The organism is Ktedonobacter sp. SOSP1-52, assembly GCF_016587395.1.
In genome coordinates, this window is record NZ_BNJH01000001.1 from 2,864,220 (window position 1) to 2,977,162 (window position 112,943).

Genomic DNA, 112,943 nt, shown 5'->3' on the forward strand with positions numbered 1-112,943 from the left:
CAGCGGCAACGGCATGTAACGCTGGGGGAAGCCAAACGGGATCTCCAGCACATTCATCACCGCTTGCTTGTGGCATGGATCACTGATCACGCGCTTCAAGGCACTACAAGCGAGCACATTGCTGATCTCTTGGCCGCTTAAGCGGCTTGTTTGGAAATGTGCAAACTTAGTGAATATTTTTCTTTTGAAGCCTTTGGGATCGCGTCTCATTGTGAGCACTTCCTCCTCATATTTTACGGAATCATCTTCGTTCGACAGAGAGAATATTTTGTAGACGTACCACCCAGGTCGGACAATCACTCCATCCGTTCCCATACAAATCCTCCCGTTGCACACGGATCGAGTCCCATCCTATTTGTTAAGTACCCGATGTGAGCGTCACGCACAAGGACCTTCCAGTCGGCACGGGGAACATCCTGAATATGGAGCTTGCCATCAGCAGTCTTGGTGGTGCGGGTGCGCCCATAGACGTAGGCTCCTGCATAGGCTGGATGATGGAGGAGGCGTAGCACATCATGGTGCTCAATCTCTGCCCAGACGAGTTCTCCGCGTGGGTTGTGTTGCAAAAACGCTCAAAAGACCATCATGAGTGAGGATGCTCCCTTTTCTTGATGGCTTAGGCCGCCACCCCAAACAGACGAGCGATAAAGGTGACTTGATTCTTCACTCCTCCCCCAATGTTGCCAATTGGGGGGTATTGTCAACTTAGCCAAAATTGTAGAGCTTACATGTGAAAAATAGCCCCAAAGTGGGGAGAGTTCCCTATCTCTGACCTGGTATTCAGGAGAATCTTGGCGAAAATAGCGCCGGAGTGGTGAAAGCTCATCAACAAAAATTTTTAAGTTGACAATACCCACCTTTCTCCTTCTCCCTTCATCTTCTCAGGACAGAGAACAAACGGAGAGGTGTCACATCTGCCCGTGCTCTCTTGTCTCTTATACGAGCCTCTGAGAGAGGCATTCAAAGGATAAAGAAATACGTGAAATATGCTAAGAATAAAGCACCAGCTTTATTTCAGGAAAGACACTAAAGGAGAAGAATGATGCAAGCACGAATGAGCAACCCCGCAACGCTCCTTCCTGGTGCCCTGCAGGGTATCTAAGCGCTGTTCAAGATGACACAACAGGGCAGCGTGCCGCAGACGGTGCTCGACCTGGTCCACCTGCGCGAGTCAGATCAATGGCTGTAGGATCTCGCGTAGACTACGGCGCACGCAACGCGAAGAAAGCGGGCGAAACAGACGAGCGCCTCTTCGCCGTGGCAGCCTGGCGGGAAGCACCCGGTATTGTCAAGTTACTGTTTGAAGTAGCGAGAAGTAGCGAGAAAACGCTTGCTGAGAGAACAAGAGGAGGTGGGAACTGGAGAAAAGGCCCATTATGCAGCTGATTTTTCGGTGGTAACCTCATTCCAGATCTCAAATCGTTCCTGTAGAAGCGCACGATACTCTGAGGCGTTGAGATGATGCCTTCGGGGTCGGAAATGATCGGAAATGGGGCCAAAGGCCGAGAGGAAGCGCTGAGCGTGACCAGGAGATGTGAAACGTCGCATGGTTCGTTCACGTTGTCTGGTGGGCTGATGCGAATTCTCAGCTCGATTGTTCAGGCCTTTGTGGTGTCGATGCTCGACGCTGGGCAGGATTTCCTTCTGAGCTGCAGCATAGCTGGGCAGCTTGTCAGTGATGATGACGCGAGGCGCGTACTTGAGTCCCTTTAAGAGCTTGCGAAAGAACTTCTTGGCCGCGTGTTTGTTGCGTCGACTCTGTAGCAGAATATCGAGCACGTTGCCATGTTGATCAACCGCACGCCACAGATACTGTCTTTTGCCCTTGATCGTCAAAAACACCTCATCCAGATGCCACGTGTCTCCCGGCTTTGCGCGGCGATGCCTCAGCTCATTGGCATCCATTTGGCCAACGTTGAGGCACCACTGACGGACGGTTTCGAAGGTGAGCACCACTCCACGCTCGGCCATGAGTTCTTCGACATCACGGAAACTGAGCGAAAAACGGAAGTACAACCACACGCAATGACTGATAATCACGGGCGCAAAGCGATACCCTTTGTAGGGTGAAGATGAGACGCTCTTTTTCATGAGGGTATTCTATCATGCTCTTCAGCTTTTGTGGGTAGCTTCATCAACTTGACAATACCCGCGTGTGTGCGCCGAGAGGGAGGAAAGCGCATGATGTGGGGCCTCTTGATCAATGGCATTCATCTGTTCTTGCGCGAGATGCTGGACCCGGACCAGAAGCTCGATATCTCGAAGATCCTGTGCTCGATGGAAGGCCGCAGCCAGCGCATGATAGGCTGTCTCATACCATTGTCCTTCAAAGGTGCGACGATTGATTAAGAGCAGTTGCTCAAAGATCAGATCGCTTTCATCTGTATACGTCATTGGTTGCTTGCTCCCCCATGCTCTGCAATTACCCACGGGATACGCAACGAGCTTGCAGCAAACGAGCAATGAAGGAATGGAAGAGATTGTTGAAAGCAGACAGGGACTCTCGGCCCTCATGACAAGCTCAGAGGAGCAATGACACCTCGCTCAAATCGCCTGTTTGTTCGCCAGTTCCTCCTGTATTACTTGATAGCGAGAAAGGTGGGGACGCCTGCCACGGAAACACGCCGTTGCGGTGGTCCCCACTAGGCATTACAGGCGAGCCGGTCGGACCACCTCCAGCGGTAATGCGAACGCACTTCACGAGGGGGACGTGGTGGTGGGAAAACCTTCTCAGGACACTCAACAAGCGCGATGATCTCGGTGTGTTGACGACGCCAATGGGTCGTCCAGGTGCGGCGAAGCGCTCGACCTGCTACATCCACCCATCGTATTGGTCCGAGAAGGACAGGCGTTTGCTCACACTCAGCCAAGGCAGGTGGGGGCAAGAGGCGACGGACAGCGCTGACCCGTCGAGCACGATTGCCTTTGGCACCTTTCGCCAGGCATTGTTCTCGCAGAGAACAGCGCTGACAGCCGGTCTGATAAGCGAGATAGACGGCACGCTGAGTGAACGCATTTTCTTGGCGCACTTCGCTCAACCACAAGCTTGCTCCCGCTGGACAGCGAAGCTTGCCATCCTCTTGTAACGTAAAGGCATCAGCCCCGAAGCGTCCAGTGGCTCGTCCGAATGCTGCGGCCCACTCCCACGGCCCATACTCCTCAACTGGTTCTTCAATGGTGAGAAGCACAGGAGGTGTCTTTTTCGGAGATGCCCACTCGATCTCGCGTAGCTCAGCTTTTTGCATAGCCTGTCCAAGTAAGAGCCGGAGGTTCCATACCCATTGACACGCAATCTGCCAGAGTTCTTGTCCACACTCGGTGTACGAACACCAGCGGTCGGGATCTTCTTCGACATCTTCATCCGCAAGTACCGCTTCAAAGGCTCCCCGCCCATGATAGAGATCGAGCACATCGCGCGACGAGGAATCCATCGATGGGCAGGGTTGTGATGAAGACCTCATACACCCACTCACCGATGCACTTGCCCACCGACACCCTCTTGCCTGGTGCGGGGGCACGATGCCGAGCCACAATGATGCGGGTTTGAGGTACCCCCTCATCCAATGACAACCAGCCTCCATCAAACAACTCGACCTCCTCATCACTGTTCACTCTGGTCACCCTCGCGGTTGGTAGGTGAGCGAGCACGCGCTGGATCTGAGGGTGCTCCAGGACGCGATACCCTCTCGCTCGTGTCACCAGATGGACGCCTGCTGCAATCAGTTGTGCAATGGCTACTGTATCCCCATATTGCCCGTCGAGGCGAACAAGAGCTACCTGTGCAGTGAGCGCAAAGAGCTCCAGGTAGGTTGTGATGGCCCGAAGCGCTGAAGCGAGCTCTGCTTGATAGTCACCATTGCCCCGGCCTGCAAAGGTGCCGATCCATTGACGAGTATGCATCTGAAGCGCGACGGTGCGTGTGCGGACGACCTCACCTCGTTTTCGTCCGGTGTAGCCTGGCGCGCAGACCGCATCGAGTCGGCGTCGAGGGGGAGGCAAGCTTGGATCACAGGGCAACGCTCGCTGCCGTGCTGCCTGACGTGCCGCATCGACATCAAAGACGATGTAGCGGCGGCTCTGTCGATCCCAAATACCGCCGATCGTCTCCGAGGTCCACCCTTCAGTGAAGCCGTATTGCTCGAAGAGCTGGCGAAACACTTCCAAGCAGGGACGATCGACACTCGCCAGAAAACGGCTGAGCGTGGCACGATGGGGAAGGTTCGCACGCTCAAACAGGGCCATGAAGGCTGACCCAAAGGGAGTGACTCGCTCAAAGAAAGCCGATAACGTTCGTTCTCCACTCATCGCGTACCCGAACAGGAGCGCGAGAAAATCAATTGGTTCATAGCTGCCGAAGCGTCCGCGCACCAATTGGACTTGATGGGCGAAGGCTTCTAGAATCTCTTTCGTTGTGAGGTGCTGGGGCAGGATGACGACTTCGGCGAACCACGCTGGCACCGAGGGACGATCTACGGGAGAGGTTTGGACCTCTATGCTCGGGTTGGGTATCATACTCAGAGAGACCTCCTTGTGAGAGTATGGTTTGTTTCCCTCTCATTAGATGTCTCTTTTCTTTTTATGCTGCTAGCTTGCTGTCAACTCGTTGCGTATCCCGTGGGATTGACCACATATTTGTAGAAGGTGGCACGACTCTTAAAGCCGGTGAGCCGCATAATCTCCTCGACGGTATTGTTGCGGGCTGCGTAGAGTTGCTTGGCCCGCTCTAACTGACCTGGTCGTAACGCACTAATCGCCTTGGGCCTGCCGCCCTTTCTCCCACGCGCACGAGCAGCCTCCAAGCCCGCCTGGGTCCGCTCCTGGATGATGTCACGCTCAAACTCTGCCAGGGCCGCCATCACATGAAACATGAGCTTACCTGTCGGTGTTGAGGTATCAATGTGTTCTTTGAGGCTGCGCAACTCAATGCCTCGTGCCGCGAACAGGTTGACGATCTCGATTAGCTCTTTGAGGCTACGTCCAAGCCGATCAAGCCTCCACACGACCACCACATCTTTAGGGCGGGCCAGATCGAGCATCCTTTGGAGTTCTGGGCGATCAAAGCGCTTGCCTGTCATGGTATCGACAAAGGTACGCTCGCAGTGCTCCTGTTTCATCGCGCCTTCTTGCAGCGCTGTCGTCTGCGTATCGCGAGAAACACGAATGTATCCCAATTTCATACCGATGACCTCCGCTTTCGTTCTTTTGGCTCTCCAGTAGTGTTCTTAGTATGCAACAACTCATGGTATGCAACAACTCATGATGAGTTGCATGTTGTTGGACGTTGAAATCCAGATGGGATTACAGACACCTTTGTCTTTGCCATAAAGGGGTCCCAACATTTTTACCCCATAGGCATTAAGTTAAGAAAAGATGACAACAAAAAGCTCCTTGAAAGATGATGAAGGTTGATCAAAACATCACACATCAAGCAAGGAGCTATCAGATGACCAGTGTATCACAGCTTGAGCGCATATTGAAGCACGTCTTGGAAGAGCGAGCCAATGCATTGGCAAGAGAAACCGGCTTTGTGAAACGAGAGCGTAAGCTTACAGGAGCCGATTTTGCCCAAATTTTGCTCTTTGGGCATTTGCACACTCCCCAAGCAAGTCTGGATCAGTTGACCCAGGCAGCTCAGCTTCGTCAAGTGCAGATCAGCAGTTCGGGTCTGCATCAGCGTTGCACACAAGAGGCGGCAAGATTTTTGCAAGCGGTGCTTTCGGAATTGGTGGAACAGGTCGTGAGCGTGCAAGCGGCCCCTATTGCTCTCTTCAAGTCGTTCAAGCAGGTGATCGTTGAGGACAGTTCGACCATCATTCTGCCAGCCGCACTCAAAGAGCTGTGGCCTGGATGTGGTGGAGGCAGTCAAGAACACAGTGAACGCAGCCAGGCCGCGCTCAAGCTGCATGTGCGTTGGGATGTCAAACACGGGCAACTCATGGGACCACGCTTGTCAGCAGGGCGAGTGCATGAATTGCATGGGCCCCTGAGCCAGGAGCCAGTTCGCCCTGGCAGCGGATATGTCAGAACTGAGAATGTGAGAGGCGATAAAGTTGTGCTTGATACGGCGATCCCGCTCCTTCTCTGTGTTTAGGCTATTACAACGATAGCCTTCAAGGTATCCAATCTCTGACAGAACAAGCGACGTTGGTCTGCGAGGGAAACGTGTTGTTTCATGGTTGTGCGGAAGCGAAAGAACTGACGCATCTCATCGAAGGCACGACAAAAACGCGCTGCTGAAGAGAAGTTTCCGAAGCCTCGCATAGGAGAGTACCGCTGCTTGATGCCCCGGTGATCTTGCTCCAATCGATTGTTCAGAGAGGGATTACAGCGATGCGTGACCGTGCTACCAAAGGTTTCGCGAATGGCACGAGGATAGGAGTCATGCCCATCACTCGTGACGCGCTCAGGCGCATGGCCAACCATCTCGAGTGCTTGCTGAAAAAAGCGCTTGGCGGCCTCCATATTTCGCTTCTCACTCAGCCGCGAATCAACCAGGTTGCCATCTGCATCAATGGCACGATAGAGGGAACACCACTTTCCCCTGACCTTGACGTACGTTTCATCGACATACCAGGACAACCCTGCTTGTCCGCTTCGCTTGGTCCGCAGATGCTCTGTTATCAGTGGTGCGAACCGTGTTTCCCACTCCCGAACCGCTTCATGCGTAAACTCCCAGCCGCGCTCCAGGAACATTTCTGCCAGATCTCGCAAGCTCAACTTCTAGCGGAGTCACCACAGCACAGCGAGGAGAACGACATCGGTGGGATAGTCCAGAAAGTTGAACGGTGTTCCTGTCCGCTCGTTAAAAGCTTGCTTACAATCTGAGCAGCGAAACGTCTGATATCCGAGCGCGGTTTTCTTGGTCTGTTCCCTCGTGGTAGCTGAAGCACAGTGCGGGCAGTTCATGAACTCCTCCTCATTAGGTGCGACTTTATTAGGTGCGACTTTGCCATCAGCATACCTCATCAACTATTCTCAAGCCAAATCTTCGTCTGAATTCTGACGCTTCCAGTGGTTGAGCATCAACGTCAATTGCCGCTGAGTTGTCTGGGCATCGTAGTCGGCGTGCCCTAACAGCAATTCAAACCCTTGCTCATGTGCGGCTTGCTGAAGAGCACGGGCCAGTCCGCTCAAAAAGGGATCTCCTAGATCACGGAGAATTGCTCCCAGGACACCCGTGCGTTGCGTACGCAGAGCAGTAGCAAAGGAATTGGGCTGATAGCTCAGTCGCTGTGCCGCTTCCATGACACGGGGTGTGGTTGCGTGGCTAATCTTGATACCGCCCTAGCGTCCGTTGAGGACACGGGAAACGGTGCCAACAGAGACGTGCGCGGCCTCAGCAATATCAGCGAGGGCCACAGGAGATCGTGAATCCATAGATGGTCCTTTTCTGATTCTGACATATGAGAGGAGGAAAACCTCTGCATCACACTACTCCACTGCGCTTCTCAGGGGGCGGAAGAAGGCACGTATGTCCTCGACCAGCGCCTGGGGCTGCTCCAATGCGGCAAAGTGACCTCCCGCTTTCATCACGGTCCAGCGTTGGATATTGTAGAGGCGCTCGGCAAGGGAACGCGGTGGAAGCGGGAGGTCATCCCGGAAAACAGCCACCCCCGTAGGAACCTCAGCACGCCCAGCAAATATGTCATCATGCTGGTGAGCGGTCTCGTAGTAGAGACGAGTTGAGGAATTGATCGTCTGCGTGACCCAATAAATCGTGATATTGGTGAGCAGTTCATCTTTCGTGAAGACACTCTCAATCTCCCCGTGACAATCGCTCCAGGCACGAAACTTCTCTACCATCCACCCTGCCAGCCCGACTGGCGAATCGTTCAAGCCATAGGCCAACGTCTGTGGGCGTGTTTCATGCAGGTGAGAGTAGCCGGACTCTCCCCACAGCCATTGCGCTTGCCGTTCCAGCCAGCGTTTTTCCTCTTCGTTGGTTGCTTCTTTGCTGAGCACTCCACGCGCTGGCTCCATATTGAGATGAATGCCAACGATTCGAGAGGCCCAGAAGCGACCGAGTGCTCTCGTGATGTGGAGTCCCCAGTCTCCACCCTGGGTAGCAAAGCGCGGATACCCCAGGTCTTGCATTAAAGAGACAAAGATCCCCGCGATCCGTGCCACAGTGACGCCTCCTTCGTTTGTCGGGCCTGAGAAGCCGTAGCCAGGCAGCGAAGGCACGACGACATCGAAAGCATCACTGGGATCTCCACCAAATCTTTCAGGATCGGTCAAAGGGCCAATGATCTTATACATCTCGAAGAAGGAGCCAGGCCAACCGTGCGAGATGATCAGCGGCATGGGGTGTGCTCCTTTCCCTTTGACATGAAGAAAGTGGAGGTGAATACTATCGATCTGGGTGGTAAACTGAGGGAAGGTGTTGAGCACACGTTCCCAGGTTCGCCAATCATAGCACTGCTGCCAATAGGCTACCAATTGCTGTAAATACGCAAGGTTTGTCCCATAGTCCCAACCGGCATCTGGAAGCGAATCCGGCCAGCGTGTCCTGGCTAAGCGCTGCCTGAGATCCATTAGGACTTCTTCAGCCACGTGAATCTGAAAGGGAACAGGGGCCATACGATGCTTCTCCATTCTGTTCGCGTCCATCAACAAGAAAAGTACTATCATTGGGCAATCGATAGACGTATAACGTTTGCATAAAATTACTATACTGCGTAAGCGACATGCGTCAAGGGTGTAAGACGTTCGATCCTCATGACTCCGGCTGTTTCCACCAGTTGTAGCCGGGCTCTCCCGAAGCCTGTGCTCAAACGCCTCAGACGGTATACTCCTTTCAGGATAGATCTTTTCTTGAAAGGAGCAGATAATGCAACAAGAACACTGGTTGGCAGATCGAGCGATGCTCCAACGGCTGCTGCAAGAGCACCCGGAATGGAGCCGACAGGAGCTCGCCCAGCACCTTGGTCGATCCTTGGGTTGGGTCAAGAAGTGGAAAAAGCGTTTCCGTGAAGCTCCTATCGGAGATACGGAGGTGCTGCTTGGCAAACCCTTCGGACGCAAGACGCCATACCCTCAAACTGATCTCGAGGTGGAAAAGCGGATTCTGGCCATTCGTGATGCTCCTCCGGAGAATCTTCAGCGAACTCCAGGGCCACGAGCCATCCTGTACTATTTGCCTCGTGATCCCCAGCTTCAACAGCGAACGGAGACCCTCCCTCGATCCACACGCACCATTTGGAAGATTTTACGGAAGAACGATCGTATTGTGCCGAAAAAATCTCGCAAACGTCACCCCATCGAGCGTCTCGAACCTCTTGAAGAAGTGCAAATGGACTTCAAAAGCGTTTCGAGTGTTCCAGCCGACCCAGCAGGGAAGCAACAACACGTCGTTGAGGTGTTTCATTTCGTCGATGCAGGCACGTCGATCCTGCTCAATGCTCAGGTCAACGCTGATTTTCACGCACAAACCGTGCTCGAAGCCGTCCTCCGCTTTTTGCAGATCTACGGCTGCCCACAGTACATGAGGTTTGATCGTGATCCTCGCTTTGTCGGCGGACCTACGGGACGCGATTTCCCCTCTCCGCTGATCCGTTTTCTCCTCTGTGTCGGCATCCAGCCCACTGTCTGCCCACCTCATCGCCCCGACAAAAATGCGTTTGTCGAACGTCTCAATCGAACCTCTAACCAGGAATGTCTCCAGGTCTTCCTTCCTCAAACACTTGAGGAAGTGCGTGCAGTCACGGAGACCTTTCTCGTTCATTACAACACGGAGCGCCCTCATCAAGGGCTTTCCTGTGGCAATCAGCCGCCTCGTGTGGCTTTTCCTCACCTGCCGAGCTTACCAGATCTTCCTTCCTCAGTTGATCCCGACGCCTGGCTCGCATCCGTTCATGGAGAGCATTTTGTTCGCAAAGTTCGTCAGAATGGCACCGTGCGTATTGCCGAAGGAAGCTATTATGTGGATCTGGACCGGATCGGGCAGTCTGTCGATCTGTGTATTGACGCCCACCAGCAAGTCTTCATTATCCGGCAAGGTCCTCGGCTTCTCAAGCAGGTTCCCATCAAAGGACTGCACAAAGCCGTTTTGCCGTTCGAGCAATTTGCTGCTCTGATGTGTCAACAAGCCCTCTCCGAGCAGCGCCGTCTCCAACAGGCCCGCCAGGCAAGGACCGTTCCCGTACCCTAAATCGAGCAGGTGGTTTGCCCGGCTTGCGCGGCCTCGCCACCATCACATGGATTGGTGGTTTCCTGTGCATGCCCGTTTTCGTGTTTCACCCCACTGATTGGAGCGAACTTGTCCTGCTTTTCAACTCTCCTGCCTCTGTTTCTTCGCCAGCGATTTCCGTCGCTCATCTCATCTTTCTTGCCGTACTCTCTGCTTTCTTCCCGGCTACGGCTGGCGGAAACAGCCGGAGTCATGAGGATCGAACGTCTTACAGGAGTTGTTCCATGCAGTTGCTTCGAGCGTTCGTGAAAACACCAGTTTAGGAAGGGTATTCATCTTCTCGGCAAAGACTGGGTCATCCTTCACACCCTGAGTAGGCCAATACTGCAAAAACAGTTGATACGTCACTCGTCCAAATAAAATGGTATCGATCTGGCTGAATTGCTCGCTGACGTAATTGCTCATTTCGGCATCAAAATAGGGTTCATTCCAGTCAATTTCTCCCTGTGGCCCAACCATAAAACCATCAAGGGTGACGAATGGTGCTGCAATGACTTTTCTCATCAGTTTCCTCCTCGTGTATTTTTGCGCTCTGGCATATTGTGTTCTCAAGCAGGAATACGAGATTCTCTACGAAATCTTCCTTCTTTTTATTCCAACACCTCCTGAAGAACCCGTGAACTTGGATGAAACGAGATCATCTGGAGCGGTTCTGTCCCTGTATTGGTAAACTTATGGGGGGTGTTGGCTGGTGCAACGACAACATTGCCAGCTGCAACTTCTAGCATCGTCTCTCCAATGGTGAAGATTGCCCGACCCTCCTGTAAAACAAAAATCTCTTGATATGGATGCCTATGCAACGTGGAACCTCGACCAGGATGCGTAAACACCCAGAAAAATGATCCTGCGACTCCACCATACTCCTCTCCCTGAAATCGAAATGCCGTTTCATTGATCCGCAAATCTTCTTTTGGAATGATATAATGCACGAGATTATTCCTTCCTTATACAGGACAACATTTGATCTTTTCAAGCAAAAGTATATTATGAGAATGATTCAATTCAAAGAGCCAATTTTCGCGTAAATGATGATGCCATTAAAAAGCAGATAGATAGAAAATGTCGGTACTGGACTGCACCACGTTGACCGGACAGTGAACGAAGTCAACTTCTCCACAATGTTGTAGACTACCTAAGTTTCGCCCAAATTAATGGCAATGTGTGCGGGAGCGAGTAGCTCCCACAAAGGACAGAGAAGCAAATGAGCGCGGCGAGCGTGCTGATTGAGCACAATCTCCATCACTTGAGAAAGGGGATCAAAGCGGAGCAAGCCACTGATATAAAAGACATCGCGCACCATACGCAAAATGCCACAATGAGCTCCTTCTGGAAGAGCCAACCAGCGATGTGCCCAGACCACCACATTGTGTGCCAGTGAGCCAACTAGCGCCAGCATGTGTTGTGCCTCGAAACGCTTTTTGTTGCGTTTGGTCAGCCCCAATCCTTGTTTGTCCCCTTTGAAAGCAGTCTCGATCCCCCCACCACGCTGGTCATAGAAGGTCACGTAGGCCAACAAGACCGCGACAGGATCAGCCGCTTGGATCTTTGCCATCCCAACAGCGTGAGTACGTGCTCGACCTCCAACGAGCACATTAGCACGCCATAAGCGAAGGTGCCGTTCATCCTGCGGCAGCGCACCACCATACGCTGGACCGGACGGACATAGCCCGTGGCAGGCTCGCTCACCCAACCAAAGGAGCGCTCCGGCCAGTTTGGATCCTCAATCCACTCTTCCACTGTCTTGGCCAAGCGGGCGATGCGTTGGCCCGAATATTCTTTGGCCATGATCTCATAGCCCCGAGAAAGCAGCCAATTGAGGTCATCCTCGGTTCCAGCGCCAGCGTCCACGCGGATTGTGGTACGCCGACGTTTGGCTTCGTCCAATTGCAAGGTCGCTTCAGCCACTTCCACCAAGGGCTGCAACGCTTTGTTCAACTGAATGTTCCCTGCAAAAAGCTGATCGACGACAACTTCTTCATAGGAGGTAGCCAGCACACGGCCCAACTGCCGCCCTCGACAGTGATAGAGCCCGGCAAAATAGCCACAGGTGGCAAAAGCCGCTTTCGGTCCACAGGGCATGCCAGTCAGGTCCACATCTAACAGTTGCCACCTTGCTTGATAATTATGGCGAAAGCCCTGACTGTGGGATCGATAGATCTCATTGAGCGCTTGGCGCAGTTGTCCCACATTTTCAGCGGTGCAGGCATCCAAGGTTTCTTGCACCACCGATTGCTCGGCACAGGCAGATCGACCAAAGGCCCTTTGCAGGCCAATGTCTGTTCGCAAGCGGGTATTGATTTCCACCAGCCCATGAGCGCCGGCCAGCAGACTGATCAACGCATCCATAAGCTTGTCGATGGGCGTGTACTTGACCGTTTTCTGCTTGATCTGCACCTGGGTGCGGATCGGGCCGAAGAGATCCAGTTGCTTCAATTTCGCTCCAATGGCGGCCAACGTAGCGCACGCGCTAAAATGATTCGTCGTGGGTGTGATAGACTCGTTCATGGTGATGCTCCTTCTCATGCAAGCTAATAGGCTTCTTTCATGAGATCAGAAACATCACTTTTCTTCTCTCTCTGGCAAGCTCGTCTGTTGTCAGACGACTTCGTTGTTATTTTGGGCGAAACTTAGGTAGACTAAACTGACGACAAGGAGAAGAAAGATGCAGAAACGAGTTCTGTTATTGACCCGGTTTTGTGGTTCTCCGTCATCTTCCGTGCTAGACCTGTGCATAGAAAAAGTGGTTTTGACCATCCACCACATTGCTCACAAAAGGACTGTTGGAGAATGAGAGATATGCTTCTCGTCGCTGCTGGGCGCTATTGTTTTCTCATCGTACACCTCCTGACCAAGATCAGAATATACCCCACGTGGGGCAGAGAGATCGAGAGGCCCTGATCTGCACTCGGCAACATGGGTTCACTTTCCCCAACGATCTCCCTTTGCCCTCAGTGGTCAGTCTCACGAGACAATGGGAAAGAGAAACTGCCTAAGTACTGCATTGAACTCGCTAGGGCGTTCCATATTAGGCATATGCCCAACGCCTTCAAGAATGACGAGCTGTGATCCTGCAATCCCTCGATGCATCACTTCGGCGTCCTGGATGGGCGTAAAGGCATCTTCGCTCCCGACAATCACTAAGGTTGGAACCGCAATCTCGCGCAGCAGTGATGTATAGTCACGACGTTCAGCCCTTCCTCGCAGTGCTGCGGCTGCCCCTTCAGGAGGAGTATGCACAATCATGTCACGAACGCGGCTCGTCACATCCGGCTGTGTTGCGATGGTCTCTTTGGCCAATAATTTGGGCAGCACCTCTTCAGCAAGATCTTGCATGCCAGATTCGAGGATGCGCCTGGCTGTCGCATAGCGTGTGGCTCGAATCTCCTCCGTATCGACCTGCGGTTGGGTGTCTGCCAGCACCAAGGCATGAACTCGTTGGGGAAACTGGCGATAAAACTCAAAGACAATTTGTCCGCCCATCGAGAGACCTCCCAGGATGATCTGATCGATCCCCAGGGCGTCGAGGAGCGCGGCCAGATCACTGGCAAAGTCCTCCATGGTGGTCTTCCCTGGCACCACCGTGGTTTCTCCATAGCCGCGCAGATCCGGCGTAATCACCCGGCAGATTGGCGAGAGCGTTTCTCGTTGATCCCGCCACATTGACCGGTTAAAGGGATGCCCATGGAGAAGTACAAAGGGGATACCACTCCCATACTCGTCGTATCCAATCGAGATTCCGCGCACCGATTTCAAGCTCATAGCAATGGTCCTTTCTGGTTCCTTGTGATGATTTGATCCCGGTGGCGAGCGCGACCGGTGGCAATAGTGATCTGAGCAGCATTTTGATAGAGGAGGCTGACCGCACTGTAGTCTTTCTGGCCATACCCAAGCCCGTGCGCTTGCGTGAAGAGCTGAGCTGAGAGACTCGTGGCAAACGCCGGGACGTCTAGTGCACGCGCCGTGGAAAGCGCGATCTGGAGGTCTTTGAGCATGAGATCAAGCGCGAAGCCGCCTTCGTACTGGTCTTGCAGGATCGTCTGGGGAAGCCACTTCTCCAGGAGATAATTGCTCCCACTTGAGGTCGCAATGGCTTCACGCACCTTCTCCACATCAGCTCCCATCTTCGTTGCCAGGGTCAATACTTCCGCGAGAACTGGCATTAACGTACCAATGATCATATTGTTGGCGACTTTGGCAATTGCTCCATGTCCGAGCGGACCCAGATGGATAATATGGCTTCCCAGAACACGCAAGGTCTCCCAATGGGGTGCCAACACGTCTGCTTCGCCACCAACCATGATGGTCAGATCTCCCGTTGCTGCCCGTGCTGGTCCCCCACTCACGGGAGCATCGAGCACGCGGATACCCAGGTCCTGGAGCCGCTCCCCAATGGATTGCACAGCCGTTGGCGCAATAGTACTCATCACGACAACCGTCAAGGCGTGCTCACGTGTGCTGCGCACTGCCAGTCCCTGCTCGCCGAAGCAGACGTCCTCGACCTGCGGGGCATCTGGCACCAGAATCAGGACGATATCCGAATGTGCCGCGACCTCCGCAGGATTGGATACGCTGTGGGCCCCTTGCCGTTTGAGCTGTTCAATCGGAGCGTAATTGCGATGCGGACAGATCGTGACGGAATAGCCTTCGTGCAAGAGATGGGTTGCTAGGGGGTGGCCAATCGCGCCGACCCCGATGATCCCAACTCGCTGCTTCATACAACATTCTCCTCTCTCAAGAGACAAGCGAGTGCAAGACACCAGCGGTAGAGCAGGTCCACTCCATCCACTTTTGCCTTGTACTCTTCCTTAAGAAAGAGTATAGTATGGATGGATCTCACGGAACAGATCCACTTAGGCAAAAAGTGGTTGGAAATGGACCTGACAACGTTGATGAAAATCCTGGGAGCCTGGTCACAAGCTCCTGGTCCCCTCTATCGTCTCTTGGCCCAGACCTTCCGGCTCGCCATTCTTGAAGGCGATCTTCCCCCAGGGACGCGCCTTCCTGCGGAACGAATGCTGGCCGAGGCTCTGGCCGTCAGTCGCAATACGGTGGTTGCCGCCTACGATGTCTTGCAGCAAGAAGATCTGATTACCCGTCAACATGGCAGTGGAACCTGGGTGCAGGCGCAGCCCCTAGAGAAAACTGAGGCCCATCGTTCCATGTCTAATGGATCGCTGGCGCGCAGTCCGTTGTTTGACATGCTCCTGAGCGAGCCGCACGACGTGATCGATCTCTCTACGGGAGTGCCAGCAGCCTTGGATGGCCTTTCTCTGGAAGCGTTCACCCTCTCCGAACACACGCTTGCCTCCCTGTTAACGACACCTGGGTATGCTCCGCTGGGTCTTCCAGAACTGCGTCAGGCGATTGCGCGGTATTTTGAGCAGGCGGGACTGCCAACTCATGCAGAACAAATCTTAGTGACTTCTGGCGCTCAGCAGGCACTCTCCTTGGCCGCCACCCTCTATGTCCAACGGGGAGATACCGTCCTGGTGGAAAATCCCACCTTCTTTGGCGCGCTCGACACCTTTCGCTCGCTCGGGGCACGGCTCATTCCTCTTCCCGTGGATCAAGAAGGGGTGCGTGTCGATGTTCTTGAGCGAGCAGTAGGAACGTGTTTGCCTCGTCTGCTCTACCTGACCCCCACCTATCACAATCCCACGGGAACGCTGCTATCACCCGCACGTCGCCGTGTAATAGCGTCCCTGGCCAAGGAATTCGCGTTTCCAGTCATCGAAGACAATGCCTTTGCTGATCTCACCCTCACGGGTTCGGCCCCTTTGCCCTTGGCAAGCTTTGCGCCTGGAGAGATGGTGTTGACGCTCGGATCGATGAACAAACTCTTCTGGCAAGGTTTGCGGGTGGGGTGGATTCGTGCGCCAGAGGCGCTGATTACACGGCTTGGGCGCCTGAAAGTCATCGCTGATCTGGGAACAGGGAGCCTGACGCAAGCCGTCGCATTGCAGTTGCTTCAACACGTCGAGGAAGTGAAAGCGAGACGTCATCAGCAATTGCAGGTTCAACTCGCACACGTTACAACTCTCCTCCAAGAATACTTGCCGAGCTGGACATGGACCTCTCCTGCCGGAGGGTTCTTTTTATGGGTCCGTCTGCCCTTTGGCGATGCAAGCGAATTTGCGCAACTCGCCCTGCGCTTTGCCGTCGTGGTGACACCAGGGGCAGTGATGTCTGTGGATGAGTCACACCAGCAGTATCTTCGGCTGCCCTTTTTGTTGACTCCTGATGTTCTGGAAAAAGGCATCCAACGCCTGGCCCAGGTATGGAACGTCTATGGACAACTTGCCAGCGAAAAACATGGTTCTCTCAATGAGATCGTCTGACCGAGAAGACAGGGTTCTGTCAGAACTGAGAACGGAGACGCTCATCAAGGAACGGTGAATGCTGAGATATTACTGTCTCTTGCGAGGAGACTGCCTGTATCGCTTCCTTCAAAGCTGCAAGTCGATCAAGGAAAGCACGGCGCTGCTCTGAGCGTGTGATTGGTTCGCCCATGATGGAGCGAGGACAGAGATAGTTCCGCAATTCGCCAAAAGCACAACAGAAACGGGCTGCTGAGTCGAAGCTTCCAAAGCCACACATGGGATACTACCGTTGTTTGATCCCTCGATGGTCTTGTTCCAGGAGATTATTGAGATATTTCTTGGTCCGATGCTGCACCTGATCGCCCAGTGTTTCACGCACTGCTCGTGGATAGGAGGTATGACCGTCCGTCGTCACCCGTTCCGGCATATGGCCAACCACGGCGAGAGCTTGCTTGAAAAACTGTTGGGCTGCCTCCATACCCCGTTTCTTGCTCAGGCGCGAATCAACAAGGTTGCCATCTGTGTCAATGGCGCGATAGAGAGAACACCATTTCCCCCTCACTTTGACAGAGGTGCGCATCCACGTACCACGACTGCCCTGCTTGTCTGTGTCGTTTGGCCCGTAATTGCTGAGAAAATATGTTGTTTGACAGCAAGAGAAAGCTCTTCCGAAGAAGGATACCATCACAAAGCAGGCTTTGATGGAGTTTCTATGTAATCTTCTCAATGACAGGAGGACGACGGTCCCGCTGTAGAAAGCCAGCTATATGTATGTCACAGACAGATCCAATCCGCAAAATTATCCATATAGATCTTGATGCCTTTTACGCACAGGTAGAGCAGCGCGACAACCCAACACTTCAGGGCAAACCTGTCGTCGTAGGAGGCGATCCGCATGGCCGTGGTGTAGTCGCGACGGCTAGCTATGAAGCGAGAAAGTTTGGCGTATACTCTGCCCAGCCCTGCAGGGTGGCTCTGTGTCTCTGCCCGGATGCCGTCTTCCTGCGGCCCCGCTTTCCTATCTACAGGGAGATTTCCGGCAGAATTCAGACCATCTATAGGCGATGCACTCCCCTGGTCGAGCCTCTCGCACTCGATGAGGCGTATCTCGATGTGACTGTTATCGCACGCAGTAGCTCTGCGACCCAGATCGCGATCGCGCTGAAGAGAGAGATTTTCGAGAAGACTGGGCTCACGGCGTCAGCTGGTATTTCTTACAACAAGTTCTTGGCGAAAGTGCCCAGCGGCCATCATAAGCCGGATGGACGTACCGTGGTCACCCCGAAGCTCGCGGCGAGCTTTATTGATGCCTTACCAATCGGGAAAATCTTTGGCGTCAGCGAAGTTACCGAGGCGAAGCTGAGGGAACTCGGGATAGGCATGGGAAGAGACCTCAAATCACTCAGCCAGGAGCGCTTACGGGAACTTTTTGGGAAGCGGGGAGCTGTACTCTACTCATTTGCCAGGGGAGTGGACGAGAGACGATGCCATAACGAATGTTGTGTACGAGAGAAGAACCAGTGAATCAATGACGCAATCGCCTCAGAGCGAGCGGACGACATGGCCTCGAAAATCTCTCTTGGTTGGATGAACCCATGAGAAAACGCCAATGGCAGCCTTCAGCAGACACAAAAAGGCCCTCTTCTCCCTCCTCGGCAGCAGTAAGCAACCAAGCCGTGATTGGTGCGATCTCCTTGCGTCCTAGCTCACTGTCACCTTGTGGAAACGAATAGCTTGCATCACTGCCCAGACCAGACGCACACAACTGGTTTCGGTGGTAAAGGCGTCAATCTGATCAGTTCTCTGGCGCACATTGCTAAAGAAGCCTTCAATGGCGTTGGTGCTCTGGATATGCCGATGCATCCCAACGGGAAAGTCATAAAAGGTCAAGAGATGCTCCTCATCCTCACACAAACTGCGCACCGCTTGAGGATAACGCTGGGCATATTTGGCTTTGAAGGCGGCAAGATTGGCGAGCGCATCCTCCTTTTTCTCTTGCTTCCAGATTCCCACGAGGTCGGCTTGCACCTGCTCGCGCTCTCGACGAGGAATGGCACTGAGAACGTTGCGTTGCTTGTGGACCAGGCAGCGTTGACGTGGGGTCGCCGTAAAAAGCTCACCAAGCGCCCCCAGGAGCCCTTCATGCCCATCGGTGACAAAGAGGTCCACTTGTGTTGCTCCACAGCTGCGCATGTCTTGCAAGATGCCCAGCCACCCCTCGCGGCTTTCTTCAGCGCAGGCCTGCAAGGCAAGCACCTCCTTGTTGCCCTCCAGGTCGACCCCCAAAATCGTCAAAATGATGCTCGCATCGCACTGGGAGCCATGGCGAATGCTGAAGTGAATGCCGTCGAGGTACACGATGCGATAGTGCGTTTGCAAAGGACGTGTGCGCCAGCTCTCGAATTGTTCACTCAAGCTCTCATTCAAGCGGCTCACACTGCTGGCGCTGGGGGCGACCCCCAGGAGCGTATTGGCGACCTTGCCAATTTTGTGGGTGCTGCTTCCGCTGACAAACATTTCGGTTAAGGCTTCTGCCACCTGAGGCTCGTAGCGGCTGTAGCGCTCGAAGGCCTGCGTATGGAATTGGCCCTCTCGATCTCGCGGGACGTTGAGATCTTCAATGCGACCGCTTGTGGTCACCAGGTCGCGGGTGTAGGAGCCATTGCGATAGCCTCGACGCTGGCTCGTGCTTTCTCCCCACTCTGCACCTAAGAACAGGCTGAGTTCTTCTTGCATGATTTCTTCCATCACCACGCGGGTCGCTCCACGGATGAGCTCGCGTAGATGCTGATGAAAGCTTTCCTGGCTGGGGACATCTGCTGGGGAAATGCTCACCCTTGTCGTTGGTGACTCTGGTGTGTTATGGTGTTTCTTGTGCACAGGCATAGGCTTTTTCTCCTTGTCCTGTCAAAGCAGGACAGTGTAAAAAAACATTCTTCTATGCCTGTTGTATCACCTTTTCTCTCCTTGCTGCGATGGTCTCCCCTTTACACAACATTCGTTATGGCATCCGAGAGACCTGTTGAGGTTGAACGAGAGAGAAAGTCCGTTGGCAAAGAGACGACGTTTGAATGCGATAGAGTAGACCGGGAGAAGCTTTTCCCTGCCCACGCTCTCGCGCTTCTGTTGCGCTTCACGGAAGGACACGAATGTGCTCTTGAAACACAACAACCTCATCTCTCTTGTATTATCGCAGAGTCTCTCACCAAACCTGGGCATGAGCCATGTTTCAGGGCAAAAGCTGCTCACACTTTTCAGATCATTTACCAACAATGGCTGAAAGCGATTGAGCAAAGCACGCGCGAAAAGGACCTAGAGTGTGCGCGCGCGGAGGAGGAATACGAGTATGTTGAGGCGTGGGAGGTAGAGGATGAGGAGGAAGATGGTAGCGAGACTGATTCGCCCCTTGCTGAAGGGCAGCGCCCTGCCTGAGCAATACTCATTCTCCTCGCCAGATATCTATATATTGACTTACTACCATCACGCGCTTTCCATCGGGCGACCAGATAAGGTTTCCATTGGTTCCGCTATTGCCAAACAGGCCACGTCCAGCATACTGTGTTATCGGCTTACCGCTCAAGGCATCCAGCACAAAGAGTGTGCTGCTCGTTGACGAAAAGCCCGCGCCATGTTTGACAGCATCAACGAGTGCTACGCGGCGGCCATCTGGTGACCATACAAGTGAGCCCAACATTCCTTGTAACTTGTATGTGGTTATCCTGTTACCTGTCTCCACGTTATAGATATCAGTTCCTAGCGTGAGGAACCTTCCATCTGGGGACCAGGACATACTTCGCGTCCAGTATAACGATGGTTTGAATGTTTGCAATCTCTTTCCTGTGAGAGCGCTCCAGATTTCACAGCCTGCCTCCGCGCCCTTTTCTAATCCAATAGCAAGCGTTGCGTTATCAGGTGCCCAGGAGATATTAAGTATCTGGACAGCAGCATAAGCATTGTCCGGACGTAGAGTGTTTATTCTTTCACCTGTAGTGGCATTCCAGATCTCTATTGTTTGATAGAATTTCTCTTTGGAAGTATCCTGAGTATTACAGTTGATCGCAAGTGTTTCCTTATCGGGTGCCCAGAAGATATTGAGTACCTGAACAGTAGCGTCTGGATGCCCTGTACCGAGCGTTACAGTTTGGCTGTTCCCTGTAGCGATATCCCAGATCTCTAGCATATTATGATTGGAAGGATGGGACGTCGCTACGTAACGCGAGTTTAATGCCCATCTTTGTGTTAGAGGGAGGGAGGTTCCAGATTCATTTATAGGCGTCATGATGGGTTTCATTACGGGAATGCTACGCACCCGTTGTCCTGTTCCTGCATCCCACACCTGTACCATCTCAACAATGTGACTTGCGTCAGCCAGGATCATATTGTGATCCCACCCAACAAAAGACAGCACATGCTTGCTATCTTCAGACCAGACCACATCCAGTGGGAATATTCCCTGGACAGGATGCTCTATCTTACAGGTTTGCAGCGTCTTTCCTGTCGCTGCATTCCATATCTGTACTGTGCCTCCATCCAGCCAGCCGGATGAAGCAACCCGTGTGCCATCCGGTGACCACGCGGCATCGCTGGTTGTATTGGAATGTCCCGAATAGGTGAGAATATGGGGATCGATAGACATTCTATGCGCTTGAAATGCTGCTATTGCTCCTACTGGCAGCGCCGTAATGGCAGCAATCGTCCAAATAATTGCTCGTCGCGATATTCTCCCTGGTCGTGCCTGCTGCTGGACGGGTGGGGTCGGAGACTGAGTATAGAGAGGGAAGCCACACCGATGGCAGTACTCTCCATTCTGATTATTTTCGGCACCACACCTGCTACAGTGCATTTGAAGTGATGACATGTCTCGTTCTCCTGGTATGATTTGGGATTGTTATTATAAATACGTCAGTACACATTGAAAACTTTCGTCCTGGTACCACCTAATTTAACCTCGTTTTAGTATGAGAAACAGTAAAGGCATCCTGGTTGAATCTCCCATAAAAGCTCTCCCCCAAAATGCATAAGACAATGCCATCTCCTCGCGTGCAACCGGCGCTCAGGCTGGGCGTATGATATACAGGCTTGGGAAAAACACACCGCGAAAACTATATAGCGTATTGGAGGTTTATAATGACCCTAATGCAAGATTACGAAACCTTTTCGGAAAGGGTTAAATGTGGTTCATATGCACACCCATAATAGGCACAGACACGACTGGCCAATTGACGGGCTGAAAGCAGGCCATCGAGTTCGATCACGTTACGCTTGCCATGGACCCACTTTGGTTCAATCGGATTGAGCCAGGGGCTTTGAGTTGGCAGCAGAAACGGCAAAATCCGCACGCCTTCCTGCGATTGCTTGACCATGAGGTTGTGTTCTCGGATCCAGGTACGCACCATCTTGCTCACATGCCAGGAAGCGTTGTCCCAGATAAGGAGCCAATGGCGTTTGCCTTGTGTCGCCAGGTGCTGGCAACACCAGTCCAGAAATTGGATGGTGATATCGCTGACTGGTCGTCCTGTGACAAAACGCAGCCACATCTGCTCTCGAACCGGCTCCTCAGCAGGTCCTTGTTGCCAGAGAACGCCATAGCAAGCCAATGCCTTTGGGTCGGGGTCATTCTTTTGCCAGGACTGCTCGACCAAACGGACGAGATGCTCGTGATCCTGCCAGGCGTGAAGACGTGGAAGCGCAAACCGGCTCCACCACACTTCGTCGAGGAAGCCAATGGCCCAATCAGGCTTGAGGCTTGCGTAGGCAATCAATCGCTGTCGAGCGTTTTTTTTAGCTGATACTTTTGATCGGGGCTGCTCATCCAGTGCTTGGCGCGTTTCCAATTGGTTCCCAAGCGTTTGAGCGCACGGCACACACTCGTGACGCTGGTCGCAGTCGGAATGATCCCTTGCTCGAAGCTGACCTTTGCGACCAGAGGCAAGCTCCACAGGCTGCGGTTGAGTCCAAAGTCGCGAGGGCTGCGATGCAAGAGGTCTTGTAAACGTTCTAACGCTTCGTCGGGAATGCTTGTGCGAAGGTGATGTGGGCGACAGGACTCGCGTTTGAGCACGGCAAGTCCGCGCTCGTTGAAGCCCTTGATCACATTGCGAACGGTCTGGTCGTCGCAGCCGAGTTGTTTGGCAATGACGGTTGCATGCTCGTGACGAGCACTTGCTAAGAGAATCTGGCAGCGACGCAACACAAAGGCTGAGGAAGAGCGTAATCCTGCCTGGATCTCGTTTTGTTCGTTTTCGGTCAGTGATCGGATGAAGATGGGTGCGTTCATACCTATTCATATCGGCTCACTTCCCTACTTTCTTTCGTTTTATTGCACTAAGAATTCAGACAAAATTTGTTGGGCTTGGAAGAGAAACACAGACACATGCAAAAGCAGAAACGGAAGCAGTACACATCGGAATTTAAGGCCGCGATCGTCAAAGAGATCTTAAGAGAAGAAAAAACCGTCAGTCAATTATGGGGTCATCGCATCAGTTTGTGAAAACTGTACGCTAAGCCATCCGCAAGTTAGTAACAAACTGAAAAACGGTACACGAACGTCCCCACTCGTCGGAGAACGCTTGTTGCAGAAAGTTGATACTACGCCGAGTTGTTCACCAGAACAACGAGTATTTTCGTCTCAAACGAGCAGTAGCCTAGCCAGTTTTGACCGAAAACTCCTTACCGTACACATTTCACTTTTAGATGCGCTGACCCCTATATGGAGGAGATTATTAAGTTACGACTTTCCTCTGATGGAACTGGAACTTCACTCACCCTTGGAAAAACGAATTTTCGCTATCTCGATGACGACCCAGAGCGAGCCAGAGATTGGCATTACTTGTTTGATCGTGTGCCTCGTGCTGAGGATGTAGGAAAGCGAGGTGGAAGGCGAAATGGACGGCTTTCGAGTATCCGTGTAGGTACTGCGCTTCAAGAAGTGCTACGCATTGCTGCCAGGATCAATCCGGATGGCTTCTTTCAACAAGAGACGTACAGTAGCATCTGCCGACATCAACGACGAAAGGGGCAATACTGTCACTACTTTGCGACTCAAGAGGGAATCACGATGTGTCCCTGCTGTGGGTCAACGCTCTCTGGGAAGCGCGGTGCGCGGTGTGGTCACATTCTCAAAGAGGACTTCATCTGTGATGGCGAGGCTTCGCCAGGAGACGCATTCTGTCCTAAATATGAGACGCCACTGGCAAAGTTCTTGCCTATTACGACGCATGTCTTTCGTCACAACAGTGTGAGCCGAGCGCATCGCGCTGGGATTCCAGTGGCACAGAATATGCAACTCCATGGTCACAAAACTCTGCCGATGCACCTCCGTTACCTCCATCTCCTGCTGGAAGATACAACGAATGAAGTACGACAAATCTTTGCAGAAAAGCGGCTGCGAGATGTCAGCCAGACGCTTGGGTCCACTTCGGGACAAATCGTTGAAGGTGGTCCCACCCTCATCTGAGCCTCCTGCTCTTCTTTCAAAAAGAAGATTCCCAGATAGCGGTTTTGCGGACCCGCATGGTCGCCATCTTTTTTCTCTCCCGCCGGCGCGCGGAGTCCCTCATTTGAAAGTCGATGCTCACCTTCTCTTTTTCCGTGTGCTTGTGTTCTTATAGTCGTGAAAGAGTGTGATGCCAGGGTGCGTGAAGGCCCTGGCATCTTGGTAAGGAGTTTGGGTATGGCGAATGGAGACCAGAGCAACGAGCAGCAGGTCCAGACGATGATGCGCCAGCAGTGGAAGGCGATCCTGGCCTGCCAGGATGAGAAGAAGGCGTTTCGCCTCACGATTGCGGTGCACCTGAAGGGCTCGGAGATCAAGCCAGAGGAGTGCGTCCCTGAGTGTATTGTTTTCCGACCTCGACTCTTGTGAGAGTACTTAAGATCGTGAAAGCAAGTAATCTGTGAATGTATTGACTGCTCGCTTGCTAAAAGCAAACAAACAGTGTAATTTCGCTTACTTGTTTGCTTCAATCAAGCAAGCAATCAGCAAAAGAGAGCCTGCTCGTTTGCTCGATTCCCTTCCTTTTCGTCATGTATACTCCAGGATAGGTGATCGTTTCCTCTGCCCTCCACTTCTGAGAAAGGCAATGCTATGGAAGTCGAATATGTTGGAAAGCGTGCTCACCTCTTCCACCTGCTACAGCAGCATCCTGAGTGGACCCTCCAACAGTATGCTGATGCGGTCGGCTGCTCTCAGAGCATGGTGTGTATTTGGCGACAGCGGTTTCGAGAGGCCAAAGCCCAGAGAACGCTTGATGCTTCCATCTTCTTTTCCCGCTCTCGTGCTCCTCATCATCACCCGCCTCGCATTGACACCGAGGTCAAAGAGCGGGTGCTTTCGATCCGCCAGTCTCCCCCGGAGCCGTTCCAGCGCACGCCTGGGCCATTGGCCATCCTGTATTATCTGCAACGAGATGCGCGCCTTGCAGACAAAAGCAGTCCGCTTGCCTCGTTCGACACGCACCATCTGGCGTATCCTGGATGCTGCGGGAGCTATTGAGCGCGATCCTCCCCGTCAGCGCTCTCCGCGTCTGCCAAGAGCTCACGCGGGAAGAAGTGCAACTCGACTTTAAAGATGTTTCCACCGTTCCTGCCGATCTGCATGATCCTGATGCCCGCGCGACAGCATGTGATCGAAGCCTGCAATGCGGGTCGACGCAGGCACCTCCATCTTGCTTGACGCACAGGTCCATGAAGACTTCCACGCAGAAACGGCGTTCCAAGCGGTTGTCTCCTTCTTGCGTCGCTATGGGTGTCCCAGCATCTTGACCTTTGGCCGCGATCCCCGTTGGGTGGGCAGTGCAACGGCGCGCGATTTTCCCTCCGCCCTGTGCCAATTTCTCTTGTGTGTCGGCGTACAGCCCAACGTCTTGCCTCCCCGCCATCCAGAACTCAACTGCTATGTGGAGCGCTATCATCGGACCTACAAGGAAGAATGTCTGTTCGTGCATCGTCCTGGGACGCTCGAAGAGGTTCGCAGCCTCACCGAGGCCTTTGAGCATTTCTACAACACCCAGCGCCCTCATCAGGGCACAGTTGTCGCAATCGTCCTCCCAGCCAGGCGCATCCTGTTTTGCCCACCTTACCCGCGCTTCCAGCCGTCGTCGACCCGGATGCCTGGTTGCAAGCAGTCCACGGGCGGACCTACGCGCGACGCGTCAAATCAGACGGCCGCGTGAGCGTTGATGGGGCCGACTATTACATCAAGCAAGCACTGGCTGGGCAGTTAATCACCTTGAATGTCAATGCGGCTTCGCGTTGCTTCGAAGTCCTGCAGCATGAGAGCATCATCACGCAACTTCCTATCAAAGGGCTGCAAGGCCAACGGATGCCACTGGATGACTACATTGCCTTGATGGAAGAGCGTGCCCGTTCAGAGGAACGACAACGCTTGATGAACTTGCGACGGCGATACCTCCAAGCTCGATAATCTGTGTAGTTGCTTGCGGGAGTTGCTTCGTCGAGGGTGATGCTGTCCGCTTTTCTGCTTGCTCGCTTCCTCTCCATCGCTTGCTCGCTTGATTTTCTCCCTCCCTGGTTGACCTTTTCCTCGTTTTTCGCGCTCATGCTCTTGTGCCTATACGTTTGCTTTTTACTTGAATGCTTGTTTTTTGCAATCTCAAGTACTCTTGCGAGAGTCGAGGTCGGAAAACAATACACCTATCGTTCCCGGCTTGCCGGGCACGAGTACACAATTACCCTCTTCTTTCGAGAAGGGGTGGTTGTGTGAGCACCTCCCGTTTGAGCAGGTTGAAGAGTGCCTGAGCATCCTGGGGACGATGCTGGACGACTGGACCTTCCAATCCGAGCCTCTGTGGCTTCCATCGAGGAGTGATGATGGGTTGTGTCTCGCTTTTTTGGAATTGATCAAGGCGTACGAGGGCTACAAGGTGTTTGTGCACCTTGGCCTCAACTATGTCAAGAGCAGTTCGAGCCGATCGCCGATGTATTTTTTGTCCCTGTTTACGCGTAGGCGATGGAGTATCATGTGACTCACAGCATTAAGTGGCCAGTCTGTAAATACCTTTACGTGAACATAACGTTAAACGCCCTTGGGAAGCTTCCTCACCTATGAACTACCAGTGAGTGCATACGTTTAAACGTTGACGAACGTTAGACGCTTTCATATGGACTGGTGGTTTCTATCTCGATCAGCTTGCGGCGGGCACGTACGTAACGTTAAACGTTAATGGTTAAAACGCCTCGGCCAAGATATGCCGTTTTTGGAAATTCCTGCAACAGGTTTTCAGATACAAGCAATTTTGCCAGGATTGTGCTTACTTATTTGCAAGAATGTACTGAAGACGCAACGTTTCATGAATCCCATGTGATTGTGCTTCTTGAGCCAACTGGTCGAATACTTCTGTTTTAAATTGCGCTAAGACTAATGGCTCCATATGCTCCAGCGCATACCTTGGCCCATGCGTCCATCTGGCATTCCACCACTCTTGCGCATCAGCATAGACAAAGTCTGCTTGCTCCTGGAGTATCTCGGTATCAATAAAACCAGCATGGGTGAGATTGCCAGGAAGATCTGAATAATTGCTCCCTTTCCCTCCACCGGCACGCAAAGGGAACTGATAGCGCTGGTGATAGGCTGTGATGCGTTCACCAAACCAGTGCGAAAGCGCATCGAGATCTTGTGCTACCGTCACTCCCATTTTTCCACCTGGACGCAGCACGCGGAAAAATTCAGACAATGCCTGCTCTAGATGAGGAAAAAGGAAAATTGCAAACCCACAGAGAACATAATCAAAGGAAGCGTCAGGAAACATCAAATGTTCAGCGTCCATTGAGAGCATAGTGACATGAGATAAATTCCGTCGCTTGATCTCTGCCGTTGTTTCCTGAACCATTCTTGGCGCCAAGTCGATCCCCACCACCTGCCCGTGGGGTCCCACGGCTTCCACTGCTGGAAAGAGATTGGCACCTCTTCCAGCTCCAACATCCAGCACTCGTGTGCCTTTCGCCATTGCGATCCGTTCTACAAGGCGCTGTCCTGCGTACGCGAAGATGTTGGGTCCAATCTGACCGTAGGTCGAAGCAACGCGATGATACAGATCTGCAATCTGTTCTTTTTGCGTTTGACTGTTGCTCATCGAGAGTTCCTTTCACCTTTGATGTTTTGCCCTGACATGTCGCGCTCTTCAACCTCGTAACAGACCTCTCTGAGAAGCGCTCGTACTTTGGGATCACGCAAAATAGCTGGTTGGGTGAGAAATCGACCAATATGTTTCTGCGTAAGCGCTACTTTCTTAGCCTGAAGAAGCAGCGCAATTTGCCTGATCTCCTCGCGATAGCCTTGCAGCCGTTTTTCTCGAAGCTTTTGACGATACACTATGGAACGCTCAGCAATCGCGTGGCAAGCAACCTGATTGATCTTGTACAAGGTCGTCGGCTGATAACCGAGCCGCTGGCCTACCTCTTGCAATGAGGGAGGAGGCTCTTCTGTACTGGCAGCGGCTGTTTCAAGCAGGTGGCAGATCCGCTCCCTGTTGAACAGGTTAGAAGTGTCTCGGAAACTGTTGAGCGGCCCAGGGGCGCAAAAAACGCAATTGCCGGTTGATAAACGGATCATCCAACGGTTCTGCTAGATCATCTGAGGCCGTTGCGGGAAAGATGCCCAAACTCCAAAAAATGCGCGCCACAAACAGTAACGGTTCGGCTTCCAGGTCAGCAGGAGACAACGGCCTCGTAGCTGTGTATCCTCTGAGATAGGTCCTCCAAAGGGGGGTTCCCTGTTCACGTTTGCGGGCATTCTGTCATTTGACTGAATTATTGGCGGCTTTGCCAGATAATCTGCCGACGGTTTTAGCGCCTGCAAGCAGACAGGCAGTGCCGCATAACTTGGCAGTACATCGATGGAGAAGAAAATCATGCATCGCACCTGTTCTCTCCTAAAGCATTTCTCATCATCGCGCCAAATTACCTGGCAAAGAATTAGGTCGGTCTAGGAGCGGCTTCACCGGGACGATGCGCCATTTTATGTGACAAAGTTGACGCATTTCCTGGCGCTTTCTTTCCTGAAATGCTCCGCATCAAGGATCACAGGAAAGTTGAGCAGAAGCGCCGCCATTTTATGTGGCAGATCTGATTTTGAGGCATTCGTCCTCTCCAGCCTGCTCATGTCGCTTCGACGCCAGGATATCTGGCGCTAAAACGCCAAGAATTAAGTCAAATCACACATTCATCCGAAACGTCGCCAGGTCATATGCTCGCCATCCCAACTGGACTTGGCCCGCTTTCGTAGAGTGCCCAAAGATGAGAGCTGGGCAAGAGGAATTTCGTAAAAACGTAGATGAAATTCATAGAAGGAGATGGTAAGGAGAAATATGTTACGTAACGTAGATCTTTCTTCTATAAAGAAGAAAGATAGCATCTCTCTCTTTGTCAATTTACTCGCTTTACTCTCGTTTACCTCCTTCTTCAAAGATAAGTGGACTGACATATCCTAACACTGAATGAAGCCGCTTTCTATTGTAAAATTGCTCAATGTAGAGAAAATGTCTTGCCGAGCCTCAAGGCGGGTCGTGTAGAACTGACGATCGACGCATTCGGTTTTGAGCGTGGCAAAAAATGACTCGGCGAAGGCGTTATCGTAACAATCACCTTTGCGACTCATACTGGCTAGCATTCCGTACTGCTGCAACTGTAACTGATAGCAGATACTCGCATATTGCGATCTGCGATCTGAATGATGAATAAGACCAGGAACTGACTTGCGCCAGGCTACGGCCATCTGGAGAGCAGCCAGGACGAGTTCGTCATTGCGCTCATGGCTCATGGACCAGCCTACCACGCGGCGCGAATACACATCAAGCACCGTGGCCAGATACAACTATCCTTCTCGCGTGCCGACGTACGTAAAGTCACTGACCCAGACGCTATCTGGTGCCTCAGCGGTAAACTTTCTTTTGAGAAGATTGGGCGCAATGGGAAGCTGATGCTGGCTGTTCGTTGTTTGCACGCGGGAGCGCCAAACGACGGCGCTGATTCCATGTAGGCGCATCAAGCGAGCGACGCGCTTTCTTCCACACTGAATGCCCTTGTCTCGTAAAGCGACATGAATGCGTGGGCTCCCATAGACGGATCGATGATCGTGAAAAACCTGTTCAATCTCGTACAGCAGTTGCTCATTGGCCCTGGCTCGCTGACTTTTTTCACGTTTAAGCCAGGCATAATAACCGCTTTCTGAGACAGAAAAGGCAGCACACATCCGTTTGATCGGATAGTCCTGCTGATGCTCAAAAATGCATTGGTACTTCATCAAGGGTGTTGCGCAAAGATATGCACTGTTTTTTTCTAGGATCGTAAACTCATCATAGAGAGCCGCTCCTCCAGTGCAGCCAAGTAGGCGAGAGGGTCTTTGCGAAAACGAAGCTGTTTGCAACGAGCCTCTTGACGAGCGGAAACCTCGGACCGCAATTGCCGCCAGCGGGCCAAATCGTAGGGAACGAGCTCCTCGTTGCTGAAAAGATGGAGGCGAGTGGCCAATGCTGTGGTCACGCGAACCGGCCCGCGTACCACCAGCCCAGGAATGGCTCCTCGCCGTCCTGTCGCTCGTCGCTCACTGGCTCGCACTTTACCAAACGCCTGCTCCAGATCATTGTTCGTTTTTGGCAGATCCGCGATCTGATAACAGAAGAAGAGATGAGGGGCATAACTGTGAGTCACCTTGAGGAAATGCAAGAGGGCCGAGCGTCCAGTTTCTGCCTGCTCAGCGTGCGTTCGCATCCGTGTAAGAGCGTCCTCAAAGCGTTTGAGGACCTCATCTGCTTTGCACTGCTCCTGGTTGCTCAAGACCGCAGCACTTTCCAAGAGCAGTGCAAAGAGTGGGCGCACCACCGCAAAGAGTTCCTTGGTCGCCTGCAATCCTTTACACAAGAGACGCTTCAATCGTTCAAGCTCTCTGGGAAGCCCCTTTTTTCTTCCACCTGATCAAGTGAGTCAGTGATGGCCTGAAGCCGCTGCTGTAAACGGAGCCCAGAAGCCGACAATGGTGGCAACCCATCGTCGGTCAAACTGGCTCGGACAGCCAGGCAATACTCGTGAATCACCTCCGCTTCTGCATCGGTTCTCACGCGCGACAGTTCGTTCGATGGGACGGACCCCTCGCACCTGCTTTTTCAACTCCTTTTTCGCATGTCGATCCGCTTCGTAGATCTGCTTGCCAGCTTCACGCAAGTAGTGAAAGTGACAGAGTTGGTGAGGAACTTGAGGAAAGACACTGGCGACGGCGCGGCGAATGGAAAGCTGTCCATCTGAGATCACGCCCTGGATCGGGACGCAGAGCAACGCTCTTGCTTCGCTGAGCAGTCCAGCCAGATCGTCTTGCGTGGAACTCAAGAGGGCACGAGCCAGCACGATCTCACCTGAGAGGACTTCCCGGATCACCCAAAGCACCTCGTGGCCCACATCAGGTTGCAATCCATCAATGGCGAGGATCACGCGTCCTTGTGAGGAGAAACGTTCCTGGAGGCGCTGCCGACAGGAGAGATGCAACGTCACCAATTCCTCGTAGCGGTGCATGAGATGTTCCACGGTTTGTTCACACACTCGCATCCCTCGTTCCTGCAAGATCCGTTGCATCTGTGGTGCTGAGCGCTGCTCTCGGTAGCGCAATCGACCGACGTACGCAATCAAGTCCAGGCCACTTTCCCCATGCGGTAAGGCCCATCGGCCCTCCTCCTCTGGTCGATACGGCTGCTTGTAGGATTGGCAGGTTGGATTGGGACAGCGACGAACGACCAGGCGTCATTGGACCAGCCCCTTCATCGTCAAGATCTTGCGATGTGCGTGGTAGGCAACTGGCATCCATGTGCCACATGACCGGCAATGCTCCTCTTGCGGCTCTAAACGAACACGCTCCTCGGCCTGGGGACGGGCGACTCTTCTTCCTCTCATTGTCTGTTTTCTCCTCATTCACCTCTTTCTCTCCAGTTTACTCATCCCTCCAAGGCCTGTTTACGACTCTAGTTTTTTCTAGGATGGCAAGCCTATCTTGACGGGAGGGGGATACTGAGGGAAGAAGAACGGCAGATCAGAAAGGGAGCGGTTCCATGACGGAAGCGGACCACGCCGAGACGTATGAGCAACGAGTTCAGGCGATTCAACAGGCGAACCAACCGATCCTGGATGGGTTTGAGACCTGGTTGAGGCAATCTGGGCTGAGCGAACCAACCATCAAAGAGCATGTCGACAACATGCACTTGTTCTCTCGCTATTTACTCTTGTATGCCTATTCCCTGCGCCGGCTTGATGAAGCAACCGAGGGGAATGTCTATGACTTTTTAGAGGATTGGTTCCCGCGCAAAGCGCTGTGGGCTTCCGTGACGAGCATGAAAGTGTACCTGGCCTCGTTCAAGAAATTCTTCAAGTGGATGGGGGAAAGTGGCCTCGTGTCTCCCGAAATTGTTGAGGATGTGCGCTCAACGCTCAAAGACGACCGCACCTTCTTCCTCAGAAAGGTGTCTGGAAATCCCGTAACCGAGGAGCAAGAAGATGGCTAGACGAGACGCTCGTCCCCCAGCAGAACGAGAAGTGCGCCTCACCCCGAAGCGCCTCCACTGTGTGAACTGCGAACAGCGGCTTTGGGTCGCCTACCACGCCCAGCGCACGCTGATGACCTTTCGAGGGTTGGTCCGCCTCACGTTGGTGGTGCGGCGCTGCCGCAACCAGGCGTGTGACTTGTATCATCTGCCTTATCGCGCAGAAGAAGAAGGAGCTTGGGCGCTGCCCCACGGGGAATTTGGCTTAGATATCATCACGGTGGTCGGTCAGTTGCGCTATGGGGAACATCGCTCGATCCCAGAGATCCATCAGCGCCTGGTCCAGCAGGGAGTACGTATCGGCCAGCGGACCGTCACTGATCTACTCGAACGCTACGAGGAGTTAGTGGCACTGCATCTGGCGGATGAGGAGCGGATCAAGACCCGGCTGAAGCAGCAAGGCCAGGTCCTGCTGGCCATTGATGGGATGCAGCCAGACGTTGGTCACGAAGTGCTTTGGATCATCCGCGATTGTTTGTCCGGCGAAGTGTTGTTGGCCCGGACCTTACTCAGCAGTACGCGAGGAGATCTCGCCACTCTCCTGGATGAGGTCAAGGAAGCCGTGCCTGTGCCTATCAGTGGGGTGATTTCTGATGGGCAGCAGACTATCCGCCAGGCAGTGCAGCGCAGCTTGCCTGAAGTGCCCCATCAACTTTGTCACTATCACTATTTGGATGAAGCGGCAGATCCGATCTTCGAGGCGGACCGGCATGCCAAGACCGAACTGAAAAAACTGGTACGTGGGGTTCGGCCCATTGAGCGCTCGCTGGAGAATGGGGAGGAGGAACAAGCCGACGCGATGCGGAGCTACTGTTTAGCGGTGCGCAGCGCGCTCACTGATGATGGCCGTCCCCCATTATGCGCCTCCGGCCTCAAATTGCATGATCGCCTCACCCAGATCTCCGACTCACTGGCGCGGGTTGAGGCAAAAAGGGGGGTCTTCATCCGGCTTTGGACGAACTCCACCGCCTCCTCACACGCGCTTTGAAGAAAACTGAGGCGGTGTGGCCAGCACTCGAGCAAGCCTATGCGTTGGTCCACCAGGCGGCACATGTGCTGACCAATCACGAAAACGAAAGTGGTCAGGCAGTGCGTGAGCGCTACACAAAGGTACTGGATACCATGCGCGAGCAGCAAGCCTCCTTGGGAACGCTCGGTGAGGCCATTGACACGTTCGTGAAGGTGACCGAGAGCTACTGGCCCGGCTTGTTCCACTGTTATGACGTGGCTGATCTGCCTCGGACCAACAATGAACTGGAACACTGCTTTGGTTCGGTGCGCTACGGGGAACGGCGCGCCTCAGGACGGCGGGGAGCCATTGCTGCGCTGGTGGTGCGCGGGCCGGTACGCGTGCTCACGGCTTTGGCCTTACGACGACAGTGTTTTTTACCACGGGCCTTAGTGTTCTCTGATCCAGAGGCGTGGTACAGTATGCGTGAGCAGCTCACCTTTCGGCACGAAGCACGTCGCAAACAGTTGCGCTTCCGCAAGAATCCCGCTGCCTACCTTGCGGCGTTGGAGGAGATCCTTCTCAAGACAGGCTTGCCATCCTAGGTTTTTTTCGCTGAACGGAAAACTCCACTGGAGCAACTGAGCTTCGAGAACAGCCAGATAAGCAGCAGGATCGCGGCGAAAACGAAACTGTTGTCTGCGAGACTCTTCGCGCAGCTGCAATTGGAGATGTAAGGCTCTCCAGCGCTGATAATCTCTGGGCTGAAGTTCCTCTGCGGAGAAGACCTGTTGTGGGGTGACAACGGCGGCCATCACGCGGACAGACCCCCGAACTACAACCCCCGGAATGGCTCCCCGGCGGCCTGTAGCCTGTCGCTCATGAACCTGCGCGACTCCAAAACAATGCTCCAGCTCATTGTTGGTGCGAGGCAATCCTGGCACATCATAGTAATGGAACAAGCCTACTGCAAAGTTGTCGGTGATAGGACAAAAATGCTCGAAAGCGGCCTCAAGTGGCCCCAAGGTGCTGATTTCGGCGTGCATCTGGGCCAGGAGGGCGAAATATCTTTCACGAACGGACTGACCAGCATCTTGCTCAGGATTGGCCAGGATCTCTTTGGCCTGATGCACAAAGCGATAAGCACGCTCAAGTGGCGGTCAGAGGCTCGCTGTGGCCTGTAATCCTTTGGAAAGGAATTGCTGGAGATGCTTTAGGGATGGCGGCAATCTTTTTTTTCCTGCACGCGGGCTATGAAGTCACTCACCTGGCTGATCCGATCATGCAGTCTCAGACCTGAAGCCTGCAGAGGAGAGCGCCCATCATCGGTCAAGGAGGCTCGAACGGCCAGGCAATACCCTCGGATGGCTTCATTTTCAGGGGTCTGGTGCCCTTCTAAAGCACGCTCAATAGGGCGCACCCCTCGCAGATGCTTTTTCAATTGGGGTTTGGCATGTCGATCGGCTTCGTAGAAGGGATCAATGGTATCTTTGAGAGAGTGAAACTGACAGAGTTGATGCGGGACTCCAGTAAAAACAAAAGCTACGGCACTCCCAATGGTTTCTTCGCCATCAGAGAGCACTCCATGAACGGGGATGTGAAAGGCTTCCACTTGGTGTTTGACCTCGGTGAGCAACGTAGTTAAATCGCCCTGGGTACTACTGAGTAAGGGACGGGCCAGCAGAATCTCTTCGGAAAGACAGTCACGCACGACCCAGAGCACTTCATGACCCACGTCAGGCTGCAAGCCATCCAGGGCCAGGATAACATACCCTTGCTGTTGTAATCGCGCTTTGATGCGCTCCTGATCGGTGATCCGCAAGGTTACTAGTTCTTCATAGCGCTGCATCAAATGGGTCACCGTCCGTTCGGTGATACTGACCCCGCGCGAGAGGAGGGCACGATGCATTTCTGGTCCGCTGCGATGCTCACGAAAGCGCCATTGGCCAACCAAAGCAATCACATCCAAACCAAATTCGCCATGAGGCAAGGCCCACCTTCCCTCTTCCTCTGGCCGATAGGGCCGCTTGTAGGCTGGACAGGAGGGCTGATGACAGCGTCGGACAATCAGTGTCAGGTTCCCCACCCCATCGAGTCGGCTCACTTTCCGAGGGGCATGGTAATCGGCCCACAAGGGCTGGCCGCATTGCTCGCAAGACATTCTCAACGGGATCAGGGTCTTCTGTTGGGTGCCTTCAGGTCGCTTGGTTCTTCCTCGCATGATCCTCCTCCTCTTCGGTTTTCATGCTCGCTTTTCTTTTCAACCTGTAGACGTTCTCAAGCCTAGTTTTCCGTTCAGCCGAAAAAAAAAACGAGCAAGAAAAGCGTGTGATTGTTTTTGTCGATGAATCAGGTTTTTATCTCCTGCCGATGGTTGTAAAGACCTATGCCCCTCGGGGGCGGACTCCAGTATTACGGGCCAAGTTGACCCGTGATCATCTTTCTGCCATAGGGGGTATCACTCAAGAAGGGCGGATCTTCATGCAAATGCAAGAGCGATCCTCTACAGCAGAGGACGTCGTCAGTTTTTTGCAGGTACTGCTCCGCAAGATCCCGGGCAAGCTGCTCGTTATTTGGGATGGCTTGCCCATCCACCGAGCGAAAGTGATCAAAACCTTTCTCTCCAGCCCGATGGGCAAACGAGTTCACCTGGAGCGATTGCCGGGCTATGCCCCTGAACTCAATCCACAGGAACAGGTGTGAAACCTGCTCAAACGCCGTGAACTCAAGAATCTCTGTTGTCAGGATCTCGCGCAACTGAGTCAAGAGCTTGTGCGTGCCAAAGAGCGCCTTCGTCACCGACGCGGCATCCTTCAACGTTGTTTTTCTCATACGCTTGGTGCGGTTTAGTTGTTTCTGACGAGGTCAATAAGGAAAATTGTAGAGATTATAGGCGAGAAAATCAGGGAAAAGTGGTGAAGCCTCCCTGGTTTCAAGGGGCGTTTTCTACAAAATCATCTGCAAGTGGGGCGTGCATGGTGAAAGCGCAACAACAGATTTTTTTAAGTTGACAATACCGAGATTTCCTAACCAGGGGAGCACACAACCTTCTACTTCTGAGAATGCTCAAACCAATCACCAATTAGAGATAGAATCCCTGTAAGTAATCCAAGCACTCGAGCATACCAATGTCTCTCCTACTCAGAGATTGGATGAGCAAAAAGATCCCCTCTATCCGTTTCGATTGAATAATGCGCCAGAAGTGCACGAAGAAACTCAAGATGAGATGGACAGCGAACCCACCTTTGTCTATGGGAATCCTTTTGAGGGCCCTCTTCCAAATGTCTTTGATCATGACTTAGACCTGAAACAAATGCTTTTTACACAAATGAAGCAAGAAGAATCAAAAAGTAGTAAAACGTCAGCTGGAAATAAGAAACTTGCCGAAGATGATAGAGAATGATTCACTTTTAACTTATGGCATTGATTTTTTGTGTGAAGCTGTTGGATGGGGGCGGCGTGATGAAGAGATGACCGTAAGAGGGCTTACCAATGCCGTATTTTATCTCCTGCGCCATGACAAGGTCATTGGTTGTGGACGGGTTATTGGAGATGGAGGACTGTATTTTTATCTTCAAGACATCTTTGTGCTCCCAGCCCTTTTCCCTGAAGGGCTGGGGAAACGACTGACGAGAGCGGTTATGGCTTACCTGGGAAAGCACCAGAAGCGTTCATTGGCTGATGGCGGCCAATAACGTGAGCGCCTTTTATACACTATTCGGTTTTGTGGTGCGCCCATTTGAACGGCCTGGAATGTTTCTTTCTAGGGAAGAGCTGCAGCCACCCACCACCTCACAAAAGTGAGTATATTGCCCTCTCCTCGTAGACGTTAACCCATCTTTGTGGCCACGAGAAGAGAGTGGTGGTAATCGCAGCTAAAAGCTTGCTTTCAAGATCTACAAGATAGACGCCTGTATTTTGGCGAAAGCGAAATTGCACACGGTTTGATAATTGTTCGCTTCTTGTTCATCTCGCAGGTAACTTGACTCTATTTTCTTAAATATGTTAATATATGAATGAAAGTCATTCATATATTAAGGACGTATCTATGAGAGCAGCCAAACCAAAGCACCCATTGAAGTCGAAACGGGATGCCATTCTTAGAGCGGCGCGTGAGCTTTTCGCGCACAAGGGCTACGACGAAACCACCGTTCCAGAAATTGCTCAGGCGGCCGGGGTTGCTGTTGGAACGGTGTATCTCTATTTTCGTAATAAATATGAGATACTTACCAGCGTCTCGATTGACCTTGAAGCAACGCTCGCTCAAGTCTATCAAGACCCATCGTTCCTTCGCTTACCTTTCGAGGAAATACCGTGTGCTATGATTGATGCACTTTTTCAAGTTGGTCGTCAGAAGAAAGAGTATATGGCTCTCCTCCACGCGAATGTGCCCTCTTCTGAGGAGATTGCGCCTCAGCAAAAGCCTGACACCACGCAACAGCTAACCCAATCGATTGAGAAGGTGTTACGCGAGGGTGTTGCTTCGGGACATCTCCCCCCCTGTGATACTGAGATGTATGCGCGATTACTTCATCTTTTGGGGCAAGCTGTGCTACATCAGTGCTTCGCTGTTGAGCATGGAGAGCATGAAGAGCGTTATCGACAAACGATGATTGATATGGTTGAGCGGCTCTTTCGAACTTCTTCCTGGCCCGCGAAAGGAGCGGGGGAAGCAGAAGGCACACTCTCGTAGCCTTCGACTTTTTACGAATTCCTCTGGCAGCGTTCATTTTTCTATTATAGTGAATGAATTTCATTCACAAGAAAGGATGAATCCCTATGCGAAGACGGCCTGACTTCCGTCTTTCTCAATTGCATCAGAGCGTGTCTGATTCGAGGGCATCGACCTCATTGTTTCGTCACATTGGGCGTTTTGCCATTCGCTATCGGTGGGCAATACTTCTTGGGAGTGTGCTCTTTGCACTGATAGCAGGGGTAGGAAGTGGGGGTCTTGCCAGCAGATTGGACAGTGGAGGGTTTGAGGTTCCTGGTTCAGAATCAGTGCTGGCCAATACCATGTTACAAGAACAGTTCCAGGTGGGGGACTATAATATGGTTCTCCTGGTTACAGCCAAGCACGCAACAGTTGATGCACCTCAGATCATACAGGCGGGAAGCGCTTTAACCAGTGAGCTTGCTCAACAAGCCGGGGTAATCAGTGCAACCTCCTACTGGACGGATGAGAAGACCCCAACGCTGCGTAGTCGTGATGGAACCCAGGCGCTCGTCTTAGCGCGGATAGGCGGCAATACCACCCAGGCACGGAATCGAATTGGCGAACTCATACCATTCTTTACCAGAGAGAATGCTGATATGAGTGTGCAAGTAGGGGGAGATGATGCGGTCTTATACCAATCTGGCACACAGAGCCAACAGGATATCACACGTGCTGAACTCTTCAGCTTCCCAATCTTGCTTGTGCTCCTTTTCCTGGTGTTCCGTAGTCCTATTGCTGCCGCATTACCATTGACGGTGGGTGGACTCGCTATTGTAGGAACCCTTTTCGTCCTCAGAGGCATCGTTTCTTTTACCCAGGTTTCAAATTTTTCGATCAATCTCGTCACCTCCCTGGGACTTGGTATTGGGGTGGATTATAGTCTCTTTATTGTCTCGCGATTCCGCGAAGAAATGCGCCAAGGAAGAGAGGTTGACGACGCCATTCTACGCACAGTAGAGACTGCGGGACGAATGATCGCTTTTAGCGCTCTCACCTTTGGCGTGGCACTGTTAGCTCTCTGTATCTCTCCTAATTTCTTTTTACGGTCTTTTATGTATGCAGGCCTCTCAGTTATTGTGGTGGGATCTGTCTGCACACTCCTCACATTGCCTGCCTTGCTCGCTGTTTTGGGGTCCAATATTAACCGTTGGAGCATTGGACAGGCAAGAATGGTCTCCACCGGAGACGGTTTCTGGCATCGAACGGCCCTATTTGTGATGCGGCGTCCAGTTCTGATAAGTATTCTGGTCGTAACCATATTACTTGTTCTTGGTCTCCCTGTTCTACGCATCAACTTTGGCATAGTGGATGATCGCATTCTTCCTTCCAGTGCATCGAGTCGCCAAGTACAAGAACACATGCGATCTCATTTTCTTGCTGATGAACCACACGCTCTTCGTGTGGTGGCAGAAACGGATATATCACTCTCTCATCGGTCGGAGATTGAACACTACGCCCTCGCACTATCACGTCTTCCTGATGTGGTACAGGTAGATGCGCTGACCGGTTCCTATGCTCACGGACAACGGTTAACACTTCCACAAAGAAACGTTTCTGTGTGGGCAACTGAGCACAGGACATGGTTCTCTGTGGTACCAACTCAGGCACGCGTTGATAAAGATGCGTTCAACCTTGTACGCGAAGTGCGAGCGTTGTCTGCTCCCTTTCCTGTCAACGTTGGTGGACACATTGCCGTAGCCTTCGATTTGCAGACATCGGTACTGGGGCAGGCTCCTGTGGTAGGAGGACTCATTATTCTGGCAACACTTGTCATCCTCTTCTTGATGACAGGCAGTATTCTCTTACCTCTAAAAGCAACAGTGCTCAACATTTTGAGTCTTTCCGCAACCTTTGGCGCGCTCGTCTGGATATTCCAGGATGGTCATTTGGCCCAAATGCTTCAATTCACCGCGACGGGTTCTCTTGAAGTGAGAACGGTGATGCTGACATGTTGTATTGCCTTTGGTCTCTCAATGGACTACGAAGTGTTCATCATGGGACGCATAAAAGAGGAGTATGAGAAGACAGGAAATACTATTATATCGGTGGCGACGGGATTAGAACGGAGTGGGCCTCTCGTTACGGCGGCGGCGGCCCTTCTGGCGGTCGTTTTTATTGCCTTAGCAACCTCCGAGATTGTCCTTTTTAAGGCATTAGGATTGGGCCTGGCTGTAGCGATCCTCATGGATGCGACACTCATTCGAGCATTGCTAGTTCCTGCATGTATGCGTGTAATGGGTGAAGTGAACTGGTGGGCACCTGCCTGGCTACGACGTGTGCATCTGAAGATAGCTTTGAGTGAGAGTGAGATTAGAGATGATGGAGCAAGAAGTAGGTTGGAGGAGGAACCACACATTAAGGGTTAAGATCATAGTACATCAAAACTTGAAAAAGGGCGGTAACCAATGATCAAAAGGACAAGAAGTGAATTCGCTTTGTTGTTGACCATCTCGCTTGGAGAAATTGGAGCCTATGCACTACTCTCATCAGAGCTCCCAACCAAACAAAGCGTATGTAAGAAGATCAGAAATAACGTTTCAGGCAAAATCCAGACAGCTTATCATTCCAAAAGAAGATTTGCGGATCAATGAAACAGCGTTCCGATTTCAGGGAGGGGAGTATGGTAGGGTCGCAGGATCATTTTTCTGGGTGTTTACGCATCCCGGTCGAGGTTCCCAGCTCCATCGACATCCCTATCAAGAAATCTTTGTTTTGCAGGAGGGTCTGGCTACCTTTATCATTGGCGAGACGACGCTAGAAGTTACGGCTGGCAATGTTGTCGTTGTACCAGCTAATACTCCTCATAAGTTTACCAATACCGGAACAGAGCCGCTTCAGATGATCTCCTTTCATCCAAGCTCACAGGTTCTTCAGGAGGTGTTGGAATAAACAGAAGGGGTGATATCGTAGAGAATTCTGCATTTCTGCTTAAGTGAACACAGTATCTAAAGCGCAAAAATATACGAGGAGAAGACTGATGAGAAAAGTTATTGCAGCCCCATTTGTCACACTTGATGGTTTTATGGCTGGGCCAAAGGGTGAAATTGACTGGAATGAACCCTATTTTGATGATGAAATGGTTAATTATGTCGGCGAGCAATTCAGACAGATCGATACCATTCTCTTTGGGCGGGTGACATATCAACTATTTTCGCAATATTGGCCTACTCAGGGCGTCAAGGATGATCCGGTCTTCGCCGAGAAGATGAACACTCTCCCCAAACTGGTTTTTTCAAGAACGCTCGAAACGACCGAGTGGAACAACTCTCGACTGGTGAGAGACAACATTGTTGAGGAAATTCAAGCACTGAAACAACAACCTGGCAAGGATATGATCATCGATGGAAGTGCTCGCCTCATTCACTCCTTTACCCACTTGGGCTTGATTGATGAATATCGCCTTCGTGTTCATCCCGTGGTGTTAGGGAGTGGAATACCGCTCTTTCAAGGCCTCAAAGCACAGATGACACTGAAATTAGTTGCTTCGCATTCCTTCCAGTCTGGAGTCGTGATCCTTCATTATCAGCGTGAAGGGTAAGCATGCCAACAAAGCACTGTTCCTTGGAGATGGAGGATTGTATTTTTATCTTCAGGACATCATCGTGCTCCCTGCCTTTCAAGGAAAAGGGCTGGGAAAACGTCTGATGGGGGCGATTATGGCCTACCTAGAGCAACATGCCCTTCCAGGAGCGTTCATTGGGCTGATGGCAGCCAAAGATGCAAGCACCTTTTATACACAATTCGGCTTTGTGGTTCGCCCACCTGAACGTCCTGGCATGTTTCTTTCCAGAGCAGAGCTTCGACCACCTACCACCTGATGGGCGCGACAAGGGGGGGTCGCGCAGATACGCAATCACTTTGTGCTCTCTCTTCTAGAGTAGAAGCCTGAGTTATCGGTTGTCACCATCAATAGAAACACACCACTGGCATGTGAGTTGACGGGTGACCGGGTTCTGGTTCGTTCCGTAGCAGTTCCCCCAGTGTTAGTACGTTGAGACATCGCAGGGGATACGGGAGAAACCGTGAGATGAGTTGGCCGCTTGTCTCCCAGAGATGAACCTCCTTCCGCAACAGAGAAGAAGAGGACAAGCCGATTGCTCATGTTATACATCAATCGTTCCCTCATGGAAGGAAACCGCTATGGGCAAGCGTCTTACCGCTCCCGAGGCCACGCAGATGGTACTGACCCAGATTCCCGACGAGGGGAAGCACACATTGGGCAACCTCGTAAGCGGCCTGGTGGAAATGCGAAATTGGCTTACCAGCGACAAGCCGGCCTGGCTGCTTCAACTGATTCAGGTGGTTAAGCAAGCTAGGAGGCGTCCCAACACGGATGCCAACGTGGTGATTCTGAGGATCTTCAACGAGGACCAGGTAGAGGACAGAAACATGATAGCCTCCACAACGCTGCTGACCCTCGCGCAGAGGGCGTCCTATAGCTTGCCAGCTTACAACGGAGAGGTGGTAAATTGGGTAAAACTTCGATCGATTTTGAAATACCATGGAGAAAATCGGCACGAAATATAGAAATCGATCAGTCATTGCCAACTTCCAATAGTATCCCCTTCTCGTCACAATAACAAGAGACATGATATTTTCTCAAAAGGAAGGATCATCAATGGTCAGCACAGCAACCTACAGTTCTATCATGCTCGGCGACATTCGCATAACCTATCTGCCCGATGGATATATCCTCTTCAATCCAATAGCCTTATTCCCGACAGCCATCGCAACAGACTGGCAGCCCTATCAGCATCTGCTCGATAGCAATGGTCAACTAGTTGGCAGTCTTGGTGCCTATCTGCTCCAGACGCCAGAGCACCCGATAGTAGTTGACAATGGGTTCGGACCCCAATCCTTTGAGAGTGACCACTTCAATGCGTTTGGAGGCGAACTCCTCTCGAATCTTGAGCGTGCGGGACTCAAACCTACCGATATCGACACCGTTTTTTTACCCACATGCACTCGGATCATGTGGGCTGGATCGGGCACAAGGTCAATGGCGAACTGGTCGCGACCTTCCCAAACGCTCGTCACCTCGTACGCAGTGCCGAGTGGCGCCGCTTCGACAATCCAGCGGAGAACAGGGCCAGTGTAGCCGACGCGCTCAATCTGCTGGAGCATCGTATTGAGTTTGTCGAGGAAGGAGAGTATATCGCGCCTGAAGTGAGGATTCTCGCTACTCCAGGTCATACTGCCGGTCATGCATCCCTACTGGTGACAGCAGACGAAGAACGGGTCATCATTCTAGGTGATATCTTCCATAGCGCTCTACAGATTGAGCATCTCGAATGGACCAATACCTTCGACCGTGATCCTGAACAAGCAAAGGCCATGCGCAGGTGGATGCTTCACGAACTCGCACAGCCCTTAACAACAGGAGGAGCTACTCACATCGCCGATTCGGTCTTCATTTCGCTCGGCTAACTCCTAAAAATTCCTGCAAGAAGGGACTGATCTGCTCCTGCACAGCTGATGGATGCGGAGGAGGAACTTGCCCGACCAGGAGAAACAGATGCGCTTTCTCTTCGGCGCTTAGCCGAAGAGCCTGAGCAAGATTGCCGAGAATTGGGCAGAGACGTGAATATCGCGTCCTTGCTCCAGCCAGGTGTACCATGTCACCCCAACGCTGGCGAGTTGAGCCACTTCCTCTCGTCGAAGTCCCACGGTTTTGCGGCGGGTTGTCAGTGGCAATCCTACTTCTGCTGGAACGAGACGGGCTCGGCGCGTGCGCAGAAAATCAGCCAATTCCTAGCGTCGCTCATCGTCTGTCATGATTCTTTCCTTTCCCTGGTACTGACAATCCTAGTATCAAGACACTCTGGTATAGTTTTCACACGTATGACATAGTTGATACTAGCAATAGAAGTGTGATTACTAGCATGTACGAAAAGGAGTGACCATGTCAACCCAGCCGCTACCCCTTTTAACAAAATCATCTTCCTCTCGTACTGAACGTGAGCGGCAGGACAAGCCTAACTCGCAGTCCCTTGTCTGGTGGGCAGCAGCATCGCTTGCCGTCATTGTCGGCTTTTCGCGCATTTCTTATGGCCTCTTGCTTCCCTCCATTCGAGCGAATTTAGGTGGAGCCTACAATGCGTATGGTATGGTGAGCATGGCCAATTTTGCGGGATATTTGCTGGGAACACTGGTAGTTCCCTTGCTCCTTACGCGCTTGCACAAGCAGATCATGCTCAATAGTGCGGCGCTTCTGCTTATGAATGGTGCCATGGTCGGTTCAGCGCTGAGCCTTAACCTCGTACAATTGAGCATGTGGCGCTTTCTGGTTGGTTTCTTTTCTGCTATCGCTCTTGTACTGACCCTCTCACTCACGCTCGAACGCGTGGAAGCCGAGAAGCGAGGACGAGCATCAGGCATCGTCTGGATGGGAGCCTCATTGGGGGTAAGCCTTTCTGGACTTGTCGCACCTGCTATTTTGAACAGTGGCTCACCTCTCGCGTGGCGCTGGGTCTGGATCGTCATGGGCGCAAGTGGTGGGGCCGCCGTCATTGGGCTGCATCGCGTGCTGCGCATTCACAATGATCAAGCGCCTCCTTCTGGTGAAGACCGCATCAACAAGCAGAAAGCCCATGCAGAGCATGCTGTGGTGTCTCTCCTCATCGAGTTACTTCAACCGCCTGGTTTTCTGTTTGCAACGCTCTCCTATGTTGGCTATGGCTTTGGCTATATTATCTATCTGACCTTTTTTGTCTCACTGGTCGTTGAGCAAGGACTTCCTTCTGTGCTGGTTGGTCTCATCTGGGCAGCAATGGGGATCGCGGGAGCGGTGAGCGGGGTAGTGTGGGGATGGGCCATTGACCGATTGCCGACAGGATTCACACTCTCGCTGGCACTGGTATTGGGAGCACTGGGAGCACTCTCTGTTCTTACCCATCACCTCCTGTTGGAGGCCATTGGAGCAGCTTTGTTCGGTCTGTCTGTTTTTCTTGGACCACCGCTCATCGTCACTTTTTTACTCCGACGGGTTATTCCAGCGGAGCGCTTTCCGTCCAGCTACAGCCTGCTCAACACACTTTTTGGCATAGGTCAGATCCTTGGCCCACTTGTCGGAGGATTCATCGTAGAACAGCGGGGACTGGTCACTGGAACAGCCTTTACTGCGGTAGTCCTTTGGGGAGCAGCGCTTCTTGCGCTCAGTTATGGCATGATGCAGCATCTGGGGTATAAGCAGAATGCTACCGTATAATGCGGCCCATCTTGTCAGTTCCTCAAGAATGCTGGTAAGCTTGCATCTGCCCTCGGGAGGTATGCGAACACTCAAAAAAAGACCACAAACAATAATTTGAATATAGAAGGAGAAAAGAAAGAATGAGAGCACTTATTTGCAAAGCTTATGGAGATCCATCGCAACTGGTCTACACAGAGGTGCCATCTCCTACCCTACAAGCAGAGGAGGTACGTATCGCTGTTCATGCGATTGGTCTCAATTATGCAGATGGGATTCAAGTATCTGGACGATCTCAACTGCCTCTTCCTTTCAGTCCTGGCTTTGAATGCAGCGGGACCGTAATCGAGTGCGGGTCCGAAGTGCAAGCGCTTCAACCAGGCGACCGGGTGCTTGCCATCATGACCTCTGGCGCTTACGCGGAGGAAGTGGTCGTTCCAGCAGCCCACGTTGCGCTCCTACCGTCCAATATGGATATGCCCGCTGCAGCGGCCTTTCCGGTGGCCTATGTAACAGCCCATCTCGCGCTTGTCCACCGTGGACAGCTCAAACCGGGAGAGGTGCTCGTAGTGAGCGGAGCCACTGGAAGCGTAGGAAGCGCAGCGCTGGAGATTGCCACCCGATGGGGAGCAACCGTAGTTGCGGTGACCGGAAGGCCAGAACACCTTCCAGCAAAACTTGCCGCCGTATTCAACCCGCGTCAGGATGATCTTGCCAAGCGTTTGCTTGAGCAAACCTCAGGGCGGGGAGTAGATCTCGTCTTTGATACGATAGGAGGGGGGTTCTTTGATCCCGCATGGGCTGCCCTGGCCTGGGAGGGACGATACCTTACAGTAGGCTTTGCCAGCGGCCAGATTCCCCAACTCGGTCTTCGCCAAGCGCTCGGGAAGAATGGTGCGGTGATCGGTTTTGAGCTGGGAGGATATCTAACACGCCGCCATGCCCTTGTGCCTGAGGCGCTGAGAACGCTGCTTTCCTGGTATGAGGGAGGAGTATTGACTCCACGCGCGCTGCAGGCCGCTCCGCTGTCAGATGGGGGGGGAATGCTCCAGCGTCTCGTCAATCATCAGATCCAGGAGAAAATCGTGCTTATAGCCAGGGAATAGCTGAGGGAAGGCCACCTCTCCATCTGGAGGAGGATTGGAAAAGTTGAGAGCATCCAACATGTCAAAGATTGCGCATATTGGGGCTCTCATCATCGTTACAATAGAAAGGGCGAAAGCAGAACATTTCAACGAAGAAAACGTATTTTGCCAGACTGACCACCAGCGGCACCCCGTGGGATCATATCACCTTCCTCGTGCTCTCCAGGCGTTTTGATAGTGGGATTTTCGCTCTCGATGCAGCAAACGCTTGGTTGTAATCTTCCCTTTTGTGGTCCGAGAAAAACGTTTCCTATATCCATTGCCTTTTGCAAAATAGTTCGCTAGAAGCTCCCCTTTTTAGTCTACTGATGCCTGTAAATGAATGACATAAAGAATGGATAGGGCATGAAAAGCGGCTTCTATAGATGTGAGAGATCCTGCATACGTTGTTCACCGCATAGTCTCGCGCAATTGTGCGAAGGATACATGCTGCAATACAAATACCACAAATATGGCTATATTTGATCGGGTTACCGAGAAAATAGAGTGCCTGGAAAGAGGTCAAGGAGCGCGTAGAAATGGCATGCGTCATATGACAGAAATTGGTTCTTTTAACACGTCCATGAACATGGTATGCTTCCGAGAGAAGGAAAAGAAGCACGTTAGCAGGACAAGCAGAGGAGGCGAGAATGAGTTACACTCTTCTCCACAAGGATGAACTTTCGTGGTACGGAACCCCCAATGAGTTCCAGGGCCACCAGCATGGAGATACCAACCTTTCCTTTATCTGGGTCGAATTACCGCCAGGGGATGGTCCACGTCTGCATAAGCACCCCTATGAAGAGGTTTTTGTGGTACAGGAAGGCCATGCAACCTTTACGGTTGGCTCAGGCATACTTGAGGTGAAGGCAGGGAACATCGTGATTGTGCCAGCAGGGGTGCCGCATAAGTTTCTCAATTCTGGTGAGGGGCTGCTCCGACAGATCGATATCCACGCGAGTCCAAAGTTCATCACAGAGTGGCTTGAGGACTGAAGCCGTTCACATTGGTACACCCTAAAGATCAGTCAGCCTAAAACATCACCGTAACTAGTCCAGTGCAAAATTAACAGTTACAGTTGACTTTTCACTGGACTAGCGAATTTTGCAGCGGGCTGGGGAGAAAAAGCGTGGCTTTTCTCTGTAAATGCGAAAAAAATGATCACTTTTTTCATAACGACCTGGGGAGAAGTGAGGAGGAGGGGAAAAGAGGCAGGAAGAGCATAAGGAGGGGAAGGAGTATGGTGAGGCGGGAGGAGGAGTGTTCAAAAAGCGAGGAAAGAAATAGTCCAGATACACACGGAATTGACTGTGCCTGTCTCCTTGTGTAGTTCTTTGATCGGTATGCGAGATGAACAGGTAAACAAAAAGTAAGGTGGGAGCAAGGTGATGGTTGTGAGCGACCAGGCGTTATTGGAGCATGGAGCTACTTCATCAAGATCCTTCTACAAAATATTTATTGATGTAGAATGATCTATCAATTCGCAAGTAGCAAGTGGCTTGAATCACCAAGAGTGAAACGCCATGCGCGATGCTCGCGCACCACTCCCAATGAAAAAGCGTCTACTGTTGGATGGCCCTCCTGCAGAGAGGACGAGCAACAGTACAGCCTTGAGCGTGTTTTTGAAACTGTACCCAGGTGTTTGGACGAACCACTCCCTGTTGCCTCATTCCTCTTCTTAGGAATGGATGTGAGAGCACGAAGAAGACACTGAGCACAAGCAGACACCCCGTGGGAGGCAGCCACATCGAAGTGTCATCTCAAGAGAAAGGAGCCAAGTATGCAAGTCATGTATCAACGGTGTGCAGGTATTGATGTCCATTAGCGCTTTCTCGTGGTCTGCCTCAGTATTGTGGAGGCTGGGCAGCGACGCAAGGAGATCCGTAGTTTCCGGCATGAGACAGCGGATCTGCTCGCCTTACGAGAGTGGCTCATGCAAACAGGGTGTACCCACGTGGGGATGGAAAGCACAGGGGTCTATACGCCTCCCCCAATGTTGCCAATTGGAGGAGGCACCGTCAGAAGAGGGTGCAGGAGACACGGACTCACACGGAAAACGACGCGGATCTGCTGCTCATCGACCTCAACGCGTTTGACCAGGGCACGAATGATCTCCCGGCGCGTCTGAAAATCCGCGTTTTGTAGCCCATCTTTGACTTTTGCGGCAAACGTTTCCAGGCTTCCCACAATCGCACGCACCTCCTCTTCCACTTCGGCTTCTTCTTTGAGACATTGGAGTTGCTCTTCAATGCGCTGTATTCTTTCACGTAGGTGTCTCACTCTCGGTTCAAATTCCCGTTTGTCAATCAACTCATCAGCATAGCTATCGATGAGACGGGCCATCCCCCGGCGAAGCTTGCCTATCTGAACCTCCAGACCTTCCTGCTCATTGGGCTTCTGTTGAGGCTGCAGACGCTGTCGATACTCCTGCTCCAGCCGCTCAGGGTTTTCAAGGAGTCGGCAGACCTCTTGCCAGGGTATTGTCAACTTAGCAATAGAACTGAACAATATGCTAGAATGGCTGTATGAAAACAAACAGCCTTGCTCCCGCTTACAAAGGTTACCGCTTCCCGCCCGAAATTATCAGTCACGCTGTGTGGGTGTATTTCCGTTTCTCGCTCAGTTTTCGTGATGTCGAAGAGCTTTTGGCGCAACGCGGGATCGTTGTGAGCTATGAAACAGTCCGGCAATGGTGTTTGACGTTTGGGCAGACCTACGCGAATGCACTGCGTCGTCGTCGCCCTCGCTGTGGCGACAAGTGGCATATGGACGAAGTTTTCCTCACCATCAGGGGCAAGAAGCATTACCTCTGGCGAGCGGTTGATCAGGAGGGCAACGTCCTGGATATCCTCGTGCAGAGCCGACGCAACAAGCATGCGGCCAAGAAGTTTTTTCGCAAGTTACTCAAAGGACTCCAATATGTCCCACGGGTGATTATCACGGACAAGCTGGCTAGCTACGCTGCCGCAAAGAGGGACATCATGCCCAGCGTTGAGCACCGCCAACATAAGGGCTTAAACAATCGAGCGGAACGTTCCCACCAGCCGACGCGGCAACGTGAACGAACCCTGAGGCGCTTCAAATCCCCTAGCCAAGCCCAACGGTTTCTCTCTGCGTTTGGGCCGATCCTGGATCACTTTCGACCCAAACGGCATCTCCTCACCGCCAGAGATTACCGTGCCCTCATGCAGGATCGTTTCCTTGCATGGAACGAGGTGACTGGCGGGAAAGTTGCCGCCTAACGCCACATCATCCTCTCCCATCCTCCGCTTCCTTCTTCCTCTTCTCCATTTCTCTCAAAAAGCTCTTCAACTTCTTCTTCAAGTTGACAATACCCTTACAAAAGTGTCGCTTTTAGCCCAGATGGACAATTTATTGCGACAGGGAATTTTGAAGCAGGAGAGGTCTGGCTCTGGCTCGTCTCAAATGGTCAGCTTATACAGGAAATGGAACCCTCTGCTGGAAGAGTACAGGGACTTGCGTTTAGTCCAGATGGGCGACTCCTAGTGTGTGGTGAGATGGGCGGAGCGCCCAGTGATAAGGAAATGCGTGTATGGGATATGCAGACGAAAGAAGCGACGGACAGCTTTTTGAGGAAGGATTGGCATCCGGCCTTTAGCCCGGATGGAACGCTGCTTGCAGCAGGAGACCTCAATTTCATTAGTATCTGGGATGTTGCAACAAGAAAAAGTATACGTTTTATGCCAGCGCATAAGGGACGTTTCTCTCGCCTTATTTTTAGCCCGAGTGGACGAGTGCTTGTCTCCATCGGCGATCGAAAACGGACGATTCGCTGGTGGGATGTAGAGACTGGACGGGAAATCTATCGCTTGAGTTAATCCAGGAGTTGACACACTGATACGATAGTTATCTTAAACAATGGTTATTCTTACAGTGTTCATCACGAAGAGATTTTTACTTTGCATCTCGTTCTTCCACGATATTTGAGTAGAAAATGAAGATGTGGTATTCGTGAAGGGAACAAGCATGAACCTGGGTGCATCCGATGCCATAACGAATATTGTGTACTGGAAAAGAGTCAGTGAACCAATGACGCAATCGCCTCAGAGCGAGCAGGCGACATGGCCCCGAAAACCCCTCTTGGTTGGATGAACCCATGAGAAAGCGCCAATAGCAGCCTTGCGCACACACAAAAAGACCCTCTTCTCCCTGCTCGGCAGCAACAAGCAACCGAGTCGTGATTGGTTTGATATCCTTGCGCCCTAGCTCACCGTCACCTTGTGGAAACGAATATCTTGCATCACTGCCCAGACCAGGCGCACACAACTGGTTTCGGTGGTAAAGGCGTCAATCTGATCGGTTCTCTGGCGCACATTGCTAAAGAAGCCTTCAATGGCGTTGGTGCTCTGGATATGCCGGTGCATCCCAACGGGAAAGTCATAAAAGGTAAGTAAGTGCTCCTCGTCCTCACACAAACTGCGCACCGCTTGGGGATAGCGCTCAGCATATTTGGCTTTGAAGGCGACAAGATTGGCCAGAGCATCCTCCTTCTTCTCCGGCTTCCAGATCCCCACCAGATCGGCTTGCACCAGCTCGCGCTCTCGACGAGGAATGGCACTGAGAACGTTGCGTTGCTTATGGACCAGGCAGCGTTGACGTGGGGTCGCGGTAAAGAGCTCGCTAAGCGCTCCCAGCAGCCCTTCATGCCCATCGGTGGCAAAGAGGTCGATTTGAATCGCTCCACGGCTGCGCATGTCTTGTAAGATGCTTAGCCAGCCTTCGCGGCTTTCTTCAGCGCAGGCCTGTAAGGCAAGCATCTCCTTGTTGCCCTCCAGGTCGACCCCCAAAATGGTCAACAGGATACTTGAATCACACCCAGAGCCATGGCGGATGCCGAAGTGAATGCCATCGAGGTACACAATGCGATAGTGGGTTTGCAAAGGACGGATGCGCCAGCTCTCGAATTGTTCACTCAAGCTCTCATTCAAGCGGCTCACACTGCTGGCGCTGGGGCGACCCCCAGGAGCGTATTGGCGACCTTGCCAATTTTGTGGGTGCTGCTTCCGCTGACAAACATTTCGGTTAAGGCTTCTGCCACCTGAGGCTCGTAGCGGCTGTAGCGCTCGAAGGCCTGCGTATGGAATTGGCCCTCTCGATCTCGCGGGACGTTGAGATCTTCAATGCGACCGCTTGTGGTCACCAGGTCGCGGGTGTAGGAGCCATTGCGATAGCCTCGACGCTGGCTCGTGCTTTCTCCCCACTCTGCACCTAAGAACAGGCTGAGTTCTTCTTGCATGATTTCTTCCATCACCACGCGGGTCGCTCCACGGATGAGCTCGCGTAGATGCTGATGAAAGCTTTCCTGGCTGAGGACATCTGCTGGGGAAATGCTCACCCTTGTCGTTGGTGACTCTGGTGTGTTATGGTGTTTCTTGTGCACAGGCATAGGCTTTTTCTCCTTGTCCTGTCAAAGCAGGACAGTGTAAAAAAACATTCTTCTATGCCTGTTGTATCACCTTTTCTCTCCTTGCTGCGATGGTCTCCCCTTTACACAACATTCGTTATGGCATCGGTGCATCCTTCAAAACCTTACTTATGCTCGACCAATGGGATCGCTTCTCGTTCTCAGAGTGTGAAGCGATTGCTCGTGACCTGGATAGCGCTTTGCCCGCCTCGTTCCGGTTCCATAAAATAGAAGCCTGCTCACTTGGAGATCAGAGGCATCATATCGCCGTTTTCGAGTGGGCTGGTCTTCCCGATAGCTACCATAAAGGCTTTTTCGCCCTTACTCCTGGAGGTACGGCCACGCTGGGATATGATCGGGAGCAGTCTTTTGTGCCAGATCAGCAGCAACAAGCAAGTTGGGAGAACGAGACGCAAAAGACTGGAATGCTTCCTGGGGCTCTGGATGCCTTCCTGGATCAAACCATGACGCCTTTGCGGCATGTCCATATCGAGCCTTTTCTTTTGGAGACACAGGCCACTCCTCTGGCTGCACCTCCTGTCTATGACGAGACATTAGGGCCCAGGGGAGGTTGGCGAAAATCGGTAACTCCTCTCACTGCACAGAAAACCCTTGAACGTATTTCACGAGAAGGGTTTCGTTTCCCGACCTCTGACGAATGGGAATACGCTTGTGCGGCTGGCTCGCGCTCGCTCTTTCGCTGGGGGAATACAACCCCACCTTTTTCTATCCCCTCTCTTGGGCGTCAGAAAGCTGCCGGATGGGATCTGCATCTGCGGGAGAACGCCTTTTGCTTGCTCATTGCCTGTTATCCTTATCACTGGGAGTTTTGTGCTGAGCCAGGAGTGATGCGCGGAGGCGATGGAGGCAGCGCGTTGCATGCAGGAGCAGGAACGTTTGCCGCCTGGCTGACGCTTGCTTCAGCGTTTCATAGTCGCTGGGAGCACGAGGTTTGCTATGGGGTTTATCTCAGGAGGGCTCTTTCCCTCGTTTGAATCAACAGGCAGTGTACCAGTGGAGGTTAATATGTCCTACATGGATAATGGCCAGGATATTGCGGACTTAATCGACGCTTTAAACAATCGTACATGGAAAACGCGTCGCCAGGCATCTGATATCCTCATTCAGCGTGGAAGTTCTGCGGTTCTGCCGCTTATGGCCGCGATCCGGCAGAATGCCTTTACATTTTTTTCTTTGCAGGAGGCGGTGCGAACCCTGGCAGGAATTGGAGATGAGCGGGCAATTGATCTACTTATTGAATTGCTCACGAATTGGAATGTTCATGCTGTTCAAGAGGCTATCAAGGGTCTTGGGCGCATGCGCAATCCACGGGCAATCCAACCACTCATCAATGTGTTTCGCCAGGACTGGGATGATCCGGAAACGTACACAGCGTGGCAAAATGCTACAACAGCTTTAGCGAGTATCGGGGAGCCAGCCTTCGAACCACTTTTGCTCGCTCTGAAAGATGAGGATAGTAATGTGCGGCAGGAGGTCGTTGATACCCTAGGAAAATTACGAGATCCGCGAGCACTTGATCCTCTCGTACAAGCTCTCCAGGACGAACAGGATGCGGTACGAACCTTTGCTGCCGATGCCTTGGCAACACTCGGTGACAAACGTGCCATTGAACCATTGATTGCTTTGCTTTCAGATGAGCATTGGCTTGTCCGGGTACGAGCGCTCTTTGCCTTAAGAAAGCTTGGTGAACTATCTATATTTGATTACGTTGTCAGTGCCCTTGACGATCACGATCCCAAAGTGCGCGAAGCGGCTATCTTTGCGTTGGGAAACTTGCCAGATGCTCGCGTACAAGATATCCTCCTTGGAACCCTCAAAGATTCTGATAGCTGTGTGCGATGCACTTCTATCCGTATTCTGGGCAAGGTCGGTGACGAGCGAGCTTTACCAACTTTGCGCTGGATTCAACAAAATGATACGAATTTTGACACCAAAGGGAACAAAATGAGCGTCGAAGCAGCACATGCTCTTAAACGTATCCAAGAACGTCAGCAGAATAGGTAGTACAGGAGTGTCTACATTTAAATGTTGGGCTATGTTTGTTGCTGAGAGAGATTGTATTCTTCTCAGCAAGCATCAATTGCTGAGATATAATTTAAGCTAGGCTTACAATGATGTTTTGCATTTTTAGGAGGGAGAATCTGCTTGATATGCCGTCAATAACCTCATTACATTTAGACACAACTGGCTGGAATGCTTTAAGCCAGTCTGCTCAACAGATGATATGGCAACATGATGCGACAGGCGATGTGCTGAGCATCGAATTCTTTAACCATCCTACGAAGCTGCCTTTTGCTATGAACGATGTAGAAGCTATAAAGGCCCATCATGAGCAATATTCAGTAAGACCTGATGAAGGAGCGATCGTTTCAATAGACCTGGTCTCACTTCATGGTCCGGAGGCTGTGCGTATGATTATCAAGGCTCGTAATCCTCGCATTGCTGGGCTTCCTCCTCATGGTATGACCTATCTGGGTTCGTTGATGATCCCGCTTGCAGGCTTCAGTTACGTTGTAAAAGTACAATGCTGTGAGCGGGGAACGACGGGATTGCGGGAAGCTGGAGTGGCCCTCATACTGAATCCAAAATCTTCGAAACCTACTGGAGAAGTAAAAGTTGTCAAATCTCTTGAGGAGATGTTTGCTGCCAGGAGCCAGAGGCCTATTGTGCGGACCCCAGCGGACGACGAGCGCTATGATACCATGTTCCCACAACACCCCCTCTCAAGAGTGCGGACGTATCTTAACCATGTTGAGCAGACCATCAAGATCGATTCTGACGTACAAACAGCCAGGCGGGTTGAGGCAAGCCTTTCTTAATTGATGCAAAAGGAGATTTTATCTGAACGAACAAGTGATACGGGAAGCAGCTATTGCTGAAATACTTCATCCAACACTCACACTTACCCAACAATTGTTGGCTGTGAATAAGGTTGTGTTCAACGAGCAGGTGCCGTGTGTGGAGGACGTGATCTTGAGTGGAGACAAGAGGGCTGAAGTCTATTTCCCTATTGAAGGAGAACGCTACTATTTTGTCGTGTATCTTGATTTAGAGCCACGAATATCTGTGAGATGGGTGGGGACCTCTCCAGGTAACCGTGTCTATTTCTATGCGGAATCGGAAGAGCGCCAAGTAGACGAGTTGGTTGCAATGCTCGGTCTTGAACCGACCAGGACATGGGAAAAGGGTAGACGTAACGGGGTCGAAGTTCGGCCCTCCCTTAAGGAAACAGGAGATGTGGAAGACAAATTACGTACCATTATCAGCGTATTATTGCCCTATACAGCAAACATCCATGCCCTGTCTGCGCTAGGCGATGTGGGGATAAACATAGCCTATTGGGGATACCAGGAGCAAATGGGAGGAATACATTTGGACACAGATATCATCCAGGGATTAGCTGCCTTGAATCTCTCGGTAGATGTAGATTTGTACGCAGATGGCCCTGATCTAGAGGGATGCTAACCATATGCCGCATCACACTCATGACATTGCTGTCTCTCTCAATCGTTGGCGAGTGTTCTTGCTTCTAAGTGCAATAGTATTGATGGGTTTAATTATTTTAGGCTTAGATGCGTTCGTTACTTGGGCTTTCTGGAACCAGTATCATATTGACACTGGCGCGTATGTGGCTGCAATAATACTTTTCATTGGCACACTATTCTTTGTATGGGCTATAGCCCTCATGGTCCAGAGGCTACGCCAACAATGCCCGGTGATCATTATCAATTCCCAGGGCCTCTATGTAGATTTTCCGCTACGCTTCACCCTTGTGCCACGTTTCAAGCAGAGCTTTCTGCCCTGGGAAGAGATAGAATGGATCTCTTCTTTTCAAAGCGGAATGCATACCTGGCTAACGCTAAGCCTTAAAGATCCTGAACGTTACTGGTCACACTATGGCAAAGGGAAATATCGTAAATGGCGCCGGGATTCTATCACTGGAGCACACATCAACATTGTGTAGTTTTCACTTTCTTTGTCTGCTAGACAAATTCTCCAACAAATTGAAGAAAACTATCGCCCAGAACTACTTCAGTCTAACGTAAAGGTCATACATTGATCTGCTTTTAATCGAGCGTGAGTTGGGAAAGTGTCTTTATCTTTCGTCAGCAGAATAGATAGTAGGAAAAGACCGTGAAAATATTACCCCTAGAGGCCAGCGATCAGGAGATCTTAGACGCCGTACGAGAATGGGTGGGCTTGCTCATAGAAGAGCGTTATACAGATGCCTACGAGTTTTTGTATCATGAAGACAGTCTTCAAGGCTGGACCCCAGAGTTCATTGCTACAGTGATTCAGAACTATGGTTCTCTCGACCCTGATTTGAGCGGTGAGGTATTTACAGTCACGTCGTTAGACCAAGCAAAGGTAGATCCCCCGAGGTCTATGCCACTGCGCCAGGATGTGCATCGGTATCGAGATGCCGATTCTGACAGCTTTCGATGGGACCCCGAAGGAGAGGACGATGATGTAGGGGGAGATGTCCACTTTGGTCTTCCACTGAATGGGCATGCGAGCGACCTTACCGCTATCCTTGATTTTTGTGTTGTGAAGAACCACATCGTTTTTCAACTGCGTGATATTCGTGTGATGTAAATCAAACGGAGCAGCAAGGTTCATAAAGCATGAAGGACGCGCTGCCGCAACAGAGCAAACCCAGCTCTGCCGTAGCCCATGCGTTTGATAAGCTTCAGTTTACTCACGTGTTTTCCCATTCGCGCAGTCCCTGGATTTGTTGGTCAAAGTACTCGTCATTCATCCAACCGATGCCCCAATCAGCTGAACATCCGCGTTCCCCATAGGTGAGCAGTGTTGTCCTCGCTCATCGAGCGGGTGTTTGCCAGCGCCAGAGGAGAGAGCCGCCAGGCAGGGCATGGGGACATCCAGAATCCGTGGAACGCGCGCGGTCTCCCGCAAGTGTCTGCAGACCGGTCACAGGCGGTGCCATGTATGTGTTGGCCCAAACCGCCTTGTCTCTCATGTTGCTAGTGCTGTTGAGAAGAGGTGCTGGCTCGCACCCGATTCACGACGTCGCGAAGAGCGTCAATGACAACCTGTGGTTGATCAAGCTGGATGCGCATGACCACTGTGTTCGATGACACGAAGAGAGCCGTGCGGGGAAAGGTGAGCCAGCTCAGCCTGGAGGCGCGAGCCAGCAGTGCTTCATGGTGGCGTTGGGCCAGACTCCTCCGTGCCGCAGCCAGAACAATGAGTGGAATGGGTGGAAAAGCGGTTGCCGATCGAATCTGTGCTTCACTCTGTTCGAGAGCTTGCGCTTCACCGAAGATCCAGTCATATGCTTGGGAGCGTAGCCCAATGGCTCTTGCCATGGGTTGAACAGCAGCTGGTAATGCGTCGATCACGCCATTGGATTTCCCTTGTAGACGGAAGAGACCCAGGCGTGCGAGGAATGGACGCAAACGGAACTGGTGGCAGCCTCTCGAAGAGCGCAGACTTCTTCGCGAGATGGCATTCTCCTTGCTGTCTCTCTATGATCTGTCGCTCCTCCTGCCTAGAGAACCGGTCGAGTAATGGGGACATGGAAAAACAAGTCAAACAGGGTCAAATGGAGGGATGGTTGAGTATGAGTTGTTGTCCCATGGGTTGTTGCAAGAGCGCACCTCACGACCCATTGTGCGGGAGCAACAGTCCTTTCGCAATGGCTTTGGCCACGGCTGCTGCACGCGAATCGACCTCTAGTTTGGTGTAAATACCAGACAGGTAGGACTTTACCGTGCGCTCCGCTATGCCGAGATGAGCAGCGATCTCTTTGCTGCGCTCTCCTCGTGCGATCGCTTGCAGCACCTCCTGTTCTCGTTCGGTGAGGATAATTGAGGGAACGCCTCTCCTGGAAGGCGTGTCAGGGGCTGGCTGAACCTGGAAGGTTTGGGCGAGCAAGCGCGACAACACATCCGGTTGCAGGAGCGTTTCTCCACGGGCGGCGGTGCGAATCGCATCCAACAGCATTTCCCGGCTGATATCCTTGAGTAGATACCCGCACGCACCGGCTTGAAGACCTCTCAGCATCAACGAGTCCTCGTGATAGGTCGTGAGGATCACCAGGGCGATCTGCGGCCAATGGGCGTGGATTTGCTCAATGGCCTGCAACCCATCCAGTCCCGGCATACGCAGATCCATCAAAATCACGTCTGGCTGGATCTCCCCGGCGAGGCGCACTGCTGCGGTGCCGTCAGAGGCATCGCCCACCAGTTCGATCTCCGGGTCGGTTTCCAGGATGAAGCGCAATCCTTCGCGCACGATCAGGTGATCATCGGCAATGATGACGCGGATATGTTTTTTCTCCTGGTTCATGCGACCCTTTCCACTGACAGAAGGAAACGCAGGGTTGTCCCCTCTCCTGGTGCCGTCTGCACCACCAACTGACCGCCAAACAAACGAGCGCGCTCGCGCAGACCGAGCAGCCCATAGTGACCAGGCTTCGAAAGGGATTCGGGATCAAAGCCGATCCCATTGTCTCGCACCTCGATGGTCAACTTCTGCTCGTGCTCGGTCACGCAGACCCAGACCTGGCTCGCCTGAGCGTGTCGGGCGATGTTCAGCAGTCCTTCGGCGACGCTGCGTCGAATTGACTCCCCCAGCGCCAATGGTATGGAAGAAAAAGGCGCAAAGTGTGTGGTACAGAGAATGCCGGTTGCTTCGGTGAAGCGCAGTGTCTCCTCTTCGAGCGCCTGTCGTAGGTCGGTGGAAGGCATACCCGCAGTGCGCAGGTCGTCAATGGCGGAGCGCGCAGTGGCCAGCGTGGTTCGCGCGCGTCCCATCGCCTGGGTGACAATCTCCAGCGCCCGCTCCTCGTGCTTGGCTACCAGATGGGCTTTGACGGCCTCCAGTTGGAGAAGCAGGCCAGCAAGCCCCTGGGCCAGCGTGTCGTGCAGTTCGCGGGCCATACGCTGCCGTTCCGTAGTCCTGGTGAGCTCTTCGATGCGGGTCGCGTCCTCGGCCAGTTGCCGATGCGCCTGTTCTAGTTCGTGCAGGAGCCTCTGCGTCTGCGCGCGCACGCGCGTCTGCTGGAGTGCATAACCGATTACGAGGATAAAGACAGGCAGGGCATACGCCAATGCTATAGAGAACGGGACAGAGCGGGACGCAAGGAATGGGACGACTTTTCCTCCAAAAGTCCGATTGAGGTTCATGCTGAAGAGGAGCAAGCAGGCGAACCCTTCTAGCAGGATCATGCGGATCGAGAGAACCTGGCTGGCTATTTCTCCGACCAGGGTGAGATAGAGGAAGAATGTCACCGTGAAATTATACGCTACGGCACTGATGAGGATGATCAGCAGCGTCTGAATGGCCAGGTAGCACCCGCGCCACCAGACAGAATCGGTTGCGCGAGAACGGTTGATTCCATACAGGCTCCAGTGCAGCAGCATCAGGAGCGTGAACAGCAAAAACCTACCGGGGACGGTTTGTTCGCTCAAAATTCCTTCCCCAAAGACTCCCCATACATAGATCAGGCCGATCCACAGCAGCAAGAGCCACCGAAAGGGACGCAGGTTCCGCAGATGTGCGTGGAGGTGGTGGAGTAATTGCATAGAAATAGGTGAGCCTTTCTTCTCTGCCATACGTGTGTCAGTACGTGGGTCGGTGCGGTGACATTCCTTCTCCGTTGGAGGGAGTCAAACCGTCCTGCCGGTTTCGCCCAACCAGTATAGCATGTCGGGTGATGGGACGAAAGCGTCCAAACGGACCGTGTCCGAACGTACGAGGGGAAACGTCCCGAATGGACGAAGACAGCTCCCCTGCCTCTCCTCTACACTGGAACGGAGCCTGGTCACCAGAACAACCGGAGCAGGCACTCTGCCAGAGACGCGGAACTGCATGGAGATTGATCCTTTGCTCGTGGGCATCGGCATCATCCTGATATTACTGATCACCAGGCCGTGGAGACTGTCAAAGCATGCAGAGCGGTTCCACCGTGGCATGTCGCGCTTTGTTGGCTCAACCTTTGTTCTGCGTGGCAGTGAACGAAGCCTTCCCGGCTGTTCCTACCAGACGCTCGCTCCTGGTCAGCGTGCCGTTGCCTGAACTAGATCTGGGTTCGACCAGTCCTCGCTTTTCATGGGAACGATCTTGCTGAGCGGTTTCTCTCTGGTCTTTTGGGTCGAAACAGCCCAGACCTGGCTCGTTCGCAAGCTGTTTTGTCTCATTCTCACATCTCTATGGAGGTCGTATGACGTTTGATCGTTTGCGCTATGAACTGCGCTTGCTCGGCAAGCCGGTTTTTCTCACCCCTCTTCTGGTGGTGATTGGCTTCGCCCTGTTCCTGACGCTGGTCAATCGCAATGTGGACAAGGTGGCCCAGTCGATGGGCGCCAGCCTGGAGGTGTTGCTGCCAATGGCTGCGGGCGTGGTGGTAGCAACCATCGCAACGTATGACCGGGCGCTTGAATTGCACTTGACGATGCCACGCTCCTACCACCGCACCGCAACCATGCGTTTTCTGTTCATCTTGCTCTGGAGCGCCCTGGTCTCGCTTCTGACCAGTTATCTGCTCTACGTTTTCAACTTCTGGCGTCTGCCCACACAGATCGCCCAGTGGAGCCAGCCCTGGCAATTTTTGACCTGGCAGATGACGTGGCTCTCTTCAACGCTCTGGCTGGTCGCTCTCGGCCTGGTGCTCTCGCTGCTGCTCCGCAGCCGCTCGGCCAGCGGGACACTGCTCTGCGTTGTCTCCGTTGCCGAACTGATCTTCCATCAGGCGATGGATCAGGACCCCTTGTATCATCCAGTCTACCTGTTTCCACTGACCTTCTCACCTGATGCCAGTTACTGGCTCACGAATCGTCTGGAACTGCTTGGCACGGCGGCAGTCCTGCTCATGCTGGCCTGGTTCCTTTTGCGCCAGCCAGAACGGTTGCTCTCGCAGGCATCGGGCGAGGAATAAGTGGAGAAGAGATAACGAGAGAAATGAAAGGAACATACATATCTATGAACTCATTCAAAATCATGTGGGGAGCACTGCATTATGAATTTCTAATGCAGATCCGCCGGCCTACGCTCTGGCTGGTCTTTCTTGGTTTCGCGCTTTTTCTGACCAATCGATCGAACATGGGGGATCTCACTGCTGAGCATCTGCCACCGCTGCAACTGGCAGCTCTCCTGGCACTGCTGACGAACTGGCTGACCCCGGTGGGCGTCGGCACCTTTCTGGCCAACCGCCTGCCACGTGACCGGCGAACCAGGGTGGAAGAGCTCTTGAACACGCTGCCCAGCACAGTACGCATGCGTGTGCTCAGCAAGTATCTGGGAGCGACGTTTGCCACGCTTACCCCCGCTTTCCTGCTGTATCTGCTGATCCTGGGCGTTGCGGTCTGGCAGACTGGCACCTTCCTGCTGATTCCCCTGGGCCTGCTCTGTTATGTCGTGATTGTTCTGCCTGGCATGTTCTGTGTCGCAGCCTTCTCACTCGCCTGTCCCGCGGTGATCTGGGTCCCGCTCTACCAGTTCTTGTTCTTTGGCTACTGGTACTGGGGCAATTTGTTGAGCCCATCCTTCGGCCTGCCCACGTTGAACGGGACGGTCCTGACCCCCATCGGCAGCATGATCGGCATGAGCTTCTTTGGCATCTCATCCTATCGTGGAGTTGTTGGACCATACCCTGCCATAAACGGTGTGGTCAGTATCATGGCGCTGCTCGGCCTCGCTATTCTGGTTCTCGTGGCGCTTTCCCAGTTTCTCACCTGGAAACAGGCCCGGATGTAAGACAAACTTCTTGTCAAGGTTCTTGATCCGTTTTCAAAAGGAGTGAAAAGCGATGCAAATCACGATCAGTCATCTCAATAAAGTCTATCGCGGCGATGTTCAGGCCCTGACCGATGTGAATCTGGTGTTCCACAATGGAATGTTTGGCCTGTTGGGGCCCAACGGTGCGGGCAAAACGACATTGATGCGCATTCTGGCTGGTATTCTGCGCCCGACGAACGGAACCATCCAGGTGGAAGAACACAACGCCAAGTCCGAACGCGGGCGCACGGCGATCAAGCGTCTTCTGGGCTATCTGCCCCAGGACCTGGGGGTCTACCCGGATCTGAGCGCGCGCGAACTTCTCGATTATGTCGGCATCCTCAAGGGCCTCGATGAGCGCAAGACGCGAAAGCGCCGCGTTGATGAACTCCTGGAACTCGTCTCGCTTTCCGACGTCGCTCATCGCAAGCTCAAGACCTTTTCCGGTGGCATGAAGCGGCGCGTGGGCATCGCCCAGGCTCTGCTCAATGATCCCAAACTGCTGATCGTCGATGAGCCGACGGTGGGCCTTGATCCAGAGGAGCGTATTCGCTTTCGCAATCTGCTCTCGGACCTGGGAGGGGACCGCATCGTGCTGCTTTCCACGCACATCATCGAGGATATTGCCCAGACCTGTCCCTTTCTGGCGATTATGAACAAGGGCCACATCACCTTCCAGGGGAGCACCATCGAGCTGGCCAATGCAGCGCGTGGCAAGGTCTGGATGGTCACGACCGGCGGCCCCCAACCAGAGGGAGACGTCATGGTGGTGTCTACCATGAATATGGGGGCGACTGTGCAGTACCGCGTGGTTGGCGAACTGGCTCACCCGGGGAACGCGGCCCCCGTCGAACCGAGCCTGGAGGATAGCTATGTCTGGCTGATGCGCGAGAAGCGCACTCCGGCTCTGGCAGAAGCGCGGTGGTAGCTGCGGGAGGGCCAGGGGACGTGGGAACAGCACTCAGCGTGCGCGCTGTTCCCACGCCTCCTGGGGCTCCCACGAAAGGAGAAGAATCATGGAACCGTCTATTGGCAGTTACACGTTGAGCAATCTCCACGCTGACGAGTCTCTCTTTACGGGACTACGGAGATTGCGCCTGGCACTCGGCTGGACCATGCTGCTGGCTACGATGGTGGGCCTCTTTGCGGTAATCTGGGATATCCAGTGGCATATCACGGTCGGGCGCGATCGAACGCTGACCATGCCACACCTGTTTATTCTGGGAAGCATCACCGTCACGGGCCTCACGGCTCTGGCAGCTGTCCTAATAGAAACGGTATGGGCACGCCGCAGCAGATCGGTGGCGCAGCAGGGCACTCCCTTTGCCAGGGTGTTTTCCAGTTCGCTGGGCGCGTACCTTGTTGGCTATGGAGCGCTTGCTGCCGCGATCGCTTTTCCCCTGGATCAGTACTGGCATACGCTCTACGGGGTCGATGTCGACATCTGGGCGCCTTTCCATCTCATGGTGCTGGGAGGAATGAGTGTGGCTTGTCTGGGAGTCATCTATCTGTTAGCCGAAAGCGCTCAGATGGCCGCCGAGCTGCGAGCACAAGGAGCCGAGCGCCTGGGATACATTGGGGTAATTGTGGCGTGCGCGACGCTTCTGGGAAACCTTTCCTTTCTCCTGCCAGATGCTCTCAAAATGGGGTATCTTGCTCTGGGCAACGTGATCTTTACCGTGTATCCGCTGATGCTCGGCGCGTTTGCGCTGTTTGTGATGATGCTGGTCATCCGGGTCCTTCCCTGGCGGGCAGCGGCCACGAGCATGACGGTCGTCTACCTCCTTTTGGGGCTGGTAAACTTCCTGCTTATCCCACCGCTGATGGCCCTTAATCTGCATCTTGAACAACAGCATTTGCTTCGCTTCGCGTCTACTGTTCCTTCGATAGCGGTCGAATGGCAGTATGGATTACTCATCCCGGCGGTGCTCCTGGATATCATCGTCTGGGTCGCGCAGCGCGCAAAGTGGCCACCCAGAAGGACACACGGTGTGACGTTCGTGGTCGCGTCAATCGGCGTAAGCCTGGCAGCTCTGCTCTATCCGCTCTTTCTGGTCACTGCACGTGAGTTGCCACATTCTAACGTCGCGCTGGTTGTGGTGATTTCATTGCTGCTGGGCTTGTTGGGAATATGGGCAGGATACTTGTTGGGAGCAGGCATTGGTGAGTCGATGTGGAGGAAGCAGTCATGAAAACAGGGAGGATAGGGCAGCAGCTCTTGCTTGCGTTGGGGGTGTTCGCGCTGATCTTCTTGCTGGCCGAGATTGGCGCTTCTGTGGCTGCGACTCGGCATGGAAACACTCCTGCGCGCGTCGAGCACATTACGACCGGCCCGTATCGCTTCGCGGTCAGCCTTTACGACGATCCGGCCCGCGCAGGTTTTGCGCTGCCTTTCGTAATTGCGCCACAGGGACCCGTGCATGGAACCTTTCGCTACCAGGTGTCTTCTGTTCCTGTCGGGACGTTTATGCCGGAGGGGAAAGTTCAGATGGACGGAGATCGTGTCGCTACCATTGTTAACGATAGCGTCAGCCCCGATCCGCAGGTGCCGGGAGGGGTCCAGGGAGCCGCTGAGATCACAGTGCAGGGGGCGTGGAAGCTCCACGTAGTCGTCGATGGACCGGATGGCCAGCAAGCATTCGATGTTGCCATCACGGCAACGACCCTGCCACCCATACCAATTTGGCTGGGCTGGCTCATTGGTTTTATTCCGGTGTATGGGATCGGTGTCTTTCTGCTGATACAGATGAGACGCAAGAGCCAAAGCGTGCAGATGTCTGCTTGACCGGCTCGATCACAGAGGAAGAAGAGGAGCCGTTGAACCGGTTCTGTGTGCGGTGGCTCTCTCGGGTGCTGCTGCCCGCTCGTGGAGACGCCAGTTGTGGACGAGCGTTTCCACGAGAGAAAGGCAAGCGACAGAACACTCAGGTCGTCCATTGGAGAAGAAGAAAGCAGAAATCTATGCAATCACATCTCTTCGCAAAGGGGTTCTCTGTGAGAACCTGACGTATATCGCTGGCACCTCTCGAGGGATCGGTGTGCTGGTGTCTCAAAAGACTTCATTTCCCTGGTGGCTTAAACCGGCCAACCACTTGATCATCCTACTTAATCGCCTGGGGGTGTCCATCGGCACCATGCATATTCTCTCCATTCCTGGTTGCAAGACCAGCAAAATGCGCAGCACGCCGGTATCAATCCTGCTAGTGAACGGCCAGCAGTACATCCTGGCTGATATGGAAACCGGATGGGTGAAAAACGCACGTTCTGCCAGCTGGGGCTTGCTCTCCTACGGACGCAAGACAGAGCGAGTGGCGCTGGTAGAACTGCCAGTTGAGAAACGCCCGCTCATCCTATTCAGGAAGCAGCGTGAATACTCGACCGGTTCTCTAGGGAGCTATATGCTTCCAGATAGAGGGTGCGGAGGTGTGATACACTGAGAGGAAGCAAAGTGAGAATGCGAAGAAAGGGAAAATATGCTACCGATACGACGAGCAATCAGCGACGATATTGACCAACTGGTCCGGCTTCGTCTCCTTCTTTTTGAGGAAGCCGGAGAAGCAGTCCAGCAAACACAGGAAGAAGCCCTGAGAGAAGCAACACGAGTCTACCTCACGAAGTCTTTGCCTCAAGAAACGTTTCTCGCTTGGGTAGCAGAGAGTGATCGCCAAATCGTTGCCACCAGTGGGTTGGTGGTGTTTGAAAGGCCGCCTGCTCCTGGGAATCTCTCAGGTGAGGAAGCTTATGTCTTGAATATGTATACGCTGCCTCAATGGCGAGGTCAGGGGCTCGCAACTGCATTGCTGCAGGAGATTCTTCGTTTTACGAAACAAACATCCATCAGGCGGCTTTGGCTTCATGCCACGGAAAGTGGCAGGCCCATTTACGAAAAAGCAGGATTTATGACCACCTCTGATGAGATGGAGTTGGCCTGGTAGTCGAGTTCAACAGAAAGAAAGAAGAAATGGCTGCCCCCATCATCCTCCCCTCGTTGGAGGAACCGACCCTGGCCGAACTACGCCGTCGCTATGAAGAAACAACGGATGCGGAAACACGCACCCGCTATCAGATGTTGTTCCTCTCTTTGCGAGGTCAAACGTCCGGTCAGATAGCCCAAACCGTCCTGCGTAGCCAGGATACCGTCGTCCGTGTGCTCAAGCGCTTTTTGACTGGTGGATTGGATGCCGTTCCAAAGCGTACCGCCCCTGGTCGAGAGCGGCGGATCACCGTCGCCTGGGAAGCTGAACTGCTGAGAGTCATTGAGGGAGATCCTCATGAGGTTGGTGTGGAAACCGCGAACTGGACCACCGAGCGGCTGGCTGAATACCTGGGTCAACAAACGAGCATTCACGTCACCGAAGAGACCGTGCGCGTGTACTTACACACCCACGACTACGTCTGCAAACGCTCGACCTGGACGCTGAGGCGCAAGGCGGAAGAGAAAGCCGATTACGTGGGAAACGCCTGCGGGTAGAGGTTCTGTTAGCCGGGACGAGCGTACCTGAACCTCTACCCGTTCGTGATCTGGTTGAGGCTGACCTGTGGGATCAGCTTCCCGCCAACTTGGAAGATCTGCTCAAGCTCTTGCCACATGCTGACCTCTATCTCCAAGATGAGATGCAGGTGGCGTTTCACCCAACTCTGACACGCGTCTGGTCTCCCAAAGGACGACGCGGCCAACGCCTGGTCGAGGCACCTGGAGATAACCGGAAGGTGTACGGCTTTGGTCTGCTGGACTGGCGTGATGGCTGGTTTGATGGCCGTGTTGCTGCTGGACGCACCGCTGATGTCTTTTGCCAACAAATACGTGCCGCTGTCGCTCGTTCTCAACAGCGAGGACGCGTGGCCATCGTCATTGCAGACAATCTCAAGACCCATACCTCAGCTGGTTCCCTGCTCGTACGCAGCATGCTGATTGAACTCAAAGAGCATCTCCGTCTGGTTTATACCCCTGCCTATGATCCTGACGCCAATCGTATTGAATGGCTTTGGCGCGTCTCGCGGCGGGTGGTCTCGCATAATCATCATCGCAGCACGTTCGACCTTCTGCTCGCCGACCTGGAAACGCATTTTTAGACGCTGGCTCGCACTCCTGCCGAGGTCCTTCGCCATATCGGCAGCCCGTTTGCGCCTACCAAGGAGGCTCCTTTGCCACTTACCCATACCGCATGATCAACTTGGAAGCATATAGGCAATAACCACGAATCGCTTCCGCTTCTTCGTCCTGCTGTTGTTCGACCGCGCGCTCAATCGGGCGGACTCCACGCAGATGCTTTTTCAGTTCCTTTTTTGCGTGCTTGTCAGCTTCATACACTGGCTTGGCCGCCTCACGCAGGTAATGGAAGAGGCACAACTGGTGGGGAATCCCCGGCAGTGCGCTCGCTACCGCATTCCGCAGCGAGCGCTGCCCATCAGTGATCACTCCTTTGATCGGAACCGAAAGCTCTCGGCACAGGCTCGCTGCTTCCTTCAACAGTGGCACCAAGTCCTTCTCTGTGGCGCTCAACAAACTGCATGCCACCAAGATTTCACCCGAACAGCAGTCGCGCAGTACCCACAAGACCTCGTGGCCCACATCTGGTTGTAACCCATCAAGCGCCAGGATGACCTGTCCCTGCTCTTTGAGCCGTTCTCGTAAACGAGCCGTTTCCCCCAGATGGAGTGCCACCAATTCCTCGTAGCGCTGGAGCAAGTGAGTGACAGTCCGTTCGGAGATCGACACCCCTCGATCATGAAGCGATTGATGGATTTCAGGAATGCTGCGGTGAGCGGCGTAGCGCAGAGTGCCAACCAGAGCAATCACATCCAGACCGAACTCGCCGTGGGGTAAGGCCCATTTTCCCTCCTCTTCTGGCCGATAGGGCCGATGAAACCACGCGCACACTGGATTGTGACACCGGCGAACACGCAGGGTGAGCCGACAATTCCCCTGCAACGTGGTAATGGTTCGCTGGGTACGGTATGCCACCGATATCGGATGGCCACAACTGCCGCAATGAGTACACACGCAGGTCAGCACCTGCTCCGTTGTCGCAGGAGCGCGATATTCTTTTCTTGCCATCAAATCGCTCCTTTCCTCTCTATTGGAAAGGCAAGATGGTCTTTCCTCTCCTTCATGACGAGCCTCTCGAGTATGAATGTACTCAAGGGCCTACTCCAGCAGGGGAAAAGGTCAGATCCCCACTCACACAACTCAACGACGTCCTGTCCCTGTCGGGGTTGGGACATATCTCAGCGTCAGGGGGCGAATGCGCAAGGCCACCGGGGCACCCGCCGCTGCTTGTCGGAGGGTCATACCAAGCCGCGTAAAAAAATCCTGGTATTTTCCTACCCAGGCAGGGAGCTGATCGGAGGGAGGATCGTCCGGACTCACAAACGCTTCGCCTGTGATGACAATGATATCCTTCCCGCTTCCATCAAAATGGAGAGCCACCCTTGGGTTCCGTCGGATATGTGCCAGGCGGTCACGTTCCCCCTCTGGCGCGCTGTAGATGAGGAGTGTTGATTGCACTTCATCCCAGACAAACGCAACAGGGAGAGGTTGCGGAGTCCCTTGCTCATCAACTGTGGTGAGCCAGATCAGAGGTTCATCATGGAGTTGGCGAGCAATACTTTCACCCGCTGGCGAGGCTCTATCGGGGAGCTGAAAAGGCTCATAAAATTGATGAACGATCGGGGAATGAGATGACATATGTTTTTCTCCTTTTTCGGCGTTGCGTGAAGGGAACGTCTCTTTCTTAAAGCAAATTTCCCCTGCGTTAAGGATAGCATGCTTTCCTGCTTAAAGCAAGAGTTTCTTGCTTTAACAGGGCAGGAGTGCTATACTAGCCCTATGGACAGACATGATCCACGCACTGCTTCTGCTCGCTCCAACACCTCTGCTGGTCTACGCCGCCGATCTGGAGGCCGCAGTGCTCGTGTTCGGGCAGCAGTCGTTGCAGCGACCATCCAGCTCTTGCAGGAAAAGGGCTATGAAGCACTCAGCTTTGCTACGATTGCTCAATGCGCTGGTGTGCATGAAACCTCACTCTATCGACGGTGGAAAACGAAAGAACAGTTGATCGTTGATGCTATCTCCAGCGAGACAGCCAAAAATATTCCTGTTCCTAACACAGGAGCACTTCGTTCTGATCTGATCCAGTTCTTGCAGCATCTCCGGATCTTTCTTCAATCCTCCGTTGGACAAGCCATTGTTCAGACGGCAATCGTTGCAGAGCACGTGCCTTCGCTTCACTCCTTCCACAGGGAGTATTGGCGTCAGCGGCACGCGCTCCTTCAACCCTTGTTTGAGCGGGCTATTGCACGGAGAGAGTTGTCTCCACAAACAGATGTGCAATTGCTTTTTGAAATGCTTATCGGTGCCTTCTATGTCCGCGCTTTTGGGCTCAGAGAATCGCTTGATGAAACACTGCCCGAACGGATCGTGGATCTGATGCTCTCTGGAGTGGGCATTGGGAATCCAACAGAGTAATTGACATCCAACAAATGTCCTCTCTTCTCTTTACTCCACTCACTGGGCCTTTTCTGCTCTCGCTTTCAGGAATGCTGAGTATTCAATGAGGAGTCATGGAAGGTACCAGAGGGAACGAACTAAATTGTCTAGAACCTCAGAGCAAGTATGGGCGTGTGTCTCTGGAAGAAAAGCTCAGCAAGGAAAGATTACCGTCGTAGTTTTTTTGTTTCTTTTCCTGTTGCTGTTCCTGTGACATGACCAGGGTCCTTTCTCTCTATTTAGACTAGAGCATTGCAAGCATCGTTTCCATCCGCATGCCGCGTGATCCTTTAAGGAGTACGAGATCGCCGGGTCGTACCTCATGCTTGAGGAGATCGGCGGCGGCACGTTTGGCGGCTTCTAATTCCGCACTGTTGTTCACGTCAGCGCTAAAATAGTAGGCGTTCTTTTCTGGCATACCCGAGGCGATAGCGCCCTCAACGTAGAAACGGGCCTGATCACCGATGGCGATGAGATAGTCCACACGACCAGCCAGAGAGGAGCCGCACGTGGAGTGTTCGGCGCGTGCGTAGGTACCTAGCTGGAAGATATCGCCCAGAATGGCCCAGCGCTTCCCATTGGGAGCCTGGCTTGTATTGTGCATAGCGCTGGTGTTGGCGATAATCGACTGACGATTGGCGTTAAAGCTATCATCGATGAGGATACTGTTGTTGGGGCCGGGCTTGATTTCGCAGCGTCCTGGTGTGGGTGAGAGATCTTCCAGGGCCGAGGCAATATCGTCCAGTGACATCTCTGCCGCGCAGCCAGTTGCTGCCGCAGCGAGGGCGATGGTGACACCGTGTTCGCCAGGAAGACGAAGCTGAACGGGCCGCTGTTGATCGTGATAGTGCAGCGTGAAACTGTGCCCGAAGAGGGTATCACCGCCGATATTGCTGGCACGTACCGTAGCACCTTCACCTGTGCCATAGTAGAGAATGCGCGCTTGCGTTTTCGCTGCCATAGCGCGAACACGTTCATCGTCATAGTTGAGAATAGCGAAACCGTCAGGGGGGAGAACCTGCACCAGTTCGCTTTTGCCGATGGCGACGCGTTCCTGGGTGCCAAAGTATTCAAGGTGAGCGGCGCCGACAGTGGTAATGATAGACCAGTGGGGGCTGGCGATGGAATTGCAGAGCCAAGTTAGCTCGCCGACCCGTTGAGCGCCCATCTCCAGCACGGCGTAGCGGTATTGTGGCTCCAGGCGCAGGAGCGTGATGGGATAGCCAAGCTCGTGGTTATATGATGCATAGGTTTTAAGGGTGGGGGCTTTATGGCTGAGCACAGCGGCCACCGCATCTTTTGTGCTTGTTTTACCATTGCTTCCGGTAATACCTATGCGGACGGTGTCTTTCTGACGTTGAGTGCGTGCGCGTGCTGTGGCGTGAAGGGCAGTAAGAACGTCGGGGACGATGATCTGTAGGAAGTTGGGAGGCACGTCGTTAGTTGGTGTGCTGCAAAGAGCGGCCAGCGCGCCTGCACGAGCAGCAGCAGGAATGAAGTGGTGGCCGTCGCTGTTTGTTCCTTTGCGAGCAATAAAGAGGTCGCCGGGCGTGATCAGGCGGCTGTCATGATGGGCCGAGCGGAAGACCAGAGCGGGATCGGGCGTTGTGCTACTCTGGATATGGATCTGATCGGTGTTGCTTTGTAGTATGTCGTTGAGAGTGAACATGTAGAAGTAATATCCTTTCCATCTCTCCTGGTTTGAGATGTAAATTTGCTTGTTGCGTGGGAGAGAATGTGCACATTGCGTGGGATTTCCCGCGCGACGGTGCATCGTGAAAGAGACTGAACCTCCCACGGAATGAGCGAAAATCCTCCCATATAATGAGTGGCCCCATGTGAAGTGGGTCAAGACTGCCTGATGGAGCAAGAGGGACAGGGACTCATGCTAGTTTGAGTGTAAACAATTGTTGAGCCTTGATATTTGTGTATCCAATGTGTTTGTAGAATTTATGAGCTTCTTTTCGCTCATCTCCTGATCGGAGTCTTATTTCGTGATAATCGTTTTCTCTCGCCCATTCCTCGGATTTTTTCATCAATTGTAAACCAATTCCCTGTCTTCTAAAGGTTTTATCGACAACCAGGCCACCAATTTCGGCGTATTCAGCATAGAGTAAATGTTTCCCAAAAATGTGGACCCATCCGGCGAGATGATTCTCTGGAATTTCGTACACAAAAATAGCCGCATTTTTGTCACATATGAAGCGATCAACGCGTGACTTGATTTGCTCCATTGCTGTTGAATAACCGAGTTGGGCTGAAAGCCTTGCGATTTCTTCCGCGTCAGTTTTCTTTGCCGTTCTCATCATTATCTGTGGCCCTCCCTTTCATCGTCTTTTCCGTTCAATGCAAACGACACCATCCGGTCGATCACTTCGGCAAATAGCAACCCTGCGCCCGCCATCATTCGCGGATAACGGCTGTATGAAGTCATACCGGGAAAAGTATTCACCTCGTTAAGCACTACTTTTCCATCTTCCGTCAGAAACGTATCCACCCGCGCAAGTCCCCTGCATCCCAGGGCGCGATATATGGCCTTTGCTGTCTCCTGAACGAGCGCGCGCGCCTCTGCCGAAATGTCAGCGGGAACGATAAATGTTGCGTTTTCGGAACCGCTTTCAGGATTACTCTCCTGATGGATTCTGAAAAAACCATGAGATAGACTAACTCGATCCAGCTCGCCTGTAATCAAATCATCCGTATCGTTCCCTAATATCGCACATCCCACCTCGCTGCCGACGACAGCCTCTTCGATCAGCACCTTCGAGTCATACTCTCTTGCGGTTTCCACCGCACTCAGCAATTCTTCTTTTCGAGATACTTTAGTGACACCGTAAGATGAACCCGAACGGGCCGGCTTTACAAAGACGGGGTAAGGAAGCTGGTCGGCGTCAATATCCTCGTCCGCCGTGACAGTCCAGAAATTCGGCGTAGCAATTCCCGCGCTTCTAACAACGGTATAAGTAAGGGATTTGTCTATACACAGAGCAGAACTCTGGATATCGCAGCCTACATAGGGGATGCCGGAAAGCTCCAACAAACCCTGCATCGCACCATCCTCGCCGAGTTTGCCGTGCAGGACGGGAAGCACTATATCCAAACTGATCGTTTTGTATTGCCCCTGTTCCAGAACAAGCAATCCGTGTACGCTTCTGTCCGGTGATAACATAGCCGGACGGCAAGTGTTGTTTTCCCAATTTGCGCCAGGGCCGTCACAAAGCTTCCAGGCACCGCTCTTTGTAATCCCGATATAGAACGGTTCATACTTTTCGATATTGAGGTGTTTTGCGACCTCTTGCGCAGATTTAACGGAGATGGGATGTTCTTCGGAACAGCCTCCGAATAGAATTGCGACTTTCAACCTCTCCATGCTATTTTCTCCTCTCTCAATGACCATTTTGGTGCTGGGTGGTGTCCCCAGGCATGATGGTCTCCTTTCAAATTTCAGGCAATTGATAAGAGTATTTTCAACAGTATCTCTCAGGGCGTGGTCTGTGTAATAGGCGGTGTGCGGAGTAATAAGCACATTCGGTAATTTTTGTAACCGCAACAACAGTTTGCTTTCAATGGGTTTGTTTCTGTGGTCAGCGTAGAATATTCCTTCCTCTCCTTCGAGGACATCCAACGCCGCACCGCCTAATCTGCCGCTTTCCAACGCTGGAATAAGAGCCTGGGTATCAAGCAGTGAACCGCGTCCAGTGTTGATAATGAATGCGCCATGCTTCATCTGCTCGATACGTTGACGATTCAAGAGATGGTCTGTATCTGCGTTAAGCGGTGTATGGAGTGTTACAATATCGCTCTGCTGTAACAATTCATCAAGAGGGACGTAATTGGCAGAGGTTTTGGGACGATGGTCATAGGCTACTATATGGCAGCCAAAGCCCCGCAGCCGGCCCATAACTGCTGCGCCAATGCGTCCTGTTCCAATGACCCCAATGGTCATGTCGCGTAATTCTTTCCCGCGTACGTCATTCAATCTGAAATCGTGAATATCTGCACGGCTGAGAGTGGATTTTGCATTTCGCACCGCCATCAGCATCAGCATGAGCGTGTAATCAGCCACGCTATCGGGCGAATACACGACATTTTCAACAGAGATGCCAACGCTCTGCGCAAAATCTACGTCAATATGGTTACATCCAGTACTTCTTGTGGAGATATATGCTACGCCAACCTGGCTAAGCGCACGAAGAATGGAATTTGTGATTTGAGTTTTATGACTGACGCTGATGCATCGATTCCCAAATGCCAGTTCAATAGTGGCTTCAGATACCGGTGCCGCTGTGATAGTTGCCATAACGCCAAAGCGAGGCGCCATCTCTCGGAACAAAACGGCCTCGTCCGGCCCGCATCCATAAATTGTAATTCCCATTTTTGCCATGATTTCTGCACCCTGTTTAAAGCTTTTTTATTAATCTTTGCAACGGCAAGCGTAGCTGCAAGTTGTGAAAATGATATGAAATTTGTATGAGGCATCCCGAATTTTTCCTGAGCAGGAAAAATTCGGGATGCCTCATACAAATTTCATATCATTTTCACATTTAAACGGCATCCTGGTGGATAGAAGGAGCATACGTTTCATGGTGACAGTCAAAAATGGAATATATCCAGAAATTCCTCTCGACGCCGGTCAGGTTCAAGGATGGAAAGATATTCCTCTCAGAGAGGACGACAGCCTCGATCCATTAATCCCATTAGGGCCATTATCGCAGGAGGCTGAAATTTTAATGACGTCCTCTCTCTATTTTGGTGAACATAGTAACTCACCTTATGCAGAGCATAGCAATAAATTAGAGGGTAGCCTGCTGACGCTTTTTGCCCGTCAGTCGGTCGTTCATCGTTTATTAGTCGCGGAGCAACTCTTGCCAGCTGGTCATCATCTGCTGGTATTCGATGCTTACAGGCCGTATCAGGTGCAGAAATCGCTTCATGATTTCTATAAGCAAAAACTCAGAGAAAAATATCCAGATATGGACAACGAGACACTGGAGTCTGAAACCCAAAACTATGTTTCGCTTCCATCGATGGATCTGACTCGACCTTCTCCACACAATACAGGCGGATCGGTAGATGTAGCGATTGTAAAACTTGATCAGGCGCATGAAGAGGAGTTGCTTCAAATCCGTTCCCACCTTACCGATGTTCATCTACATATCGCAAAGCGGGTTGGCATGGAAATGCGGCTATCAGCAATTATGAGACGCCATGCCAGAATGCTCGATTTTGGTACTGCATTCGATCATGGGGGTGAAAAGTCCGCTCTGGCATATTATGAGTCATATTATAAGTCTAAAACTGCCGCTGGGGAGACCCTGACAGATAATGATATGCTGGCCTGCAACAATCGTCGATTACTCTTCGGGATTATGACGCAGGCTGGCTTCCAACCCTACTTTGCAGAATGGTGGCACTTCAACGCACCCGAGTCTCAAGCGGGAGCAGCTACTGCCGGACTCGATTACGCAACCTTTGGGGCTGTGGGTCTTGATGAAAGCAATAGAGCACATGAAAATACACGTCTTCAAATTCGTCAGGAGGCGCTGAGGCTGCACAGAGAAGGAGACCGGGCTGTTGCGCGGACAGCCCGACAAGCTGGAATTCTGGCAGCCATTCGCGAAACAGGCGATCCAGAACTGGTGAAAGATTGGCCCGCAGAGATTATCGCACCGCCAGAATAATAGTTCTATCGTCCTTACTTACTAGCAACATGTCGACCGGACGCCCTTATGAATAGATCTATCCTTAGAAAATAAAAGATGAGAGGTTGTAGCTTCAAAAATGGAATGGAATACGTTAGTTGGCACATTGCCTGATGTGTCCTTATGTGATAGATATTGTTTTCCCGGAAAAATCCCTTATTCCGCACAATTTGCCAGTCCTGAAATTATTCATTCGTATGGTCATGAGCATTTTGATGCAAGACAAGATCCACGTTGGCGTGAGTTTGGAGCTGAAGACATTGAAGAGTATTGTTTTTGGTGTTCTCGGTCTTGCGCAATTGCTTGCTTAAAAATGTGTATTGAAACCCTGGCGAGGCCGAAACAACCTCCAAGCATGTTCGAGCTTATTCAGCAAGGTCTGGCTGCTGGCGGATACATCATTCGTCATGAACAGGACAAGTTAGTCGAGTTCGGATGGATCTATCAACCATTAGTAAACGTAGGACAATCCTATGGCCTCAAGGGACAAGTTTATAAGACGCTCTCTATTGAGCATCTCTGTTCTTTGCTGCTGACAGGAGCGCTCATTATTGCTTCCGTGAGCGACGAGATTGGTAAACGCAATGACACTCCTATTACCCATAAAGGGGGACATATGGTCCTTGTGCATGGGTTTGAATGGTCACATCAGGGGTGTCAAACACTTCTGCTTCACAATCCATCTGGAAGATTTCCAGAGCTACAGGAAAATGCCGTGATTCCCTACGGCAGACTTGCGGCTGCCTTCGCCGGGAGGGGATTTGCATTCTGGCCGACAGGCGAGCAAAACGAATGAAGTTCGATATCTCCTCGCTGTTGACAAACAGTGGTATCGTTTCATATCATTTTCACAACTTGCAGCTACGCTTATCATTGTAAAGATTACTAAGTTGGGACACGAGACATATGGAAGTTTTGGTTATTGAAGACGAGGCACCGATTCGTGAGTTTGAAGTGACGTACCTGCGTGATGCTGGATACGGAACAATCGAGGCGGCAGATGGTCAAACTGCGGTCGAACTGTTTGTGGAACATAAACCCGATCTCGCAATCATTGATATTAACCTGCCAAAAATGAGCGGGCTCGATGTCTGTAAAGCTATCCGAACTACCTCCACTATGCCAATCCTTATAGTCACCGCCCGCGATAGTGATGAAGACGAGGTCAAAGGACTCTCCATGGGCGCCGACGATTACATCAGAAAGCCATTCAACCCAAACGTCTTAGTTGCACGCGTGCAAGCGCTCTTGCGCAGACACGATAGGACAAGGCGACGACACTTTAAGGGTCTGGTTATCGATCCTGAAACCATGTCGGTTATGAAGGATGGCAAATCTATCACGCTCACCACAACGCGATTCAACCTCTTGTTGGCGCTTGCTTCCCATCCTCGCGCGGTACTTTCAAGGGCGCAACTTGTCAACCAAATTTATAGCGACCCTTCAAGTCATTTTGTCTATGACCGCACTATTGATGCCCACATAAAAGCACTGCGCCAGTCGATTGAGACAGATCCGAAAAATCCGCAGTTTATAGAAACAGTATTCGGTAGTGGCTATCGCTTCATCGGAGAACCAGAGAAATGATAAGTCCAGGTTTCTACTTCTTCCCTTTAGATTTCTATTTCTTCCCTTTATATATCTTTACTATCGCTGCAATCGTAGCTGTAATCGTCATGGCGATCCTCAGAATCTTTAAAAGGAGCCCATATAACCGGTTAAGCACTCGTATTGCTGCACTTATACTTGCATCAGGGCCAATTACACTCATTTTAATCCCTGTTTCAAACGAACTTATGCGTAGGGCACAATTGAATGCTTTTACTACAAAAGGGCCCTTTGCTGCGATTGCTATATATGTGCTGATTGCACTCGGCACCCCCCTGGTGCTTGGTTCGCTTGCGGCGCGTTTCGTACGGCGACCGTTGCGCCAGTTTAACGAGGCTATAGCCTCCCTGAAACAAAACAATTATAAAGTCCAGCTACAGTCAATGGGCATTCGTGAATTTGACGAAGTCTTTATGAAGTTCAACGATCTCATACATCGATTACGGCACGAGGAAAAGCTCCGCAAAGACCTGGTTTCAGATACCTCGCACGAGCTGAATACGCCACTGACAACGATGATCGGGCAACTCACTGCTATGCAAGAAGGCAAATATCCTCTGACGGAGGAACGAGTAGCCATCCTAAAGGAACAAGCTGAGCGGCTTGCTGAACTGGTACAACAGCTGGATGCTTATACGAAAGCCCGCATGCCCGTGACTTCCGAGCCCGAAGATATACACCTGAGACAGTTCTGCGAGGAGCTCATGAATCACTTTAGCCTCGATCTCAAGCAAAAAGGAATAACTGCGAAGCTGCATATCGCAGAGGACTCTATAATCCATGCAAACCGTGGCGCACTTCAACAGATTCTTACGAATCTCATGCAAAATACTTTGTGTTATTCACAAGCGTCAGAAGTCACCATTGAAGCCACTGCACACAAACTTCTGTTTTCAGACAACGGGAAGGGTGTCTCCTCAGAAAGCCTGCCCTACCTGTTCGAGCGCTTTTACAGAGTAGATACATCTCGCAGCAGAGCAACAGGCGGTCTTGGACTCGGCTTAGCAATTGTAAGAGAATTAGCCGAGAGCCAGGGTTGGGCTATAACCGCCGTAGCAGGTCACCCTGGCTTAATGTTCGTTCTAAAAATCAATGCATAGTGCTCTTTTTTCGTAGACAATAGCATAGACGGGATGTAAAACCAGCTTCTATGTAAATCAGCGAAATAGATGAGGCAGGAATTGAGGGGAAAAATGAGGGGGAGAAGGATGTTTAATATATGAGAAGAAGAAGAGAATAAAAAAGGGAGGAACAGGAAAGAATTCCTCACAGAGGGTGTGAAAAAGAGGATCAGAGAAAGTGCGTGCCTAGGGGCAATTGGATGTTTTGTTTGCATGGGTTTCCTGCTCTTTCTTCCACTCGTCCATCCCAGTCTAAACCCTCTACAAAAGCGAAACAATTACATGCGTCGCGCAAAAAGAGCATGGGAGGGGGTGTTCTCGCGCAGGGAGAGGGAAAGGAGCAAAAAAAGAGAGACCATTTGGGTCTCTCAAAAAAGCTTACCTATCAAGTCTACCTGAAGAGCAGAGAAAAGTCAAGTTGTTTGTAGAGTCGGGGTGCGGTTCATTTTTTTGCAAACTCAGCGATTGGGGCGAAGAGGAAGGGGAAATGATAAGATAAAAAAAACAGGAAGAAGCCAGCAAGGAGGTTGCCGATGGAAAAATCCTCACTCGCCGAAGTCTGGAGACTGCTCAGCGAGAGCGTCTTTGAAGAAATGGAAGCGTGGCGCAAAGAGCACCCAACAGCGACATTCCAAGAGATCGAAGACGAGCTGGATGCTCGGCTCTCAGGCATGCGGGCCCAGATGTTAGCTGACCTAGCTCAACAGAGTCCCAAACGGGATTGGAGTGGACAAGAAGCAGAGAAGCGTCCCCATTGCCCGCAGTGTGGAGCGGACTTACAGGCGCGAGGTAAACACGAGCGAAGATTGGCAACGCAAGGGGGCCAAGAGGTCAAACTCAGCCGACGGTATGGAACGTGCCCGCAGTGTGGAAGCGGGCTTTTTCCCCCTGGATGAAGAACTGAATCTGCCCTCGAGTGGACTGACGCCTCATGCCCACCAGGGATTGGTCTTGTTGGGAAGCATGGTGCCATATGCCTGCGCAGCCACACACCTGGAAACCCTTTTGAAAGTCCAGGTCAGTAAGAGCACGGTGCGCCGACTCACTGAACAGGCAGGAGCATGCTTGCAACAGTGGCAGGATCAATACGCTTGCCCAGGGCAAGGGAGTGAGCAGCCCAAACAGGCAGCGCCGCGGCAGGCGATGGCAACAGATGGGGTGTTGATCCCCGTTTTGCCAAACGAGTGGGCGGAGGTCAAAATGGTCACAATTGGCGAGGTATGCCAAACGAAGTCAGGTGAGCCGCATTGCGAGAAGCTGAGTTATTTTGCCCGCCTGGCCGATGCCGAAACCTTTGGAGATCTGGCGTCCTTCGAGATCCAGCGGCGACGAGTCGATCAAGCCAGAGAGGTAGCCGCCATCAACGATGGAGCAGAATGGATTCAGGGATTTGTGCAAGGCCATCGTGCCGATGCAGTGCGTATTCTGGATTTTGCGCATGCCGCTCAATACATCAGTGAGATCGCAACCCTGGCCCAAAACGCCGGAGTGCCATTGCGGCCGACATGGGTGAGCGAGCAGTGGCATAAGCTCAAGGAGGATGGACCGACAAGCGTACTCAAGGAAGTGCGGCGACTGAGCGCATCAACTCCAGGTGACGAGATGCTCGAGAAGGTGGCCTATCTGCACAAACGGGAAGGGCAGATGCAGTATCAGCAGTATCGGGCAGGTGGCTGGCCTATTGGATCAGGGATTGCGGAAAGCGGCAACAAACTGGTGGTGCAAGCTCGCCTCAAAGGAGCAGGGATGCATTGGGCACGTCCTCAGGTGAATGCGATGTTGGCCCTGTGAACCACCTTGTGCAGTAACCGATGGACCCAGGACTGGCATGTGGTCAGGGCGAGTTGGCACACCAGCCGCCTCCAACGTTTTCGCGCACGCAGTCAAGCGGCTTTGGCCAAAGCCTCTCTTCGCTTGCAGCAAACTTTCTGGCGCTTGCCTTTGCCTCTTATCCTGGCGTGTTTCCCCTCCCCTCCCCCAACCTCAATGGCTCCCAAAGGACGGACCGAGGGACAGAGGCGTTGGGGACGGCAGACCTTTTCCCAGCGAGCTATCCAAGATGGACGCTCTGCAAAAAAATGAACCGCACCCGTAGAGTCGGGGTGCGCCACAACTTTTTGCAAAGAGTGAGCACCCGAACGTAAGAAGAATACAACCAGGCGGATCCTCGCCCACAATTTTCTGAACTTTGCAAAAAAGTGTGGGGCACCCGTGATGACGTGATGACGGGGTGTGGCTCAACTTTTTGCAAACCGCTTTGGACGGCAGGCAGGTCCACGTTTCCAGGGATGGTGAGCAGAAGGTCGAGAGGGCCCAGGGATCATCGCAGGAGGATCAGGAGGAAGAAGAGGGGCCAAGGCAGGCGTGGAAGCAGGAACAACAGAGAGGCATTGAGGAGACGTGGGTACAAGCGTGCGTCGTTGAGCTGTGCGTTGACGACGCAGATGCCTGCGTTCTTGCCGACGTTGAGCGCTTCCCATCTGCCAGGTCATCCAGACGACAGGTGCCGTGCTGAGTGGCAGACGGAGCTACGATGTGGGCCGGAAACCGGGACTACCACCAGAGTATCGGAAGGTCTTCGGAAGAGCCTGGATCGGGCCTGTGTTCGTCCTGACGCATCACGCACCTGACGACGAAGAAGATGAGACGATCACGCTCCTCTCGGATGACATTCGATCCGCAGTTGCGACAGGCTTGCGAGCCGCAGAGGGGAAGAATCTGCTGATCATCGGTGCCAGCCTTGCCCGTCAGTGTCTCGAGGCAGGACTGATTGACGAGATCCTCGTACATGTAGCGCCCATCTTGCTCGGTGATGGTGTCCCCTTCTTTGCCCGAAAGGCGGGCGAACAGGTTGCCTGAGAGACGATAGCCGTCTCACAAGCAGAGCAACTGACCACCCTTCGTTTCCGCGTGAGAAAGGCATGAACAGACGCAGCAGATGGGGGATAAACGCACCTCTCCAGCCAAGGGCACGCTCGCCATAGAGAGTCAGTTCCAAAACCTGGCATCGCAAAATGGCTCCGTACTTTCCATATAAAATGGCCCTTGTAGGAAGACCACTATCCTTCTATAATTTTGCCAGGTAAAGCACTTCGGAGCCACATGCAGGTACGTATCCATTCAGAAGCTCCCCTTTAGCTCAAGACTTCTCGGCGTCTGCGGCATTTCGTTGGGTCATGTGTCGGTCCTGCTGCAGAGATCAGCCTGGAAATGTGCTGGAAGAATAGGAAGAACAAGGAGACATGTAAGCGATGAAAGCTATCCGTCTGTATGCTCAGCGTGGACCCGATCAATGTGTGTTCGAAGATGCACCGCAACCTCAGCCAGGAGTGGGAGAAGTCCTGATTCGTGTCCATGCGACAAGTGTGATGTGGCAGGAACCGACCTGGTCGGAAACCTGGAAAACACCGGCTGGTACCGAACGTCAGCATCCCATACCAGGTCATGATGTTTCTGGTGAGGTCGTTGAAGTGGGACCCGACGTCACCGGTGTGGCTGTAGGAGAAGCCGTCTATGCGCTCACCGAATTTTGGCGGGATGGCGCGGCTGCGGAGTACACTGTCGCACGCGCGACTGATGTGGCGCCCAAGCCACGAACCCTTGAGCACATCCAGGCAGCCGGAGTCCCCCTGGTTGGACTGACAGCCTGGCAAGCGCTTTTTGAACACGCAGGGCTTACCAGTGGGCACTCGCTTCTCATTCATGGTGCCGCTGGTGGCGTGGGAAGCATGGCAGTTCAAATGGCAAAGTGGGCTGGTGCCACGGTGATCGCGACAGCCTCTGCACGCCATCATGCATTCCTACGCACGTTGGGAGCCGATGAGATCATTGATTATACCACCACGCGTTTCGAGGAGGTGGTGCGTGATGTTGATATAGTGCTTGATACCATAGGCGGTGAGACAGTAGCTCGCTCCTGGTGCGTTGTAAAGAAGGGCGGATTGCTCCTGAGTGTGTTTAGCCCCCCATCCCAAGAGCAGGCTGCCGCCTTTGGTGTGCGTGCGTTCTTTTTTGTCGTCAAGCCCAATCGAGAACAGCTCATACACCTCGGGAACCTGATAGATACAGGCCAGCTCCGGCCAACCACCGAGCGGGTCTTCCCGCTCTCAGAGGCATCCCAGGCGTTTGAGCAGGCCCTGCAAGGGCACACGCGCGGAAAAATCATTTTGCGCATAGAGGACGAGGAAGGGAGGAGATGACCATGATGCTTATGACAGGCACAATGAGTGCTGTGAGGAATGCCGTCCTGAAAGAACTCTTGGCACGGAAGATCCCAGTGCGTGCCTTCGTGCGTAAACCATCTGTTGCTGAAAAGCTGGAGGCGCAGGGCGTAGAAACATTTTTAGGAGATATGACAGAGCGAGAAAGTGTCCAGAAAGCGCTTCAGGGAATCGAGCGCGTCTCTCTTATTCCCCCGTCACTGCGCATCTCTTGGCGATCGAGCAGCTATGGGCTGAGGAAGCCAGAAAAGCTGGTGTACACTACCTCGTCAAACGGGAATACGTGCCACTGTGATGGCCGACATCATCGGATAACCACGGTGTAGTGCTTTTCGTCAGCCCAGTCGATGCCTGCGTACCACATGGGCAGGTTCCTCCTCGAGCAACATGTCGCCTTTCGGACCCGACAGTTCCTATGAGCAAGCATACCCTTGCTCAAGCCCTCTCGTAAGCCCTCTCGACAGAAGGGCTTGAAAGTCGTTTCATGTAGAAGGGGGTTCCGCGTCTTCTCACATTTCTCAATGCTGTTTCGAGAGATGAGAGCAGGTACGCATCTTCGCCACCAGGGATGGGGACACGTGAAAGGGAGATTGACCACACCATGTCGAATACCAAGCCGACCAAGCGTCTCACGCCTGCGTCGAGTGAGACGCTCCTCACGCTTCTTGAGACGCTTCCTGGGGCCTTGTTTGTCGTCGATGATGCCGCAAAGATTGTGTATGCCAATGCCAGCGCGCAGACCCTGCTCGGTGCCACACGAGAGGAAGTATGTGGCAAGCCATTGTGGCGCTGCGCTCCCCAGCTGGTGAGCACAGCACTCTACCAGGCCGTCCAGAAGACCACCCAGACCCGAGTGCCAAGCGAAGTGGCGTATCGTTCTCCCGTGACCCAGACCTGGCTGCACGTGCAACTCGCTCCGACGGTTGGGGGGCTTCTGCTGCAGTTTCACCAGGGGAGAGCAGCAAGAACAGCAGCCCAACGAGAGGCGCCGGTTCCCCAAGGCGAGCGTCTCTCCATCGATGACCTGAATGGCTTGCATACCAGGATCGGGGTCTTGACCCCCGAGGGGATTGTGTTGGAGATCAATGAGGTCCCGTTAGACGATGCGCACATCCGACGTGAGGAGGTGATTGGCAAACCGCTCGCCGAAGCCCGGTGGTGGTCCTGTTCTCCTCCCAGTCAAGCGCAGCTCCGCGCCGCCATCGCGCGAGCCAGCAGGGGAGAAACCGTGCGTTTCGAGACGGTGGTTCACCCCAGGGAAGGGATGGACCTTCACCTTGAGGCAACGATCATTCCCCGCAGGGACGTGGACCACCACGTCGAGTATCTCGTCTATGTCGGGACCGACATCACTGAGCGCAAGCGCGCCGAAGCGGAAATCCATGCCCTCATCGATGCCATCCCCCAGCTGGTCTGGATCATGCGACCCGACGGCTATCAGGACTCGTTTAATCAACGCGCGCGCGACTATACCGGCCTGAGTAACGAAGAGGCTCAGGGGGAGGGATGGATGCAGTGTCTGCATCCTGAAGACCGGCAACGTGTCCGCTCCGCGTGGCAGCACGCCGTCCAGACCGGCGGGGGGTATGAAACAGAAATGCGCCTGCGCCAGGGCACGACCGGGGAATATCGCTGGTTCTTAAGCCGCGCCCTGCCGGTGCGCGATGAAGTAGGCCAGACCCTGAAATGGTTTGGGACTGCTACCGACATTGACGAGCAGAAACAGGCTGAACAGAGAATCAAAGCCAGTGAGCAGAACTGGCGCGTGCTGGCTGAAACACTGCCGCAACTGGTGTGGACAACGCAGCCCGATGGCCGTGTTGACTACTGTAATCAGCGCTACTGTGACCTGACGCAGGCCGATTTCGAGCAGATACGGGACTATGGATGGCGTCAATTCCTGCATCCCGAAGATGCCGAGCACACGCTTGCGCTTCGGCAGCAATCCCTTGCCACCGGTGAACTCTTTGAGAACGAATGTCGTATCAGAGATGGACGAACTGGAGCGTATCGCTGGTTTTTAGCCCGCGCGCTGCCGATGCGCGATGCAACCGGTCAGATCCTCAAATGGTTTGGCACCTGCACCGACATTGAGGAGCAGAAACGGGCGGAGCAGCAGCTCAAAGAAAGCCGGGAAAGCTTGCGTGTGCTGACCGAAACGGTGCCGCAACTGGTGTGGGTGAGACGACCCGACGGCCTGCTTGAGTATGTGAACCAGCGCTACCGTGACTACACCGGGTTGCTGCTTGAGCAGATACAAAGCGACCCATGGGCGTATCTCCAGTTCTTCCATCCTGATGATCGTGAAAGCCACCGAGCGCACTTGCAGCATGCCCTGGACACGGGAGCCATGTATGAGCACGAACAGCGTCTCAGAAATGGCCAGAGCGGGGAGTATCGCTGGTTCTTAGCCCGCGCCATGCCGGTGCGTGATGACGCAGGCCAGATCGTCAAGTGGTTTGGCACTGCCACCGACATCGACGAGCAGAAACGGACGGAGGAAGCTTTACGCCAGAGTCAGGAGCGCGCGAGGGTCCTGATGAACTCCAGCATTATCGGAATCAATATCATCGAAGGGGAGCAGATTGTAGACGCCAATGACACCTATCTGCGCATGACCGGCTATACCCGCGAAGACCTGCGTGCCGGGCGCATGAACTGGATGCACATGACGCCCCCAGACGACCTGGCTCGTACCTTAGAGGCCCATCAGGAACTTGCCACGCAGCAGTCTATGACGCCTTATGAGAAAGAGTACGTGTGTCAAGGTGGCAGCCGTCTTCCTGTGCTTGTGGGGGCCGTCGTCTTAGAGCATCACCCGTTCCAAGCAATCGCCTTTGTGCTGGATAATTCGGCCCGCAAGGAACTGGAACAACGCAAAGATGATTTTATCAGCATGGCCAGCCATGAACTCAGGAATCCGCTTGCCGCCTTAAAGATGCAGACCCAACTGGTGCGAAAACGATTGGAAAGGCAATCCCAGCACGAGGCTGCCACAGCGCTTTCCCGGGTGGAGGGACCTGTCAAGCAGCTTGAACGCCTGGTTGAAGAGTTACTGGATGTCTCCAAGATCCAGGCAGGTCGGTTGGAGTACGTCCGGGAGACGGTTGATCTTGACGCGTTGCTTCACGAGGTGGCCGAGACCATGCAGCAGATACATACGACGCATACCATTGTGGTGCGAGGTGCCGCCCCACGCTCACTGGTCGGGGACAAAGACCGGCTGGGACAGATCTTCACCAACCTGATCAGCAATGCCATCAAGTATTCTCCCGGCGCAGAGACGGTCGAGATGGACCTGAGTACCTCCGAAGAGACGGTCACGGTCCGTGTCTGTGATCATGGCCTGGGTATCCCACGAGAGCAGCGCGACAAGATTTTTGAGCGCTTCTATCGGGCCACTGGTCCCAGGCAGAAAGCGATCCCCGGCCTGGGCATGGGACTCTACATTGTGCAGGAGATCGTCAAACGCCATGGGGGAACCATTACCGTGGACAGTGAAGTCGGAAAAGGATCGACCTTTACGGTGACCCTTCCCAGGAAGAGAGATGCCTGAGCGATACGAACGGGGAACATCCGCCCCAGGACGATATTGGTCTTGAGATGGTACGTCGCGACTGGACGACCTACCATGACCAGATCCGGTGGATCTTGGAGAACATGCTGATCTGATGGTCCATCGGCTTCGCGGCGGTGTTCGTGCGGGAGGAGTGTGCTGCAGCCAGGAGGGAACAGATCGGTGTACTGGCCCTCGTGTCCAGGAAGGAACAGCGCGAAGAGCCACATAGTCGACTCTTCGCGCGTTTTCTTGTTTTCGCGACTGGAAGCCGTGTTTAGTGGGGGCGCTGGCCGTAGGCGGCGTAGAAGACGGAGGCTGGGTGTCGTTCCTCCCATTCTTGATGCTGGAGGAGGATGTTTTTCTCGTATGCTTCGGGCGAGATGCCTAGCTGTGAGGTGATGAGTGGCTTCATAGCCTGATAGGCTGAATTGATGTTGGCGGCCATCATGGAGCCTACGCGCCCACCCCATTGGCCCATGGGAACGGTGACGCTGCGCGTGACAACGTTTTGTAGGCCCGCATTCTTGAGATACGTACCAAGGTGAGGCACCTGAGAGGAATCGATGCCACGGCGTTTGCTCACCTCGATGATCCACTGGCCCATGCGTTGGGTGGCAGGACCCGCGTTGCGTGCCTGGATCTCGGACTCCACAAGTTCAATCCAGCCGCCGGGACGCGCCACACGCACCAGTTCAAGGAGTTCACTTGGCCATGCGTGCGCTGGAATGGCCAGGAAAAGTAGGCGCTGATGCACAAAATCAAAGCTGCGATCGCGGAAAGGAAGCCCTTTTAAGACATCGGCCTCGACGAAGCGATAGTTTGGTTGCTTAAAACTCTTCTCCGTTGTCTGTTCTACCAGGTCACAGCCTATTACAAAGGTATTGTCAACTTACTGCTCGAAGAGGACCATATTGCTCAAACAAAGCTTCTTGAGAAGGAAAAGAACAGAGATGGCTGGGGAAATGACCTGGTTATGCGATGTTCTTTCCATTGGTAACCCCGTTCCAGACCTCAAATCGCTCTTGCATGAGGGCTCGATACGCTGAGGCTTTGAGGCGATGTCGCCGTGGCCGAAAATGATCAGAGATGGGACCAAAGGCGGAGAGAAACCGCTGCGCATGACCAGGGGATTTGAAACGACGCATGGTCCGTTCACGCTGCCTCGTCGGTTGATGTGAGTTTTCCGCTCGATTGTTGAGGCCTTTGTGCTGGCGATGCTCGACGCTAGGCATCGTCTCTTTCTTCGCTACTGCATAACTCGCTAGTTTGTCGGTGATGATGACACGTGGAACGTACTCGAGGCCCTTGAGCAGCTTGCGAAAAAACTTTTTCGCTGCTTTTTTGTTGCGCCTGCTTTGCACGAGAATATCAAGCACGTTGCCATCTTGATCGACAGCTCTCCACAGATATGATCGTTTCCCATTGATGGTCAGAAACACCTCATCCAAGTGCCATTTGTCTCCAGGTCGAGCACGTCGCCGTTTGAGCTCATGAGCATAAGCTTGACCAAATTTCATGCACCACTGTCTGATGGTTTCATACGATAGAAGCACCCCACGTTCTCCCATGAGTTCCTCGATATCGCGGAAACTGAGAGAAAACCGGAAATAGAGCCAGACACAATGGCTGATAATGATGGGCGGAAAACGGTATCCTTTGTATGGAGAAACGGGGCTGTTCTTTTTCATGAGAACATTCTATCATACCGTTCAGCCTGTTTGTGACTACTCTAATCAACTTGACAATACCTACTTGATTGGCGATGACTCGACGATTGGCAAACCGAAAGGCGTGAAGATGCAAGGCCTGGGGCGACATCACGACAGCAAGCAGAACCAGCGGGTCAAGGGCCATTCCCTGGTGCAAGGTCTCTATGTCTTGCTTGGACAGCATTTTCCGCTTGAGCCCCGGCTCTACCGTCAGCAGGCGACCTGTATGCAAGAAGGGGTCCCTTTCCAGAGCAAGATTGCCCTCATGATTGAGATCATCAGGCAGTTTGAGCCGCCGCAGGACACGCTCACCCATGTGTTGCTCGACAGTTGGTACAGCGCCAAAGCTATCTGGAAAGCGGCACGAGATCGTGGCTTTTTGATCACCACGGCCTTGCGCAGCAATCGCTCGGTGCGCATCCCGGATGCGGCCTCGCCACAAGGCTGGAGCTGGCAACGACTTTCCGTCTATGTCGAAAGCCTACCAGATGCGGCCTTTGTGCCCTGTGCCTGGCCACGCAACCCCGAGCATCAGGTGTGGGTACATGTGCTGAGCAGTTCGGTGAAAAGCTTGTATCGCTGTCAACTGATCATCATTCGTCAGCACCTCGATGATCCAGTGAGCCGGGCTCGCTTCTGGGCTTCAAGCGATCTGCAGGCCGATGTGGAGCAGCTGCTCACCCATATCTCTGGTCGCTGGGACATCGAGGTCTTCTTTGAAGACGTCAAAGAACTGCTGGGCATTGATCACTATCAACTGATGAGTGCCCAGGGGCTGCAGCGCTATTGGAGCTTGTGCTGGATCGCCTTCTCCTTTCTGGAGGAGCATCGCGGCTGGTTGCAGACCCAATGGCAACGGCATGTAACGCTGGGGGAAGCCAAACGGAATCTCCAGCACATTCATCACCGTTTGCTTGTGGCATGGATCACTGATCACGCGCTTCAAGGCACCACAAGCGAGCAAATTGCTGATCTCTTGACCGCTTAAGCGGCTTGTTTTGAAATGTGCAAACTTAGTATGAGATATTTCCCCAGACAGAAAACTATGAGTTCCGCATGTCTGATTCTGGTTACGGATGTCATCGATGTCGTAAACCCATTCGGAGTGCTACTCTGCCTACTGCTTGCCCACACTGTCGTTCGAACACGTGGAATACGTATACGCTGCTCTATTGCTGTGAATGTCATGCCCTCTTTGAATACTATTGGCACCTGTTAGAGGAACCTCATCCGTATGATCGATTTCCCCACTGCCCCGCCTGCAAGAGCGAGCGCTGGTGTCCCGCAGAAAATGAGCGTTTGAAGGGTCTTCCACCAAAGGAGGAAATGCAGGCTCAAGCAGAAACCAAACGACAAAAGGAGGCCGAAGCATTTACCAGGCTCATGGAGCTTCGCAAGCAGCAGCAATTGAAGAAATTGGGATTGAGGCAGCCTTCTCCCCAGGTAGAAGAGAAGGGGGCTGCCATACCAGAAGCTGAAGTCTATTACACATCCGCAGAGAGAAAAACCCCCTGGCTCGATAAAGGAGCCAGACCTGTTGAGCTTCCAGGTATTCAGCCTCACCACTCGACGCCAGTACACGAGCCTCAGACCTCGACGTCTCAACGGCCAATGCCAGCATTGCAGCAGCCGACTGCAGCACCTCGAAGAGGAGGGATCTTTTCGGTTCTCAGGAACTGGTTCAGACCTCGACGCCCATGATGGTCGGTCGATGCTATACTCATCATCATCCCACTGCACGATGAGGACAAACAGCTTTCGGGGCATGCAACTGGGCTCGCCTTCTCTGGCGAGCCCAGTTGCATGCCGTAGCAGGACTCACCCTCGTTCGTACTGCTGTTTGGTTGTGCTTTGGTAGCACTGTTTGCACACCTGTATGCTCATGATTTTTCTGGTCACAATCCGCGAGATCTCCCTCTTCCCTACCGATCTTTTCTTCACCGGAGCAGAGTTTATTAAACTGTACAATGGGGAAGAGAGGCTGCATTTTCTGAGTAGCATTTTTCACGACCAAGGAAAATTTGTCAACTTTTTCAGCAGCCAAAAACAAATGATTCTGCCTCAGCCTCTTCTGGAGTACTTACAACGGGTGCAATTAAAATTTGCCCCATATCCTCGCCATTTTCTACCTCTGACGCATATCTCCCCGTTCTGGCAAACTTATGGATCAAACGACAGTAATTGCTCTGTAATGAGTGGAGCAAACCGCATTTCCCACTCCCGAACTGCCTCGTAGCTGAACGTTATCCCTCTTTCAAGAAACATCTCGGCGAGATCTCCCAGGCTCAATTTATACCGGAGCCGCCACAAAACAACCGGGAGAATGATATCAGTGGGATATTCCAGAAAGTTGAAAGGTATAGTTGCTCATTGAAGATGTGTTTGCAAGCTGAACAGCGGAACATGCGATAGCCGAGCGCGGTCTTCTGGCTTTGTTCTTTGGTCATAGATGAGGCGCAATGTGGACAGTTCATAAAACACTCCTTCTCAGTTGAGTTGTTGTCCTCAGCATACCTTGCAAACGATCTCTACGATAAGCTTTTCTCTGAATTCTGACAGAACCTGCAATGACATCACACAGCGGAAACATCGAGTTTCACCTCCCTTCCCTTTCAGTCTACTCCACAAAGTCTCGTTGTAATACTAGCCCTTCTGAACGGTTTCTCAGACATACGAGAGCAGGCTCTGAAGATCCGTTCACAAACCTTGGGAGAAAATCTCTTACTGAAAGTTGACCTCAACGAGATGCATTTCTCCTGTTAGCTGGCTCAGAGTTCGGTAATAACTGATGTAGATTGTCCGACCTCCATTTTTGGCGAGTTCTGGGTGCTCGATGCCTGCGTAATCCGTGCCGCCCTGAGATGGCGGAAGACCTGCGAAGGCGACAAAAGGGCGACTCCAGGGCCCGATAATACTTGGAGCCGTTTGCATCACGACGTTGTTGGTGAGTCCCTGGCTATAGACCACAAGAAACTGCTTCAGGTAAGGATTATAGGAGACGGTCATGGCACCGGGGATATCTGTGAAGAGCGGTGCGGCCTGATTTACATCCGATGTCCAGCTACTCCCGTTCCAGAAGGTATAGGCGCTCCGGTTGGTTGCCAGTGCCAGTGGCGCGCGCGCGGCCACGTATGGACCGTTACTCGTATCCATATTGTGTGGACGCCCAAAGACATAAACGGTATTGTTGTAGATCATCGCATTCACGAAATCAGGTTCAGGATAGGTAAAGAGCAGGCCAGATTCACGTGTAGCCACTGTCTTGCCCGCCTGGACATGGGCGAGGGCGATGCCAATGAATTGATAGTTGAGGAAACCTGGTTGTACCTTGAGTTTATAAGAGTAAACTAGCCCGCCTCCCTGATAATTAATCACACTGCCAGGCCAGATAGCTATTCTGTCGTCTGGTTTGCCCGTCGAGTCATTATACACTTGCTCATCGGCAGTGAATGGCACAAATGGATAAGGGGCTCCCTTTGCATCTAACGGTTCATGCACGGCGAGAGGATTCGTGGGAGCCGCCAGAGCAGCAGAACTCGAACGGACATGTGAGTCACCAGCGACTAATGTGTCATTGAATGTCCAGAGCAGTTGTCCTCCAATCAGAGCAGTTGCGCCGCCGTCTCGTGCCGCTACGCTCTTGGGATGATCAACCGTGCCAAGATCCTTTGTGGAGGCAACTTTGATGGTTCTGGGCGTTTTGGTGAGGGCAAGTACATGTGTTCCCTTTGAGGTCCAATATACGAGGGCGCCAATTGGTGCCACACCTGCAAGCGACGCGAGTCCTTTGAGGACAATACGACGATTCATCATGATATTCACACCTTTCACGTTGATTTGAAAGATCAAAGTGGGCGTATCAAAGAACAATCCCATCAACACAGAAGCTTACCAGGAAATGGAATCTCCTCCCAGGACAGAAACGGGCCACTTTCAGGCCAATTTACTCCAAAAACTTTTAAATCTACTTGAAACACTTATTTCTATTTTATGTGATTTTTTCTCGCCTCCCTTCTCGGTCTGTTTAGCCGGTATTGTCAAATTAAGCAAAATTGTAGAGATTATATAGGAGAAACATGCCTTAAAGTGGGGATGACGCCCTAATTCGGACAGTGTTTTCTAAAGAATCTTGGGGAAAGTAGCATCGAAGTGGTGAAAGTTCATCAACAAAAATTCTTAAGTTGACAATACCCATTTCAAACATCTGCTATCAATGCTACCAATGATTACAAACGAAAACACCTGGTGAAGATATTCAGCTTATCTGGGGAATTATTAATGAATGAGTTAGCTGCCTTAAGCCCCAACAGTGCCTGTCTTAACTTCTCCGGCTCGCTCATAATTGGCGAAAATCCCACCATTTGGCGTAACCAAACTGTCTGTTAATGTAAAGGCTGCAGGAAGAGTGCCCTCACGAAACAAACGCTTGCCGTTGCCGAGCGTGACGGGGAACGTCTTCAACCACAGCTCATCAACCAGATCATGTTTGAGTAGTGTCTGGATCAGGTTGCCGCTGCCGTGAACTTGGATAGCAGAGCCTTCTGAATTCTTGAGCTTTTTGATGTCATCGACGCTTTTCAGAAAAACTGAGTTTTTCCAATCTGATTTGTCCATGGTATTACTCATAGCATATTTTGTGACGTCATTGATGCTGGTCTTGACCCAGAAAAGTGGGGAAAGTAAACTTCAAGAAGAGAACCTACAAAGAAAAGGAGAAAGATCATGCGAAAACCGCAACGGAAATTCACCAAGGAATTTAAGGGAGAAGCGGTGAAACTCGTCCAATCTCGCCAGAAACCCTTGGCACAAATCGCACGAGACCTGGACATTTCCGACAGTGCACTGCATCATTGGTGTAAGCAGTTTTCCCAGCATGGAGAGCAAGCCTTTCCTGGCAGTGGCCACCAGACCCCGAAGGCGGAAGAACTCCGCCAGTTGAAACGGGAAAACGACCTCCTTCGTCAGGAGCGTGATATATTAAAAAAAGCACTAGGCATCTTTTCGCGCCCCCAACTCTGAAGTTTCAGTTCATTGCAGTGCACCAACACACCTACGCGATCACGCTGCTCTGCAAGGCACTTGACGTCTCAGAGAGCGGCTATTATGCGTGGAAAACCCGAGAGGTTTCCCAGCATTGCCGAGAAGATGCCAGGCTCGCCGCCGACATTCAACAGATTTTCCTGGAGCATCGGCGGGTCTATGGCAGCCCACGGATTCATGCTGTCCTCAAAGCGCGAGGAGTGCAAACCTCCCGCAAGCGGGTTCAGCGGTTGATGCGGCAGCTAGGGATGAGCGCACACAGCAAGCGCAAGTGCAAGCCCACCACCAAGAGTGATCCTAAGGGGCGTTTTGCTCCCAATCTTCTCAACCGGGAATTCAAAGTGGAACTGCCTAATACGCGCTGGGTCACCGATACTAAGGCGGTTGCTACAGCCGAGGGCTGGCTTTACGTGGCCGCGATTGTGGATCTCTTCTCACGTCGGGTCGTGGGGTGGGCGATGGATGCCGTCGAAAATGGCGCTCTGGTGGAGCTCGCGTTGCGCATGGCGGTAGCTAGACGCCAGCCGGAGGTGGGACTGCTCCATCATTCAGATAGGGGAAGCGAGTTTACGTGTGAGCGCTATCTAACTGCCTTGCGTGAGCTGGGGATTGAGGTCAGTATGAGTCGCACGGCCAATTGTTGGGACAACGCGCCCATGGAGTCCTTCTTTGCGACCCTCGCCAAAGAGTGTACCAATCGCGTGCGTTTCCAGACCCGGCAACAGGCCCGCTCAGCCATTTTTGAGTACCTGGAATGCTTCTACAATCCCATCCGTTTGCACTCGACACTCCAGTATGTCAGCCCACTTGCTTTCGAGCAAGCACATCAGTCGAAGAGGAGTTGATCTCCACGTTTTAAGAGTCCATTTTTCTGGGCCAATTCCAGGCAGAACAGACGACGTTGGTCGGCAAGAGAAACGTGCTGTTTCATGGTTGTCCGAAACCGGAAGAATTGGCGTCTCTCGTCAAATGCCCTGCAGAAGCGTGATGCCGACGCGAAGCTTCCAAAGCCACGCATGGGAGAGTACCGCTGTTTGATGCCCCGATGATCTTGTTCCAGGCGGTTATTCAGGTAGGGGTTACAGCGATGGAGAACCTCACAGCCAAGCGTCTCATGGATCGCTCATGGATAGGAGTCATGCCCGTCGGTTGTCACGCGCTCTGGCACATGACCAACTGTCTCAAGCGCCTGCTTGAAAAATCGTTTGGCGGCATCCATACCCCGTTTCTCGCTCAGCATGGAGTCAACGAGATTGCCATCTCGATCGATGGCGCGAGAGAGGGAACACCACTTTCCATGCACTTTGACGTAGGTTTCGTCGATGTACCACGATGTTCCCGCTTGCCCGCGTCTCCTCACACGGAGCTGATCCACCAACACTGGTGCAAAACGAGCTTCCCCATCGCGAACCGCCTCATGGGTACACACCAAACCACGTTCGAGAAATAGCTCAGCGACATCACGCAAACGCAGCTTCTACCGCAGCCTCCAGAGGACAACGAGCAGAATGATCTCGGTGGGATATTCCCAAAAGTTACAAGGAGTGCCGCTACGCTCGTTGAAGATGCGTCGGCAGGCCGAACAGCGAAATGTTGGGTATCCGAGGGCGGTTTTCTTCTGCTGTTCCTTTGTGGCAGAAGAGAGACAGTAAGAACAGTTCACGGCTCACTCCTCCTGAAGAGGTGCTGGGGGATCGCTAGTATACCACAGGAGAGGTCTCTCCATCAGGACTTGTTCTCAGTTCTGACGCATCCCAGTCGTTAGCTCCCATTCTGGAATGGTCTCCTTTTTACTGAATTCGCCGCATGAGCAGCGCTTGATACGGTTTTCCTGGGAGCGGCACCGTTGAGCCACGTACGATTGGTACCTCTAGCGGCGCGACCATCATTTCCCAGGTATCGATGACCTCACCTCTATACGCTTCGCCCTCTGGCAGGTTGACTATGAGCTCAGCCGGTTGGTGATTCCCAAAGTAGGCGAGATAGTAGCTATGGGCTTGACCTGCGCAAGGGAAACCGTCTGGTGAGGAGACCACATAATCGAGCGGATCAAGGCCGGTGGTTGGACTCTCAGCGAGTACGCGGCGGAGGAATGCAAGACGCGGCACGCTCTGGCCGTGAAGGACGCCACCCTTTGCCCACCAGAGGATATTCTGAGGGTGCAGGAACGTCTCACCGTGTCCGACATAGCCGCCACTGGCTGTCCCTGCCCAGAAGCGCAGGACCATTTCCTGGGCTGAGATATTTCCCCAGTGGTGCGCAATATTGCCTTCATAGCAGCATTCATCGAAGACCACTGGCTTCTTGTATTGCTCACGCCAGGTCCGCGCCTGGATAGGATCTGGCCGCTGAATGCTGAGGTGCGTTACCCAGGGCTTTGAGTGGTCGTAAAACGCGAAGCAGTTATGGATCGAGCGCAGATGCTGGTAGGGATCACATTCCTGCACGATGCGGAAAACGCGATCCCAATCCTCCAACGTTTTACTTTTCATAATATCGTATTCGTTCGCCATCGACCACCAGACATTACGATAGGCCGCCAGACGCGCTACCACATAGCGCACGTAGCGATCATCGGTCTTGGCATCCATCCTGGCGAAACCCCAGCGGTCGTAGGGGTGGAACAAAATAATATCGGCCTCGATCCCCAGTTCCAGCAGGTCTGCAACCCGGCGCTCAAAGTGCTGGAAGAATACTGGGTTGAAGCGGTTGAAGTCGAACGACCAGCCTTCGGGTATGTGGCCCTTCCACATTTGCTCGAGATCCCATGTACTGGAACCACGAGACAGACAAGGAAATGGATAAAGTTCTGGCTCATTCTCATTAAATTGGAAATGCTTGGGGAAGACGCACATGCGCAGCTTGTTGAATGGCGCATTGCGGAGTGTCGCCAGCGTCTGCTCCTCAAGCCCGTTGCCTTGATGTGCCCAGGCATAACAAGTCGTGCCAATCTGCTTGTAGGGTGTCCCATCGGCATAGGCAAAGTGGTAGGTATCGCATACCCGCACCGGTCCATGATTGCCAGTTGAGGGGGCAACACAGGTAAATGTCCCTCAACACCGTTCAGTGCATCAAGATTACTCCGTGTCCTGTAATGCCAACTTCCCTGTGTGTCTGGCATAAAGCGAATACGATAGACCCCATCGCCATCGTAAAAGCCGTCCACTTCGCACACACGGTGTTTGTACGTGAACTGAGCCGTGAGCTCTCCATCCAGGTATGGATTACCCTCGGCGCTCCCCTGCAACGCGAGCTCGAATATGTTCCACTGTTCAACATTCTTGGGAGGACTCATCACTGTCATTGTTATCACTCCTCTGGTAAGTTCACTTCTGTCTGGCTCTCTTGACTGCGTTCATTGAGGTCCGCAAGCGCCTTCTCGATGGCGGCAGAGATCTCCCCTGTGTTCGGCAGCATAGAAAGGATCGCTCGCAGGGGAAGGGCGCTGTAGCCTTGTGATGCACCCTGCATCTGCACCCCGGCCTGCGGAATGAAGCGCGAGAGCGTGGCGGTGACGATTGCTCCGGCCTGCGGGTCGTCCAAAAACGCACTGAGGGGGTGATCGAGGGTCAGCTTCGGACGGGTGTCAGCGAGAGTGTACGCGTAAACCCACCGGTGTGTTCCGGATCCGACTTCCAGTGATGCCTCGTCGCTACCGGGGAGCGTGACGACCGCCGTTGTGTTTGGCGGCACGACCACCTCAAGACTCATCTGCCGATTGGCGATCCGCCAGGCTACTGAGGCGAGTCCATAGGGGGTCTGGTGGCGCACCGTTGCGCGGGAGAGTCCACCGCCGGGACGTGGCGCGATGGAAATACGCCGATACCCTGGAGAAGCCGATGCCAACCCACCCAGGACGCGATGCAGCCAGTCACCGATGGCACCCAGGGCGTAGTGATTGAACGAGGTCATCTCGCCGGGGTTGATCGTGCCATCAGGCAACAGGCTGTCCCAGCGTTCCCAAATGGTGGTGGCACCCATGGTCACAGGATAAAGCCAGGAAGGACATTCGCGCTGGAGCAGCAGACGGTATGCGGCGTCATACGCTCCCACACTGCACAGCGCATCGCAAATCAATGGCGTCCCCACGAAGCCAGTGCTGATGTGGTAGCCGCTGTCACGCACCAGCCCTACCAACTGCTTGCCCGCTGACGCCCGCTGTTTTTCCTCGGAAAGCAACCCGAACGCAAGCGCCAGCGTATAGGCGGTGGGGGTGTCCGAGACTATGCGCCCGTTGGCGGTCACATACTCCGCGACGAAGGCACGGCGCACTTCGTTTGCCAGTTCGCTGTAATGTCGGGCCTCGTCTTGCCTGCCTAACACTCCTGCTGCCCGGCTGAGCAGTTCAGCTGAGTAAGCGAAGGAGGCGGTGGCGATGAGATACTTGTCGGTGGGTGCCGCCTCTGGTCGATCTGGGGGGGCCGTCGGGTCCAGCCAGTCACCAAACTGGAAGCCGGTGTTCCACAGTCTGCCTGGACCTGCTCGCTCGGCCATCACATCGACCCAGGAACGCATACTCTCGAACTGCCGGGCCAGGATGCCGGTGTCGCCAAAGCGCTGGTAGAGCACCCAGGGAACGATCACTGCCGCATCGCTCCAGACCGCCGCCCCGCCCGCAGAGCCGCCCGCATCATGGTGGAGGATATCTGGCACGACGAAAGGGACCACGCCGTCCACGTCCCGCTGGTCGGCAGCCAGATCAGCCAGCCACGACTGGAGGAAGCCAGCACAATGGTAAAGGAACGTGGCGGTAGGTGCAAAGACCTGGAGGTCACCAGTCCAGCCAAGACGCTCATCGCGCTGTGGGCAGTCGGTCGGGATATCAAGGAAGTTGCCGCGCATGCTCCAGAGCACGTTTTCGTGCAGTTGGTTGAGCAGCGGCTCGGAGCACTCGAACCAACCGGTACGCTCCATATCAGAATGGCACACGATGGCGCACAGATCCTCAGTGCATAGTTCACCAGGCCAGCCCTCCACTTCAGCATAACGGAAGCCGTGGAAGGTAAAACGCGGTTCCCAAGTCTCCACGCCCTCGCCGCACAGAGTATAACGGTCGGTGGCCTTGGCCAGACGCAATGGACGCGTACCGAGCTCGCCGTGTTCCAGCACTTCGGCATGGCGCAGCGTGATGGTTGTCCCAGCTCTTCCCTGCACGCGGATACGTAGGCGACCAACAAGATTTTGGCCGAAATCTACCAGTGTGCGCCCCGATGGCGAAAGAAAGATGGCGACCGGAGGACGTTCCTCGATGCGGCGCACGGGGGGGCCGTCTGGCGCGTAGAGGGTGGCTTTGTCCCACGCCACCACGGTTACTCCCGCCCAGTCGCTGGCATCATAACCAGCCTGGGACCAGCCTGGGCGAGCGAGGCGAGCATCGTAGGTCTCACCGTCATAGAGGCTGCTGGACAGGATCGACCCACGGGCGGCATGCCAGCTTTTATCCGTCTCCACTCGCTCCATCGAGCCATCGGCATACCTCAGTTCGAGCTGGGCGAGCAAGGCCACATGCTCACCGTAGATATTGCGCCGACCGCCACTATAGCCCAGGCGGCCACGGAACCAGCCGTCGCCGAGGGTGGCGCCGATAGCATTTGCACCCTCGCGCACCAGTTCCGTCACATCGAAGGTCTGGTAGCGCAGCCGATGGTGGTAGCTCGTCCAACCAGGGGCTAGCACGTGGTCGCCTACTGGCACCCCGTTCATCTCAGCTTCGTAGACCCCAAGGGCGGTAATGTAGAGCCGGGCTGAGGCCAAGCCGGGCCGAACCGTAAACGCGCGACGTAGGAGCGGTGCTGGCTGGTCGATACTGGGATCTTCGTCCCAGGCTGGCCGGATGCACTGCGCAGACCAGTCCTCAGCCTGGAGCAGTCCGGCCTCGACAAGTGCTGGCTCGCTCCAGTCTGAGACACATCCGTCGTTGCCCCAGACGCGCACCTGTACTGCGAGGCGCTGGCGAGAGGTCAAGGGCGCACATGGCCAGGGAACCAGCACCGATTGTTCGGAGGCAATGGGGCCGGTTCTTGTGCGTGGCTCCCCACCTGGTTCGGATACTTCGATCTCGTAGGCCGTTTGCCGCCATGCTTCGGCCTCCGTTTGTACCATCCACGAGAGCCGTGGCTGCGATGCGCCAATGCCGAGCGCATCGCGGCGATGCTCGAAGGAGATTCTGGAAACGGTCGTCATCGTTGATGTCCTGGTTGTGGTCATGATGCGCGCCCTCTCTTTTGCATAGCGTTCGCCACAGGGAAATGGCCTGGATACATACCTCTTCTCCTTTACTGCGCCAGCAGGCTGATCCTGGCTTCGGGGAGGCCATCCACACACGCGGTCAGGATGATCTCACCTGGCTGGCCGTTACTGCGCACGACTGCCAGCAGGTGTCCCTGGTACGCCTGACGGTGGTTACCGACATACAGCTCTTCTGAGATTGGATTGCCTGTGCCCACCGCCAGGAGCGAGCCAGCACCGTCCACTTCCACGCTCACTTCTGGCTCACCATATGTCACCAGTACGCCGTCTTTATCCTGGACCGCAATATCGACGTAGCAGATGCTGCCGGTGGCTGCCGCGATTACTTCCTGATCGGCGGTGAGGCAAAGCGCTGCTGGTGCCGAAGCGGTCACCAACATGAACCGCTCAGTCTCCTTCCCATCTTTGTACCCAATCGCCTCCACCGTTCCCGGATGGTACGCAACCTCAAAACTGGCCGTATTTTGGACGGTGGCCCCGGCGGGCTTACGGCCCATTGTCTTATCGTTGATGAGCAATTCCACTTCGTCGTCGCTGGAGTAGACATCCACTCTGGTGCGCTTGCCTTCCTGGCCGGGAAGCTCCAACTCACGATCACCGGTTCCCAGCCCCACGGACCGAACTGAATCGTTTTCCCCACGTGCTGGGGAGCGAGCACTGCGATGTAGGGAACGGTCCGTACCCCCCACAGGATATCACGATAATACGACTGCGGGCGCTTGACGCCGCAGATGTCGAAGTCGCCGCAGTTTGCCAGGTGATAGGGGTACGGCGCTTCAAGCCCCGTTAACGACTGGTCAATCGCTACCTGCCCGATCCCAGACTCGCCCAGATAGTCGACGGCCACCCACACAAAGTCGCCGATCACATGCGGAGAGCGCACCGTTGCCTCCCAAACAGCGAACGCCTGGTGGGGAAATGACTCTGTTCCGCAGATCACCCGGGATGGGAAGCGCTGCTGGTCATAGTCGTAGCGATGCGGCATGTAATTATAACCAACCACATCCAGGGGCGCGGCGAATGCCTCGGTCAGTGGCCCCCAGCGATCGGTATCGGATGTTGGGGCCGGAGGATTCACGATGAGAGCATACGCCTGTTCCGGTCCCTGCGTCGTTGCCTGCATCATAATCTCGGCAAAGAGAATGGGAAGTGCCTGGAGCACTGGTCGCGTGGGGTCGAGCATCCGCACAAAGTCACTTTGGCGCTGACTCCAGGCAGCACTATCTGATTCGCGCGTCGATTCGCCGATCTCATTGCCAATCGACCACATGATCACCGAGGGGTGGTTGCGGTCGCGCTGAACCATGGCCTCGGTATCGCGCTGCCACCACTGCTCGAAGTACAGGTGATAATCGTTCGTGGTCTTGCCGATTCGCCACATGTCGAAGGACTCATCAATCACGAGCATCCCCAGCCGATCGCACGCATCTAGCAGGGCGGGTGCCGGCGGATTATGCGCGGAGCGGAGCGCGTTGAAGCCCGCAGCCTTCATCAATGCAACTTTGCGCTCCTCGGCATGGTCATAGCTGGCAGCACCTAAGGGACCGTGATCGTGATGCACACAACCGCCTTTCAGCTTCAGCGGCACGCCGTTCAGGCGGAAACCGTCGATGGGATCAACCGTGAGCGAGCGAATCCCAAAAGTGGTGGTCGCACGGTCGATCACAGTGCCGTCAAGCACGACCTCACTGCTGAGGGAATACAGGTGAGGCGTCTCTACCGACCAGAGCTGAGCATCAGTGATGGCCAACTGCTGGTGCGCAGTCGCCATGTCGTTGGCTCGGGTCGCCACAGCGATCTCCCCCTGTGCGACGATCTCCCCAACAGGATCTGTTATTGTAGAGCGTAGGACAGCCATTGCGGATGCCCCAGTCGTGTTCGTGATCGCTGTCTCGACCGCAACGATTGAGCGTGTGGAATCGACCTGGGGTGTGGTGACAAATACGCCCCAGGCGGGAATATGGAGCGCGCCTCCCTGGAGCAGCCAGACGTGGCGGTAAATACCGGTGCCAGTGTACCAGCGCGAATTGGGCTGAGCACTGTTATTCACAGTGACCAGAAGTTCGTTCTCTGTCGCATCATGCAGATAGGGAGTCAGATCGACGAGGAAACTGGTGTATCCATACGGATGCAGCACCAGGAGATGTCCGTTCAGTGTGACCTCGGTGTACCCCATCACGCCCTCGAACTCCAATTGGATGCATTGCCCCTGCCAATCAGGAGGAGTGAGAAAGCGCTTGCGGTAAGTCAGGACACCATTCCAGGCGTAAGCGCCACCAGCCCTCGACGGATGGTCGGCTTTACGGGGTCGCTCAATCGAGGCATCGTGGGGGAGGGTGACAGGCTGCGTGGGAGTGAGCAGCATCCCGAAAACGGTGCCACCTTCGGCGTACTCCCATCCATCATTGAATAGGATGCGGATCATAAGGGACTCCTTCCAGAGGTGCTATCCGAATAACTCGTGAGCAACACCTTTTCATTGTCCGAACAATTCTCTAGAGGGCCGGCTGTGCCGTGCCCTCTCGCACATAGGAACAGGCCAGGGCTTTTTAGCGGACACGCTTGACTGGCAAGATGACAACAGCCGAGATAATGACCAGCACAGCGGCAATTGTCCAGATCATGCCATAGCTGCCGGTGAGTGCAACCACCTGGGCGGCAAGAAGCGGGCCAAGGATCTGACCAAAGTTCGTCGCCAGGTTCGCTATACCCAGATCACGGCCTGAGGCATCCTTATCCGGTAGGATATCGACAAAGAGGGCCTGATCGATAGGCAGGTAGATACCGAAGGCGATTCCAGCGAGGACGGCTTCAACAAAGAGGGCTGGAAGCGTTGCTGAAATCAGCGGGGCAATGAAAGCAACTGCCATCAGCACCGATGAGGTGATGACAAAGGGCTTGCGGCGGCCAAGCTTGTCCGAGAGCCGACCAGCGATGACCAGGGCCAGAACCATTGCTGGCAAGCTCGCAATCGAGAGGAGCGGCACCATCTGAGTTGCCTGCGCAGCGCTCAGCGCGGGGTGAATGTAGCTTTGTAGCATGAAAAAGTTGAGCGTGGAGGAGGTGCTATAGCCGAACAGGAGCAAGATGCGAGCAATCCACACCCAGCGGAAGTCGCTGTCTCGTAATGGCACCAGAAAGCCACGGAAGAAGTCGCCCCAACGGTGGGGAGGCACACGCAGGTCTGTCGAGGGCGGTTCCTTTGCCACCCAGACAAAGCCGACAATCGAGAAGATCAACACACCGCCGAGGAGAAAGTAGCTGTCCAACTTCAGGCTGGCGAAGAGGATGCTAATGATAATCGCTCCGATAGTGCCGCCAAGAACGTTGCCTAGAGCACTCAGGCTAGAGACAGTCCCTCGATTGGACTCCGCGACGCGATCTGCGACGGTAAAAGTGAGTGGACCCGACATCAGGTTCAGGAATGCCTGCGCCAGGGTCCAGAGCAGCGCGATGAACGCAACAGTGGGAGCGTATCTCACCGAGACCATGAAGAGCGCACCGACGATCCCACCGAAAAGAATCCACGGAGTCCGGCGACCAAAACGCGAGCGGGTGCGGTCCGACAGGATACCCACAATGGGCTGCACGAACATCGTGCAGAAAACTCCGAGAGAGGAGATCAGGGAAAGCGCCTGGGCACGACTGGCGTCAAACTGACCGAGCAGATTCAGCAGGTGTTGCTGTGCGGCAGTGGCGGTTGCGGTTCCACTGGCGACGGCTGTGCGCAAGTCCTCCAGTGCGGTGAGGTTCACGTGAGCATCCGCCCCAGTGAAAAAGCGTGCGAACTCAATAGCCTGGATCTGGTTCGGCACCAAAATAGAGGGCACAACACTCCACCCAAAGGTCATCCCCAGGGAAGCAATGAGATACCAGAAGGCGTAGCGCTTAAATGGTCGCCCGCTTAAATACATGGTGCCGGTATCGTTTGGTAGCGGCTCGGCAATCTCCGTTGGAGCCTGGGACGCTGCTTGGAGGGTGAAATCGCCCTCAATGGGCTCTTGCATCATTGCTTGACTCCTTGTCAGGTCTGCTGACCTGCGCAATCATGCGCAGCTCGCGCTTCATTGTTCCACGAGCTGACGCGGCTGGCGTTCATTTCCTGTTTCGTCTCTCTCGCATCGTCACATGGCAACGCTGAGGGAGGTTTCCTGCTTTTTTAGTTGAGAAGTGCTGTGGGAGGCTCACTGGTGCTCTCCTGCACCAGGAACTCAGCATGCAATTCGGCTGTTGATGCACTCCCCACCCAGACGTCGAAGGTGGATGGGTCGAGCACATACGCTCCTTCCGCTGAACTCCAGTAGCGCCGTGCTGATGCCGGAATCTCGAAGGGGAGCGTGCGGGTCTCCCCCGGTTCGAGGCGGATTCGCTCAAACGCCTTGAGTTCGCGCACAGGCCGGGCAGCACGTCCATATCGCTGGTGTAAGTAAAGCTGGGCGACCTCCTCGACCGGGCGCGACGAAATGTTGCGTACCTCGACGTTCACCTTGAGCGTATCGTCCAGGTCGATCAACGTCGAATGCAAGGTAAGATTGCTGTATGCAACCTCGCCGTAGGTCAGGCCAAAGCCGAAAGGATACAGTGGAGTGCTCTCCTCATCCCAGTAACGCATGGAGCTTGTTTGTGGCTGGTGCGAGCGCAGGTGTGAATAGATCAGCGGAACCTGCCCGACGCTACGCGGCCAGCTAAACGGCAGCTTGCCACCAGGGGTTGCATCTCCGAACAGCAGCCTTGCTATGGCGAGGCCGCCTTCGGTGCCCGGATGCCACGCGGCCAGAATTGCTGCTGCTTGCTTGGCCGCACAACGCAAATCAAGCGGGCGCCCACTCAGCAGCACCAGAATGACCGGCGTCCCTGTGGCCGCCACCGCCTCCAGCAGTTCCAGTTGGCGACCGGGCAGGTCAAGGGTCGAGCGAGATGCGCCTTCACCATTCATATCGGGGGCCTCGCCCAGCACAAGCACCGCGATGTCGGATGAACTGGCAAGCTCAACGGCTCGCTCGAACTCGGCTTGCTCGTCGAATGGTGCGCTCTGTGGCGCGGTGTCTGCGGATTGCTGTTCCAACGCAGCGAAAGGGGAAGGGATCCGTCGCTTCGGTGTAGGCACTCCGGGCGCGTACTCGACCCGCATGTCTGCACCAGCCACGCGCCGCATGCCCTCCAGAACGGTAACAGTAGTCTCCAGATCATGAGCGAAGACCCACGGACCCAACGTGGCTGGCTTGTCATCGGCTAACGGCCCGATCACCGCAATGGAGCGCACGACTGAACGATCAAAGGGTAAGACACCGCCTTCGTTGTGCAACAGTACTGCCGATCGTTCCGCCGCAATACGAGCGATTTCGCGGTGTCCAGGGGAATTCAGCGTGCTTTTGGCCCGTTCTTCGTCGACATAGGGATGCTCAAAGAGACCCAGGCGAAGCTTCAGCAACAGCACACGCTTGACTGCCTCGTCGAGGAGGTGCTCGTCCACCGAACCTGCGCGAACTGCGTCCGGGAGGGTTGCAAACGCGCCTGCCCCAAGCTTCAGGGTGAAGTCTTCTGCGGAACGGACGCCGAAAGACATCTCCATATCTAGGCCAGCGCAGATTGCTCGCGTCGCCGCATCGTGGTCGTCACGGGCAAACCGGTGCGTGATAAGATCCAGCACAGCGTTGGCATCACTCACGAGAAATCCGTCGAAGCCAAGTTCACCGCGTAGTACCTCGGTGATCAGCTGACGGTCGGCGGCACCAGGTACGCCGTTGATGCCAACATACGAGGTCATGATGTTGCCTGCGCCAGCCTCGACCGCAGCAGCGAAGGGTGGCAAGTAGACATTGCGCAGCTCGCTCTCCGAGAGGTTTACCTCATCATAATCGCGCCCACCAAGCGCAGCGCCGTACCCGATGAAGTGCTTCGGGCCAGCAATAATTCGGTCGGGAGAGCCGAGAGCCTCGCCCTGGAAGCCGCGTACTTGCGCTGCGGCCATACAAGCGCCGAGATAGGGATCTTCCCCAGCTCCTTCGACGATACGACCCCAACGCGGGTCACGGGCAATGTCGACCATCGGCGCGAACGCCCAGTGAATACCCACTGCTCGTGCCTCGCGTGCCGCGATCGTCTGAACCTGTTCGGCCAACTGCGGGTCCCAGGAGGCAGCCAGAGCTAGCGGAACGGGGAAGATCGTCCGCAGGCCGTGAATGACGTCGAAGCCGAAGAGAAGTGGGATGCCGAGGCGACTCTCCTCAACGGCGATATGTTGCAGGCGGTTCGTCTCACCCGGATTGGAAACGAACAAAAGACTGCCTGCACGGCCAGCACGGATTTCGCTATCAAGGAACTCGGTCTGCGCCGCCATTTCGGGCGGCTCAGTCACCCCACTCAGATAGAAATACTGACTAAGCTGTCCAGCCTTCTCTTCCAGGGTCATGGCTGCGAGCAGGGTATCAACGCGCTGTTGTAGTGTCTCCTTAGTAGTCACGTTCTTTTCCTCCAAATGCTGCTATCACTTGCATAGCTTTCTGCTGGGAAACGGCATGAGCCGCTCGCAACAGGCGGCGAGATGTACGATGCGGCTCTGATCAGACAAGCACTTCACTGTTCCTTCATCCAAGTTACACGTGTAACCATCTCGTGATGAGATCACCGCTTTTCAATACCGTCAAGAAAGGGAGTCTGATTCCAGGATCGGATCATTTGGGTTACACGTGTAAGCATCGTCCAAAAAAAAAAGAGAACGCTGTTCTTTCTCTGGAAAGATGAACGAAGTTTGCTATGGTCTTGACTGCTTACGCGCGTTAGTGCTAGTATATGGAGAGAAAAGGCTCTTGTCAAGGGTGGTGCGTTCCTCTTTCTCCAAAGAGGATTTTCCCTCCCTTTCCTCCGAGCGAGACGCTGTCGCCCAATTGACATTGTAGGGAAGAAGAGCAAGGTTCCTCAGCAGAATGGGTGACATTGCCTTCTGGAAATAGCGTGGACAGCCGTTCTCCATGGTAATATTTCCATCGAGCATTGGCCGTCACCATGCTCTTAACGACAGATGGTGCCAAGACAGGAAAAAGTGATGAGCAGGATTATTGAAGAAGATAGCGCTCCACGCAGGAGCGTGAGTAAGCTGGGCCATCGCAAACAGCGTCCGCCAACCAGCGCTGACGTTGCCAGGCTGGCAGGCGTCTCGCGCGCTACCGTCTCCTTTGTGCTCAACGATGCGCCTGATAGCCGCATCACCGAGGAGACCCGTGCACGAGTCCTCGCCGCAGCGGAAACACTGGGCTATGTTCCCAATGCGGTGGCCAGCACACTGGCTGCCGGGCGCAGTCAGCTGGTGCTCATCCCTTTTTATCACCTGCCATATAGCCAGATACAAAGCATCGCTTATGATCACATAGCCGAACGTCTCACCGAACTGGGTTACACCGTTTTGTTTCACAAAGATCGCCTGGTCCACAGCAAAGAAGCGGCAAAACACTGGGCTTCGTTGCGTCCAGTCGCCGTGATTGCTGAGCCGCATCAACTCACCGATCAAGCGGTAGAGATCTTGCACAAAGCAGGAATCTCCGCTCTTGTACCGGAGAACATGATAGCGCCAGAATCAGATGTACAAGCGACGCTGGAAGAGGCGGGAGTGACGGCGGCGGAGCATCTGATCGCCTCAGGCCATCAACGACTTGGGGTGGTTGTGCCCCGAGATCCGCTGCTCTTGCCAGTTGGGCTTGCTCGCCTCGAAGGGGCCTGCAAGATTGGACAGATCCATGGAGTAACAGTAGAGCGCATCGATCTGGCGTTGGATGAGCGAGACGCCTTTGTCCTTGCCCAAAGATGGTGGCGAAGCTCGCATCCCAGCGGTGTCTTTGCGTACAATGATGAGTATGCAATGCTATTAATGCGTGCCCTGCAGGATCTCGGGATGGGAATACCGGGCGATATCGCAGTGGTGGGCTGCGACAACTTACCACTTTGCAACTTCCTGCGTCCACGATTGACATCGATCTGGCCGCAGCCGGAAGAAACGGGCCGTGTCATAGCGGACCGCATTCATGATGTCATCATGGGCCGCAATCTGTCACCAGCCAGTCAATCGCTCCAGCGATTGAAGCTCATCATTAGGGAATCCAGCTAAATCGGAAGCCTGATCCGGCGGTAGCCGCAAGGGTTGTGTTGCAAAAATGAAGTCAGGCCTTTATGCTTGAGGTTATTCTGCCAAGAGAGGAACTTCCTTCATGGACAATACGCCCCCGTTCAAATGGCGCCACTTCCAAGCGAGCATCATTCTGCTGTGTGTCCGTTGGTACTTGCGCTACTCGCTGAGTTCTCGCGACCTGGAAGAACTGATGCGGGAACGGGGACTGCAGGTGGACCATACGGCCATCTACCGTTGGGTGCAGCACGATGCTCCAGAACTCGAGAAGCGTTGCCGACCTCATCTCAAAGCCGCCAATGACTCCTGAAGAGTGGATGCGCACCTCCGTCAAGATCAAAGGAACATGGATGTCTGTCTCTCTACCGGGCGATCGATTCCGAGGGGAACACGCTGGAGTTTCTCTTGAGCCCGACACGCGATGCCGAGGCGGCCACACGTTTCTTCTTGAAAACGCTGCATTCCACCGCTGATTCAGCTCCTCAAGTTCATCCGGTTGAGGAACAGGCAAGTGAGCCTATGGTTGTGGGCAACCCCGCTCCCGCAGCCCTTCGGGGTGATCAACGTCGATAAGAACGCAGCCTATCCCAAGGCCATTGCAGAACTCAAAGCCATCGGGGCACTTTCCGCCTCTGTCGAACTGAGGCAGGTCAACTATCTGGTAGTGTTGCAAAAAAATTAAAGCTCTGCAAATTGAAGTACACATAAACATACCTCACTAGTAAAAGATACAAAACGTGCGCCCTTTCTCTAGAATAATGATTCTTGTGCTGTAATTACTGGCTCCATTTTCTCCGCTCAAAATTTTTTGCAACACTACCATAGCCAATACCAGCTTCTCGTCAAGATCAGGATAGGTCCACTGAAACACCTCATACGCAATCACCTGAGTATACGCCAATGATTGCTGCTGGAGGTGAAGTTCGTTTCGCAATCCCTCGATGCGACGTTCCTCCAGCTGCAACCGATACGCTTCCTCCTCCAGCGTTGCAACGCCAGAGGCAGGCGTGCTCGTCACGCTCTCGAGAGTCTCAGCATCCGCCTCTCTTCTGCTCTGGTCATCAAACCTGGCAGACACTGGCGAAGACCTCTGCCTCTGGCGTGTGGCGAAAAGCCTCCGATGATTGAGCCTGTGCTGATCGGCTAGAGGGAGAAACGTCACATCTGCTCCCTGTTGTCAGATTCGGTATATTGGTGCCGCTGCTTGAGAAAAGCGATATTGATGCGAGCACGGTTCTCACGAAACCATGCTTCCTGTGTATCGGCTCTCAGCAGAAACTGCCTCATGAGATCGGAAGGGATGGTACATAGGCTCCAGACCGCCTCATAGGCACTATCGAGGTAGAGCAGGCTTTCATGATCTTGGGGATCATCAAGCACGCAAGGATCATAAAGAATGCCTGACGAGGGATCATCAGAGTGGTAGCCATAGACATTGATGATATGCCCATTTTCTTCGCGACGAAAGACATATGCCATCTGCCCATTTCCCAAGTACCCACACACATGCATCCCCTGCTGAAGAGAGGGAATGAGTTCAACAAGCCTCTTCATGTCGTTGTCTTTCTCTGCCATCGGTTCACTCCAGAAGGTGATCACCAGGAACATCGAGGCCATAATCAACACTATAGTAGTGTCCGTCCGCAGGGGAATAGTCAGCACGCACATAGAGCCCCAGTGGAGCATAATCAGACGGCGCCTTTGCTTGATTGAACCAGGCCTCAAGCGCAAGAGGCAAATCGCCTATCTGTTCGCTGAGCCATGCTACAAATGCCAGAGCTTTTTCCGGCGTTACTGTATACAAGCGTTCATCGGGTAAGGCAAGATGTATCCAGATGTGATTCTCTCCAGTCATGGTGTTCATACGCTTTGTTTCCTCGCATGTGTTCAGATAACGTTTCGTACACATCTATGCAGATCTGTTATGCTCAGGCCATCTCACTCACGTGGCGTTCTCACACGACAGCCACCTGATACATCCCCTACAAAGAGTATACGAGCAAACGGTCTGGCTCGCAAACAAAGCGTAAGGGGCGACATGGCAGATCCGGAACAACTTGCAGGGCTCAAGCGTCGTGTGCTCGAATGGAATACATCGTGGTCTCCTGACGCCTCTATCGACTTGCGTGAGGCTTGCCTTTTTGCAGACTCGCTGAGGGGAGTCATTCTCTGTCGAGCCGATCTCAGGTGGGCGAATCTGTAGGGTGCCGATCTCAATGGAGCCGATCTCCAAGACGCAGATCTGACGAACGCTGATCTGCGGGGAGCACATCACCATCATGGAAGATCAACACATCACCAACGCCACCGGACAAACCATCGCCGACTTCCAATTGCGGGACTTCATCGGCTGCAAAAGCTACTCCACCACCTGGATGACAACTTTGCCACGCATATGACCACTCAAACAATGCTCATATGCCTGACGCGTTTGAGCTAATGGATAGACGCTATTCACAATAGGTTTCATATGACCTTCATCAACGAACTCGGCAATGCGTGCTAGTTGCTCATGGTTAGGACGAACAATAAACCACTTCGCATCCCGTTCATATTGCTTCGCCCACTCAAAGATCCTATTCTCCTGCTCGCTAGCAATACCAACTAGGATACCGCCTTTTTTCAGGATCTTAAATGACCGTTTCTGTGTCTCGTCACCAATGGTATCCAACACAAAATCAACATTGTTGACAACATCTTCAAAACGCATCGTTGTGTAATCAATAAGCTGATCTGCACCAAGTGCACGCAAAAAGGCTGTGTTGCAAAAAAAGAAAGCTGATCGGCTATAGTTGAGAAAAAGAACGAAAGAGAGCCCACCATGACAGAGCAACAACCCTTCAAATGGCGTCACTTCGAGGCTGAAATCATCCTTGTCTGTGTGAGATGGTATTTGCGGTACACCCTCAGTTACCGCGACCTCGAAGAACTCATGCGAGAACGAGGACTCTGCGTCGATCACACCACCATTTACCGTTGGGTGCAACGCTATGCTCCTGAGCTTGAGAAGCGCTGTCGGTCTCATCTCAAAAGGATGACCGACTCGTGGCGCGTCGATGAGACCTACGTAAAAGTCAAAGGGGAGTGGATGTATCTCTACCGCGCAGTCGATAGCCAGGGAAACACCCTGGAGTTCCTGTTGAGTGCTACCCGCGATGTCCAGGCAGCCAAACGTTTTTTCGCAAAAGCGCTCCATGCTTCCCACACCGTGACTCCGCGTGTCATTACGGTCGATAAAAACGCAGCCTATCCCAAAGCCCTCAAGGAAATGAAAGCAGCAGGGAAGCTTGCCGCTTCGTGTGAACTCCGAGAGAGCAAGTATCTCAACAACGTGGTCGAACAAGACCACCGCTTCATCAAACGGCTGGTGAAACCGGGATTGGGCTTCTTTTCGTTTCAAACAGCATGGAACACATTACAGGGCTATGAGAGTATGCACATGATTCGTAAGGGACAGATTCACGGGATAAAAAAAGGAAACCTCATTGGACAGATTTCCTTCATTGCCAGCCTGTTTAGACTCATCGCCTAAGCACGACAAGAAACGAGACGGCACACCCATCGTCTTCCCTCGTGAATCTTTGCAACACAGCCGTTTTTCGTAGGTATAGTCTTTCCGCACAACTTGTCCTGGTTTAGCTGGCTCAGATGGGTATTTCTCCTTGACGAGATTCTTGCCCATCTCATCCATGCAGATCCGGGGAATCGCTGGATCGTAGGGCTGACAATACACCTCCAGCACATCTTCCATGTGATAGACAAAGTTCCCGTCCACTTCCTTGGGAAAACACCACGATTTTTTGAGCCACGGCTTGAGTTCGTTTTTTTGAGTGTCTTTCTGACCGTTTCTGGACTGATATGTGTAAATTTGGGAATTCCCAAATTTACACCTACACACAAGCACCTAGCGCCTGCATATCTAGGAAACCGCTCCCCATTCAGGGCATCAGCACAAAATAGTGTCAATAACCCGGCTTTCAAGGGAATTTTGCGCCCACTCTCCTGGGCCTTCCTCGTTTAGATTTCTCGTGTGGATCCTTCCTGTTCTTTTGTTCAGGGAGTATCTCTTCTTTTGTCCAGTGACGATACGCATGCTCTCGCCTATACTCTGGTCACAAGCCCTCGGTTGCTTCATCCAGCAAAGGACAGAGCCTTCTCTGTTGGAGTCTCTTGGCTCCAAATGAAAAGAAGTGGGGGCTTCTCACCCAAACATGTCATGCAAGGAGAAAACGATGTCTCATAACGGAAAAACGATATTGGTTCTGGGAGCGACTGGACGGCAGGGAGGCGCTACTGTACGCCAGTTACTTACTCGTGGTTGGAACGTGAGAGCGCTCGTGCGTCATACTGATACTCGCAGCGCACGAGATCTTCAGTTGCAAGGAGTTGAATTGGTACAAGGAGATCTTGACCAGCCAGCTTCATTACGCAACGCACTGGAGAGCGTCTATGGCGTTTTTAGTGTTCAGACCTCTTTCAGCGAGGGGGGCCTTGAGGCAGAAGTGCGTTGGGGGAAAGCGATCGCTGATGCGGCGCTCGCAGCAGGGATCTCGCACTTCGTCTACTCCTCGGTTGGTGCTGCCGAACGCAACAGTGGGATCGGGCATTTCGAGAGTAAGTGGCAGATTGAACAGCATATTCGTACATTGGGTCTGCCTGCAACCATTCTCCGTCCCACCTTTTTTATGAGCAATCTGACCTTTCCTATTGTGACCCAGTCTGAGGGATCAATGCTTATCCGTTTTGGCGTGCGTGCGGACGCTGTGATCCAGATGATTACTGTTGAGGATATCGGCGCGTTTGCAGCCTTGGCCTTTGAACATCCAGATCTCTATCTGGGCAAAGAACTCGAACTCGCCGGAGACGAACTCACGTTCGCTCAGGCCGCAGCAACCATTGAGCGCTTCACCGGGATCCCCACCCGTTTTGAGGAATTGCCATCGGGAGGTGAACCGATGTTTGAGTGGTTCAACACCCATGTCCATCAAGCCAACATTTCCGAACTTCGTCGGATGCATCCCTCATTAATGACACTGGAGACTTGGTTATCTCAGTCGAACTGGCAACCACCACAGCATAAGGAATGAGCGTATGAACGCTACAATAATTCCATTCGTTCCGAGAGTGAAGAGAGAGGTCTATTGGAACAGGCGAGTCTTGCCGATATGCATTTTTCAGAAGAGAGAGAACAGCTCAAATTGAAGTCTCTTCCCTTAAATCTTTCCAACCAAATCTTGACCGCTTTAGCCAAGATTTGGTTGGAAACAGTGGAATGAAGCGATTGATTGTAGAGGAAGAGGAAGGCGCGGGAGAGTGGGTACAAAAACTCCCTCTATCTTTGCAGTTTTGGGGGGAGGGCAGAGTATGTAGCCTTCAAACTGTAAAGATAGAGAGAGGAGCCAAGCTTCACTATTGGATTGAGGAAGTGTTATGATTCCTCACCTGTTCTGCTTTGAATGGAGCCTTGGAGCATCATTATTTTTGGCATCAGGCCGTGGCGTTCGTAGAAACGCAGGGCATCCTTGTTAGAAGCTATAACATTCACCATGATCTCAGTGATCTCTGCCTGCTGTAGTTCTTCATACACCGCATGCATGAGAGCGGAACCGATGCCCGAGGAGCGGGCATCGGGAAGTACAGAGAGCGTTTCGAGCTTGGCAACCTGATCTGGGGTTTGCCAGGTATCAGAACCTCCATGTACGGCAACCAGCGCATAGCCAACTGCCCGTTCTGCCTGCTCCGCAATCAAAACAAAAGAGCCAGGCTGGTTGAGCATTCTTTGATAGAGCAAACGACGCCGCGCCCAGGACTCTTCTGGGGAACGCACAGGTCCAAGTTGAGGGGCCACTGTGGCGTGATGCGTATGCAAAGATTTCCAGAGAGGTTCAAGATCAGCAATCCTTTCGGAGCCAGCGCGCAGAATGTGGAGTTCATCCAAACTTGATGGCATACATGCAAGTCTCCCTTTTCAATTGAAGTATTGAGAACTTCCTCTTTTGGGTACCTTCTCTTTGCACCTTTCTCAGAGGAAGGTTGCAGGCGGGCAAACGCTATGGTACAAAAGGAAAAACTCAACTATCTTTTGCCCAGAGAGGGTCCGCCATGCCTTTACCCATTATATGTGCCTATGAGTGGTTGCAGCAATACCTGATGAGTTATCGTGACCTGTTTTCCAAACCGCAGTACAAGTACTTTGTGATCGTCTTGCTGGGGTTTATTCAATGTCAGCAGGCCCGTACCCTCTCTGGATTGCAACGCACTGTCGCCAGTGGAGGTAGCCTCAGTTGCCTCAGTCGCTTCTTCGCACTGGCTCCGTGGGATACGGAAACGCTGATGGCTCGCTGGCAAGAGCGGTTTCGCACACAGCTGGCTCCACTGGTGCAAGCGGAACTCACGCGTCAACAGCAAATGCAGCCCAAACGTCGTGGGCGTCCCAAAGTACCCGTTGTGACAGGATACCTGATCGGAGACGACTCGACGATGCAGAAAGACAAGGGCCGCAAGATGGAAGGCATCGGCACACATCACTCCACGACCCATGAGAGATGGGTGCGCGGACATAGCCTGGTGCAAGGACTGTATGTCCTCTTACAATGGCGCTGCCCGCTGCCACCACGTCTCTATCGACAGCAAGCCGTCTGCGAACGAGAGCAGGTTCCGTTTCAGAGCAAAATCGACCTGATGATCGAACTGATCCAAGGCTTTGAACCGGCGACCGGAACGCTCACCCATGTCTTGTTAGATAGCTGGTACAGTGCCAAGGCGATCTGGAAAGCCGCTCGTGAACGCGGCTTTCTCATCACCACGGGCCTCAAGTGCAATCGCAGCCTGCGCATCGAGGATGAGAGCCAGCCTGCCGGATGGAGGTGGCAACGGCTCAACGAGTACGTGGCCTCAATCTCGGCCGAGGAGT

At 53.2% G+C, this 112,943-nt stretch carries 110 protein-coding genes and 18 pseudogenes (2 of these 128 cut by a window edge); 67 read left to right on the plus strand and 61 right to left on the minus strand.

Features of this window, described 5'->3' with window-relative positions:
• On the plus strand, nucleotides 1-141 hold the 3' portion of the coding sequence (locus JMJ16_RS13730; RefSeq protein ID WP_201382060.1) for a transposase. Its footprint begins 1,161 nt before the window's first position; the window shows 141 of its 1,302 coding nt (coding positions 1,162-1,302); its start codon lies off the left edge, out of view; it ends in the stop codon at nucleotides 139-141.
• Between the two features lie 155 nt (nucleotides 142-296).
• Here JMJ16_RS13730 and JMJ16_RS13735 read toward each other — a convergent pair whose 3' ends face one another.
• From JMJ16_RS13735 to JMJ16_RS13760, 6 genes are all read right to left on the minus strand, one after another.
• A complete protein-coding gene (locus JMJ16_RS13735; protein WP_201382062.1) occupies nucleotides 297-566 on the minus strand; it encodes a recombinase family protein in 270 nt (89 codons plus the stop codon).
• 808 nt (nucleotides 567-1,374) lie between these two features.
• Nucleotides 1,375-2,091, minus strand: coding sequence for an IS6 family transposase (locus tag JMJ16_RS13740; protein WP_201382064.1), 717 nt, complete (start codon nucleotides 2,089-2,091; stop codon nucleotides 1,375-1,377).
• Between the two features lie 21 nt (nucleotides 2,092-2,112).
• Nucleotides 2,113-2,394, minus strand: coding sequence for a hypothetical protein (locus JMJ16_RS13745; protein WP_201382066.1), 282 nt, complete (start codon nucleotides 2,392-2,394; stop codon nucleotides 2,113-2,115).
• 248 nt (nucleotides 2,395-2,642) lie between these two features.
• Nucleotides 2,643-3,461 (minus strand): hypothetical protein, encoded by an 819-nt coding sequence (locus JMJ16_RS13750; RefSeq protein WP_236601469.1) that lies wholly within the window; start codon nucleotides 3,459-3,461, stop codon nucleotides 2,643-2,645.
• The gene (locus tag JMJ16_RS13755) at nucleotides 3,376-4,512 is read right to left on the minus strand and encodes a hypothetical protein (RefSeq protein ID WP_236601470.1); all 1,137 of its coding nucleotides are present in this window, start codon (nucleotides 4,510-4,512) and stop codon (nucleotides 3,376-3,378) included. Before JMJ16_RS13755 ends, JMJ16_RS13750 begins: the two co-directional genes overlap by 86 nt.
• 83 nt (nucleotides 4,513-4,595) lie before the next feature.
• A complete protein-coding gene (locus tag JMJ16_RS13760; RefSeq protein ID WP_201382070.1) occupies nucleotides 4,596-5,177 on the minus strand; it encodes a recombinase family protein in 582 nt (193 codons plus the stop codon).
• Nucleotides 5,178-5,443: 266 nt separating this feature from the next.
• Between JMJ16_RS13760 and JMJ16_RS13765 the strand changes: the two genes are divergently transcribed.
• Entirely contained in the window at nucleotides 5,444-6,091 is a 648-nt protein-coding gene (locus tag JMJ16_RS13765; protein ID WP_201382072.1) for a hypothetical protein, read from the plus strand.
• Here JMJ16_RS13765 and JMJ16_RS13770 read toward each other — a convergent pair.
• The 4 genes and pseudogenes from JMJ16_RS13770 to JMJ16_RS13785 form a co-directional block, all read right to left on the minus strand.
• Nucleotides 6,088-6,906: pseudogene (locus JMJ16_RS13770) on the minus strand (IS6 family transposase). The gene JMJ16_RS13765 and the pseudogene JMJ16_RS13770 overlap by 4 nt on opposite strands.
• A 69-nt stretch (nucleotides 6,907-6,975) precedes the next feature.
• Entirely contained in the window at nucleotides 6,976-7,245 is a 270-nt protein-coding gene (locus JMJ16_RS13775) for a LacI family DNA-binding transcriptional regulator (protein WP_201382074.1), read from the minus strand.
• Between the two features lie 39 nt (nucleotides 7,246-7,284).
• Nucleotides 7,285-7,377 (minus strand): LacI family DNA-binding transcriptional regulator, encoded by a 93-nt coding sequence (locus JMJ16_RS13780; RefSeq protein WP_201382076.1) that lies wholly within the window; start codon nucleotides 7,375-7,377, stop codon nucleotides 7,285-7,287.
• Between the two features lie 54 nt (nucleotides 7,378-7,431).
• On the minus strand, nucleotides 7,432-8,580 hold the full coding sequence (locus JMJ16_RS13785) for an epoxide hydrolase family protein (protein ID WP_201382078.1): 1,149 nt from the start codon (nucleotides 8,578-8,580) through the stop codon (nucleotides 7,432-7,434).
• Between the two features lie 250 nt (nucleotides 8,581-8,830).
• Between JMJ16_RS13785 and JMJ16_RS13790 the strand changes: the two genes are divergently transcribed.
• On the plus strand, nucleotides 8,831-10,150 hold the full coding sequence (locus JMJ16_RS13790) for an integrase core domain-containing protein (RefSeq protein ID WP_201382080.1): 1,320 nt from the start codon (nucleotides 8,831-8,833) through the stop codon (nucleotides 10,148-10,150).
• On the opposite strand, the gene JMJ16_RS54220 is transcribed toward JMJ16_RS13790, so the two are convergent.
• The 7 genes from JMJ16_RS54220 to JMJ16_RS13815 all read right to left on the minus strand — a co-directional run bounded on the left by JMJ16_RS54220 (nucleotide 10,147) and on the right by JMJ16_RS13815 (nucleotide 14,904).
• Nucleotides 10,147-10,317, minus strand: coding sequence for a hypothetical protein (locus JMJ16_RS54220; RefSeq protein WP_236601471.1), 171 nt, complete (start codon nucleotides 10,315-10,317; stop codon nucleotides 10,147-10,149). The genes JMJ16_RS13790 and JMJ16_RS54220 overlap by 4 nt on opposite strands.
• A 37-nt stretch (nucleotides 10,318-10,354) precedes the next feature.
• Nucleotides 10,355-10,693 (minus strand): dihydrofolate reductase family protein, encoded by a 339-nt coding sequence (locus JMJ16_RS13795; RefSeq protein WP_201382082.1) that lies wholly within the window; start codon nucleotides 10,691-10,693, stop codon nucleotides 10,355-10,357.
• 86 nt (nucleotides 10,694-10,779) lie between these two features.
• Entirely contained in the window at nucleotides 10,780-11,118 is a 339-nt protein-coding gene (locus JMJ16_RS13800) for a cupin domain-containing protein (RefSeq protein WP_201382084.1), read from the minus strand.
• A 203-nt stretch (nucleotides 11,119-11,321) separates the two neighbouring features.
• Nucleotides 11,322-11,741 (minus strand): hypothetical protein, encoded by a 420-nt coding sequence (locus JMJ16_RS54225; protein ID WP_236601472.1) that lies wholly within the window; start codon nucleotides 11,739-11,741, stop codon nucleotides 11,322-11,324.
• Nucleotides 11,690-12,694, minus strand: coding sequence for a transposase (locus tag JMJ16_RS13805; RefSeq protein WP_236601473.1), 1,005 nt, complete (start codon nucleotides 12,692-12,694; stop codon nucleotides 11,690-11,692). The genes JMJ16_RS54225 and JMJ16_RS13805 overlap by 52 nt, the downstream gene beginning before the upstream one ends.
• A gap of 456 nt (nucleotides 12,695-13,150) precedes the next feature.
• Complete coding sequence (locus JMJ16_RS13810) at nucleotides 13,151-13,948, minus strand: alpha/beta fold hydrolase (RefSeq protein WP_201382086.1); 798 nt, start codon at nucleotides 13,946-13,948, stop codon at nucleotides 13,151-13,153.
• On the minus strand, nucleotides 13,945-14,904 hold the full coding sequence (locus JMJ16_RS13815; RefSeq protein ID WP_201382088.1) for an NAD(P)-dependent oxidoreductase: 960 nt from the start codon (nucleotides 14,902-14,904) through the stop codon (nucleotides 13,945-13,947). Before JMJ16_RS13815 ends, JMJ16_RS13810 begins: the two co-directional genes overlap by 4 nt.
• Before the next feature lie 111 nt (nucleotides 14,905-15,015).
• On the opposite strand from JMJ16_RS13815, the gene JMJ16_RS13820 reads away from it, so the two are divergent.
• Nucleotides 15,016-16,527: a PLP-dependent aminotransferase family protein gene (locus JMJ16_RS13820; RefSeq protein WP_201382090.1), complete on the plus strand. Its 1,512-nt coding sequence runs from the start codon at nucleotides 15,016-15,018 to the stop codon at nucleotides 16,525-16,527.
• A gap of 19 nt (nucleotides 16,528-16,546) precedes the next feature.
• Here JMJ16_RS13820 and JMJ16_RS13825 read toward each other — a convergent pair.
• Nucleotides 16,547-17,150 (minus strand): annotated as a pseudogene (locus JMJ16_RS13825) (IS6 family transposase); the annotation flags it as partial.
• Nucleotides 17,151-17,280: 130 nt separating this feature from the next.
• Between JMJ16_RS13825 and dinB the strand changes: the two are divergent.
• Nucleotides 17,281-18,033: a DNA polymerase IV gene (gene dinB / locus JMJ16_RS13830; protein ID WP_201382097.1), complete on the plus strand. Its 753-nt coding sequence runs from the start codon at nucleotides 17,281-17,283 to the stop codon at nucleotides 18,031-18,033.
• Between the two features lie 177 nt (nucleotides 18,034-18,210).
• Here dinB and JMJ16_RS13835 read toward each other — a convergent pair whose 3' ends face one another.
• The 4 genes from JMJ16_RS13835 to JMJ16_RS13850 form a co-directional block, all read right to left on the minus strand.
• Nucleotides 18,211-19,395 (minus strand): IS256 family transposase, encoded by a 1,185-nt coding sequence (locus JMJ16_RS13835; RefSeq protein ID WP_201382099.1) that lies wholly within the window; start codon nucleotides 19,393-19,395, stop codon nucleotides 18,211-18,213.
• A 553-nt stretch (nucleotides 19,396-19,948) separates the two neighbouring features.
• Nucleotides 19,949-21,367, minus strand: a complete 1,419-nt coding sequence (locus tag JMJ16_RS13840) for a PD40 domain-containing protein (RefSeq protein WP_201382101.1) — start codon at nucleotides 21,365-21,367, stop codon at nucleotides 19,949-19,951.
• A 286-nt stretch (nucleotides 21,368-21,653) separates the two neighbouring features.
• Nucleotides 21,654-22,268, minus strand: a complete 615-nt coding sequence (locus JMJ16_RS13845; RefSeq protein WP_201382872.1) for a transposase — start codon at nucleotides 22,266-22,268, stop codon at nucleotides 21,654-21,656.
• Nucleotides 22,268-22,786, minus strand: coding sequence for a helix-turn-helix domain-containing protein (locus JMJ16_RS13850; protein ID WP_201382103.1), 519 nt, complete (start codon nucleotides 22,784-22,786; stop codon nucleotides 22,268-22,270). Before JMJ16_RS13850 ends, JMJ16_RS13845 begins: the two co-directional genes overlap by 1 nt.
• A 432-nt stretch (nucleotides 22,787-23,218) precedes the next feature.
• Here JMJ16_RS13850 and JMJ16_RS13855 point away from each other — a divergent pair, with 432 nt between their 5' ends.
• The 5 genes from JMJ16_RS13855 to JMJ16_RS54235 all read left to right on the plus strand — a co-directional run bounded on the left by JMJ16_RS13855 (nucleotide 23,219) and on the right by JMJ16_RS54235 (nucleotide 25,933).
• Nucleotides 23,219-23,965: a hypothetical protein gene (locus JMJ16_RS13855; RefSeq protein WP_201382104.1), complete on the plus strand. Its 747-nt coding sequence runs from the start codon at nucleotides 23,219-23,221 to the stop codon at nucleotides 23,963-23,965.
• A 216-nt stretch (nucleotides 23,966-24,181) separates the two neighbouring features.
• Nucleotides 24,182-24,373: a hypothetical protein gene (locus tag JMJ16_RS13860; protein WP_201382105.1), complete on the plus strand. Its 192-nt coding sequence runs from the start codon at nucleotides 24,182-24,184 to the stop codon at nucleotides 24,371-24,373.
• 222 nt (nucleotides 24,374-24,595) lie between these two features.
• Complete coding sequence (locus tag JMJ16_RS13865; RefSeq protein ID WP_201382106.1) at nucleotides 24,596-25,003, plus strand: helix-turn-helix domain-containing protein; 408 nt, start codon at nucleotides 24,596-24,598, stop codon at nucleotides 25,001-25,003.
• Between the two features lie 145 nt (nucleotides 25,004-25,148).
• The gene (locus JMJ16_RS54230) at nucleotides 25,149-25,682 is read left to right on the plus strand and encodes a transposase (protein ID WP_236601475.1); all 534 of its coding nucleotides are present in this window, start codon (nucleotides 25,149-25,151) and stop codon (nucleotides 25,680-25,682) included.
• Nucleotides 25,679-25,933: a hypothetical protein gene (locus JMJ16_RS54235; protein WP_236601476.1), complete on the plus strand. Its 255-nt coding sequence runs from the start codon at nucleotides 25,679-25,681 to the stop codon at nucleotides 25,931-25,933. The genes JMJ16_RS54230 and JMJ16_RS54235 overlap by 4 nt, the downstream gene beginning before the upstream one ends.
• A gap of 265 nt (nucleotides 25,934-26,198) precedes the next feature.
• Here the strand turns inward: JMJ16_RS54235 and JMJ16_RS13875 are convergent, their stop codons facing one another.
• Both JMJ16_RS13875 and JMJ16_RS13880 read right to left on the minus strand, forming a co-directional pair.
• Nucleotides 26,199-26,405: a hypothetical protein gene (locus JMJ16_RS13875; protein WP_201382107.1), complete on the minus strand. Its 207-nt coding sequence runs from the start codon at nucleotides 26,403-26,405 to the stop codon at nucleotides 26,199-26,201.
• A gap of 375 nt (nucleotides 26,406-26,780) precedes the next feature.
• Complete coding sequence (locus JMJ16_RS13880) at nucleotides 26,781-27,602, minus strand: methyltransferase domain-containing protein (protein ID WP_201382108.1); 822 nt, start codon at nucleotides 27,600-27,602, stop codon at nucleotides 26,781-26,783.
• A gap of 131 nt (nucleotides 27,603-27,733) precedes the next feature.
• Here JMJ16_RS13880 and JMJ16_RS13885 point away from each other — a divergent pair, with 131 nt between their 5' ends.
• Nucleotides 27,734-27,937 (plus strand): hypothetical protein, encoded by a 204-nt coding sequence (locus JMJ16_RS13885; protein WP_201382109.1) that lies wholly within the window; start codon nucleotides 27,734-27,736, stop codon nucleotides 27,935-27,937.
• 1,017 nt (nucleotides 27,938-28,954) lie between these two features.
• Here JMJ16_RS13885 and JMJ16_RS13890 read toward each other — a convergent pair.
• The 4 genes and pseudogenes from JMJ16_RS13890 to JMJ16_RS54240 all read right to left on the minus strand — a co-directional run bounded on the left by JMJ16_RS13890 (nucleotide 28,955) and on the right by JMJ16_RS54240 (nucleotide 31,407).
• Nucleotides 28,955-29,341 (minus strand): DDE-type integrase/transposase/recombinase, encoded by a 387-nt coding sequence (locus JMJ16_RS13890; RefSeq protein ID WP_201382110.1) that lies wholly within the window; start codon nucleotides 29,339-29,341, stop codon nucleotides 28,955-28,957.
• Entirely contained in the window at nucleotides 29,342-29,770 is a 429-nt protein-coding gene (locus JMJ16_RS13895; RefSeq protein WP_236601477.1) for an IS3 family transposase, read from the minus strand.
• A gap of 35 nt (nucleotides 29,771-29,805) precedes the next feature.
• Nucleotides 29,806-31,254 (minus strand): annotated as a pseudogene (locus JMJ16_RS13900) (ISNCY family transposase).
• A 3-nt stretch (nucleotides 31,255-31,257) separates the two neighbouring features.
• Complete coding sequence (locus JMJ16_RS54240) at nucleotides 31,258-31,407, minus strand: hypothetical protein (protein ID WP_236601478.1); 150 nt, start codon at nucleotides 31,405-31,407, stop codon at nucleotides 31,258-31,260.
• A 155-nt stretch (nucleotides 31,408-31,562) separates the two neighbouring features.
• Here JMJ16_RS54240 and JMJ16_RS13905 point away from each other — a divergent pair, with 155 nt between their 5' ends.
• Nucleotides 31,563-32,012: a site-specific integrase gene (locus tag JMJ16_RS13905; protein WP_201377971.1), complete on the plus strand. Its 450-nt coding sequence runs from the start codon at nucleotides 31,563-31,565 to the stop codon at nucleotides 32,010-32,012.
• 112 nt (nucleotides 32,013-32,124) lie between these two features.
• Nucleotides 32,125-33,605, plus strand: a protein-coding gene (locus JMJ16_RS13910) for an ISNCY family transposase (protein ID WP_201382693.1) whose coding sequence is annotated in 2 segments (ribosomal slippage) — nucleotides 32,125-32,976 and nucleotides 32,979-33,605 — 1,479 coding nt in all. Because the reading frame shifts where the segments join, the coding sequence is not laid out codon by codon here.
• A gap of 15 nt (nucleotides 33,606-33,620) precedes the next feature.
• Here JMJ16_RS13910 and JMJ16_RS13915 read toward each other — a convergent pair.
• Nucleotides 33,621-35,161, minus strand: a pseudogene (locus JMJ16_RS13915) (ISNCY family transposase); the annotation flags it as partial.
• A 209-nt stretch (nucleotides 35,162-35,370) separates the two neighbouring features.
• Here JMJ16_RS13915 and JMJ16_RS54245 point away from each other — a divergent pair.
• The 10 genes from JMJ16_RS54245 (at nucleotide 35,371) to JMJ16_RS13965 (ending at nucleotide 43,144) form a co-directional block, all read left to right on the plus strand.
• Nucleotides 35,371-35,703, plus strand: coding sequence for a transposase (locus JMJ16_RS54245; RefSeq protein ID WP_236601573.1), 333 nt, complete (start codon nucleotides 35,371-35,373; stop codon nucleotides 35,701-35,703).
• A gap of 445 nt (nucleotides 35,704-36,148) precedes the next feature.
• Nucleotides 36,149-36,403 (plus strand): hypothetical protein, encoded by a 255-nt coding sequence (locus JMJ16_RS13925; RefSeq protein ID WP_201382112.1) that lies wholly within the window; start codon nucleotides 36,149-36,151, stop codon nucleotides 36,401-36,403.
• A complete protein-coding gene (locus tag JMJ16_RS13930) occupies nucleotides 36,390-36,695 on the plus strand; it encodes a GNAT family N-acetyltransferase (RefSeq protein WP_201382113.1) in 306 nt (101 codons plus the stop codon). The genes JMJ16_RS13925 and JMJ16_RS13930 overlap by 14 nt, the downstream gene beginning before the upstream one ends.
• A gap of 353 nt (nucleotides 36,696-37,048) precedes the next feature.
• Nucleotides 37,049-37,693, plus strand: a complete 645-nt coding sequence (locus tag JMJ16_RS13935; protein ID WP_201382114.1) for a TetR/AcrR family transcriptional regulator — start codon at nucleotides 37,049-37,051, stop codon at nucleotides 37,691-37,693.
• Between the two features lie 86 nt (nucleotides 37,694-37,779).
• Nucleotides 37,780-40,083: an MMPL family transporter gene (locus JMJ16_RS13940; protein WP_201382115.1), complete on the plus strand. Its 2,304-nt coding sequence runs from the start codon at nucleotides 37,780-37,782 to the stop codon at nucleotides 40,081-40,083.
• 106 nt (nucleotides 40,084-40,189) lie between these two features.
• Nucleotides 40,190-40,606: a cupin domain-containing protein gene (locus tag JMJ16_RS55995; RefSeq protein WP_201382116.1), complete on the plus strand. Its 417-nt coding sequence runs from the start codon at nucleotides 40,190-40,192 to the stop codon at nucleotides 40,604-40,606.
• Between the two features lie 88 nt (nucleotides 40,607-40,694).
• On the plus strand, nucleotides 40,695-41,255 hold the full coding sequence (locus tag JMJ16_RS13950) for a dihydrofolate reductase family protein (protein ID WP_201382117.1): 561 nt from the start codon (nucleotides 40,695-40,697) through the stop codon (nucleotides 41,253-41,255).
• Nucleotides 41,256-41,292: 37 nt separating this feature from the next.
• The gene (locus JMJ16_RS13955; protein WP_201382118.1) at nucleotides 41,293-41,535 is read left to right on the plus strand and encodes a GNAT family N-acetyltransferase; all 243 of its coding nucleotides are present in this window, start codon (nucleotides 41,293-41,295) and stop codon (nucleotides 41,533-41,535) included.
• Nucleotides 41,536-41,857: 322 nt separating this feature from the next.
• On the plus strand, nucleotides 41,858-42,244 hold the full coding sequence (locus JMJ16_RS13960) for a hypothetical protein (RefSeq protein ID WP_201382119.1): 387 nt from the start codon (nucleotides 41,858-41,860) through the stop codon (nucleotides 42,242-42,244).
• A gap of 432 nt (nucleotides 42,245-42,676) precedes the next feature.
• On the plus strand, nucleotides 42,677-43,144 hold the full coding sequence (locus tag JMJ16_RS13965) for an MBL fold metallo-hydrolase (RefSeq protein ID WP_201382120.1): 468 nt from the start codon (nucleotides 42,677-42,679) through the stop codon (nucleotides 43,142-43,144).
• 67 nt (nucleotides 43,145-43,211) lie between these two features.
• Here JMJ16_RS13965 and JMJ16_RS13970 read toward each other — a convergent pair.
• Nucleotides 43,212-43,465 (minus strand): annotated as a pseudogene (locus JMJ16_RS13970) (helix-turn-helix domain-containing protein); the annotation flags it as partial.
• 154 nt (nucleotides 43,466-43,619) lie between these two features.
• Here JMJ16_RS13970 and JMJ16_RS13975 point away from each other — a divergent pair.
• From JMJ16_RS13975 to JMJ16_RS13985, 3 genes are all read left to right on the plus strand, one after another.
• Nucleotides 43,620-44,924, plus strand: a complete 1,305-nt coding sequence (locus tag JMJ16_RS13975; protein WP_201382121.1) for a YbfB/YjiJ family MFS transporter — start codon at nucleotides 43,620-43,622, stop codon at nucleotides 44,922-44,924.
• 122 nt (nucleotides 44,925-45,046) lie between these two features.
• Nucleotides 45,047-46,009, plus strand: coding sequence for an NADPH:quinone oxidoreductase family protein (locus tag JMJ16_RS13980; RefSeq protein WP_201382122.1), 963 nt, complete (start codon nucleotides 45,047-45,049; stop codon nucleotides 46,007-46,009).
• Nucleotides 46,010-46,677: 668 nt separating this feature from the next.
• Nucleotides 46,678-47,022 (plus strand): cupin domain-containing protein, encoded by a 345-nt coding sequence (locus tag JMJ16_RS13985; protein WP_201382123.1) that lies wholly within the window; start codon nucleotides 46,678-46,680, stop codon nucleotides 47,020-47,022.
• 982 nt (nucleotides 47,023-48,004) lie between these two features.
• Here JMJ16_RS13985 and JMJ16_RS13990 read toward each other — a convergent pair.
• Complete coding sequence (locus JMJ16_RS13990) at nucleotides 48,005-48,535, minus strand: hypothetical protein (RefSeq protein ID WP_201382124.1); 531 nt, start codon at nucleotides 48,533-48,535, stop codon at nucleotides 48,005-48,007.
• Nucleotides 48,536-48,552: 17 nt separating this feature from the next.
• Here JMJ16_RS13990 and JMJ16_RS13995 point away from each other — a divergent pair, with 17 nt between their 5' ends.
• The 3 genes and pseudogenes from JMJ16_RS13995 to JMJ16_RS14000 all read left to right on the plus strand — a co-directional run bounded on the left by JMJ16_RS13995 (nucleotide 48,553) and on the right by JMJ16_RS14000 (nucleotide 49,866).
• Nucleotides 48,553-49,269, plus strand: coding sequence for an IS6 family transposase (locus tag JMJ16_RS13995; RefSeq protein ID WP_201382126.1), 717 nt, complete (start codon nucleotides 48,553-48,555; stop codon nucleotides 49,267-49,269).
• A gap of 204 nt (nucleotides 49,270-49,473) precedes the next feature.
• Nucleotides 49,474-49,575: pseudogene (locus JMJ16_RS57010) on the plus strand (hypothetical protein); the annotation flags it as partial.
• Nucleotides 49,576-49,587: 12 nt separating this feature from the next.
• The gene (locus JMJ16_RS14000; protein WP_236601480.1) at nucleotides 49,588-49,866 is read left to right on the plus strand and encodes a WD40 repeat domain-containing protein; all 279 of its coding nucleotides are present in this window, start codon (nucleotides 49,588-49,590) and stop codon (nucleotides 49,864-49,866) included.
• Between the two features lie 384 nt (nucleotides 49,867-50,250).
• Here the strand turns inward: JMJ16_RS14000 and JMJ16_RS14005 are convergent, their stop codons facing one another.
• Entirely contained in the window at nucleotides 50,251-50,964 is a 714-nt protein-coding gene (locus JMJ16_RS14005; RefSeq protein ID WP_255553188.1) for an IS256 family transposase, read from the minus strand.
• Nucleotides 50,965-50,981: 17 nt separating this feature from the next.
• On the minus strand, nucleotides 50,982-51,434 hold the full coding sequence (locus tag JMJ16_RS56000) for a transposase (protein ID WP_255553189.1): 453 nt from the start codon (nucleotides 51,432-51,434) through the stop codon (nucleotides 50,982-50,984).
• Nucleotides 51,435-51,583: 149 nt separating this feature from the next.
• On the opposite strand from JMJ16_RS56000, the gene JMJ16_RS14010 reads away from it, so the two are divergent.
• From JMJ16_RS14010 to JMJ16_RS14035, 6 genes are all read left to right on the plus strand, one after another.
• Nucleotides 51,584-52,447, plus strand: coding sequence for an SUMF1/EgtB/PvdO family nonheme iron enzyme (locus tag JMJ16_RS14010; protein WP_201382135.1), 864 nt, complete (start codon nucleotides 51,584-51,586; stop codon nucleotides 52,445-52,447).
• 31 nt (nucleotides 52,448-52,478) lie between these two features.
• Nucleotides 52,479-53,477 (plus strand): HEAT repeat domain-containing protein, encoded by a 999-nt coding sequence (locus tag JMJ16_RS14015; RefSeq protein WP_201382137.1) that lies wholly within the window; start codon nucleotides 52,479-52,481, stop codon nucleotides 53,475-53,477.
• Between the two features lie 107 nt (nucleotides 53,478-53,584).
• Nucleotides 53,585-54,292, plus strand: a complete 708-nt coding sequence (locus tag JMJ16_RS14020; protein ID WP_201382139.1) for a hypothetical protein — start codon at nucleotides 53,585-53,587, stop codon at nucleotides 54,290-54,292.
• A gap of 34 nt (nucleotides 54,293-54,326) precedes the next feature.
• A complete protein-coding gene (locus tag JMJ16_RS14025; protein ID WP_201382141.1) occupies nucleotides 54,327-54,938 on the plus strand; it encodes a DUF4279 domain-containing protein in 612 nt (203 codons plus the stop codon).
• A 4-nt stretch (nucleotides 54,939-54,942) separates the two neighbouring features.
• Nucleotides 54,943-55,437, plus strand: a complete 495-nt coding sequence (locus JMJ16_RS14030) for a hypothetical protein (RefSeq protein WP_201382143.1) — start codon at nucleotides 54,943-54,945, stop codon at nucleotides 55,435-55,437.
• Nucleotides 55,438-55,607: 170 nt separating this feature from the next.
• Nucleotides 55,608-56,069, plus strand: coding sequence for a hypothetical protein (locus JMJ16_RS14035; protein WP_201382145.1), 462 nt, complete (start codon nucleotides 55,608-55,610; stop codon nucleotides 56,067-56,069).
• 389 nt (nucleotides 56,070-56,458) lie between these two features.
• Here JMJ16_RS14035 and JMJ16_RS14040 read toward each other — a convergent pair whose 3' ends face one another.
• The 3 genes from JMJ16_RS14040 to JMJ16_RS14050 all read right to left on the minus strand — a co-directional run bounded on the left by JMJ16_RS14040 (nucleotide 56,459) and on the right by JMJ16_RS14050 (nucleotide 59,023).
• On the minus strand, nucleotides 56,459-56,893 hold the full coding sequence (locus JMJ16_RS14040) for a hypothetical protein (protein WP_201382147.1): 435 nt from the start codon (nucleotides 56,891-56,893) through the stop codon (nucleotides 56,459-56,461).
• A 202-nt stretch (nucleotides 56,894-57,095) separates the two neighbouring features.
• Nucleotides 57,096-57,785, minus strand: a complete 690-nt coding sequence (locus JMJ16_RS14045; protein WP_201382149.1) for a response regulator transcription factor — start codon at nucleotides 57,783-57,785, stop codon at nucleotides 57,096-57,098.
• Entirely contained in the window at nucleotides 57,782-59,023 is a 1,242-nt protein-coding gene (locus tag JMJ16_RS14050) for a sensor histidine kinase (protein WP_201382151.1), read from the minus strand. The genes JMJ16_RS14045 and JMJ16_RS14050 overlap by 4 nt, the downstream gene beginning before the upstream one ends.
• A gap of 157 nt (nucleotides 59,024-59,180) precedes the next feature.
• Here JMJ16_RS14050 and JMJ16_RS14055 point away from each other — a divergent pair, with 157 nt between their 5' ends.
• From JMJ16_RS14055 to JMJ16_RS14100, 10 genes are all read left to right on the plus strand, one after another.
• On the plus strand, nucleotides 59,181-59,516 hold the full coding sequence (locus JMJ16_RS14055) for a hypothetical protein (RefSeq protein ID WP_201382153.1): 336 nt from the start codon (nucleotides 59,181-59,183) through the stop codon (nucleotides 59,514-59,516).
• Between the two features lie 145 nt (nucleotides 59,517-59,661).
• Entirely contained in the window at nucleotides 59,662-60,375 is a 714-nt protein-coding gene (locus JMJ16_RS14060; RefSeq protein ID WP_201382155.1) for a hypothetical protein, read from the plus strand.
• Between the two features lie 44 nt (nucleotides 60,376-60,419).
• Complete coding sequence (locus JMJ16_RS14065; RefSeq protein ID WP_201382157.1) at nucleotides 60,420-61,193, plus strand: hypothetical protein; 774 nt, start codon at nucleotides 60,420-60,422, stop codon at nucleotides 61,191-61,193.
• 52 nt (nucleotides 61,194-61,245) lie between these two features.
• Nucleotides 61,246-62,142 (plus strand): ABC transporter ATP-binding protein, encoded by an 897-nt coding sequence (locus JMJ16_RS14070; RefSeq protein ID WP_201382160.1) that lies wholly within the window; start codon nucleotides 61,246-61,248, stop codon nucleotides 62,140-62,142.
• 88 nt (nucleotides 62,143-62,230) lie between these two features.
• Complete coding sequence (locus JMJ16_RS14075) at nucleotides 62,231-63,406, plus strand: hypothetical protein (RefSeq protein ID WP_201382161.1); 1,176 nt, start codon at nucleotides 62,231-62,233, stop codon at nucleotides 63,404-63,406.
• A complete protein-coding gene (locus tag JMJ16_RS14080) occupies nucleotides 63,403-63,999 on the plus strand; it encodes a hypothetical protein (RefSeq protein ID WP_201382162.1) in 597 nt (198 codons plus the stop codon). Before JMJ16_RS14075 ends, JMJ16_RS14080 begins: the two co-directional genes overlap by 4 nt.
• Nucleotides 64,000-64,258: 259 nt before the next feature.
• Nucleotides 64,259-64,651, plus strand: a complete 393-nt coding sequence (locus JMJ16_RS14085) for a hypothetical protein (protein WP_201382163.1) — start codon at nucleotides 64,259-64,261, stop codon at nucleotides 64,649-64,651.
• A gap of 36 nt (nucleotides 64,652-64,687) precedes the next feature.
• Entirely contained in the window at nucleotides 64,688-65,149 is a 462-nt protein-coding gene (locus tag JMJ16_RS14090) for a GNAT family N-acetyltransferase (protein ID WP_201382164.1), read from the plus strand.
• Nucleotides 65,150-65,175: 26 nt separating this feature from the next.
• Nucleotides 65,176-65,685, plus strand: coding sequence for a helix-turn-helix domain-containing protein (locus tag JMJ16_RS14095; protein WP_201382165.1), 510 nt, complete (start codon nucleotides 65,176-65,178; stop codon nucleotides 65,683-65,685).
• A 110-nt stretch (nucleotides 65,686-65,795) separates the two neighbouring features.
• Nucleotides 65,796-66,287, plus strand: a complete 492-nt coding sequence (locus JMJ16_RS14100) for a transposase (protein WP_201382166.1) — start codon at nucleotides 65,796-65,798, stop codon at nucleotides 66,285-66,287.
• A 115-nt stretch (nucleotides 66,288-66,402) separates the two neighbouring features.
• Here the strand turns inward: JMJ16_RS14100 and JMJ16_RS14105 are convergent.
• Together JMJ16_RS14105 and JMJ16_RS14110 are read right to left on the minus strand one after the other, a co-directional pair.
• Nucleotides 66,403-67,185, minus strand: a pseudogene (locus tag JMJ16_RS14105) (ISNCY family transposase); the annotation flags it as partial.
• 219 nt (nucleotides 67,186-67,404) lie between these two features.
• A complete protein-coding gene (locus tag JMJ16_RS14110) occupies nucleotides 67,405-67,902 on the minus strand; it encodes a pyridoxamine 5'-phosphate oxidase family protein (protein ID WP_201382167.1) in 498 nt (165 codons plus the stop codon).
• Nucleotides 67,903-67,980: 78 nt separating this feature from the next.
• On the opposite strand from JMJ16_RS14110, the gene JMJ16_RS14115 reads away from it, so the two are divergent.
• Complete coding sequence (locus JMJ16_RS14115) at nucleotides 67,981-68,682, plus strand: TetR/AcrR family transcriptional regulator (RefSeq protein ID WP_201382169.1); 702 nt, start codon at nucleotides 67,981-67,983, stop codon at nucleotides 68,680-68,682.
• Nucleotides 68,683-68,947: 265 nt separating this feature from the next.
• Here JMJ16_RS14115 and murF read toward each other — a convergent pair whose 3' ends face one another.
• The 4 genes and pseudogenes from murF to vanH all read right to left on the minus strand — a co-directional run.
• Nucleotides 68,948-70,372 (minus strand): UDP-N-acetylmuramoyl-tripeptide--D-alanyl-D-alanine ligase, encoded by a 1,425-nt coding sequence (gene murF, locus JMJ16_RS14120; protein WP_201382171.1) that lies wholly within the window; start codon nucleotides 70,370-70,372, stop codon nucleotides 68,948-68,950.
• Nucleotides 70,373-70,586: 214 nt separating this feature from the next.
• Nucleotides 70,587-71,012, minus strand: a complete 426-nt coding sequence (locus tag JMJ16_RS14125) for a GNAT family N-acetyltransferase (protein ID WP_201382173.1) — start codon at nucleotides 71,010-71,012, stop codon at nucleotides 70,587-70,589.
• Complete coding sequence (gene vanA / locus JMJ16_RS14130) at nucleotides 71,012-72,073, minus strand: D-alanine--(R)-lactate ligase (RefSeq protein ID WP_201382873.1); 1,062 nt, start codon at nucleotides 72,071-72,073, stop codon at nucleotides 71,012-71,014. The genes JMJ16_RS14125 and vanA overlap by 1 nt, the downstream gene beginning before the upstream one ends.
• Before the next feature lie 60 nt (nucleotides 72,074-72,133).
• Nucleotides 72,134-73,087: pseudogene (gene vanH / locus JMJ16_RS14135) on the minus strand (D-lactate dehydrogenase VanH); the annotation flags it as partial.
• Nucleotides 73,088-73,286: 199 nt separating this feature from the next.
• Here vanH and JMJ16_RS14140 point away from each other — a divergent pair.
• The 10 genes and pseudogenes from JMJ16_RS14140 to JMJ16_RS14185 all read left to right on the plus strand — a co-directional run bounded on the left by JMJ16_RS14140 (nucleotide 73,287) and on the right by JMJ16_RS14185 (nucleotide 84,910).
• Nucleotides 73,287-74,384: a M15 family metallopeptidase gene (locus JMJ16_RS14140; RefSeq protein ID WP_201382175.1), complete on the plus strand. Its 1,098-nt coding sequence runs from the start codon at nucleotides 73,287-73,289 to the stop codon at nucleotides 74,382-74,384.
• Nucleotides 74,385-74,484: 100 nt separating this feature from the next.
• Complete coding sequence (locus JMJ16_RS14145; protein WP_201382177.1) at nucleotides 74,485-75,201, plus strand: C39 family peptidase; 717 nt, start codon at nucleotides 74,485-74,487, stop codon at nucleotides 75,199-75,201.
• A gap of 110 nt (nucleotides 75,202-75,311) precedes the next feature.
• The gene (locus tag JMJ16_RS14150; protein WP_201382179.1) at nucleotides 75,312-75,992 is read left to right on the plus strand and encodes a response regulator transcription factor; all 681 of its coding nucleotides are present in this window, start codon (nucleotides 75,312-75,314) and stop codon (nucleotides 75,990-75,992) included.
• Complete coding sequence (locus JMJ16_RS14155) at nucleotides 75,989-77,113, plus strand: cell wall metabolism sensor histidine kinase WalK (protein WP_201382181.1); 1,125 nt, start codon at nucleotides 75,989-75,991, stop codon at nucleotides 77,111-77,113. The genes JMJ16_RS14150 and JMJ16_RS14155 overlap by 4 nt, the downstream gene beginning before the upstream one ends.
• Before the next feature lie 554 nt (nucleotides 77,114-77,667).
• Nucleotides 77,668-79,216 (plus strand): annotated as a pseudogene (locus JMJ16_RS14160) (ISKra4-like element ISKra4 family transposase).
• A gap of 163 nt (nucleotides 79,217-79,379) precedes the next feature.
• On the plus strand, nucleotides 79,380-79,649 hold the full coding sequence (locus tag JMJ16_RS14165; protein WP_201382915.1) for a hypothetical protein: 270 nt from the start codon (nucleotides 79,380-79,382) through the stop codon (nucleotides 79,647-79,649).
• Nucleotides 79,650-79,669: 20 nt separating this feature from the next.
• Nucleotides 79,670-79,993: a dihydrofolate reductase family protein gene (locus tag JMJ16_RS14170; RefSeq protein ID WP_201382183.1), complete on the plus strand. Its 324-nt coding sequence runs from the start codon at nucleotides 79,670-79,672 to the stop codon at nucleotides 79,991-79,993.
• Between the two features lie 392 nt (nucleotides 79,994-80,385).
• Nucleotides 80,386-81,333, plus strand: coding sequence for an NADP-dependent oxidoreductase (locus tag JMJ16_RS14175; RefSeq protein ID WP_201382185.1), 948 nt, complete (start codon nucleotides 80,386-80,388; stop codon nucleotides 81,331-81,333).
• Nucleotides 81,334-81,335: 2 nt separating this feature from the next.
• Nucleotides 81,336-81,680: an SDR family oxidoreductase gene (locus tag JMJ16_RS14180; RefSeq protein ID WP_201382187.1), complete on the plus strand. Its 345-nt coding sequence runs from the start codon at nucleotides 81,336-81,338 to the stop codon at nucleotides 81,678-81,680.
• Nucleotides 81,681-81,955: 275 nt separating this feature from the next.
• Entirely contained in the window at nucleotides 81,956-84,910 is a 2,955-nt protein-coding gene (locus tag JMJ16_RS14185) for a PAS domain-containing sensor histidine kinase (RefSeq protein ID WP_201382189.1), read from the plus strand.
• 277 nt (nucleotides 84,911-85,187) lie between these two features.
• Here JMJ16_RS14185 and JMJ16_RS14190 read toward each other — a convergent pair whose 3' ends face one another.
• Together JMJ16_RS14190 and JMJ16_RS14195 are read right to left on the minus strand one after the other, a co-directional pair.
• Nucleotides 85,188-85,784 (minus strand): class I SAM-dependent methyltransferase, encoded by a 597-nt coding sequence (locus JMJ16_RS14190; protein WP_201382874.1) that lies wholly within the window; start codon nucleotides 85,782-85,784, stop codon nucleotides 85,188-85,190.
• A 100-nt stretch (nucleotides 85,785-85,884) separates the two neighbouring features.
• Nucleotides 85,885-86,601, minus strand: a complete 717-nt coding sequence (locus tag JMJ16_RS14195; protein ID WP_201382191.1) for an IS6 family transposase — start codon at nucleotides 86,599-86,601, stop codon at nucleotides 85,885-85,887.
• On the opposite strand from JMJ16_RS14195, the gene JMJ16_RS14200 reads away from it, so the two are divergent.
• The gene (locus JMJ16_RS14200) at nucleotides 86,600-87,610 is read left to right on the plus strand and encodes a transposase (protein WP_201382193.1); all 1,011 of its coding nucleotides are present in this window, start codon (nucleotides 86,600-86,602) and stop codon (nucleotides 87,608-87,610) included. The genes JMJ16_RS14195 and JMJ16_RS14200 overlap by 2 nt on opposite strands.
• 338 nt (nucleotides 87,611-87,948) lie before the next feature.
• Nucleotides 87,949-88,323, plus strand: coding sequence for a hypothetical protein (locus JMJ16_RS14205; RefSeq protein WP_201382195.1), 375 nt, complete (start codon nucleotides 87,949-87,951; stop codon nucleotides 88,321-88,323).
• A gap of 477 nt (nucleotides 88,324-88,800) precedes the next feature.
• Here the strand turns inward: JMJ16_RS14205 and JMJ16_RS54255 are convergent.
• The 3 genes and pseudogenes from JMJ16_RS54255 to JMJ16_RS14215 form a co-directional block, all read right to left on the minus strand.
• Nucleotides 88,801-89,096: pseudogene (locus JMJ16_RS54255) on the minus strand (IS6 family transposase); the annotation flags it as partial.
• Nucleotides 89,097-89,343: 247 nt separating this feature from the next.
• The gene (locus tag JMJ16_RS14210; RefSeq protein ID WP_201382197.1) at nucleotides 89,344-90,435 is read right to left on the minus strand and encodes a DUF4185 domain-containing protein; all 1,092 of its coding nucleotides are present in this window, start codon (nucleotides 90,433-90,435) and stop codon (nucleotides 89,344-89,346) included.
• A 483-nt stretch (nucleotides 90,436-90,918) separates the two neighbouring features.
• Nucleotides 90,919-91,278, minus strand: a pseudogene (locus tag JMJ16_RS14215) (dihydrofolate reductase family protein); the annotation flags it as partial.
• Nucleotides 91,279-91,344: 66 nt separating this feature from the next.
• Between JMJ16_RS14215 and JMJ16_RS14220 the strand changes: the two are divergent.
• Nucleotides 91,345-92,507, plus strand: a pseudogene (locus JMJ16_RS14220) (IS3 family transposase).
• Here JMJ16_RS14220 and JMJ16_RS14225 read toward each other — a convergent pair.
• From JMJ16_RS14225 to JMJ16_RS14260, 9 genes and pseudogenes are all read right to left on the minus strand, one after another.
• Nucleotides 92,489-93,325 (minus strand): annotated as a pseudogene (locus JMJ16_RS14225) (IS6 family transposase). The pseudogenes JMJ16_RS14220 and JMJ16_RS14225 sit on opposite strands and share 19 nt — an antisense overlap.
• Nucleotides 93,326-93,452: 127 nt before the next feature.
• Nucleotides 93,453-94,670: a DUF5605 domain-containing protein gene (locus tag JMJ16_RS14230; protein WP_201382199.1), complete on the minus strand. Its 1,218-nt coding sequence runs from the start codon at nucleotides 94,668-94,670 to the stop codon at nucleotides 93,453-93,455.
• Nucleotides 94,671-94,798: 128 nt separating this feature from the next.
• Nucleotides 94,799-94,966 (minus strand): annotated as a pseudogene (locus JMJ16_RS57015) (DUF5060 domain-containing protein); the annotation flags it as partial.
• Nucleotides 94,967-94,971: 5 nt separating this feature from the next.
• Nucleotides 94,972-97,869: a glycoside hydrolase family 78 protein gene (locus JMJ16_RS14235; protein WP_201382201.1), complete on the minus strand. Its 2,898-nt coding sequence runs from the start codon at nucleotides 97,867-97,869 to the stop codon at nucleotides 94,972-94,974.
• Nucleotides 97,870-97,937: 68 nt separating this feature from the next.
• Nucleotides 97,938-98,291 (minus strand): hypothetical protein, encoded by a 354-nt coding sequence (locus tag JMJ16_RS14240; protein ID WP_236601482.1) that lies wholly within the window; start codon nucleotides 98,289-98,291, stop codon nucleotides 97,938-97,940.
• A 69-nt stretch (nucleotides 98,292-98,360) separates the two neighbouring features.
• Nucleotides 98,361-98,600: pseudogene (locus JMJ16_RS57020) on the minus strand (DUF4982 domain-containing protein); the annotation flags it as partial.
• Between the two features lie 482 nt (nucleotides 98,601-99,082).
• A pseudogene (locus JMJ16_RS57025) lies at nucleotides 99,083-100,336 on the minus strand (glycoside hydrolase family 2 TIM barrel-domain containing protein); the annotation flags it as partial.
• Nucleotides 100,337-100,460: 124 nt separating this feature from the next.
• The gene (locus JMJ16_RS14255) at nucleotides 100,461-101,921 is read right to left on the minus strand and encodes an MFS transporter (protein WP_201382205.1); all 1,461 of its coding nucleotides are present in this window, start codon (nucleotides 101,919-101,921) and stop codon (nucleotides 100,461-100,463) included.
• Between the two features lie 149 nt (nucleotides 101,922-102,070).
• Nucleotides 102,071-104,374, minus strand: coding sequence for a glycoside hydrolase family 3 N-terminal domain-containing protein (locus tag JMJ16_RS14260; RefSeq protein ID WP_201382206.1), 2,304 nt, complete (start codon nucleotides 104,372-104,374; stop codon nucleotides 102,071-102,073).
• Between the two features lie 582 nt (nucleotides 104,375-104,956).
• Between JMJ16_RS14260 and JMJ16_RS14265 the strand changes: the two genes are divergently transcribed.
• The 3 genes and pseudogenes from JMJ16_RS14265 (at nucleotide 104,957) to JMJ16_RS54265 (ending at nucleotide 106,712) form a co-directional block, all read left to right on the plus strand.
• Nucleotides 104,957-106,012, plus strand: coding sequence for a LacI family DNA-binding transcriptional regulator (locus tag JMJ16_RS14265; protein ID WP_201382208.1), 1,056 nt, complete (start codon nucleotides 104,957-104,959; stop codon nucleotides 106,010-106,012).
• A gap of 100 nt (nucleotides 106,013-106,112) precedes the next feature.
• Nucleotides 106,113-106,484, plus strand: a pseudogene (locus JMJ16_RS14270) (IS6 family transposase); the annotation flags it as partial.
• Nucleotides 106,485-106,541: 57 nt separating this feature from the next.
• A complete protein-coding gene (locus JMJ16_RS54265; RefSeq protein ID WP_236601589.1) occupies nucleotides 106,542-106,712 on the plus strand; it encodes a hypothetical protein in 171 nt (56 codons plus the stop codon).
• A 36-nt stretch (nucleotides 106,713-106,748) separates the two neighbouring features.
• On the opposite strand, the gene JMJ16_RS14275 is transcribed toward JMJ16_RS54265, so the two are convergent.
• The 3 genes from JMJ16_RS14275 to JMJ16_RS14285 are packed head-to-tail and all read right to left on the minus strand — an operon-like array spanning nucleotide 106,749 to nucleotide 107,894.
• Nucleotides 106,749-107,192: a hypothetical protein gene (locus tag JMJ16_RS14275; protein WP_201382210.1), complete on the minus strand. Its 444-nt coding sequence runs from the start codon at nucleotides 107,190-107,192 to the stop codon at nucleotides 106,749-106,751.
• Nucleotides 107,189-107,605: a hypothetical protein gene (locus JMJ16_RS14280; protein ID WP_201382213.1), complete on the minus strand. Its 417-nt coding sequence runs from the start codon at nucleotides 107,603-107,605 to the stop codon at nucleotides 107,189-107,191. The genes JMJ16_RS14275 and JMJ16_RS14280 overlap by 4 nt, the downstream gene beginning before the upstream one ends.
• 4 nt (nucleotides 107,606-107,609) lie before the next feature.
• On the minus strand, nucleotides 107,610-107,894 hold the full coding sequence (locus tag JMJ16_RS14285; RefSeq protein WP_236601484.1) for a hypothetical protein: 285 nt from the start codon (nucleotides 107,892-107,894) through the stop codon (nucleotides 107,610-107,612).
• Between the two features lie 174 nt (nucleotides 107,895-108,068).
• On the opposite strand from JMJ16_RS14285, the gene JMJ16_RS54270 reads away from it, so the two are divergent.
• Nucleotides 108,069-108,233 carry a hypothetical protein gene (locus tag JMJ16_RS54270; RefSeq protein WP_236601485.1) on the plus strand — a complete coding sequence of 55 codons (165 nt, stop codon included), beginning with the start codon at nucleotides 108,069-108,071 and terminating at the stop codon, nucleotides 108,231-108,233.
• A 6-nt stretch (nucleotides 108,234-108,239) separates the two neighbouring features.
• Nucleotides 108,240-108,470 (plus strand): annotated as a pseudogene (locus JMJ16_RS57030) (pentapeptide repeat-containing protein); the annotation flags it as partial.
• On the opposite strand, the gene JMJ16_RS14295 reads toward JMJ16_RS57030, so the two are convergent.
• Nucleotides 108,390-108,884: a zinc-binding dehydrogenase gene (locus tag JMJ16_RS14295; RefSeq protein WP_236601486.1), complete on the minus strand. Its 495-nt coding sequence runs from the start codon at nucleotides 108,882-108,884 to the stop codon at nucleotides 108,390-108,392. The pseudogene JMJ16_RS57030 and the gene JMJ16_RS14295 overlap by 81 nt on opposite strands.
• On the opposite strand from JMJ16_RS14295, the gene JMJ16_RS14300 reads away from it, so the two are divergent.
• Together JMJ16_RS14300 and JMJ16_RS14305 are read left to right on the plus strand one after the other, a co-directional pair.
• On the plus strand, nucleotides 108,852-109,562 hold the full coding sequence (locus JMJ16_RS14300) for an IS6 family transposase (RefSeq protein ID WP_201382215.1): 711 nt from the start codon (nucleotides 108,852-108,854) through the stop codon (nucleotides 109,560-109,562). The two genes, JMJ16_RS14295 and JMJ16_RS14300, sit on opposite strands and share 33 nt — an antisense overlap.
• A gap of 700 nt (nucleotides 109,563-110,262) precedes the next feature.
• Entirely contained in the window at nucleotides 110,263-111,117 is an 855-nt protein-coding gene (locus tag JMJ16_RS14305; protein ID WP_201382217.1) for an NmrA/HSCARG family protein, read from the plus strand.
• Nucleotides 111,118-111,458: 341 nt separating this feature from the next.
• Here JMJ16_RS14305 and JMJ16_RS14310 read toward each other — a convergent pair whose 3' ends face one another.
• Nucleotides 111,459-111,980: a GNAT family N-acetyltransferase gene (locus tag JMJ16_RS14310; protein ID WP_201382219.1), complete on the minus strand. Its 522-nt coding sequence runs from the start codon at nucleotides 111,978-111,980 to the stop codon at nucleotides 111,459-111,461.
• Between the two features lie 152 nt (nucleotides 111,981-112,132).
• Between JMJ16_RS14310 and JMJ16_RS14315 the strand changes: the two genes are divergently transcribed.
• Nucleotides 112,133-112,943, plus strand: the 5' portion of a protein-coding gene (locus tag JMJ16_RS14315) for a transposase (protein WP_201382220.1). Its footprint extends 170 nt past the window's final position; 811 of the gene's 981 nt are visible here — the first part of the coding sequence; its start codon is at nucleotides 112,133-112,135; its stop codon lies off the right edge, out of view.

Bases quoted from the DNA above. Each gene is read 5' to 3' on its own strand.
- JMJ16_RS13740 (WP_201382064.1), bottom strand. From the start codon at position 2,091: ATGAAAAAGAGCGTCTCATCTTCACCCTACAAAGGGTATCGCTTTGCG.
- JMJ16_RS13745 (WP_201382066.1), bottom strand. From the start codon at position 2,394: ATGACGTATACAGATGAAAGCGATCTGATCTTTGAGCAACTGCTCTTA.
- JMJ16_RS13750 (WP_236601469.1), bottom strand. From the start codon at position 3,461: ATGAGGTCTTCATCACAACCCTGCCCATCGATGGATTCCTCGTCGCGC.
- JMJ16_RS13755 (WP_236601470.1), bottom strand. From the start codon at position 4,512: ATGATACCCAACCCGAGCATAGAGGTCCAAACCTCTCCCGTAGATCGT.
- JMJ16_RS13760 (WP_201382070.1), bottom strand. From the start codon at position 5,177: ATGAAATTGGGATACATTCGTGTTTCTCGCGATACGCAGACGACAGCG.
- JMJ16_RS13765 (WP_201382072.1), top strand. From the start codon at position 5,444: ATGACCAGTGTATCACAGCTTGAGCGCATATTGAAGCACGTCTTGGAA.
- JMJ16_RS13775 (WP_201382074.1), bottom strand. From the start codon at position 7,245: ATGGAAGCGGCACAGCGACTGAGCTATCAGCCCAATTCCTTTGCTACT.
- JMJ16_RS13780 (WP_201382076.1), bottom strand. From the start codon at position 7,377: ATGGATTCACGATCTCCTGTGGCCCTCGCTGATATTGCTGAGGCCGCG.
- JMJ16_RS13785 (WP_201382078.1), bottom strand. From the start codon at position 8,580: ATGGCCCCTGTTCCCTTTCAGATTCACGTGGCTGAAGAAGTCCTAATG.
- JMJ16_RS13790 (WP_201382080.1), top strand. From the start codon at position 8,831: ATGCAACAAGAACACTGGTTGGCAGATCGAGCGATGCTCCAACGGCTG.
- JMJ16_RS54220 (WP_236601471.1), bottom strand. From the start codon at position 10,317: ATGAGCGACGGAAATCGCTGGCGAAGAAACAGAGGCAGGAGAGTTGAA.
- JMJ16_RS13795 (WP_201382082.1), bottom strand. From the start codon at position 10,693: ATGAGAAAAGTCATTGCAGCACCATTCGTCACCCTTGATGGTTTTATG.
- JMJ16_RS54225 (WP_236601472.1), bottom strand. From the start codon at position 11,741: ATGGCAAAGATCCAAGCGGCTGATCCTGTCGCGGTCTTGTTGGCCTAC.
- JMJ16_RS13805 (WP_236601473.1), bottom strand. From the start codon at position 12,694: ATGAACGAGTCTATCACACCCACGACGAATCATTTTAGCGCGTGCGCT.
- JMJ16_RS13810 (WP_201382086.1), bottom strand. From the start codon at position 13,948: ATGAGCTTGAAATCGGTGCGCGGAATCTCGATTGGATACGACGAGTAT.
- JMJ16_RS13815 (WP_201382088.1), bottom strand. From the start codon at position 14,904: ATGAAGCAGCGAGTTGGGATCATCGGGGTCGGCGCGATTGGCCACCCC.
- JMJ16_RS13820 (WP_201382090.1), top strand. From the start codon at position 15,016: ATGGATCTCACGGAACAGATCCACTTAGGCAAAAAGTGGTTGGAAATG.
- dinB (WP_201382097.1), top strand. From the start codon at position 17,281: ATGTCACAGACAGATCCAATCCGCAAAATTATCCATATAGATCTTGAT.
- JMJ16_RS13835 (WP_201382099.1), bottom strand. From the start codon at position 19,395: ATGCCTGTGCACAAGAAACACCATAACACACCAGAGTCACCAACGACA.
- JMJ16_RS13840 (WP_201382101.1), bottom strand. From the start codon at position 21,367: ATGTCATCACTTCAAATGCACTGTAGCAGGTGTGGTGCCGAAAATAAT.
- JMJ16_RS13850 (WP_201382103.1), bottom strand. From the start codon at position 22,786: ATGAACGCACCCATCTTCATCCGATCACTGACCGAAAACGAACAAAAC.
- JMJ16_RS13855 (WP_201382104.1), top strand. From the start codon at position 23,219: ATGGAGGAGATTATTAAGTTACGACTTTCCTCTGATGGAACTGGAACT.
- JMJ16_RS13860 (WP_201382105.1), top strand. From the start codon at position 24,182: ATGGCGAATGGAGACCAGAGCAACGAGCAGCAGGTCCAGACGATGATG.
- JMJ16_RS13865 (WP_201382106.1), top strand. From the start codon at position 24,596: ATGGAAGTCGAATATGTTGGAAAGCGTGCTCACCTCTTCCACCTGCTA.
- JMJ16_RS54230 (WP_236601475.1), top strand. From the start codon at position 25,149: ATGCGGGTCGACGCAGGCACCTCCATCTTGCTTGACGCACAGGTCCAT.
- JMJ16_RS13880 (WP_201382108.1), bottom strand. From the start codon at position 27,602: ATGAGCAACAGTCAAACGCAAAAAGAACAGATTGCAGATCTGTATCAT.
- JMJ16_RS13885 (WP_201382109.1), top strand. From the start codon at position 27,734: ATGTTTCTGCGTAAGCGCTACTTTCTTAGCCTGAAGAAGCAGCGCAAT.
- JMJ16_RS13895 (WP_236601477.1), bottom strand. From the start codon at position 29,770: ATGAAGTACCAATGCATTTTTGAGCATCAGCAGGACTATCCGATCAAA.
- JMJ16_RS54240 (WP_236601478.1), bottom strand. From the start codon at position 31,407: ATGAGAGGAAGAAGAGTCGCCCGTCCCCAGGCCGAGGAGCGTGTTCGT.
- JMJ16_RS13905 (WP_201377971.1), top strand. From the start codon at position 31,563: ATGACGGAAGCGGACCACGCCGAGACGTATGAGCAACGAGTTCAGGCG.
- JMJ16_RS54245 (WP_236601573.1), top strand. From the start codon at position 35,371: ATGGTTGTAAAGACCTATGCCCCTCGGGGGCGGACTCCAGTATTACGG.
- JMJ16_RS13930 (WP_201382113.1), top strand. From the start codon at position 36,390: ATGATAGAGAATGATTCACTTTTAACTTATGGCATTGATTTTTTGTGT.
- JMJ16_RS13935 (WP_201382114.1), top strand. From the start codon at position 37,049: ATGAGAGCAGCCAAACCAAAGCACCCATTGAAGTCGAAACGGGATGCC.
- JMJ16_RS13940 (WP_201382115.1), top strand. From the start codon at position 37,780: ATGCGAAGACGGCCTGACTTCCGTCTTTCTCAATTGCATCAGAGCGTG.
- JMJ16_RS55995 (WP_201382116.1), top strand. From the start codon at position 40,190: ATGCACTACTCTCATCAGAGCTCCCAACCAAACAAAGCGTATGTAAGA.
- JMJ16_RS13950 (WP_201382117.1), top strand. From the start codon at position 40,695: ATGAGAAAAGTTATTGCAGCCCCATTTGTCACACTTGATGGTTTTATG.
- JMJ16_RS13960 (WP_201382119.1), top strand. From the start codon at position 41,858: ATGGGCAAGCGTCTTACCGCTCCCGAGGCCACGCAGATGGTACTGACC.
- JMJ16_RS13965 (WP_201382120.1), top strand. From the start codon at position 42,677: ATGCACTCGGATCATGTGGGCTGGATCGGGCACAAGGTCAATGGCGAA.
- JMJ16_RS13975 (WP_201382121.1), top strand. From the start codon at position 43,620: ATGTCAACCCAGCCGCTACCCCTTTTAACAAAATCATCTTCCTCTCGT.
- JMJ16_RS13980 (WP_201382122.1), top strand. From the start codon at position 45,047: ATGAGAGCACTTATTTGCAAAGCTTATGGAGATCCATCGCAACTGGTC.
- JMJ16_RS13985 (WP_201382123.1), top strand. From the start codon at position 46,678: ATGAGTTACACTCTTCTCCACAAGGATGAACTTTCGTGGTACGGAACC.
- JMJ16_RS13995 (WP_201382126.1), top strand. From the start codon at position 48,553: ATGAAAACAAACAGCCTTGCTCCCGCTTACAAAGGTTACCGCTTCCCG.
- JMJ16_RS14000 (WP_236601480.1), top strand. From the start codon at position 49,588: ATGCAGACGAAAGAAGCGACGGACAGCTTTTTGAGGAAGGATTGGCAT.
- JMJ16_RS56000 (WP_255553189.1), bottom strand. From the start codon at position 51,434: ATGCCTGTGCACAAGAAACACCATAACACACCAGAGTCACCAACGACA.
- JMJ16_RS14010 (WP_201382135.1), top strand. From the start codon at position 51,584: ATGCTCGACCAATGGGATCGCTTCTCGTTCTCAGAGTGTGAAGCGATT.
- JMJ16_RS14015 (WP_201382137.1), top strand. From the start codon at position 52,479: ATGTCCTACATGGATAATGGCCAGGATATTGCGGACTTAATCGACGCT.
- JMJ16_RS14020 (WP_201382139.1), top strand. From the start codon at position 53,585: ATGATGTTTTGCATTTTTAGGAGGGAGAATCTGCTTGATATGCCGTCA.
- JMJ16_RS14030 (WP_201382143.1), top strand. From the start codon at position 54,943: ATGCCGCATCACACTCATGACATTGCTGTCTCTCTCAATCGTTGGCGA.
- JMJ16_RS14045 (WP_201382149.1), bottom strand. From the start codon at position 57,785: ATGAACCAGGAGAAAAAACATATCCGCGTCATCATTGCCGATGATCAC.
- JMJ16_RS14050 (WP_201382151.1), bottom strand. From the start codon at position 59,023: ATGCAATTACTCCACCACCTCCACGCACATCTGCGGAACCTGCGTCCC.
- JMJ16_RS14060 (WP_201382155.1), top strand. From the start codon at position 59,662: ATGACGTTTGATCGTTTGCGCTATGAACTGCGCTTGCTCGGCAAGCCG.
- JMJ16_RS14065 (WP_201382157.1), top strand. From the start codon at position 60,420: ATGAACTCATTCAAAATCATGTGGGGAGCACTGCATTATGAATTTCTA.
- JMJ16_RS14070 (WP_201382160.1), top strand. From the start codon at position 61,246: ATGCAAATCACGATCAGTCATCTCAATAAAGTCTATCGCGGCGATGTT.
- JMJ16_RS14075 (WP_201382161.1), top strand. From the start codon at position 62,231: ATGGAACCGTCTATTGGCAGTTACACGTTGAGCAATCTCCACGCTGAC.
- JMJ16_RS14080 (WP_201382162.1), top strand. From the start codon at position 63,403: ATGAAAACAGGGAGGATAGGGCAGCAGCTCTTGCTTGCGTTGGGGGTG.
- JMJ16_RS14090 (WP_201382164.1), top strand. From the start codon at position 64,688: ATGCTACCGATACGACGAGCAATCAGCGACGATATTGACCAACTGGTC.
- JMJ16_RS14095 (WP_201382165.1), top strand. From the start codon at position 65,176: ATGGCTGCCCCCATCATCCTCCCCTCGTTGGAGGAACCGACCCTGGCC.
- JMJ16_RS14110 (WP_201382167.1), bottom strand. From the start codon at position 67,902: ATGTCATCTCATTCCCCGATCGTTCATCAATTTTATGAGCCTTTTCAG.
- JMJ16_RS14115 (WP_201382169.1), top strand. From the start codon at position 67,981: ATGCTTTCCTGCTTAAAGCAAGAGTTTCTTGCTTTAACAGGGCAGGAG.
- murF (WP_201382171.1), bottom strand. From the start codon at position 70,372: ATGTTCACTCTCAACGACATACTACAAAGCAACACCGATCAGATCCAT.
- JMJ16_RS14125 (WP_201382173.1), bottom strand. From the start codon at position 71,012: ATGATGAGAACGGCAAAGAAAACTGACGCGGAAGAAATCGCAAGGCTT.
- vanA (WP_201382873.1), bottom strand. From the start codon at position 72,073: ATGGAGAGGTTGAAAGTCGCAATTCTATTCGGAGGCTGTTCCGAAGAA.
- JMJ16_RS14140 (WP_201382175.1), top strand. From the start codon at position 73,287: ATGGTGACAGTCAAAAATGGAATATATCCAGAAATTCCTCTCGACGCC.
- JMJ16_RS14145 (WP_201382177.1), top strand. From the start codon at position 74,485: ATGGAATGGAATACGTTAGTTGGCACATTGCCTGATGTGTCCTTATGT.
- JMJ16_RS14150 (WP_201382179.1), top strand. From the start codon at position 75,312: ATGGAAGTTTTGGTTATTGAAGACGAGGCACCGATTCGTGAGTTTGAA.
- JMJ16_RS14155 (WP_201382181.1), top strand. From the start codon at position 75,989: ATGATAAGTCCAGGTTTCTACTTCTTCCCTTTAGATTTCTATTTCTTC.
- JMJ16_RS14175 (WP_201382185.1), top strand. From the start codon at position 80,386: ATGAAAGCTATCCGTCTGTATGCTCAGCGTGGACCCGATCAATGTGTG.
- JMJ16_RS14180 (WP_201382187.1), top strand. From the start codon at position 81,336: ATGATGCTTATGACAGGCACAATGAGTGCTGTGAGGAATGCCGTCCTG.
- JMJ16_RS14185 (WP_201382189.1), top strand. From the start codon at position 81,956: ATGTCGAATACCAAGCCGACCAAGCGTCTCACGCCTGCGTCGAGTGAG.
- JMJ16_RS14200 (WP_201382193.1), top strand. From the start codon at position 86,600: ATGAGAACATTCTATCATACCGTTCAGCCTGTTTGTGACTACTCTAAT.
- JMJ16_RS14195 (WP_201382191.1), bottom strand. From the start codon at position 86,601: ATGAAAAAGAACAGCCCCGTTTCTCCATACAAAGGATACCGTTTTCCG.
- JMJ16_RS14205 (WP_201382195.1), top strand. From the start codon at position 87,949: ATGCAGGCTCAAGCAGAAACCAAACGACAAAAGGAGGCCGAAGCATTT.
- JMJ16_RS14210 (WP_201382197.1), bottom strand. From the start codon at position 90,435: ATGATGAATCGTCGTATTGTCCTCAAAGGACTCGCGTCGCTTGCAGGT.
- JMJ16_RS14235 (WP_201382201.1), bottom strand. From the start codon at position 97,869: ATGACCACAACCAGGACATCAACGATGACGACCGTTTCCAGAATCTCC.
- JMJ16_RS14240 (WP_236601482.1), bottom strand. From the start codon at position 98,291: ATGTTGGTGACCGCTTCGGCACCAGCAGCGCTTTGCCTCACCGCCGAT.
- JMJ16_RS14255 (WP_201382205.1), bottom strand. From the start codon at position 101,921: ATGATGCAAGAGCCCATTGAGGGCGATTTCACCCTCCAAGCAGCGTCC.
- JMJ16_RS14265 (WP_201382208.1), top strand. From the start codon at position 104,957: ATGAGCAGGATTATTGAAGAAGATAGCGCTCCACGCAGGAGCGTGAGT.
- JMJ16_RS14280 (WP_201382213.1), bottom strand. From the start codon at position 107,605: ATGGCAGAGAAAGACAACGACATGAAGAGGCTTGTTGAACTCATTCCC.
- JMJ16_RS14285 (WP_236601484.1), bottom strand. From the start codon at position 107,894: ATGAACACCATGACTGGAGAGAATCACATCTGGATACATCTTGCCTTA.
- JMJ16_RS54270 (WP_236601485.1), top strand. From the start codon at position 108,069: ATGGCAGATCCGGAACAACTTGCAGGGCTCAAGCGTCGTGTGCTCGAA.
- JMJ16_RS14300 (WP_201382215.1), top strand. From the start codon at position 108,852: ATGACAGAGCAACAACCCTTCAAATGGCGTCACTTCGAGGCTGAAATC.
- JMJ16_RS14305 (WP_201382217.1), top strand. From the start codon at position 110,263: ATGTCTCATAACGGAAAAACGATATTGGTTCTGGGAGCGACTGGACGG.
- JMJ16_RS14310 (WP_201382219.1), bottom strand. From the start codon at position 111,980: ATGCCATCAAGTTTGGATGAACTCCACATTCTGCGCGCTGGCTCCGAA.